The following is a 111,908-nucleotide window of genomic DNA, read 5'->3' as shown; positions in this document are numbered from 1 at the left end:
GGCCCGACTCGCACCATCGTGCTCAACCGGACGCAAGGCGAGGACGCTTCGGCTGACCTCCGCGCCTCGGAAATACGCTTCACGCGGTTCTTCAACTCGACGCCGATGGCGATAGCCGGCGTCGACCACGCCGGCCGCATCCTGCGCACCAATGCGCCGTTTCTGTCGCTGTTTTCCTCGGTCGTCGACCGCGACGCGGTCGATCGGCGTGTGCGGCTGGATACGGTGATCCACGAGCGCGACCGGCCGGCTTTCGCCGCGGCGTTCGAAAAGGCACGCCAGCAACAGGCTGACATCGAGCCGATCGATACGGTGCTGCCCGGCAATGAGGAGCGCCACATACGCTTCTACGTCAACGCGGTCGCAGACGGTACCGGCGGCGAAGGCGCCGAGGAATCGGCCATCGTCTATGCCGTCGAGACCACCGAGCAAAAAGCCCTCGAGGGCCAGATGGCGCAGAGCCAGAAGATGCAGGCGGTCGGCCAGCTCGCCGGCGGCATCGCGCATGATTTCAACAATGTGCTGACCGCCATCATCATGGCCTCGGACCTGCTGTTGACCAACCACCGGCCGTCCGATCCGTCGTTCCCGGACATCATGAACATCAAGCAGAATGCCAACCGGGCGGCCTCGTTGGTGCGGCAGTTGCTGGCCTTCTCGCGCAAGCAGACCCTGCGGCCGGAGGTGCTCAACCTGACCGACGTGCTCGCCGATCTCAGGATGCTGCTTGCCCGGCTGGTCGGCAACGACATCAAGCTCAAGATCGACCATGGCCGCGACCTGTGGCCGGTCAGGGTCGATATCGGGCAGTTCGAGCAAGTGGTGGTCAATCTGGCGGTCAATGCGCGCGATGCGATGCCGGCCGGCGGCGACCTCACCGTACGCACCCGCAACGTCAGCGCCGGAGAGTGCAAGACCTTTTCCTACCGCGAACTTACTCCGGCCGACTATGTGCTGGTCGAGGTCGAGGACAGCGGCAGCGGCATCGCGCCTGATGTGCTGAAAAAGATCTTCGAGCCCTTCTTCACGACAAAGGAGGTTGGCAAGGGAACTGGCCTCGGCCTGTCCATGGTCTATGGCATCATCAAGCAGACAGGCGGCTTCATCTTCTGCGATTCCGAAGTCGGCAAGGGATCCGTGTTCCGCATCTTCCTGCCGCGGCACATTGCGGAGGCAAGGAAGGCGGGCGAGGCTGGAGAAGTGCCGGCCGCCCCTGCCAAGATCGCCGACTCAGCCAAGGATCTGTCGGGCTCGGCCACGGTGCTGCTGGTCGAGGACGAGGACGCCGTGCGCATGGGCGGCATGCGGGCGCTGAAGTCGCGCGGCTACACCGTCCACGAGGCGTCCTCGGGCGTCGAGGCGCTTGAAGTCTACGAAGCGCTCGGCGGCAAGGTCGACATCGTGGTGTCGGACGTGGTGATGCCGGAAATGGACGGTCCGACGCTGCTTGGCGAATTGCGCAAACGGCAGCCCGACATCAAGTTCATCTTCGTGTCCGGCTATGCCGAAGACGCGTTCGCCAAGAACTTGCCGGCCGACGCGCATTTCGGCTTCCTGCCGAAGCCGTTTTCGCTCAAGCAATTGGCCACGATCGTAAAGGACATGCTGGAATCCTGACCCTTCCAATGCTCCGCTTGCGCAATGTCGTGAGACTGCCATGATTGCAGGCGAAACGGGCGACGGGTTTTGGAAAGCATGCCGTGACGCCGCACAACGAGGCAAGCAAGGGCGACTACGCAAGCGCGGTGCTGCTGCCGGGCGATCCGCAGCGCGCTGAATGGATGGCGCAGACTTTTCTGGAAGCGCCGCGCTGCGTCAACCGCCGCCGCGGCGCGCTCGGCTTTACCGGGTTGTTTCGCGGCAAGCCTGTCAGCATCCAATCCACCGGCATCGGCGTCGCTTCGTTCCTGGTCTATGTGCATGAGCTGCTGGACTTCTATGGTGCGAAAACGTTGATCCGCACTGGTACCTGCGGTGGCCTGACCACCGAGATCGCGCTGCGCGGCCTGGTGATCGCGCAATCGGTGCGCGGCGAAAATGCGGAGAGCGGCCAGGTTTTTGGGCTCTATCGTGCCGATGCCGGCCCCGATCCGGCATTGTTGGCCCAGGCGTTGGCCCGGGCTGCGGAACTCGGCATCGACCATCGGGCCGGGCTGACCATCTGCAGCGATATTTTCTATCATCCGCTGGGGCGCGAACGCTTTGCCGAAGCACAGGCACAGGGCGCGCTCGCCGTGGATATGGAAACCAGCGCACTTTACCGCATTGCGGCCGATTTCGGCGCCCGGTCGCTGTCGATCCTGACCGTCGTCGACAATGTGGTAACCGGCGAGCAGACCGACTATTCCGAACGCCAGGGCCTTTTCACCGATATGACCCGGCTGGCGCTCGACCTGGCGGCGGAGAGCTAGGCGGCTTTCTACTTCGGAGTACGGAACCTCGCCAGGTTCCGCGCTTTTTTCAACGCTTTGTGCAGGTCGAGGCGGTAAAGGCGCCGTCTGGCTGCTTCATGATGATGTCGAAGGACGGGGTGGTTCCGCTTTCCAGCGTCGCCTGCGTAAGCGAGATCGAGTTGCCGCCACTGGTGTAGCCGCCCAGCGGACCCAGCCAGGTGATCACGCCGTCTGCATCCATCTGGTAATTGTAGCTCTGCGGCGCGATGCCGAAGCTCACCGGACCGCTATAGACGTTTCCCTTGATGGTGATGTCGCCGAGGCTGAGGAACATGCCGAGCAGGTAGACTTCGCAATGATAGGAGCCGTCCGGCAGCTTGCCGTCGCTGAAGCCGGCGCGCGCTACGGTCGTCGTCGCCAGCAGAAGCATGGCGGTGAAAATGCAAGAAGCTCTGAAGGCCATAGAGTCCCCCGTTAAGGGTTCGAACTTGCCTCATTTCGCTCCGGCGCTGCAATCCTCGCCAGCGCTCATATGATGCTGCTCAAAATTAGGGCATTGGCCTATATGTGAGTAAAACTTAGGCTGATATGGGTGATCCTTTCTCGTTTCGAACATGGCAGGCGAGGTTCATCTCCTGCGGCTAATACATTAACCGACTGACAGAGCTGGGAAATCTCAAATCCTCCGACCTTGCTCCCGTGATTGGCACAGCCGTTGCATGGTCTGTTCCGATGCAGTTAACCAGCTTGGGAGTTAAAAAGTATGAGGGGTAGTTTCTCGACATTAGCAAAAATGTTTTCGGCCGGCGTGGTCACCGCCGGCCTGCTGACGAGCGTTCCCGCCAAGGCGGCCGACGACACCATCAAGGTCGGCATCCTCCATTCGCTGTCGGGAACCATGGCGATCTCTGAGACGACGTTGAAGGACGCCATGCTGATGCTCATCGAAGAGCAGAATGCCAAGGGTGGCCTGCTCGGCAAGAAGCTCGAGGCGGTGGTCGTCGATCCGGCTTCGAACTGGCCGCTGTTCGCCGAAAAGGCGCGCGAGCTGATCTCGAAGGACAAGGTCGCGGCGGTGTTCGGCTGCTGGACCTCGGTGTCGCGCAAGTCGGTACTGCCGGTGTTCAGCGAACTCGACAACATCCTGTTCTACCCGGTCCAGTATGAGGGCGAGGAAAGCGAGCGCAACGTGTTCTACACCGGCGCGGCGCCGAACCAGCAGGCCATTCCGGCAGTCGATTATCTGATGAGCGAGGACGGCGGTTCGGTGAAGCGCTGGGTGCTTGAAGGCACCGACTACGTCTACCCGCGCACCACCAACAAGATCCTCGAGGCCTATCTGAAGGCGAAGGGCGTTGCTGCCGAAGACATCATGGTCAACTACACGCCGTTCGGTTTCTCCGACTGGCAGACCGAAGTCTCGGCGATCAAGAAGTTCGGCTCGGCCGGCAAGAAGACCGCCGTCGTCTCGACCGTCAACGGCGACGCCAACGTGCCGTTCTACAAGGAGCTCGGTAACCAGGGCATCAAGGCCGAGGACATCCCGGTCATGGCCTTCTCTGTCGGTGAGGAAGAGCTTGCCGGTCTCGACACCGCGCCGCTGGTCGGCCATCTCGCCGCCTGGAACTATTTCGAAAGCGTCGATACGCCCGAGAACGAGAAGTTCATCGCCGACTGGCACAAGTTCATCAAGAACGACAAGCGCACCACCAACGATCCGATGGAAGCCCACTATATCGGCTTCAACATGTGGGTGAAGGCGGTCGAGAAGGCCGGCACCACCGATCCGGACAAGGTCATCGACGCCATGGTTGGCGTCTCGGTGCCGAACCTGACCGGCGGTTATTCGACCATGATGCCGAACCATCATATCACCAAGCCGGTGCTGATCGGCGAGATCCAGGCCGACGGCCAGTTCGAGACCGTGTCGCAGACGCCGGGCCTGGTGATGGGCGACGAGTGGTCCGACTACCTGCCTGACTCCAAGGACCTGATCTCCGATTGGCGCGCGCCTCTGTCCTGCGGCAACTTCAACGTTGCCACCGGCAAATGCGGCGGCAAGGGAACCAACTGATCCTCCCGGTCTGTCCTCCCAGACCCGCAAGCCCTCCGGGCAGGCTCCTCCTCCAGCCTGCCCGGAGGCGACATTCAACCTTCAACAGCCACCAGAAACCAATGATCCTGATCCGCGCGATTGGCCTGATGCTGCTGCTCCTCCTGGGGACGCTGCTGCCGTCGAACGCCAGCGAAGCAGATCTGCGCGCCGTCATCGCCAAATTCGCCACCGCCGCCAATTTTCCGGCGATAGAAGCCGTCGTGCGCGAGCTTGCGGCATCCGGCGATCCAGCCGTCGAACGGCCGCTTGCCGCGCTTGCGGAGGGCAGCCTTTACGTCCGCAAGGCCGATTCACTGGTCTTTGTCGGCAAGGAGAGCGGCGGCGGCATCGAGCTGCTCGATGCGCTCACCGGCGAAAGATCGGGCGAAGTTGCCAAGGCCGACATCACCAAGATCAAGGTCAACAATACGCTGCGCCGCGTCATTCGCGATGCATTGGGCACGCTGACACTTGGCTCCAAGGACCCGGCCGTGCGCATTGCCGCCGCCGACACCATGTTCAAGACGCCGGACGCGGCGAACATCGAGCCGCTCGACACTGCGATCGCCAATGAGGGCGTGGCAAGCGTCAAGGCGCTGCTCGAACAGGCACGCGCCGCGTCGGTTCTCGTTTCAGACAGGCCGGAGGCCGACAAATTGGCGGCGATCGCGCTGATCGGTGCGCGCGGCGACCGCGATGCGGTGTCGCTGCTCACGTCGGTGGAGGCCAATTCCGAAGGTGCGGTGAAGGACGCGGCGACGGCGGCGATATCCAACATCAATTCGACGCTGGCGCTTTGGGATGCCGGCCAGAATATCTGGTACGGCATATCGCTCGGATCGGTGCTGCTGCTGGCGGCGATTGGCCTGGCCATCACCTTCGGCGTCATGGGCGTCATCAACATGGCGCATGGCGAGATGGTCATGCTCGGCGCCTACACGACCTTCGTCGTGCAGGAGGTGATCCGCAATTCCTTTCCCGGCCTGTTCGATTGGTCGCTGGTTATCGCCTTGCCGCTGGCCTTCCTGGTGGCGGCGCTCGTCGGCCTTGTCATCGAGCGCGGGCTGATCCGCTTCCTCTACGGCCGGCCGCTGGAGACGCTGCTGGCGACATGGGGGGTCTCGCTGATCCTGCAGCAGGCCGTACGCACCATCTTCGGGCCGACCAACCAGGAGGTCGGCAACCCGTCATGGATGTCCGGCTCGTTCAATATCGGCCAGCTTGCCGTGACCTGGAACCGGCTCTGGATCCTGGTATTCGCGCTCGGGGTGTTCGCGGTGCTGCTCTACGTGATGAAACGTACGCCTTGGGGGCTGCAGATGCGTGCCGTCACCGCCAATCGCCGCATGGCCGCCTCGATGGGCATCAGGACGCCATGGGTCGACGCCCTGACGTTTGCACTCGGCTCCGGCATTGCCGGCATAGCCGGTGTCGCGCTCAGCCAGATCGACAACGTCTCGCCCAATCTCGGTCGTGGCTACATCATCGACAGCTTCATGGTCGTCGTCTTCGGCGGTGTCGGCAATCTCTGGGGCACGCTGGTCGGCGCTTTCTCGCTCGGCATAGTCAACAAGTTCCTCGAACCTTACGCTGGAGCGGTGCTCGGCAAGATCGTCGTCCTGGTGCTGATCATCCTGTTCATCCAGAAACGCCCGCGCGGGCTGTTCGCGCTCAAGGGCAGGTCGGTGGAAGCATGATCACGGGACGCTTCTTTGCTGCCGGCGCCGACCGCCGCGTCGCCATCACCATCTTCATCCTGCTGGCGGTTGCCATCGTCGTGCCGCTGCTCAATCTTGCGGTCTCGCCGACAAGTGCGTTTTACGTGCCGTCCTATATCGTCGCGCTCACCGGCAAATACCTGTGCTACGCACTGCTCGCCTTGGCGCTCGATCTCGTCTGGGGCTATTGCGGCATCCTCTCGCTCGGCCATGGCGCTTTCTTCGCGCTCGGCGGCTATGCGATGGGCATGTATCTGATGCGCCAGATCGGCTCGCGCGGCGTCTACGGCAATCCGCTGCTGCCGGATTTCATGGTATTCCTTAACTACAAGGCATTGCCGTGGTTCTGGTATGGTTTCGACCATTTCTGGTTCGCGGCGGTCATGGTGCTTGCGGTACCCGGCCTGCTCGCCTTCGTCTTCGGCTGGTTCGCCTTCCGCAGCCGCGTCACCGGTGTCTATCTGTCGATCATCACCCAGGCGATGACCTATGCGCTGCTGCTTGCGTTTTTCCGCAACGACATGGGTTTCGGCGGCAATAACGGCCTGACTGATTTCAAGGACATTTTAGGCTTCAACGTGCAGGCCGACATGACACGCTCGGCGCTGTTCGCGGCCAGCGCCGTCATGCTGGCGTTTGCCGTCTTCGTCACCTGGGCAATCGTCGGTTCCAAATACGGCAAGCTTTTGATGGCAGTGCGCGATGCCGAGAGCCGCACACGCTTCCTCGGCTGGCGGGCGGAGAACGTCAAACTGTTCGCCTTCACCGTGTCGGCGGTGATGGCCGGCATCGCCGGTGCGCTTTACGTGCCGCAGGTCGGTATCATCAACCCCGGCGAATTCGAGCCGTCCAATTCGATCGAGGTGGTGGTGTGGGCGGCCGTCGGCGGGCGCGGCACCATCGTCGGGCCGATCATCGGCGCGCTTCTGGTCAATGCCGGTAAATCTTGGTTCACCGGCGTGCTGCCGGAATTCTGGCTGTTTGCGCTGGGCGGACTGTTTGTCGCCGTCACGCTGTTCCTGCCCAAGGGCATCATCGGCATGTGGGATTCCTGGCGCGGCAACGCAAAGGCGATGCGGGCAGCCTCGGCCGCCGAGGAAGCCGGCATCGATCCCGACGCGCCGGTGCCGCCGAAAATCGATCGCTCGGCGGCGAGAAGGCCGGGCGACTGGTCGGCCTCCGGCGCCGAACCGCAGCCAGCGGAGTGATGGCCTGATGTCGAAGAGCAACACCATCCTCTATCTCGACGGCGTGTCGGTTTCCTTCGATGGTTTTCGCGCCATCAACAACCTGTCGCTGGTGCTCGATAAGGGTGAGATGCGGGCGATCATCGGCCCCAACGGCGCCGGCAAGACGACGATGATGGACATCGTCACCGGCAAGACGCGGCCCGACGCGGGCGAGGTCTTCTTTGACGGCGAGGTCGACCTGACCAAACACGACGAGGCCGAAATCGCCATGATGGGCATCGGCCGTAAATTCCAGAAGCCGACCGTCTTCGAAAGCCACACGATCGAGGACAATCTGATGCTGGCGCTGAAAGGCCCGCGCTCGATCTTCCCGGCACTGTTCCATCGTCGCTCGGCCGCGGACGTGCGGCAGATCGACGACATTCTCGGCATCATCCGGCTCGGCGACAAGCGTGACGAGCTCGCCGCCAATTTGAGCCATGGCCAAAAGCAATGGCTCGAGATCGGCATGCTTCTGGCGCAGGATCCGAAGCTTCTGCTGGTCGACGAACCGGTCGCCGGCATGACCGACGCCGAGACCGAAGAGACCGCGCGGCTGCTTAGGGATATCGCGCGCGACCATTCGGTCATCGTCGTCGAGCACGACATGCATTTCGTGCGCGAGCTCGGCGTCAAGGTCACCTGCCTGCACGAAGGCTCGGTCCTTTCCGAAGGTTCGCTCGATTTCGTTTCGGCCGACGAGCGCGTCGTCGAAGTCTACCTGGGGAGATGAACATGGTCTGGCGCGTTCCGTTCCATCATTTCGACCTTTCGTTCTTCAGGCGTTGGAGAAAGCACTGACCATGCTCGAAGTCTCCAATGCCACGTTGCATTACGGCGCTGCCCAGGCGCTGCGCGGTGTCTCGCTGACAGCCGGCGCCGGCAAGATCACCTGCGTGCTCGGCCGCAACGGCGTCGGCAAGACCAGTTTGATGAGATCGATCGTCGGCCATCATCGGCTGACGAGCGGAAGTGTTGCCTTCGAGGGGAAGGCGCTCGACCGGAGCGCGGCGTATGATCGCGCCCGGTCGGGCATCGCATTCGTGCCGCAGGGCAGGGAGATATTTCCGCTGCTTACGGTGCGGGAAAACCTCGAATCGGGTTTTGCGCCGCTGAAGCGCTCCGATCGCAACATTCCCGGTCACGTCTTCGAGTTGTTTCCGGTGCTGAAGCAGATGCTCGCGCGCCGCGGCGGCGATCTGTCCGGCGGCCAGCAACAGCAGCTTGCCATCGGCAGGGCGCTGGTGATGCGGCCGAAACTGCTGGTGCTCGACGAACCGACGGAAGGCATCCAGCCGTCGATCATCAAGGATATCGGCCGCGCCATCCGCTATCTGCGCGACCAGGCAGGCATTGCCGTGCTTTTGGTCGAACAATATCTCGATTTCTGCCGGGAATTGGCCGACGAGGTCAATATCATGGACCGCGGCCAGATCGTCCATACCGGCCCCGCCGAGGATCTCGACCGGGCGGACGTGCGGAAGTTCCTGACCGTCTGAATTCTTATTGATTCTATTACTTTGCAACTCTGGCGCGCCGAAGATTGCGTGTTAGATTTTGCTTGGCCTTGGTGAGTCGGCCGCTTTCCGTACCAGTTTCAAATTGGCAGATCAGGGGAAGGCGCGGGCCGCGTCGGCATGCTTGCGCGCAAGCCGCTCCCTTCCAGCGATCTGTTGTCGTCCAACATTTCGGGTGCTTGGGAGCTAGAGCCAGTCGATGGAGCGCTATGTCGAGGACTACCAGAAACGACGACTCACGGAGCGCGTCGACATCCTAACAGCCATCAACATTCTGAAATCGCAGGGGTATGACCACGACGAACTCATCGCGGAGATCACAAAGGTCTTCTATGTCGATCTCGATGCTTTCAACGAGATCGTCAGGGTTGATCGGCGTTCGGACGAGCGCGCCGCATAGCCGGTAGTTGAGGACCCGGCCAGGCAGACCACCGACAGCGGGGGCGTCAGCCTGCGACCCGCTTCATCAGCGCGATGGCGCCGAATGGAGCGCGGACCTTGCCCTCGGTGATGAAGTAGACGAACACGTCACGTGGCTTGACCGGCGCCTCGGTTGAAGGATCGGCCCGCGGCAGGTCGGCCGGCACCTTGCCTTCCGCCCAGGTTTTTGCGCGCGCCGCCCATTCGTCGAGCGCCTTTGGCGTGTAGCAATCGGGATTGTGGTCGCTGCCGGTCTGCAGCCGCGCATAGATGAAATCGCCGGTGACGTCGGCAATCCCCGGATATTTGGCGTGGTCGGCATAGACGATGGCGGCCTTGTGCTTTCGCGCCAAGGCGGCGAACTCCGGCGCGACGAAGCTGTCGTTGCGCACCTCGACCGCGTGGCGCAGCGCAACGCCGTCCTGCTTTTCCGGCAACAGCTTGAGGAAGGCCTCGAAGTCGTCCGGGTCGAATTTCTTGGTCGGCGCGAACTGCCACAGGATCGGCCCAAGCTTGTCGCCAAGTGCCGCGACGCCCGACCCGAGGAAGCGCATGATCGATTCGCCGGCCTCGCCGAGCACGCGGCGGTTGGTGACGAAGCGGTTGCCCTTCAGCGAATAGACGAAACCATCCGGCGCCTCGTTCGCCCATTTGACGAAGGTCGGTTCCTTGAAGCTCGAATAATAGGTGCCGTTGACCTCGATAGTCGGCACCTGCCGGCTGGCATGATTCAGCTGCTTGGCCTTCGACAACTTGTCCGGGTAGAAGGACGTGTCCCACGGCTCGAAGGTCCAGCCGCCCATGCCGGCGCGGATTGTTCCTGATTGAGTCATGGTAGTCCTCCCGGTTTGCAGAAAAGGATCACGCGATGGCGGTCGTCTCGACGGCTTTCGCCATGTCGACGACCGTCCATCCTGGCCGATATGGATTGGGCCGGCGACCCGTTTCGCGAAAGCCGTAGGCCTTATACAACGAAACGTTCCGTTCCATTCTGGAATTGGTGTAGAGTCGGATTTCAGGCAAGCTCCACAGGCGCGTCTGTTGCTCGGCCCAGTCGAGCAGCCCGATGCCGAAACCCTTGCCCTGAAAGGCGGGCGCAACGGCGACGCTGAAGATCATTGTATGGTCCGCATGTCGTTCGAGAACGATCAGGCCAGCCGTCTGTCCATCTTGCTCCGAAAGCCAGACTTCGCCGCGGTGGATGCGCGGCGCATAGTCCTCGGTGACGGGGATCGGCGGCGCTCCGAACAGGGCAGTGTAGGGCGCGTATGCGTCGGTGGTGAGCGAGATCACCGTGGGGAGATCACCGGGACGAGCGGCTCTCATGATCAAAACTGGCCCGCGCCGGCAGCGGCCGCAATCACCTTGTCCATGCCGGCCGCGATCGCAGCGACGGCATTGCGACTGGCGTCGCCCAAGTCGTGGCGATCAGCCATCCAGTGCGCGTCATTGTAGGAGAGCCAGACCTTGCCTTGTTCGTCCTCCCAGGCCAGTGCCTTGACCGGCAGATCGATGCCGGCAAGCTGCCGGTCCTGCACCAGTGGCGTACCACCTTTCGGATTGCCGAAAATCAGGAGTTCGGTTGGACGCAGTGATGCTTCGACACTGCGCGCACCGGCGGCGTGATCGATGCGGGCGAAGACCAGCAATCCTGCACGTTCCACAGTCTCGACCAGGCGATCGATCGTTTCGGTCACGCCGAAGCGGCTTTGGACCGTGATGAGACCGTTCTTTGCCATCACTCCGCCGCTTCGCGCTTGCCTCCGGGGCGCCGCTCGAGCAATTCCCTCAGGAACTGCCCGGTATAGCTGCGTTTTTCGCGAACGATGTCCTCAGGCGTGCCAGACGCCACTAACTCGCCGCCGCCGTCACCACCTTCGGGGCCAAGATCGAGCACCCAGTCAGCGGTCTTGATCACCTCTAAATTGTGCTCGATGACGACGACCGTGTTGCCCTGGTCGACCAGCTCGTGCAGCACTTCAAGCAGCTTGGCGACGTCGTGGAAATGCAGGCCGGTGGTCGGCTCATCGAGAATGTAGAGCGTCTTGCCGGTCGCCTTGCGCGACAGTTCCTTGGCAAGCTTGATGCGCTGCGCCTCGCCGCCCGACAAAGTCGTCGCCTGCTGGCCAACATGGATGTAGCCGAGGCCGACCCGTTTCAGCGTCTCCAGCTTGTCGCGCACGCCGGGCACGGCGGCGAAGAAATCGACGCCTTCTTCGACCGTCATGTCGAGCACGTCGGCGATGGACTTGCCCTTGAACAGCACGTCCAGCGTCTCGCGGTTATAGCGCTTGCCGTGGCAGACATCGCAGGTGACATAGACGTCGGGCAGGAAATGCATCTCGATCTTGATGACGCCGTCGCCCTGGCAGGCCTCGCAGCGGCCGCCCTTGACGTTGAACGAGAAGCGGCCCGGCTGGTAGCCGCGCGCCTTGGCCTCCGGCAAGCCAGCGAACCAGTCCCGGATCGGCGTGAAGGCGCCGGTATAGGTGGCGGGGTTGGAGCGCGGGGTGCGCCCGATCGGCGACTGGTCGATGTCGATGACCTTGTCGAGGAATTCCAACCCCTCGATCCGGTCGTGATCGGCCGGATGTTCACGCGAGCCCATGATGCGGCGCGACGCCGCCTTGAACAGGGTCTCAATCAGGAAGGTCGACTTGCCGCCGCCGGACACGCCGGTGACGGCGGTAAACGTGCCGAGCGGGATTTCGGCGGTGACGTTCTTTAGATTGTTGCCGCGCGCGCCGACGACCTTCAGCCGGCGGTTCTTCTTGGCATCGCGCCGAACGGCTGGCGTCGCCACTTCGAGCTCGCCCGACAGATATTTACCGGTGATCGAAGCGGGCGTCGCCATGATCTGCTGCGGCGTGCCCTGGGCGATGATGTGGCCGCCATGAATGCCGGCGGCCGGGCCGATATCGACAACGTAATCGGCATGCAGGATGGCGTCCTCGTCGTGCTCGACGACGATGACCGTGTTGCCGATGTCGCGCAGATGCTTCAGCGTGTCGAGCAGGCGGGCGTTGTCGCGCTGGTGCAGACCGATCGACGGCTCGTCCAGCACGTAAAGCACGCCGGTCAGGCCGGAGCCGATCTGCGAGGCGAGCCTGATGCGCTGGCTCTCGCCGCCCGACAGCGTGCCGGAGTTGCGCGACAGCGTCAGGTAGTCGAGCCCGACATCGTTGAGGAAGCGCAGCCGCTCGCGGATTTCCTTGAGCACGCGCACCGCGATCTCGTTCTGCTTGTCATTGAGCGAAGCAGGCAGGTCGGTGAACCACTGGTCGGCCTTGCGAATCGACAGCTCGGTGACCTCGCCAATGTGCTTGCCGGCGATCTTGACCGCGAGCGCCTCGGGCTTCAGCCGATAGCCGCGGCAGGCCGGGCAGGGCGTGGCCGACATGAAGCGCTCGATCTCCTCGCGCATCCAAGCGGATTCGGTTTCCTTCCAGCGGCGCTCGAGATTGGGGATGACGCCCTCGAAGGTTTTCGTCGTCTTGTAGGAGCGCAGGCCGTCATCGTAGTGGAAGGTGATTTCGCGCTCGCCGGTGCCGTGCAGGACGGCTTGCCTTGCCTCCTCGCTCAAATCCTTGAACTTGTCGCCGAGCTTGAAGCCATAGGCAACGCCCAGCGCTTCCAGCGTTTGCGCATAATAGGGCGAGGTCGACTTCGCCCACGGGCTGACGGCGCCAGCGCGCAGCGAAACATTCTCGTCGGGCACGACCAGGCTGGCATCGATGGCGCGCTGGCTGCCGAGCCCGTCGCAGGTTGGGCAGGCGCCGAACGGATTGTTGAAGGAGAACAGCCTAGGCTCGATCTCGGGAATGGTGAAACCGGACACCGGGCAGGCGAACTTTTCCGAGAACAGCATGCGTTCATGCGTCTCGTTCTTCGACTTGTTGACCGAATCCTCGCCGGTCTGGCTGGCGTCGAGCGGCTTGTCGGCAAATTCCGCTACCGCCAGTCCGTCGGCCAGCTTCAGCGCGGTCTCGATGGAATCGGCGAGCCGCGTCGCCAGATCGCCGCGCACGACGATGCGGTCGACGACAACGTCGATGTCATGCTTGTACTTCTTGTCCAGCGCCGGCACGTCGGCGATCTCGTAGAAGACGCCATCGACCTTGACGCGCTGAAAACCTTTCTTCTGCAGCTCCAGCAGTTCCTTGCGGTACTCGCCTTTGCGGCCGCGCACCATCGGCGCCAGGATGAACAGCCGGGTGCCTTCCTCGACTGCAAGCACCCGGTCGACCATCTGCGAAACCGTCTGGCTCTCGATCGGCAGGCCAGTGGCCGGTGAATAGGGTACACCGACGCGGGCGAACAAAAGCCGCATATAATCGTAGATCTCGGTGACGGTGCCGACCGTCGAGCGTGGGTTCTTCGAGGTGGTCTTCTGCTCGATGGAGATGGCTGGCGACAGGCCGTCGATCTGGTCGACGTCCGGCTTCTGCATCATTTCGAGGAATTGCCGCGCATAGGCCGAAAGGCTCTCGACATAGCGGCGCTGGCCCTCGGCGTAGATGGTGTCGAAGGCAAGCGACGACTTGCCCGACCCCGACAGGCCGGTCATGACGATCAGGCTGTCACGCGGCAGGTCGAGATCGACATTCTTCAGATTGTGTTCGCGTGCCCCGCGAATGGAGAGATATTTATGGTCGGCCATCGCCGGTCGCCGCCTCAGAATCTGGAATTCGTGGGATGGGCGGGTTTTCCCGACCATCCCCTATGTAGGTAATTTCGCCGCCTTTTCGAGAGACGCCACAACTCTCGACCAAAGCGTTTAACCGCCTTTCGCGCGAACGGGCAAGCGGAAAGAACAAAGGCCGAACACGCTCCTGACAAAAGCTGCCCGTACAGCCGGCTTCACAAAGCGTCTCGCGATCACATTTTTCGGTAATCGGCTATTCAAGGTTGACGTCCATGCGTCACGGGGGCAGACTCCAAACGTCAACGAAGCTGGCCGTCTTTCGATGGCCTCGCGGCCTGGGGCTAGCCTGCGAGACGCCGCGGGTTATGCGATGAGCGCTTCGACGACGACAGTCGCAACGAACAGAAGGAGAGCAGAGGCATGACTCCACCGGAAGTTCCTTGAGGCTCCACGTGTCGCTGGAGCCGCGGCAGGTATAAGTAGCCAGGTCAGGCGTTTAGCGCTACCTGCCAACGTTGATCTGCCGATCCCCACAACAATCAGAGACTGCTAGTCGGATCGTCGGCTGAACGCCGCGAAGCATCCGAAATAAAAAGCCGGCAGTACACTCCCGGCAATTTGGATTTTAGATCCAAGAAGCCCCGTCAGTTGCAAAAGCAATGGCGGGGCTGTTCGTTTGAAGCGCAATATTTGTGGTTCACACCAGGCGAACTTAGCGGCTGGAGGGCCTGATCCCGCCGGTAGCGACATCGATGGTGATGCTGCCGGAAATCCGAACATCGGTATCGCCGATCTTGAACGTGCCGTTGCCGCTGCTTGGAACCGCGTCGTCGGGCTCGGGCTGCGGAGTTGGCTCGGCGATGCGATAGTCACTCGTCACACCGGGCAGGGCGCCCTTTTGCGAAGACGTCGAATTATCTTGGGCAAGTGCCATGCCCACCAGCATGTTCGTGCCCACAATGGCGGCAATGGCAAGGCATAGGCTGGATGAACGAATGGCGGTCATCACCTGACTATAGTGCGGCGATAGCGCCGAAGCCAGACCGGCGGCGCTGAGAGTTGCCGGCCCTCATATCGCTCAGTTCCGTTCGAAGGTGCTTCACGCGGCCTGCTTGCGAGTGTCGAAAACATGGTCGACGAGGCCCCAATCCTTGGCCTCCTGTGCGGTCATGAAAAAGTCGCGGTCGAGCGTGCGTTCCACTTCTTCGTAGGTGCGGCCGCAATGGTGGGCGTAAAGATCGGTCATGCGCCACTTGGTGCGAAGGATGCCCTCGGCATGGCGCTGGATGTCGGAGGCTTGGCCCTGGAAACCGCCGAGAGGCTGATGCAGCACGATGCTGGTGTTGGGTAGCGCGATACGCCGCCCTGGCGTGCCGGCCATCAAAAGGAACGAGGCCATCGAGGCGGCGAAACCCATACAAACGGTGGAGACCGGGCAACTGATATACTGCATCGTATCATAGATGGCGAAACCGCTGGTCACCACGCCGCCCGGCGAGTTGATGTAGAGCGAGACCTCCTTGTCGGGATTGTCGGATTCCAGCGACAGAAGCTGGGCGCAGACCAGCGCCGAGGTGCCGTCATCGATCGGCCCGTTGATGAAGACGATGCGCTCGCGCAGCAGCCGCGAAAATATGTCGAAGGCGCGTTCACCGCGGCTCGACTGATCGATCACCATCGGCACCAGATTGGCAAGGCCGCTCATCGTTTGTCTCCGTTGACTGTTGTCGTTCAGGCCGCGCGCAGGAAGAGGCGCGGGGTGTTTGCGGCGATCTGCTTGTGCCTGGGAGTGTGCGCTTCAAAGGAAAGCCGGCAACCGGCGCCTGCCATCGCGATCTCCGGCATCGCTGCCCCAGCAAAACCATCATGGACGATGCGCAGATGCGTGCCGCCGGAAACGGTGCGGTCAAGCGTAAAGGTGACGATGCTGTCCACTGGGCTGTCGTTCATTGGGCGGTCCACGGGGCTGCCGGGCGGCACCTGCGTACCGCCGGGCGCCGGCCGCTCCCGCCAGGAATAGCGCAGCAGCCGTCCGGGATCGGCGTCGAGGATTTCGCACTCGATCGGCGCATTCGGCGCTCTAAAGGCAAAGCGGTTGCCGATTTCGGGCTTGATGTCGTTTGGCATCATCCAGGCCGCGAGCAGGTCCGGCACCGTAAGCGCCCGCCACACCTTTTCCGGCGGCTCGGGCAGCTCGCACTCGAACTCGATCTTGTCTGCCGCCATTTCCGCGCGTTCTTTGCCTCGGCTGGTCATTGGTCCATGTCCTTCAAAACCGTCTTGAGCCTTTCGATGCGCTCTGGCCAGAACGCGCGGTAGCGTTCGATCCAGCCGAGCAGTGGCGCAAGCCCCTTCGGATCGGCGCGGTAATAGGCGTTGCGACCGGCCCGGCGCTCGACCACGAGGCCGGCGCCGCGCAGCACTGCGAGATGTTGCGATACCGCCGGCTGCGATACCGGCATGCCAGTGCGCAGTTCAGACACCGTCATCTCGCCGTCGGCGAGCCGCTCATAGACGGCGCGACGCGTTGGATCGGCCAGTGCCCGAAAAATCTCTGCTTCGATCATGCCGAAAGCATAAGTCAATACTTATCGGTTTGGCAAGCCGTGTTTTTTTAAGACAGGAGGTGTTTTTTAAGACAGGCGAGGTTTTACAAACTCGCTGAAAGCCAGCGTCTCACCATGTCGGGGGATCCGTTGAACGTCGCCTCGAAAACTGGTGACGCGAGCACGGCATGGATATGAAGCATTTCGGAGCCGACGTTTCGGAAGCCATGTTGCCTGCGCGCGGCAACAACAAGCGACTGTCCGGCAGTCAAGACGACATGCTCTTCGTCGATCCACATCTCGGCTCTGCCGGCGATGACGGTAAGCACTTCCTCGACCGGGTGCCAATGTGTCGGGGCGCCAGCCGCTGGTTCGACCCATTGTTCGAATATGCAAAGTTGAGTTGCGCCGTTGCGGGCCGAGACATGCATTCGGGTCTTTACTCCCGCCCGCCATTCTTCTTGCGGCTGATCGTCATGCGCAACCATCTTCATGCGTTCGCCTCGATCCCATGGCCTGTGGAAATTCGACGTCAAGACACTAATTCTTACTGACAACTATTGACAGTGCAGGGCCTGTACTATAGAACGAAAAGAGAACAAAAACGTTGTGGGAAAAGGCAGCGACGGCAGGCAGGGATTATCCGTAGCCTGTAAGGTGCAGCGACAGAAATCTGGTTTCGGATGAGCGCGGAGAAGTATCATGGCGGGTAGCGTCAACAAGGTCATTCTGGTGGGCAACCTCGGGGCGGACCCTGAAATCCGCCGCCTGAATTCGGGTGACCCGGTTGTCAACATTCGCATCGCGACGTCGGAAAGCTGGCGCGACAAGACATCCGGAGAGCGCAAGGAAAAGACCGAGTGGCACAATGTCGTGATCTTCAACGACCAGATCGCCAAGGTGGCCGAGCAGTATCTGAAGAAGGGCATGAAGGTCTATGTCGAGGGCCAGCTGCAGACGCGCAAATGGCAGGACCAGACCGGCAATGACCGCTATACGACCGAAGTCGTGTTGCAGAAATTCCGCGGCGAGCTGCAGATGCTCGATGCGCGGGGCGAGGGCGGCGGCCAGGTCGGCAACTATGCCGGTGGTGGTGCGAGCCGCGGTTCCGATTTCGGCCAGTCCGGCCCGGGCGAAAGTTTCAATCGCGGTGGCGCCAACAAGGGCGGCGGCGGTGGTTCGTCGCGCGAGCTGGACGACGAAATCCCGTTCTGATTTCTCGGGGCGGACTGCCCTTGCGGCGAAAAGCGCCAGCACCTTGGCCACGAAATGGCGTCCCGAAAATCTGTCTTGGATTTTCGGGACGTTGTGCGTTTGAGCGGTGAAAGGACGTATCGAGTGAAAGCAAGGGTCAAATGGGTCGAGGAGCGCACCTTCGTTGGCGAGTCCGCCAGTGGGCACAAGCTGGTGCTAGGCACTGCGTTCGGGCCGGAGGGCAAGACGCCGGGGCCGAGCCCAATGGAACTGGTGCTGATCGGTACCGGCGGCTGCTCGGCCTATGACGTGGTCCATATCCTCGAAAAGGGGCGCGAGGCGGTTGACGATTGTGTGGTCGAACTCGATGCCGCCCGTGCAGAAGCCGATCCCAAGGTGTTCACCCGCATCCACATGCATTTTGTCGTCAAGGGCCGGGCGCTGTCACACGACAAGGTGAAGCGGGCGATCGGGCTTTCGATCGAGAAATACTGCTCGGCCTCGGCAATGATGGCCAAGACCGCCGAGATCACCCACGACTTCGAAGTCATTGAAACGACAGCGAAGTAGGGCAGTTCCTACGTCGCCATCAGCGCCTTGATGCCGTCGGCCACGAACTGTACGGCGAGCGCCGCCAGGATGACGCCGAGCAGCCGTGTCAGGATCGAACGGCCGGTTTGGCCGAGGATACGGTCGATGCGCTCTGACAGCACGAACACCAGGTAAGTGATGACAAGGCAGATGGCGATGATGCCGACAAGTGCTGTCTGCGCGCCAAAACCCTGAAACGAGCTTGAGAGCAGGACGGTCGCCGAAATTGCGCCGGGACCGGCAATAAGCGGGATCGCCAGCGGAAAGGCGGCGATGTTGTGGATCATATCCCTGGTGATGGCGACATCGCCGATCTTCTCCTTGCGGTCCTGCCGGCGCTCGAACACCATTTCGAAGGCGATGAAGAACAGCAGAAAGCCGCCGGCGACGCGAAAGGCCGGCAGGGTGATGCCGAAGACTGACAGGATCGACGCGCCAGCGATTGCGAACAACGCCATCACCAGGAAAGCGATGATCGAAGCGCGCACGGAGACCTGGTTGCGCTCCTTGCGGTTCATGCCGCGGGTCACGGCAAGGAAGAGCGGCGCCAGGCCGGGCGGATCGATCGTCACCAGTATGGTGACGAAGGCGTTGAACAGGCTGTCGAAGCTCGGCATGCTGACCCTCCCCGCCGGCAATGCCGGATAACGGGATTGGTAGAGCAAAGCGGAGCCAGTGGAAACCGTGCGGATCAGGGGCTCGCGGCGCGCCGGGCCAGAAACTCGACTTCGAGACGCCAGGTGGCGCCGTCGTCCTGTGAGCGTTCGCCCAGCCAGCGGAACGAATTTTCGGTGATGCGCGAAAAGCTCCAGCGCACAGCAGATCCGGTGCCGTCTGCGCCTTGCTGGATGATGGTGTCGCCCTCGGCACGGCCGAGCTGGCGGCTGTAGTACTGGCTGCGCGGATCGCTCCAGAAGATGTGCCAGGCGTCGACGCCGGGGTCGTAGACGCGCAACGTCGTGCCATAAAAGGTCCATTTGCCGAGCGACGGCGAGGCGCCGGCGTCACGGGCGGGCAGGATCCATACGTCCTGGATGGCCCGGCCTTCGAGCACCCAGCCGAAATGCACCTCGCCGCGCCCGGTCAGCACCTGGCCGTCCTCGAGATGGCGCGTGGCGTCGAACGTCCAGGCGCCGACGAAGCGGCCGTAAAGGTTTAGTTTCTCGGCAAGGGCCGGTACGGGTCCATCGCTGTGCAGGGCCTTGGCAAAGGAATTGGACATGGCTTCGCTCTCATCTTGTCAGTAGACCGGCAAGCGTAGAGGTCGACAGGGGTTCTGCGCTTGGGAAAAATTGCTATATTTCGGCGATGGCGACGAGCGCGCATAGGCTGGCGTCGGGCCGAGGCTGGCAGGTGTCGGATGTCATCTGCACCGCCAGCGCCGCCGACAGGCCATTCGAGGAGGAGCATCGGGATTTCTGCGTCGCCGCCGTAACCAGCGGCACCTTCCGCTATCGTGCGCGCCAGGGCACGGCGATGCTGGCGCCGGGAGCGCTCCTGCTCGGCAATCCCGGCACATGCTACGAATGCGGCCATGAGCATGGCGCCGGCGACCGTTGCCTCTCCTTCCATTTCGGACCGGCCTATATGGAGCGGATCGTCGCCGACGTGCCGGGCGCGAAGCAGCTCGATTTCCGCACGCCGCGCCTGCCGCCCTTGCCGGCGCTGGTGCCGCTGCTCGCCGAAGCGGAGGCGGCGCGCGAGATGGCCGACACCGGCGCGTTCGAGGAACTCGCCCTGCGCATTGCCGGTGCGGCGGTGACAGCGGCTTGCAGCGCTACGGAAGGACAGAGCGCGCCGAGCCGCCGTGACCAGAAGCGCGTCGCCGAAGCGGTGCGGCGCATCGAAGTCGATGCCGACCGGCCGATCTCGCTTGCCGAACTCGCCGACGAGACCGCCACCAGCCCCTATCATTTCCTGCGCACCTTCCGGCACGTCGCCGGCATGACGCCCTACCAGTTTCTGCTGAGAGCGCGGCTGCACAGGGCTTCCGTGCGGCTGCGGACGTCGGATCAGACGATTTCGGCGATCGCCTTTGCAGCAGGATTCAACGATCTGTCGACCTTCAATCGCCGTTTCCGGCGGCTGATGGGCGAGGCACCGGGTACTTATCGCGCCCGCCGGCGACGCTCGTGAAAGCGAGCCACTGCCATATCGTCGCAATTGGTGTATCCTTTTGAATTTGCCGCTAAAAACCACACTGCAAAACTGCCGCGATTGTTGGAGTTTCGGGCCGGCTTCCTATATAAGCACCAAGTGATTCCTGATTAGATTGTGATCCGATTTGACCGACCAAAAGACACCGCGCGGCGCCGACGGCGGCCCCACCGGCATCGAGCCGATATCCATCATCGAGGAGATGCAGCGCTCCTATCTCGATTACGCCATGAGCGTGATCGTCAGCCGCGCGCTGCCGGACGTGCGCGATGGCCTCAAGCCGGTGCATCGCCGCATCCTCTACGCCGCCTATGAGAGCGGCTATCACTGGAACCGCAAATATGTGAAATCGGCACGCCCGGTCGCCGACGTGATGGGTAAATACCATCCGCATGGCGACGCCTCGATCTACGACGCTTTGGTGCGCATGGCGCAGGACTGGTCGCTGCGCGTGCCGCTGATCGACGGGCAGGGCAATTTCGGCTCGATCGACGGCGATCCGCCGGCGGCGATGCGCTACACGGAATCGCGGCTGACCAAGGTCGCGCATGAGTTGCTGGAAGACATCGACAAGGACACCGTCGATTTCCAGGACACTTACGATGCGTCGGGCAGCGAACCGAAAGTCCTGCCGGCGCGCTTTCCGAACCTGTTGGTCAACGGCTCCGGCGGTATCGCCGTCGGCATGGCCACCAACATCCCGCCGCACAATCTGGGCGAGGTTTGCAACGGCGCCATTGCCCTCATCGACAATCCGGCGATCGATCTGCCGGCACTGATGGAGATTATTCCGGGGCCGGATTTCCCGACCGGCGGCATCGTGCTCGGCCGCTCCGGCATCTACAGCGCCTATTCGACCGGCCGCGGCTCCATCGTCATGCGCGGCCGCGTCAACGTCGAGGCGCGCGGCAACGACCGTGAATCGATCGTCATCACCGAAGTTCCCTATCAGGTGAACAAGGCGTCTATGATCGAGAAGATGGCCGAGCTGGTGCGCGACAAGCGCATCGAAGGCATTTCCGACATTCGCGACGAGAGCGACCGCCAGGGCTACCGCGTCGTCATCGAACTGAAGCGCGACGCGGTCGCCGATGTCATCCTCAACCAGCTCTACCGCTTCACCCCGCTGCAGACGTCCTTCGGCGCCAACATGGTGGCGCTGAACGGCGGCAAGCCGGAATTGCTGACGCTGACCGACATGCTGAAGGCGTTCGTCGCCTTCCGTGAAGAGGTGATCAGCCGGCGCACGAAATTCCTGCTGCGGAAGGCGCGCGACCGCGCCCATGTGCTGGTCGGCCTTGCCATCGCCGTTGCCAACATCGATGAAGTCATCAAGCTGATCCGCAGCGCTCCGGACCCGCAGACGGCACGCGAGCAGTTGATGGAGCGGCGCTGGCCTTCGGGCGACGTGGAATCGCTGATTCTTTTGATCGACGACCCGCGCCATCGCATCAACGAGGACGGCACCTACAATCTCTCCGAGGAACAGGCGCGCGCCATCCTCGAACTGCGCCTGCAGCGCCTGACCGCGCTCGGCCGCGACGAGATCGCCGACGAACTGAACACGATCGGCGACGAGATCAAGGATTATCTCGATATCCTGTCGTCCCGCGCCCGCATCCAGCAGATCGTCAAGGACGAGCTCATCGCCGTGCGTGACGAATTCGGCACGCCGCGCCGCACCGAGCTCGCCGAGGGCGGGGCGGACATGGAAGACGAGGATCTGATCCAGCGCGAGGACATGGTCGTCACGGTGAGCCATTCCGGCTATATCAAGCGCGTGCCGCTGTCACTCTACCGGGCGCAGCGCCGCGGCGGCAAGGGCCGCTCCGGCATGTCGACCAAGGAAGAGGATTTCGTCACCCGGCTGTTCGTCGCGAACACGCACACGCCGGTGCTGTTCTTCTCCTCGCGCGGCATCGTCTACAAGGAAAAGGTCTGGCGCCTGCCGATCGGCAACCCGCAATCGCGCGGCAAGGCGCTGATCAATATGCTGCCGCTCGAACAGGGCGAGCGCATCACCACCATCATGCCGCTGCCGGAGGATGAGACCAGCTGGGGCGAGCTCGACGTGATGTTTGCCACCACGCGCGGCACCGTGCGCCGCAACAAGCTTTCGGACTTCGTCCAGGTCAACCGCAACGGCAAGATTGCCATGAAGCTGGACGAGGAAGGCGACGAGATCCTCGGCGTCGAGACCTGCACCGACAATGAGGACGTGCTTTTGACGGCAAGTTCCGGCCAGTGCATCCGCTTTCCGGTCAGCGACGTACGCGTCTTCCAGAGCCGCAATTCGGTCGGCGTGCGTGGCATTGCAATGGCCGATGGCGACAGGGTGATCTCGATGGCGGTGATCGAGCATGTCGATGCACCGCCGGCGGAGCGTGCCGCCTACCTCAAGCGGGTGGTGGCCGAACGCCGGCTTGCCGCCGACATCGCGGCCGGCGAGGAGGAGGAAATCCAGCTCACCAATGAGGAGGTCGGCGAAGAGGCGGAACTTTCCGACGAGCGCTACGAATTCCTCAAGGCACATGAGCAGTTCGTGCTGACGGTGACGGAATATGGCTACGGCAAGCGTTCGTCGTCCTACGATTTCCGTCTGACCGGCCGTGGCGGCAAGGGTATTCGTGCCACCGACGTGTCGAAAACGGCCGAAATCGGCCGCCTGGTGGCGACCTTCCCGGTCGGCAATGACGATCAGATCATGCTGGTTTCGGATGGCGGCACCGTTATCCGCGTCCCGGTCAACGGTATTCGTTTCGCCAGCCGCGCCACCAAGGGCGTTACCATCTTCAATACCGCAGAGGACGAGAAGGTCGTTTCGGTGGAGCGGATTTCAGAGCCGCAAGCGGACGAGGAGATCGAAGAGAGTGTCGAGGTTGAAGGTGGCGCTGTTACCGATGCCGAAGGTGGGGAGCCTGACACTACCGTCGAGTGAGTTTGCCACGGCGGCGCAGCCCTATGGGCCGGCGTTGTGAAGAAACCCCGGCAATCTAGAAGTGGCGATAAGGCTTGCGGTTGCCGAAGCCTTCGAACCGCTTGGTATTGGCCTTGGCGCGGACGCGCTGTGCTTCCTGATGCAACCCGAATACGGTAGCGATCAGCATGGCGACGGTCATTGCGGTGGCGAGCATGTAGATCAGCATGTGCGTGTTCTCCTGCGCCTAACAACGATTAGATGGGTGTTTGGTTTCATCTTCTGCAGCTGCAAACTTAGTGAACACTGCGTGAAGCCGTTGTGAGCGGCACATTCATCTGTCGTTCACGTAGGCCAAAAGGTTCATGGGGCGGGCCTGCCGATCGGATTTGCCTTTAGGGGAGAGGCTCGCTAGAAGCACCTGCCATGACCGAACGCATCGCCCTTTATGCCGGCTCTTTCGACCCGCTGACCAACGGCCATCTCGACGTGCTGAAGGCGTCGCTGGCCGTGGCGGATACCATCTATGCGGCGATCGGCATCCATCCCGGCAAGAAGCCGCTGTTTTCCTTCGAGGAACGGGTCGATCTTATCGAAACGGCCGCGAAGGCGGAATTCGGCAGCGACGGTGCGCGTATCAAAGTAGTCGACTTCGACGGGCTGGTCATCGACGCAGCCAGGAAGCATGGCGCCTCGATCATGATCCGCGGCCTGCGCGACGGCACCGATCTCGACTATGAGATGCAGATGGCCGGCATGAACGAGACCATGGCACCGGAGCTGCAGACGGTTTTCCTGCCCGCCAGCCCCTCGGTGCGCACCATTACCGCCACACTTGTGCGCCAGATAGCTTCGATGGGAGGCGACATCCGCCCCTTCGTGCCGGCGGCCGTGGCCGGCGCGCTCACCGCCAAATTCGCGAAATAAATGCATGTCGCCCAAAAGTGGAACCCGGCTTTGGGTAACGACTTGCATGAACGAAGATATTCGGAGAAAGATCCCATGCAGCTGAAAAAGCTTGCCTTCTTGCTTGCCGTGCTTGCCGGTCTTGTGACCGCATCCGTGTCGGCGTTTGCCGCCGATCCGGAAAACACCATGATCGTAACGCTGAAGGACGGCGACGTGACCATCGCGCTGAGGCCCGACCTTGCGCCGAAGCATGTCGCGCAGATCAAAAAGCTGGTGCGCCAGGGCGCCTACGACAACGTCGCCTTCCACCGCGTCATCGACGGCTTCATGGCACAGACCGGCGACGTCAAGTTCGGCAACATGAAGAGCGGCTTCAATGCCGACGCGGTCGGCACCGGCGGCTCCGATCTTCCTGACCTGCCGGCCGAATTCTCCAGCACCGAGCACTACCAGCGCGGCGTGGTCGGCATGGCCCGCTCCGACGATCCGAATTCCGCCAATTCGCAATTCTTCATCATGTTCGCGCCGGCACCGCCGCTCGATGGCCAGTACACCATCGTTGGCAATGTGGTCAGCGGCATGGAGCTGGTGGACCACATCAAGAAAGGCGAAGAGGCGCAGAACGGGACGGTGACCGACCCCGATCGCATGATCAAGGTGCGCATCGCCGCCGACGGCAAATAAACCCAAGTTTCAAAAGGATATTTCTGACATGGCCGAGATCAAGGACCGCGAGAACGCGCTCATCATGGACACGACCAAGGGCAAGGTCGTCATCGAATTGTTTCCAGACCTGGCGCCCGGCCATGTCGGCCGCATCAAGGAGCTGGCGCGCGAAGGCGCCTATGACGGTGTGGTCTTCCACCGCGTCATCGACGGCTTCATGGCGCAGACCGGCGACGTCAAGTTCGGCAACTCCAACAAGCCGTCTTTCGCACCGACCCGCGCCGGTACGGGCGGTTCCGACAAGCCCGACTTGAAGGCCGAGTTCTCCAACGCCAACCACGGCCGCGGCACCTGCTCGATGGCGCGCTCGCAGAACCCGAACTCGGCCAATTCGCAGTTCTTCATCTGCTTCGACGATGCCGCCTTCCTCAACCGCCAGTACACGGTATGGGGCCAGGTCATCGAAGGCATGGACAATGTCGACAAGATCAAGCGCGGCGAACCGGTGCAGGATCCCGACAAGATCGTGTCGCTCAAGGTAGCGGCCGACGTGAAATGACCGGCCGGGCTGTCGCGGCCATCGCATTTGTGCTCGTCGCGGCGGCCACGCCGGCGCTGGCGACGGAATCGATCGTTTGCAGCGCCGACGGCGGCGCGGCATCGATCGACGTTTTGATGGGACACACGGCCGTCATTGCGGTGGCGCGCGTGTGGCTGGATGCCGGCGGCAAGACATGGACCACGGACGGCCAGCCGGGTTCAACGAAAGTGATCGTCGGACAGGCATTCGAAGACGACGAGCGTATGCTGATCGATCTCACTGATGAGGGCCTCAGCTCGATCGTCGCCAGATTGCGGCTGGTCAAAGCCAGCGAGCAGTCCAGTTTCGCGATGGGCGGCACATTGAGCATAGACGGTGTCGGCGCCTGGGCGGTGACCTGCCCGGAACCTTGAGGCGGGGATTTCTTGCGCGTCGATCTTTTCGACTTCGATCTGCCGGAAGAGCGCATCGCGCTTCGCCCAGCCGAACCGCGCGACAGCGCCAGGATGCTGGTGGTCAGGCCGGGTGAGGGGTTCGAGGACCGGACGGTGCGCGACCTGCCGTCCCTGCTCAAGGCCGGTGATGTGCTGGCCTTCAACGACACCAAGGTTATTCCGGCACAACTGAAGGGCATCAGGCGGCGCGGCGAGGCGGCGACGCAGGTCGAAGCCACGCTGCATATGCGGACGGCGCCCGACCGGTGGCTCGCCTTCATGCGGCCCGGCAAGCGCGTCGCCGCCGGCGATCGCATCCATTTCGGTCATGATGCCAATTCCTGCTTTCTCGGCCAGCTCGACGCGACCGTGATCGAGAAGGGGGAAGGTGGCGAGGTGCTGCTCGGCTTCGACCTGTCAGGTCCGTTCCTCGACGAGGCGCTGCACGCCGTCGGGCATATCCCGCTGCCGCCCTACATCGCCTCCAGGCGCGACGACGACGAACGTGACCGGAGCGACTACCAGACCATCTATGCCAGGGAGGAGGGCGCCGTGGCCGCGCCGACGGCAGGGCTGCATTTCACGCCGGAGCTGTTTGCGACGCTCGACGCCGAGGGCATAGAGCGCCGTTTCGTCACGCTGCATGTCGGCGCCGGCACGTTTTTGCCGGTGAAGGCGGACGACACCGCCGACCACAAGATGCACGCCGAAACCGGTTCGGTCAGCCCGGAAACCGCCGAGGCGCTGAATGCGGCGAAGGCAAAAGGAGGGCGCATTATCGCTGTCGGCACGACATCGCTGCGCTTGTTGGAGAGCGCGGCTGGCGAGGACGGCAGGCTGGCAGCATGGTCAGGCCCGACCGACATCTTCATCACGCCCGGCTATCGCTTCAAGACCGCAGACATGCTGATGACCAATTTCCATCTGCCGCGTTCGACGCTGTTCATGCTGGTTTCGGCCTTCTGCGGTTTGCAGACGATGCGCGCGGCCTATGCGCATGCGATCGAGAACCGCTACAGGTTTTATTCCTATGGAGACGCAAGTCTTCTGTTCAGGAAGGATACCGATGGACGATGACCTTGAAACCTTCGACCGCGAAGCCTTGATCGCCGAGGTCAGGAAACTGCGCGCCGGCATCCGCCAACACCGCGACGCCACCGGCCACGATCTGTGCTGGCATCATCCCGACCTGTGGTCGCTTTTGCCCGAAAAGACCGAGCCGGCGATTGCCGTGCCGCCGTGGCCGAAATTCATGCGCGGCTGCATCCGCTACCGCCAGTCGCTCGATAAGCAGGCTCCGGACGCGCCGGTATTCGACAAGGAGTTCGATGGCTAGGGAATTCAATGACTAACGCATTCACCTTCACGGTGCTGGCGACCGACGGCAGGGCGCGGCGTGGTGTAATCACCATGCCGCGCGGCGAAATCCGCACGCCTGCCTTCATGCCGGTCGGCACCGGCGGCACGGTGAAGGCCATGTATATGGATCAGGTGCGCGGCGTCGGCTCGGACATCATCCTTGGCAATACCTATCACCTGATGCTGAGACCCGGCGCCGAGCGCGTGGCTCGGCTCGGCGGCTTGCATGAATTCGCCTGCTGGCCGTATCCGATCCTCACCGACAGCGGCGGCTTCCAAGTGATGTCGCTGTCGAAGCTGCGGAAACTGACCGAGAATGGCGTGACCTTCCGTTCGCATATCGACGGCGGCGCCTACGAGATGTCGCCGGAGCGTTCCATCGAGATCCAGGGGCTGCTCGATTCAGACATCCAGATGCAGCTCGACGAGTGCACGGCGCTGCCGGCCAAGGAAAAAGAGATCGAGCGCGCCATGGAACTGTCGCTGCGCTGGGCCGAGCGCTGCAAGGCGGCATTCGGCGAGCAGCCCGGCAAGGCGATGTTCGGCATTGTGCAAGGCGGCGACGTGCCGGATCTGCGGCTGCGCTCGGCGCAGGCGCTGAAGGCAATGGAGCTGAAGGGCTATGCGATCGGCGGGCTGGCTGTCGGCGAGCCGCAAGCGGTGATGCTGGAGATGCTCGACATCACTTGCCCGGAGCTGCCGGCTGACCGGCCGCGCTACCTGATGGGTGTCGGCACGCCGGACGATATCTTGAAGTCGGTGGCGCGCGGCATCGACATGTTCGACTGCGTGATGCCGACGCGGGCAGGGCGCCATGGCCTTGCCTACACACGGCGCGGCAAGGTCAATCTGCGCAACGCCCGCCATGCCGACGATCCGCGCCCGCTCGATGAGGAAAGCGACTGCCCGGCCGCACGCGACTATTCGCGGGCCTATTTGCACCATCTGGTGCGCTCGCAAGAGGCGCTTGGGGCGATGCTCCTGACCTGGAACAATCTGTCCTATTACCAGCAGCTGATGCGCGACATTCGTGAAGCGATCGAGGCTGGCAGGTTCGCCGAACAAGCCGAGATCATCACGCAGCAATGGGCAAACGGTGACCTCGCCGTCCGGTAGGCATGCTCGCCAGGAATCCGGCTCCAGCGAGGAGCTGCACCTGCCATGAACTGTTTTGAAACGTCTGCCTAATAAGCATTGCCGGACAACGTTGGGCGAGGATCAAGAACCTGTTCGTTTCGGGGCAAGTTTCAGTTCCTGGCACGACGGTGCGGACGAATGGCATCGCTTCGCCTTCGTCTTCCGTGGCGGTCCAGCAATGGACGGCGGGGTCGTTGCTTGCCGCTCTGGTGATCGCCGTGACCGGTCTGGTCTTGCGCTTGCTTGGCGCGCGCGGCGACCTTTGGCTGGACGAGATCTGGAGCTTTGCGCTGGTCGAGCCGCTGACCTCGATCGGTCAGATATTCTGGCGCGTCAATCACGACAACAATCATTTCCTCAACTCGGTCTATCTCTATCTCATCGGCCCCGACGCTTCGCCGCTGATCCAGCGAGGCCTGTCGATAGCATTAGGTGTTGCCACGATCGGTGCGGCGGCAGCGAGCGCCGCATCGCGCGGACGACAGGCGATGATTGCCACAAGCCTGTTGTTTGCCGTGAGCTATCCAATGGTCCATTACGGCTCGGAGGCGCGCGGCTACGCCGGCCTTGTGCTGTTCACGCTGCTTTCGGTGGTTTTTCTAGAGCGCCGACTCGACAATAAACGGTGGTCTGGAATGGCCTTGGCAGCGGCGATCCTTTTCGGGTTCCTATGCCACCTCACCATGATCGGAATGGTGGCAGTCCTCGCAACCTGGACCGCGTGGCTCGCCTGGCAGCGTACGGCGCGGGCCGGCCGTGTCGTTGCGGACCTGGCGTCGATCTTCCTGCCGGCCCTGCTTGCCGTGCTGCCGCTGGCTGTCTGCGTGTTTGTCGGCGGCAGGCTGTTCGGCTTCAGTGTCGGTGGTGTTTCGCCGTTCTCGATTGCCGCCTTCGCGCAGGGCTATGGCGGGATGATCCGCTCTCTGTTCGGGCTGCCACCCTGGTTCGGCGACGGGCCCTATATCGTTGCCGCCTGTGGTCTTGTCGGCCTCTCCGCCGGTGTCTGGCGCGGTCGCCGGGCCAGCCTTTATGCCATCGGGATTATCGGACTGCCTTTGCTCATGGCGGCGGCACATCTGCCCAACCTCGAGTTCCCGCGCTATTTCATCATCAGCGGAACATTGCTGCTGCTCTGGGCCGGCGAGATGATTGGCCGCGGCCTGGATGCGCGCGGGACTGCCAGGCTACTTGCGATGGGGGCGCTGGCGATCGTGGTGAGTGGAAGCGTTTCGTCGCTGCTCCAGTTCTATCAGTACGGACGCGGCTCGTACGCTGCTATGGTCGACGAGATGACCAGAAGTGGCGCTGCCACCTATGCCAGCAACAGTGATTTCCGCACCGCCATGGTCGTCGACTATTTTGCGGCGCGAATGGATCGTCGGGCATTGCTGGTTCCAGACGACAGGTTGTGCACCGAACGGCCCGCCTGGCTGATCCTCGAGGGGGACGTGGACAAACAAGCCGAACATGTCGAACCGGCGGCCGCATGCGCTCTGGCCTATGAACGGGCCGACGCGTCGAGACATTGGGGGTTTTCAGGCCTGAGCTGGACGCTCTACCGGCGACAGGATTGAGGCAGCTTTGCCCCTCCTCAAGCGCCCCTCAGGTGCTGAGCGACGTGGACGCGCGCAGGCTGCAGCCGGTGATCCGAAAGCTGCCGTCAGGCTGTAATTCGAGCGTGTAGACCGCCTCGTAGTCCTTGCCATCCGGGCCGACGATCAGCACCTGCTGGACGATCGAGGTCGGGCTCGTCTCGCGAACCTTGCCGAAGGAGTAGGTCTGCGGTTGGCGCACCGGCGGATAGCCGTTGGTCACCATGTTCATGAAGGTATCGACGGTCGGAAAGATGCGTTTCACATTCGGTGCGGCAAAGCTGTAGGCCGTCGCTCCATCATTGGCGATGAAGGCCTTCAATTGACCATCGATGACCGTCTGCGCCGCTGTGACTTCGGCGTCGCCGGCGAACGCCGGGGATGCGAAAATGAGTGGAATGACTGCGAATGCGAAAAACGCGCGGCGCATGGCCTGTCTCCGTTGTCCCTGAGAAATCGCTGTCCGAAGGTACATGATACCATACGCTTTGCCGTGCTTCAGGGTTTCAGCCGAGCGCAAACATTCGGCGCGGCAGTCCGTGTCCAGACCGAGAAAGCGTCGCCGAGGCGAGAATTGCCTGAGCGATGGCCGATGCTTGAAAGGCGGGCGTCAGTCTGCCACAAGGGCCGCTCGATTATACCTAGAGCGTGCGATCTTGGGCAGGACCAGGCAATGAAGGCATTTTTCGTGCAGATAAAGTGCGATCTGGGCAAGGCCTATGACGTTGCCAGCGCTTTGGCCGATGCCGAGATCGCTTCGGAAATCTACTCGACAGCCGGAAACTACGACCTGCTCGCTAAATTCTATGTCGACGACGAGGAAGACATCGGCCATTTCGTCAACGAGAAAGTGCAGATTCTCCCGGGCATAAAGGACACGTTCACGGTCGTCACCTTTCGCGCCTTTTGACCTCGTTCGGCATTGCCCGGACACCAGGCAAAGCCTGATCAAGGCCCTATTGGTGCTGCCTTAATTTTAGGCAAGAGCGATATACTGATAGCCGGCGCCCGCCAAATCACCGATTGCGCTTGATTTTCTCCAGCGAGGCCAGTGAAATGGCGTCACAGGGGAGTATGCGATTGGCAGCGTTCGACGAAATGCTTCCGGAAGTTTCCGGGCTGAGAAAACCGTATTCGGCTTACGATCGCTGGCTGAAGGAACAGGACCCGGCCAGGCTTACCGAGAAGATGCAGGACGCCGAACGCGTCTTTCGCAAGACCGGCATCACTTTCGCCGTCTACGGCGAGCAGGAAGCATCGGAGCGGCTGATACCCTTTGACATCGTTCCGCGCATCATTTCGGGCAATGAATGGCGACGGCTGACGCAAGGCATCGAGCAGCGCGTCCAGGCGCTGAACGCCTTTCTCGACGACATCTACCATCGCCAGGAGATCTTGCGCGCCGGCCGGGTGCCGAAGGAGTTGATCGCCAAGAACGAGGCGTTCCTGCCCGAGATGATCGGGGTTCGGCCGCCGGCCGGCGTCTATACCCACATCATCGGCGTCGACATCGTACGCATCAGCGAGAACGAGTTCTACGTGCTGGAGGACAATGCGCGCACGCCGTCCGGCGTCTCCTACATGCTGGAGAACCGCGAGACGATGATGCAGCTCTTTCCCGAGTTGTTCCAGCAGATCAAGGTGCGGCCGGTGGAGAATTATCCGCAGCTCTTGCGCCAGTCGCTGGCGGCGGTGCGGCCGCAAAGCACCAAGGGCACGCCGACCATTGCCGTGCTGACGCCGGGCAGCTTCAACTCAGCCTATTTCGAACATGCCTTCCTTGCCGACCAGATGGGCGTGCAGCTTGTTGAAGGACAGGATCTGCGCGTCGTCGATGGTCATGTCGCGATGCGCACTACCGAGGGCTACAAGCAGATCGATGTGCTCTACCGGCGTGTCGACGACTCGTTCCTCGATCCGCTGACCTTCCGCCCCGACTCGGCACTTGGCGTGCCGGGCATTATGGACGTCTACCGCGCCGGCAATATCACCATCGCCAATGCGCCGGGAACCGGCATCGCCGACGACAAGGCGATCTATTCGTACATGCCCGAAATCGTCGAATTCTACACCGGCCGCAAGGCGATGCTTGGCAACATCCCGACCTGGCGCTGCTCGGAGCCGGACAGCCTGAAATATGTGCTGGAGCACATCGACGAACTGGTGATCAAGGAAGTCCACGGGTCCGGCGGTTACGGCATGCTGGTCGGTCCGGCGGCGACCAAGAAGGAATGCGAAGAGTTTTCCAAAAAGCTCGCAGCAAAACCGTCGAACTACATTGCCCAGCCGACGCTGGCGCTGTCGACCTGTCCGATCCTGACGGACAAGGGACTGGCGCCGCGCCATGTCGATCTGCGCCCCTATGTGCTGGTTTCCGACCGTATTCAGATCGTGCCCGGCGGGCTGACCCGAGTAGCGCTCAAGGAAGGCTCTCTGGTCGTCAATTCCTCGCAAGGCGGCGGCACGAAGGATACGTGGGTGTTGGATGATTAGAGAGCGAATAGTGAATAGTGAATAGTGAATAGTGAATAGATAAGGATATGTGTCGTTGATGTTGGTGAAATGCCCTGAAGTGAAGCACGCGGCATCGTGCCCTGGAATCTGGACAGTCACCATTCGCTATTCACCATTCACTATTCACCGCAGGACCGCCTGACATGCTTCTCGGCCGCACCGCCAACGGGCTCTACTGGATGAACCGCTATATCGAGCGGGCGGAAAACATGGCGCGGCTGGTGGACGCCGGCTTGCGCATGGCGCTAACTCGTACTCAGAACGCTTCGGAGGAGTGGAATTCGGTGCTGCTCAGCGCCGGTTCGGACGCCGCCTTCACGCAGAAATATTCCGACTACACCGCCGCCAATGTCGCCGACTATCTGCTGCGCGATACGTCGAACCCGTCGAGCACGATGTCGTCTATCGAAACGGCCCGTAACAATGCCCGCATGGTGCGTACCGCACTGACGCGTGAAACCTGGGAAAGCATCAACGAAGCCTGGATGTCGCTGAAGCGGATGCTGGCCAAGCCGATCGACGAGCGCGACCTGCCCAACGCGCTCGACGCGATCAAACGCGAGACGGCGCTGATCCGCGGCTCGTTCTACGGCACGATGCTGCGCAACGAGATTTTCGATTTTTCGCAGCTCGGCACTTATGTCGAACGCGCCGACAACACCGCGCGCATCCTGGATGTGAAATACTACGTGCTGCTGCCGTCGATCTCCTGGGTCGGCTCGACGCTCGACAACTACCAGTGGGAATCGATCCTGCGCTCGGTGTCGGCGCACCGTTCCTATCGCTGGGTTTATGACGCCGACTACAAGCCGAGCAACATCGCCGATTATCTGATCCTCAACGTCCGCATGCCGCGCTCGCTGACCTTTTGCTACCGCTTCCTGACGGAGCATCTCAAATTCCTGGGTGACGACTATGGGGAGCGCCACGCCTGTCATGCGACGGCTGCCAAGACCCAGGCCATGCTGACGGCCGGCTCGATCAAGGATATTTTCGACGCCGGCCTGCATGAATTCCTGGCCAATTTCATCCGCGACAACACCAGGCTCGGCGACGAGATCGCGCAGGATTACAGGTTCTATTGAGCATGACCCCAAAAAGCGGAGACCGGTTTTCGGAAAAGCTCATGCTCCAGGGACGAGTGCGATGCGGCTGAAGATCACCCACCGGACCGAATACCGCTACGATGCGCCGGTGCATTATCTGTTGCAGCGTTTGCGGCTGCTCCCGGTGAACGGGCGCACCCAGACGGTACTGTCCTGGGCGCTGAAGATCGAAGGCGCACGCGAGGAAGTGCGCTTCACCGACCATTTCGGCAATGATACCAGGCTGTTGAGCGTCGAGGGCGAGCGCGACTTCATCACCGTCGAAGCAGCCGGCGAAGTGGTGACGCGCGACACCGCCGGCGTCTGCGGGCCGCACCAAGGTTTCGCGCCGCTCTGGCTGTTCGGCCATGAAACGCCGCTGACGACGATCGGCAGCGGCATTCGCGAACTTGCTGCCTCGGTCGGCAAGGGTACCGACATCGAAAGGCTGCACCGGTTGATGGCGGTGATCGGCGAGCGTGTCGCTTATACGCCAGACACCACCAACGCGACGACGCCGGCCGAAGAGGCCCTGGCGCTCAAGACCGGCGTTTGCCAGGACCACAGCCACATCTTCGTTGCCGCGGCGCGCGCCATGGATTTCCCGGCGCGCTACGTCAGCGGCTATCTGATGATGGATACAGCGATCGAGCAGGCAGCAAGCCACGCCTGGGCCGAGGCGCATGTCTCGGGCCTCGGCTGGGTCGCCTTCGATGTCGCCAACGGCATTTCTCCCGACGAACGCTATGTAAAGGTAGCGACTGGCCGCGATTATCGCGACGCAACCCCGGTATCGGGAATTCGGCTGGGACAGGCGGAAGAACAGCTTGCGGTCACCGTCACCGTGGAGCAGTAATCCCCGGCAAGATTGTTGCCAAAGAGATTCGATGACCTATTGCGTCGGCCTGAAAATCAATCACGGGCTCGTGTTCATGTCGGACACGCGCACCAATGCCGGTATGGATTCGATCTCGACCTTCAGGAAGATGCATGTCTGGGAAGAGCCGGGCGAGCGCGTCATCGTTTTGATGTCGGCCGGCAATCTGGCGACGACGCAGGCCGTAGTCAGCCTGCTCGACGAACGCACCAAGGCAGTGGCGGAGCGCCGTGCCACGCTGCTCGAAACGCCCTCCATGTACCAGACAGTCCGGTTGGTCGGAGACACCGTCAAGGAGGTCATCGCCAGTTCGTCGCCGGCGGGCGAAAAGGCGGATTCCTACTTCAACGCCTCCTTCATCCTCGGCGGTCAGATCAAGGGCAGCGCCCCGCGCCTGTTCATGATCTATCCGGAGGGCAATTTCATCGAATCGACCGACGACACGCCGTTCTTCCAGATCGGTGAGACCAAATACGGCAAGCCGATCATCATCCGCGCTTATGAAAGGACGATGAGTTTCGCCGAGACGGTGAAGTTGCTGCTGGTGTCGTTCGACTCGACGCTGAAGTCGAACCTGTCGGTCGGCCTGCCGCTCGACCTGCTGTTCTATGAAAAGGACACTTTCAAGGTCGGCCTCAAAAAGCGAATAAATCAGGACGATCAATATTATCGCACGATCTCGGATAGCTGGTCGAACGCGCTGAAGACCGCCTTTGCCAGCTTGCCTGATTTTCCTGAATGAAAACCTTCGTCTTTCGTGCTCTTTGATCGCGGCTCGATGGGGCGCTACGGAGGCGAAGATGAATAGCAACGAATTCCGCGAATGGTCGCTGCGAGCGGCTGAATGGGGCGCCGACTACAGAAACAGCCTTCGCGAAAGACCGGTGCGGCCGCTTGTCGAGCCGGGCGAAATCTTCAAAAGCATCGACGCCGCGCCGCCGGAAGACGGCGAAACGATGCAGGCAATCTTCGCTGATTTCGAACAAAAGATCCTGCCGGGCATGACGCACTGGCAGCATCCGCGTTTCTTTGCCTATTTCCCGGCTAACGCGGCACCGGCCTCCGTCGTGGCCGAGTATCTGGTTTCCGCGATGGCCGCGCAATGCATGCTCTGGCAGACCTCGCCGGCAGCGACCGAGCTCGAGATGCGGGTCGTCGACTGGATGCGGCAGGCGCTTGGTCTGCCGGCGGGATTCTCCGGCGTCATGCAGGATTCGGCTTCATCAGCGACGCTTGCCGCCGTGCTGACCATGCGCGAGCGCGCGCTCGACTGGCAAGGCAACAAGAGCGGCCTGCAAGGCCAGCCGGTCGTGCGGGTCTATTCTTCCGACCAAGTCCATACTTCCATCGACCGGGCGATCTGGGTGTCGGGCATCGGGGAGGCGAACCTCGTGCGCATTCCGGTCGCGGGACGCTTCCGCGCTATGCAGACGGCGGCTCTGGAAGCGGCGATCGTCGCCGACCGCGAAAACGGCATGCTGCCGGCCGGCATTATCGCCAGCGTCGGCGGCACCAGTACCGGCGGCACCGACGATGTCGCGGCTGTTGCCGCGGTGGCGAAGCGGCACGGGCTCTACCTGCATGTCGATGCCGCATGGGCCGGCTCCGCCATGATCTGCCCCGAGTTCCGGCATTTCTGGGCCGGCGCCGAACATGCGGATTCGATCGTCTTCAATCCGCACAAATGGCTGGGCGCACAGTTCGATTGCTCGATGCAATTCATCCGCCAGCCGGAAGACCTCGTGCGCACGCTGGCGATCAAGCCCGAATTCCTCAAGACACATGGCCGCGACGGGGTCATCAACTACTCCGAATGGTCGGTGCCGCTCGGCCGAAGGTTCCGCGCGCTGAAACTTTGGTTCCTGCTGCGTGCGCATGGCTTGGAAAATCTGCGGACCATGATCCGCAACCATGTCGCCTGGAGCGAGGGCCTCGCCGCCTGGCTGGCTCGGGAACCGGATTTCGAAATCGTCACGGAACCGATGCTGTCGCTGTTCTCATTCCGCCATCTCGCGGCTGCGGGAATCGACCTTGACGAGCACAATTTGCGGCTGGTCAACGCGATCAACAATGACGGCCGCATTTACCTGACGCAGACCCGGGTGGACGGGCAGGTGGCGATCCGCTTTCAGGTCGGGCAGTTCGAAACGACTGCGGCGGACGTCGATACTGCTTTCGAGGTCATCACTGACATCGCGCGGGGCCTAAGTTGATAGCCTCGTCGAGATTGCGCCGGAGCTTTTCTCTCTGCAGTCGCCCGATTTTCATTAGCCGGCTCATACCTGTTCATGGCTTTCGTTTTCAGCTATAGACGAGAAAAACGAAAATGAGAGGTTGCTAGATGTATCTGTCGCCGCGTCATTCCGAAATCATCCAGATGGCCAAAGATCATGGCCGCGTACTGGTCGAGGAGTTGGCGACGCATTTCAACGTGACGCCGCAGACGATCCGCAAGGATCTCAACGATCTCTGCGACCAGCGACTTTTGTCCCGCATTCATGGCGGGGCATTGTTCCCGTCCGGCATCGAGAACATGGAATATGAGGCTCGGCGCAAGATCGCCGCCGAGGAGAAGGAGGCGATCGGCCGCGCAGCAGCCCGGCTGATCCCCGACAACGCATCTCTGTTCATCAATATCGGGACCACGACGGAAGCTGTCAGCAAGTCGCTGCTCGATCACAGCGGCCTGATGGTCATCACCAATAACATCAATGTTGCCAATAGGATGCGCATATATCCTTCGATCGAGGTGGTGATCGCCGGCGGTGTCGTGCGCGGTTCCGACGGCGGCGTGGTCGGCGAGGCAGCGGTCGATTTCATCAGGCAGTTCAAGGTCGATTTTGCGGTGATCGGCGCCTCGGCCATCGACCATGACGGCGCACTGCTCGACTTCGATTTTCGTGAGGTGAAGGTGGCTCAGGCGATCATCGCCAACGCCCGGCATGTGATCCTGGTGTCGGACCAGACCAAATTCGAGCGCACCGCGCCCGTCCGCATCGGCCATCTGTCGCAGGTCAACACCTTCATCACCGATCGTTGCGACATCCCGTCGGTGCGCAAGATCTGTGAAGAGGCAGAGGTTCAGCTGATCGAAACGTCGCTCTCCTAGAGATGCCGCTGCGGCATCTGCCGCCGATCATATTTCGTTTGACATTCGTTATCATTTCGAAATAATCCCGTCACGGTTTCGCAAAACTCAAAAATGCTGCAATGCGAAATCGAGGGAGGATTTCTTTGCGCGCATCACCGATCCATGACATTTTCGTCATCGGTGGCGGCATCAATGGCTGCGGCATCGCCCGCGATGCCGTTGGACGTGGCTTTTCGGTCTTTCTTGCCGAGATGAACGATCTGGCCAGCGGAACTTCTTCGGGTTCGACCAAACTGATCCATGGCGGCTTGCGCTATCTCGAATTCTACGAATTCCGCCTAGTGCGCGAAGCGCTGATGGAACGCGAGGTCCTGTGGAGGAACGCGCCGCATATCATCTGGCCGATGCGCTTCGTGCTGCCATACGCCAAGGGGCTGCGTCCGGCCTGGCTTATCCGGCTCGGGCTTTTCCTCTACGACCATATTGGCGGGCGCAAATTGCTGCCGCCGACGAAAACGCTGGACATGGCCAAGGATCCGGCCGGCAAGCCGCTGAAGCCGTTGTTTCGAAAGGCGTTCGAATATTCCGACGGTTGGGTCAACGATGCCCGGCTGGTTGTGTTGAACGCCCGTGACGCTGCCGAGCGCGGCGCAACCATTCGAACCCGAACAAGGGTCGTCAGCGCCCGACGTGAAGGCGATCTCTGGACGGTCAGGCTTGAAAACGTGCGGACCGGCGATACCGAGGAGGTCAAGGCGCGGTTGCTGGTCAATGCCGCGGGCCCGTGGGTCGACCAGGTTCTTTCGGCCACCGTCGGCCTGAACGACGTGCACAATGTCCGCCTCGTGCAAGGCAGCCACATCGTCGTTGGCAAGAAATTCGACGACCCACGCGCCTATTTCTTTCAGAACAAGGACGGGCGCATCATTTTCGCCATCCCCTACGAAGACGAGTTCACGCTCATCGGCACCACCGACCGGGACTATCCCGGCGATCCGCACGACGTCAGGATCAGTGATGCCGAGATCGACTATCTCTGCGCTGCGGCAAGCGAATATTTCGCGCAGCCGGTCAAGCCGTCGGATATCGTCTGGACCTATTCCGCGGTGCGCCCGCTCTACGATGATGGCGCCTCAAAGGCGCAGGAAGCCACGCGCGACTATGTGCTGAAGGCCGATGGAGGCGAGGGTGCCGCCCCGATCGTCAACGCCTTTGGCGGCAAGATCACCACCTACCGCCGATTGTCGGAATCAATGCTCGAGAAGATCGAGGGTTTTCTCGGCAAGCGAGGCAAGCCATGGACAGCAAACACGCCGCTGCCCGGCGGTGACTTTCCCGTCACCGGCTTCGATGGCGAGGTAGCGAAACTGAAAACGGCGTACCCGTTCCTCGACGCGCGGCTGGCCCGCCGGTTGACCCGGCTCTATGGCACCCGCGCAAGGAAGCTGCTGGGCCTCGCCAAGTCGAACGCCGATCTTGGCCGCAACTTCGGCGCCGATCTCTACGAGGCCGAGGTGCGCTACCTCGTCGAAAACGAATGGGCGATGACTGCCGAGGATGTATTGTGGCGCCGGACCAAGCGCGGCCTGCGTCTCAGCCGTGAGCAGGCGGCAGTGCTCGACGAGTTCATGCGCGGAATAAGCCGGCAGCACGTAGCGGCTGCCGAATAGGGACGGCCGACTGATGCAGAAAGCCTGGGAGGAGGCATCATGCTTGAACTGAGAAACGTGACGAAGACGGTGGGTGCGGCGGAACATATCCGCGACGTCTCGCTGACGCTTCAGCACGGCTCGCTCAACGTCCTGCTCGGGCCGACGCTCTCCGGCAAGACCAGCCTGATGCGGCTGATGGCGGGCCTCGACGTGCCGACCTCCGGCTCGGTCTGGTTCGATGGCAAGGATGTCACCGGCATGCCGGTGCAAAAGCGCAACGTCGCCATGGTCTACCAGCAATTCATCAATTATCCGGCGATGACGGTCTACGAAAACATCGCCTCACCGCTGCGGGTGGCCGGCACGGATGAGGCAACGATCGACAGGGAGGTGCGCAATGCCGCCGCCCTTCTCAAACTCACGCCCTATCTCGACCGCACGCCTCTCAGTCTGTCGGGCGGCCAGCAGCAGCGCACCGCGCTGGCCCGCGCCATCGTCAAGAATGCCAGCCTCGTGCTGCTCGACGAGCCGCTCGCCAACCTAGACTACAAGCTGCGCGAAGAATTACGCGCGGAACTGCCGAAGGTCTTCGCGGCCGCCGGCACAATCTTCGTTTATGCCACGACCGAGCCGCACGAGGCCTTGCTGCTCGGCGGCAACACGGCGACGCTTTCCGAAGGCAGCATCACCCAGTTCGGGCCGACCATCGAAGTGTTCCGCAAGCCGGTCGATCTGGTGACGGCGAGAACCTTCGCCGATCCGCCGCTCAACACCATCGTGCTTGCCAAGAAGGGCCTGGATTTCCTGCTCGAGGGCGGCGTGAAATTGCCGGTGCCGGCCGAGCTCTTCGGCATTGCCGATGCGATCTATACGATCGGCTTCCAGCCCCATCATCTTTCCCTCGATCGGCCCAACGCCGCCGCAGTGCCGGTGCGCGCAAAGGTGACGATCACCGAGATCACGGGATCGGAAAGCTTCATCCATCTCGATTTCGCCGATGCGCGCTGGGTCATGCTGACCCACGGCATTCGCGACTTCGAGCCGGATGAGGAAGTCGAGGTGTTCATCGACCCGCGCCACATCATGGTCTTCGACGAGCACGGCCGCGCCGTGGCCGCGCCGAAGCTGGCGGTTTAGGAGGAAGCGATGGCGCGCATCGACGTCAATCATATCCGCCACTCCTATCTGCAGAACCCGCGCACGGATGCCGATTTCGCGCTGAAGGAAGTGCACCACACGTTCGAGGATGGCGGCGCCTATGCGCTGCTCGGCCCGTCCGGCTGCGGCAAGACTACGCTGCTCAACATCATTTCGGGATTGCTGCATCCCTCGCACGGCCAGTTGCTGTTCAACGGAAGGGACGTGACAAATCTGTCGACCCAAGAGCGCAACATTGCCCAGGTCTTCCAGTTCCCGGTGATCTACGACACGATGACCGTCTACGACAATCTGGCGTTCCCGCTGCGCAATCGCGGCGTGCCGGAGGCCGACGTCGACCGCAAGGTGCGCGAGACGCTGGAGATGACCGGGCTGGCCGATATGGCCAAACGAAAGGCGCGCGGACTGACCGCCGACCAGAAGCAGAAGATCTCGCTCGGGCGCGGGCTGGTGCGCTCCGACGTCAATGCCATCCTGTTCGACGAGCCTTTGACCGTCATCGACCCGCATATGAAATGGGTGCTGCGCTCGCAGTTGAAGCAGCTTCACCGCCGCTTCGGCTACACCATGGTTTATGTCACGCACGACCAGACCGAGGCGTTGACCTTCGCCGACAGGGTGGTCGTCATGTATGACGGCGAAATCGTGCAGATCGGCACACCGGCGGAGCTGTTCGAGCGCCCGCGCCACACCTTTGTCGGCTATTTCATCGGCTCGCCCGGCATGAATGTCATGACGGTGGCGATCGACGGCAAGACCGCGAAGCTGGGCTCGCAGCAGATCGAACTGCCGGGCGTGCCCAAGGCGGGCGGCGGCGCCATCGAGCTCGGCATCCGTCCCGAATATGTGCGCCTGGGCAGCCAGGGCATGGCCGTCCGGATCAGCAAGGTCGAGGACGTCGGCCGCCACAAGGTGGTCCGTGCCAATCTCGAAGGGCGCGAGATCGCCGCCGTCATCGGCGAGGACGAGACGGTTCCGGCTGATCCGAAGGTGCGGTTCGACCCTGCCGGCATCAACATCTATGCCGATTCCTGGCGCGTCGAGATGGGAGCCTGAAGTGGAAAAGACCTGGAACAACAGAGCCTGGTTCCTGGTGCTGCCGGTGCTGCTGCTGGTGGCGTTCTCGGCGGTCATACCGCTGATGACGGTTGTCAATTATTCGGTGCAGGACACTTTCGGCAACAACGTCTTCTTCTGGGCCGGCACCGAGTGGTTCGAGGAACTGCTTTCCTCCAGCCGCTTCTGGCAGGCGATGATCCGCAACCTTGTCTTCTCCTTCATCATCCTGGCGATCGAAGTGCCGCTCGGCATCTTCATTGCGCTCAATATGCCGAAGAAGGGTTGGGGCGTGCCGGTTTGCCTTGTTTTGATGGCGTTGCCGCTGCTGATCCCATGGAACGTCGTCGGCACCATCTGGCAGGTGTTCGGGCGCAACGACATTGGCCTGCTCGGCTATTACGTCAACGCGCTCGGCATCGACTATAATTATGTGCAAGACCCTTATGACGCCTGGGTCACGGTCATCATCATGGACGTCTGGCATTGGACCAGCCTCGTCGTTCTGCTCTGCTATGCCGGCCTGGTCTCGATCCCGGATGCCTTTTATCAGGCGGCCAAGATCGACGGTGCCTCGCGCTGGGCGGTGTTCCGTTACATCCAGTTGCCGAAGATGAACCGCGTGCTGCTGATTGCCGTGCTGCTGCGCTTTATGGATAGCTTCATGATCTACACGGAACCGTTCGTGGTGACCGGCGGCGGACCCGGCAACTCGACGACCTTTCTTTCGATCGATCTCGTCAAGACGGCGCTCGGCCAGTTCGACCTCGGCCCGGCGGCGGCGATGTCGCTGGTCTACTTCCTTATCGTCCTGTTGTTGTCATGGGTGTTCTACACCGTGATGACCAATTACGACGCGGAGCGCTGAGATGAGCCGCGCTGACGAAAGAGCCGACAGAGTGAGCGAGACGACAGCTTCGCAAGGATTGGCCAGCACGCTGCGGCAGGACGAGATCGCACGGCTCATGCGCCGTCGCGGCGAGGAGTCGCGTTGGTGGTGGATCGTGCCGACGCTCTACATCATCGTTCTGCTTTTGCCGATCTACTGGCTCATCAATATGAGCTTCAAGACCAATGGCGAGATCGTCTCGTCGCTGACGCTCTACCCGCACGCACCGACATTAGCGAATTACCGCACCATCTTCACCGACGCGTCCTGGTATTCGGGCTACATCAACTCGATCACCTATGTGGTTATGAACATGGTGATTTCGGTGGCCGCAGCACTGCCTGCTGCCTACGCCTTTTCGCGCTATCGCTTCCTCGGCGACAAACATCTGTTCTTCTGGCTGCTGACCAACCGCATGGCGCCGCCGGCGGTGTTCGCGCTGCCATTCTTCCAGCTTTATTCGGCCTTCGGCCTTATCGACACCCATATCGCAGTGGCTCTGGCGCATTGCCTGTTCAACGTGCCGCTGGCGGTGTGGATCCTCGAAGGCTTCATGTCGGGCGTGCCGAAGGAGATCGATGAGACCGCCTATATCGACGGCTATTCGTTCCCGCGCTTCTTCATAAAGATCTTCATGCCGCTGATTGCGAGCGGCATCGGCGTGGCGTGCTTCTTCTGCTTCATGTTCTCGTGGGTCGAGCTGCTGATCGCCCGCACGCTGACGACCACGGACGCCAAGCCGATCGCCGCGACCATGACCCGCACCGTTTCGGCCGCCGGCATGGATTGGGGGCTGCTCGCCGCAGCCGGCGTGCTGACGCTGATCCCGGGCGCGCTCGTCATCTGGTTTGTGCGCAACTACATCGCCAAGGGCTTTGCCCTGGGGAGGGTATGATGGAGCAGGTCGACAGAAGCCCATGGTGGTGGGCCGTGCTGTTTCTCGCCCTGATCGTTGTGGCCTGGGTGGCACTTCAAATCGATTTCGTGGCAATAACCGTAGGTTTCAGCGATCCGGCAAATATCCGCCTGTGGGGATTTAACCTCTCGTCCAACCTCGATTTTTCGTGGATGGCCTGGACGTGGCCGACCGCGGCCTTCTTTGGAACCATCTTTCTGCTGCTTTGCGGCATGGCGGTGTGGGAATACGTCTCGCCGGGCGGCAATCCGCGCGTCGGCGTGCTGCGCTTCGAAACGACGCGCGGCGACCGCTTGTTCCTGTCGCTGCTTGGCAGTGCCTTTATCCATCTCGCTTGGCTGGGTCTAGTCGGACCCAATCTGTGGTGGGCTCTCGCTCTCTCCGTGGTCTACGCCGTTGGCGTGTTCCGCTACGTATAGAGGGGGAAACTGTTGGAACGGCGGCGTGCCGGCCGCCGATCCAGATCGCACTTTGAACTTTAACAGTGGAGGAAATACATGCGACGGCAATTCTTGACATCAACAACTGCGCTTGTCCTGTTGCTCGGGGCAAGCAACGCCTATGCCGGAATGGACGAGGCCAAGGCCTTCCTGGACAAGGAAATCGGCGACCTCTCGACGCTCGACCGCGCCGGCCAGGAAGCCGAAATGCAATGGTTCATCGATGCCGCGAAACCTTTCGCCGGCATGGATATCAAGGTGGTTTCCGAAACCATCGCCACCCATCAGTATGAATCGCAGGTGCTGGCGCCGGCCTTTACAGCCATCACCGGCATCAAGGTTACGCACGACGTCACCCAGGAAGGCGACGTTGTCGAGAAGATCCAGACCCAGATGCAGACCGGCCAGAACCTCTATGACGGCTGGGTCAACGATTCCGATCTGATCGGCACGCACTGGCGCTACCAGCAGGTGCGCAACCTGACCGACTGGATGGCAGGCGACGGCAAGGATGTCACCAACCCGAATCTCGACCTGAAGGATTTCATCGGCACCTCGTTCACCACCGCGCCCGACAAGAAACTCTACCAGCTTCCCGACCAGCAGTTCGCGAACCTCTACTGGTTCCGTTACGACTGGTTCAACGACGAGAAGAACAAGGCGGACTTCAAGGCCAAATACGGCTACGACCTCGGCGTGCCGGTGAATTGGTCGGCCTATGAGGACATTGCAGCGTTCTTCACCGGGCGTGAGATCGACGGCAAGAAGGTCTACGGCCATATGGACTATGGCAAGAAGGACCCGTCGCTCGGCTGGCGGTTCACCGACGCCTGGCTGTCGATGGCCGGCAATGGCGACAAGGGCATTCCGAACGGTCTGCCCGTCGACGAATGGGGCATCAAGGTCGACGAGAATTCGCGTCCGGTCGGTTCCTGCACGGCGCGCGGCGGCGACACCAATGGTCCGGCTTCCGTCTACTCCATCCAGAAGTATCTCGATTGGCTGAAGGCCTATGCACCGGCGGAAGCCCAAGGCATGACCTTCTCCGAATCGGGGCCAGTTCCGGCGCAGGGCGCGGTTGCCCAGCAGATCTTCTGGTACACCGCCTTCACCGCCAGCATGGTCGACGCCAGCGCCAAGGCCGTGCTGAACGACGACGGCACGCCGAAGTGGCGCATGGCGCCGTCGCCGCATGGCGTCTACTGGAAGGACGGCATGAAGCTCGGCTATCAGGACGTCGGTTCCTGGACGCTGATGAAGTCGACGCCGACCGACCGCGCCAAGGCCGCCTGGCTCTACGCGCAGTTCGTCACCTCGAAGACGGTCGACGTGAAGAAGAGCCATGTCGGCCTGACCTTCATCCGCGAGAGCACGATCCACGACAAGAGCTTCACCGAACGTGCGCCAAAGCTCGGCGGCTTGATCGAATTCTACCGCTCGCCGGCGCGCGTCCAGTGGTCGCCGACCGGCACCAACGTGCCGGACTATCCGAAGCTGGCACAGCTCTGGTGGCAGGCGATCGGCGATGCTTCGTCGGGCGCCAAGAGCGCGCAGGAAGCGATGGACTCGCTCTGCGCCGAGCAGGAAAAGGTGATGAGCCGCATCGAAAAGTCGGGCGTCCAGGGCGATATTGGCCCGAAGATGGCCGAAGAGCATGACCTCGCCTACTGGAATGCGGACGCGGTCAAGAAGGGCAATCTCGCTCCTCAGCTCAAGATCGAGAACGAGAAGGAAAAGCCGGTCACCATCAACTACGACGAGCTGGTGAAGAGCTGGCAGCAATAGGACCGTTTGATGCGGGCGTCCGCGCCCGCATCGCCATGCTCAGGGGAGGCGGCATGTTGCCGTCTCCCCTGTTTGCGTGAACGGCTCGGCGCCATCTGGCGTCGAGACACCGTAGCACCTTTGAATTCGCTTCGACGGGAGAGAGAATGACCGGATACATCCTTGCAATCGACCAGGGAACGACATCGAGCCGGGCGATCCTGTTCGACGACAAGATGAAGGTCGTCGGCAGCGGGCAAAAGGAATTCACCCAATATTATCCGGCCTCCGGCTGGGTCGAGCACGATCCCGAGGAGATATGGGCAAGCGTCGTGGAAACGGTGAAGGCCGCGCTGAAGACAGCCGGCCGCAACGCAGCGGAAGTCGCCGCGATCGGCATCACCAACCAGCGCGAAACGGTCGTCATCTGGGACAAGGAGACCGGCAAGCCGATCCACAATGCGATTGTCTGGCAGGATCGTCGTACCGCGCCGCTATGCCAGAAACTGAAGAAGCTAGGGCTGGAGAAGAAATTCACGAATAAGACCGGCCTGCTGCTCGATCCCTATTTCTCCGGCACCAAGATCGCCTGGATGCTGGACAAAGTGAAGGGCGCCAGAAAACGCGCCGAGAAAGGCGAACTGCTGGCCGGCACCATCGACAGTTTTCTGATTTGGCGCCTGACTGGCGGCAAGGTCCACGCCACTGACGCCACCAATGCCTCGCGCACACTGGTCTACAACATCGAACAAAACGCCTGGGACGACGAGCTGCTGGCCATTCTCGGCATACCTGCAAGAATGCTGCCGCAGGTGAAAGATTGTGCCGATGATTTTGGAATCACCGACAAAAGCCTGTTTGGCGCAGAGATCAGAATTCTCGGTGTGGCCGGCGACCAGCATGCGGCGGCGATCGGCCAGGCCTGTTTCGAGCCGGGCATGATGAAATCGACCTACGGCACCGGTTGCTTCGCGCTGCTCAACACCGGCAGCGATCTGGTGCGTTCGAAGAACCGGCTTTTGACCACCATCGCCTATAGGCTGAACGGCAAGACCACCTATGCGCTGGAGGGCTCGATCTTTATCGCCGGCGCCGCCGTGCAATGGCTGCGCGACGGCATCAAGGTGATCGGCAAGGCCGAGCAGAGCGGCAAATTGGCGGCGGAAGCCGATCCGACGCAGAACGTCTATCTGGTGCCGGCTTTCGTCGGGCTCGGCGCACCGCACTGGGATGCCGAGGCGCGCGGTGCCATCTTCGGGCTGACCCGCAATTCGGGGCCGGCGGAATTTGCCCGCGCGGCACTGGAATCCGTAGCGTTCCAAACGCGCGATCTGCTTGACGCCATGCGCAAGGACTGGAAGGGCGCCTCGGCCAAGACTGTGCTCAGGGTCGATGGCGGCATGGTGGCGTCGGACTGGACTATGCAGCGGCTGGCCGACATTCTCGATGCGCCGGTCGACCGGCCGACAATTCTCGAGACGACCGCGCTTGGTGCGGCATGGCTGGCCGGCTCGAAGGCCGGTGTCTGGCCGAGGGCCCGGGAATTCGCTAGGAGTTGGGCGCTCGAGCGCCGCTTCAACCCAGACATGGATGCTTCGACACGTGCCGCCAAGCTGGCAGGTTGGCGCCACGCTGTGCGCAGGACGCTAAGCATGCAATAAGCAAGTGGCCGCCGAATTCCCAACCTTGTTTAATCAGGCGGGGCTGGTGGTTGCTCGGATGTGTGGGGCGACTCCGAGAGCGGGTCAGGCAGGGTGAGGGTCCATGAAACACCCAGATTGGTATCCTGCTTGGCGCCAAGAAGCCATCGAGCAACTGAGCGCTAAGAATAGAGGCTTGCAAGATGATTTCGGCGTCGGCAGTTGGCCTCGTTATGATTACGCCCTAAAGACTGGAAAGCTTCTTTTCTCAGATCAAGGTGTCGTCAAGGTCGTCGCCGAAATCCAGGTTGCAGGCTCCACAAGCGGCAAAGGTGGCAATTGGCTTTGGGCCTGGGGAAATTCAACCTGCCTGGCGACGTAGTTACCGATGCCCAGCGAGTTCGATCCTTCGGGGAGAAGAACGGCATTGATGAACTGACTCAGCTTTTTGTGACAGATGATAATGACCTGACCGTGCTTGGGTGGGAACTGGCGGCCGTAATGGCTCGAATTTGCAACGCCCGTGGGGTCTATCGTTCTCCTCGTGGCGAAGGGGCAAGCCTCTATCCGACCATCAAGAGCATCAGCCGGGCAAACTGATCTTGATGTCTGCCTGCCGAACGTTCGAGACGCAGTGACTATGGCGGAAATATCAGTGCTTCCTCGCCCAGCAATAACCCGTGCCGTTTCGGGCACGGGCTTGCAGCCTCTAAGCTAGGACTCAGTAAGGCGACCGGCACTGCCGGCGCGGACCGTAGTTGGGCTGGTAAGTGTTGTCAGAAGCGCGATAGCTCCGATAACGGTCATAGCACCACTGCACGTGGGCATCGCCACGATAGACACGATTCTGGCTGTTGACGATGGCGCCCGTAATCAGCGCTCCTGTGGCGAAGGCGGCCAGCGGGAACCAGTAGTCACCGTGACGGCGATAGCCGCGACGATATTCGCGATAGCCGCGATGGCCACGCCAATACATGCCGTCCTCACGCGCAAAACTGCGCCGCGAGAAATCGCGGTTGAAACTCCGGTGCCTCCGCCACGGCTCGTACTGGACGGTCTGGACATTCGAGGTGAGCCGCTGGGCAGGGGGCGCATAGCTGGGCTGAGCGTTGACTGGCACGATCTCCGCGGCAGCGAATGAGATCGAAAGGGTGGTAGCCAGCAGGCCCGACATGATCCTATTCATGATCTTCTCCTTGAAACGCGTGTCCCTTGTCGCGGAAAAACGGGCAGGCTGCGCAAATTGTTCCGCTAAAAATCCCAAGTTGCTGATCTGCAAAGGTTCTCCCGATTCGCTGCTTGTGCTTGTCCCGCAAAGCGCGAGCTTCGGCCTTGCGCGAGAGGGAGGCAGTTCCGTCAACGCCGAAGCGCACCGCACGGCATGCATGACACGGCAGGAAAGTCCGGTTTGGGAGCCGTCTTTTTCCGGTTGACCGGCAGAGGCACTCTCCCTATGTTCCGCGCAATTTCGAGGGCGGCCTTTCTGAGCCCGCGGGAGCGCGTAGCTCAGCCGGTAGAGCAACTGACTTTTAATCAGTAGGTCATGGGTTCGAATCCCATCGCGCTCACCATCAATAAAATTGTACGGCCGGAAACATGGGTAACAGTTTGCACCTAAGACATGGGTGACAACCTCGTGCCGAACGCATGCGGTGGCCTTAGCCACCCGCGCCATCGTCCATCATCGTGCCGGTGAGCGCCTCATAGGCTCTGCTGCACAGTTGTGAATGCGGACAATCCTTCACGATAAGCACTGGCACCACGGTGAGAACCGCTGCGGCAAGGATTTGCAGGCAAAGACCGACGGCGCTTACCTTGCTGTCGAACATGCCGGCCAGGAAAAAGTAGAGACCCTGGGCCATGCAGGCTGCCGTCAGAATGCCCAGAAGCGTGCTGGTCGCTCTTGCGAAGGGCGTTATGTAGCCGTCAGGAAAACCCAGCATGCCGAGATCGGCGGACCATTGCAGCGCCAGCATGACGCTCAGCACTGACCAGACGAGGGCCGTCGTACGAGTGAACAGCGTCTGCTTTGGTTTATTGCTCGGATCGGCCATCGGGGTCACGTCGGAATTGCTTGCCGGGACATGCGCAAGCTCTCGGTCAGATCAGTGAGACGTTGCCGCCGGCATGGCGTTCGAGCCGTCCGGCGAGGTCGAGCTCCAACAGCACCATGAACACTTGAGCGGGATGCAGGCCGGTGTGGCGGATGATCTCGTCGACTGCTACCGGCGTCGGGCCGAGCGCCTCGACGACGCGGTCGCGGTCGTCCTCGCGCGGCGGCGGCGTTGCCGAAAAGTCGGGCGGCTCTTCGAGCGGCGATGTCCTTGGCGTCCAGGCGCCGACCAGCGGCGCGATCGCGCTGGTGATATCGGCGGCCTCGGTGACAAGGGTGGCGCCGTCCTTGAGCAGGCCATTGGTGCCGGCGGCGCGCGGATCGAGCGGCGAACCGGGAACGGCGAAAACCAGCCGGCCCATCTCGCCGGCGAGGCGGGCGCTGATCAGCGAGCCGGAGCGCTGCGCCGCCTCGACCACCACCAATCCCAATGCAGCACCGGCGACGAGCCGGTTGCGGCGGGGAAAATCCTGTGCGCGCGGCTGCCAGCCAAACGGCATTTCGGAAATGATGGCGCCGCCACGCTCGGCGATCTCGTCGCACAGGCCGGCATTTTCGGGCGGGTAGGGCAAATCGAGGCCGCCGGCGAGCACGCCGATCGTCCCGGTCGAAAGGCTGCCCTGGTGCGCGGCCGTATCAACGCCGCGCGCCAGGCCGGAGACAATGCCATAGCCGTCGCGGCCGAGATCCGCCGCCAGCATCCGCGCCATCTTGATGCCGGCCAGCGATGCGTTGCGAGCGCCGACGATGGCGACCGCTGGCAAGCGGAACACCGCACTGTTGCCCCTGACCGCGAGCAGCGGCGGCGGATGATCCATGCTCTTCATCAGCGGCGGATAGTCCGCCTCGCCGATGCCGACAAAGCGGGCGCCCGCACGCCTGGCTGCCTCCAGCTCCGCCTCGGCCTCGGCAATGGACGGAATGCGGGCGATTTTTTTGGCGCCACCCGAAATCATCAGCTCCGGCAGCATCGATAACGCTGCTTCGGCCGAACCGAACCGGTTGATCAGGTCGCGAAAGGAAGCCGGGCCGACATTCGGCGTACGGATCAGACGAAGCCAACTCAGCCGCTGCCGGTCGCTGAGGCGCGGCCCGGAATTGGGCTCGCTCACTCCTTGGCCCCGATCTTACCCTCGGTGCCGGCAAGCAGCCGCGCAATGTTGGCGCGGTGCTTTACGATGACGATGAGGCTCATCGCCGCGAAAAGCCCGGCAATCTGCGGCGTGCTCAGGAGATACAGGGCCACGGGCACGACGACCGCTGCCGTCAGTGCCGCAAGCGAGGAGAAGCGGAACAGGAAGGCCACCGCCAGCCAGACGACGGCGAAGATCAGCGCCACCTGCCAGGCAAGGGCGATCAGCACGCCAAGGTACGTGGCGACACCCTTGCCGCCCTTGAAGCCGAGCCAGACCGGAAAGAGATGGCCTAAAAACGCGCCGAAGCCGGCCCAAAGTCCGAGCTCGGGCGCAAAGCGGCCTGCGATCAACACCGCCGCGGTGCCCTTCAGCGCATCGAGCAGCAGCGTGGCCGCGGCCAAGCCCTTGTTGCCGGTGCGCAGCACATTGGTGGCGCCGATGTTGCCGGAGCCGATGTTGCGCACGTCGCCGAGGCCGGCGGCACGGGTGATCAGCAGGCCAAACGGGATCGAGCCGAGAAGATAGCCGAACACCAATGCCAAGACGGGACTGTAAACCATTGTTCCCCCGAACTTTCCTTGGCCGAGCGGATTTGAAGACGTGACGGCCGCTCCGTCCTACGCCGAAAACACTGTGCGGCCCGCCACCATCGTTTGCAAGACCTTGCCTTGCAGCCGCGCGCCTTCGAAACAGGTGTTTTTCGAGCGCGAGCGGATGCCGCTCTCGCTGACGACCCATGGCTCGTCCAGATCGACGAGCGCAAGATCGGCCAATGCCCCCGGTTTCAGCGTGCCGCCGGGCAGGCCGAACAATCTTGCCGGCGCGGTCGACAGTGTCTCGACCAGCCGGAGCAGCGTCGCGTCGCCATTGTGATAGAGCCGCAGCGCTGCGCCCAGCAGCGTTTCCAGCCCGATGGCGCCGGCCGCGGCATCGGCAAAGGGCAGGCGCTTGGTGTCGACGTCTTGCGGGTCGTGGGAGGAGACGATGAGGTCGATGGTGCCGTCCTTGATCGCTTCGATCATCGCCAGCCGATCTTCTTCAGCGCGCAGCGGCGGCGTCAGCCGGAAGAAGGTGCGGTACTCGCCGACATCGTTCTCGTTGAGCGACAAATTGTGGATCGACACGCCTGATGTGACGTTGGCGCCATCGGCTTTCGCGCGTGCTACCGCGTTTGCCGCCATAGCCGTCGAAATCTTGGCAGCGTGATAGGCGCCGCCGGTCAGCCGAGCCAACGCGAGATCGCGGTCCAGGGGAATCGATTCGGCTTCGCGCGGAATGCCGGCAAGGCCAAGCCAGCTTGCGTAAAGGCCTTCGTTCATGACGCCGGCCGAGGCGAGATCGGCGTCCTGGGTTTCATGCGCGATGACGCCGCCGAAATCGCGCGCATAGGTCAGCGCGCGGCGCATCACCAGCGCGCTGGCAATAGAATGGCGGCCGTCGGTGAAGGCGACCGCGCCGGCCTCGCGCAGCAGGCCGAATTCGGTCATCTCGCGGCCTTCCAGCCCCTTGGTGATCGCTGCCGCCGGAAAGATGTTGACGATTGCAGTGTCCTTGGCGGTGCGCAGCACGAACTCGACCAATGCGACATTGTCGATCACCGGGTCGGTATCGGGCATCATGACGACTGAGGTGACGCCGCCGGCCGCCGCAGCGATGCTCGCCGAAGCAATGGTCTCGCGGTGTTCGCCGCCCGGTTCGCCGATGAAGACACGCGCATCGATCAATCCGGGGATGATAGTCTTGCCGGCGCAGTCGATGATCGTGGCGCCTTCGGGCGCGCCCTGGTTCAAGGCCGCCTTGCCGGCCGCAACGATTTTGCGGCCTTCGACCATGACGGTACCGACCTCATCAATGCCGCGCGACGGGTCGACGATGCGGGCTCGGCTGAAGACCGCTATGCTCATGCGCCGCGGCCCTCGTGGTTTCGACGGGGATCGAGCAGTGCTTCCATCACCGCCATACGTACGGCGACGCCCATCTCAACCTGTTCCTGGATGACGCTTTGCGGGCCGTCGGCGATCTCGGAGGCGATCTCGACGCCGCGGTTCATCGGGCCTGGATGCATGACCAGCGCGCCGTCCTTGGCTGCTTTCAGCTTCTCGGCGTCGAGGCCGAAATAGTGGAAATATTCGCGCACCGACGGTACGAAAGCGCCTTCCATGCGTTCGCGCTGCAGGCGCAGCATCATCACCACGTCGGCGTCCTTCAGACCCTCGGCCATCGAGCGGGTGACGATGACGCCCATCTTCTCGATGCCGGCGGGCAAAAGCGTCGAAGGGGCGACGACCCTGACCTGGGTACCAAGCGCGTTGAGCAGGATGATGTTGGAGCGCGCCACGCGCGAATGCAGGATGTCGCCGCAGATCGCCACGATCAGCTTTGACAGCGGACCCTTGGCGCGGCGGATGGTCAGTGCGTCGAGCAGCGCCTGGGTAGGGTGCTCATGGGCGCCGTCGCCGGCATTGACCACCGAGCAGCCGACTTTTTGGGCAAGAAGTGCTGCCGCACCGGCCGATTGATGGCGGATGATCAATATGTCGGGACGCATGGCGTTCAGCGTCATCGCCGTATCGATCAGCGTTTCGCCCTTTTTCACCGAAGAGCTCGCTACGGACATGTTCATGACGTCGGCGCCGAGCCGTTTGCCGGCCAGCTCGAACGACGATTGCGTCCGGGTCGAGGCTTCGTAGAAGAGATTGATCTGAGTGCGGCCGCGCAGCGTCGATGTCTTCTTGTCCGACTGCCGCGAGATGGCAACGGCCCGGTCCGCCCGGTCGAGCAGTAGCTCGATATCGGCGGGGGAAAGATCGCGGATGCCCAGAAGATGGCGGTGGGGATAAAGTGGCAGGGACGATGCGTCGGTCATCTCAAGTCGCTGCTATAGGGGGGAGGCCTCGCGGCTGCAAGCACCGGCTTGGGATTGGATTGGTTCTCCCCGGTATTTTCGTCGCGCGCCGCTGGCCATAGGCTATAAACCGCCTTGGCTTTGGATTCGCAGCCTTCAGGTGATAAGGACGAAGCGTGACTGACGACGTGACCAACCAGCCGCCGCCGCTGGCCGGCGGCAACGCCTGGCGGGGCGATCCGTTGCTGATCCAGCTTGCCGAGCGCTTTTCCGATCCGGTCCGCAAGGACCTCGACGGGCTTGGTCGTTTCGTTCTGACCCATGAGGCGCAGGAACTGGCCCGTCTTGCCAATGTCGAGACGCCGAAGCTCAGGACCCATGATCGCCAGGGCCGGCGCATCGACCAGGTCGAGTTCCATCCCGCCTATCACGCGCTGATGCGCCGCTCTGTTGCCAACGGGCTGCATTCGTCGGTCTGGGAGAATGGCGACGCCGAGATCGGCCGTCGCCACCAGGTGCGTGCCGCGCGCTTTTATCTCACGGCTGAGCTCGAGACCGGGCATCTCTGCCCGATCACCATGACCAGCGCTTCGCTGGCAGCGCTGATGGCCAGCCCGAAGCTGTTTCGCGAATGGGCGCCTCGGGTGACGACGCGGAAATACGATCAAAGCCAAAAGCCTCCGGTCGAAAAAGCCGGGCTGACGCTCGGCATGGGCATGACCGAGAAGCAAGGCGGCACCGATGTCCGTGCCAACGTCACCAAGGCCGAGCGCGCCGGCAGCGGGTTTTATCGCCTGACCGGCCACAAATGGTTCATGTCGGCGCCGATGTCGGATGCCTTCCTGGTGCTCGGACAGGTGCCGGAGGGACTGTCGTGCTTTCTCGTGCCCCGCTTGCTCGGCGACGGATCCGGCAACGGCTTCCGTTTTCAACGGCTGAAGGACAAGCTCGGCAATCGATCCAATGCCTCGTCGGAGGTGGAATTCGTCAATGCCATCGGCGAGATGGTCGGCGAGCCCGGCGCCGGCGTGAAGACGATCATGGACATGGTGACCCTGACGCGGCTCGACTGTGCCGTCGCCTCGTCGGCGATCATGCGGGCCGGACTGGCCGAGGCTGTCCACCACACGCGCCACCGCAAGGTGTTTGGAACCAATCTGATCGAGCAGCCGCTGATGCAGCGTGTGCTGGCCGATATGGCGCTGGACGTTGCCGCCGCTACCGCGCTGTCGTTCCGGCTGGCGCGCTCCTTCGACGAGGCGGCCGGCGACCGCGGCGAGGCGGCCTTCGCCCGCGCCATGACGCCGGTCGTCAAATACTGGGTCTGCAAGATCGCGCCGCCGCTGCTCTATGAAGCAATGGAGTGCCTCGGCGGCAACGGCTATGTCGAAGAGGGGCCGCTCGCCCGCTACTATCGCGAAGCTCCGGTCAACGCGATCTGGGAAGGTTCAGGCAACGTCATGGCGCTTGACGTGCTACGTGTGCTGGGGCGTGCACCCGGCCTGTTCGATGACGTGCTGTCCGGCATCGACCGCGATCTCGGTGCAGGCGGACGCGGCACCGTCGGCGTGCTCAAGGCGGCAATGCAGGTCGCGGCTACCGACGAGGGCTCGGCGCGGCTGTTGACCGAGCAATTGGCATTGTCGGCGGCGGCGGCAGAGCTTCGCAGGCTGGGGGCAGGGCGGATCGCCGACGCCTTCGTCGAAACGCGCCTCGCCGGCCAGTGGCGCAATACCTATGGCATGATCGATTCGCGCCATGATGCGCGCATGATCATCGATACGCTCTACCCGCCGATCAACTAAGTGCCGTCGCCCAATTCGCTGCCGCTCTCGCGCCCCCTGTGGATGGCCGTTAACCTTAACGAATGGTTTCCATTGCGGCGACCGGTGGCAAAGCCCAGTGTTATGGTTAAGGCAAGGATTGTTCAGCTTGAGCGGCTTTGCCCTGCGAAGCAGGAGCGTCATGCGGCATATTCTGAGCTCTTTTCTGGCATTGCATTGGGCGGCCGTTTTCGCCCTGCTGGCGTTCATCTGCATAGACGGAAATCGAGGCGTCGCGACGGCCCTTGGCGTGCTCGGCGTTCCCGTCCAGAACACTCGATTTGCCGATCTCGAAAACGCTGTCGTCGTGGCGCCGCTCGCCGTGGCACTGCTTGTCGTCGCGGTGCTGTTCTGCTGGGCCTTTGTTGAAGCACTGACCAGCGACGCGACCAACCCGGACCCCGCCGACAGCGTCGTGCGGATCGCCTTCATCTCCGCCTTGGGCGTGCTGTCGCTGATAGTCATCGGCGGCGCCGCGCAAGGCATTAATGGGCTGTTCATGGTTGTCGCGGTGCAATTGGCGGCACTTCTGGCGTCCTATGTCGCGATGCTCGCCGAGCGGCGGTCGGCCGTTGCCGCGGCAGTTCCAGGAACCGGCGAAATCCGAGCGGCCGCCCATGTCATGGCCAAGGCAGCGGCGCATAATTCCTCGCTTGCCCGCATTTCCGGCCGGCTGGATTCGAGGGATGACCGCTAATGCGCACCTTGTTCGCGCTGTGGGCGGCTCCGCTCCTCTTATTTTGGGGCTGGTTCTTTCTGTCGCTCAACGACATCAATTTCGGCTATGTCATGCTGAGCCGCCAATTGCACGATCTCGTCTTCCAGCTCTATGGACAGATGCTGGGCGTTGATCCCGCGCTCATTCCGGGCATGGTGGCGAAAGCTTGCGTATTCGACGGGCTGCTGCTGATGGCGTTCTGGGCATTTCGCCGCCGCAAGGCAATTGGCGGCTGGATCACGGCGATGCGCAACCGCTATTTCGACCAGGCATCGACGCCGAGCGCCTGAAGGCGGTCGAGAACGCCCTGCAGGATAAAAGCGGCCGCCGCCGAATCGATCTTGCCGGCGCGCTTCTTGCGGGAAAAATCCATCTCGATCAGCGTCCGCTCGACCGCCACCGTCGACAGCCTTTCGTCCCAAAAGACGAACGGCAGATCGGTCAATCCAGCCATATTGCGCACGAAAGCGCGGGATTTTTGGGCGCGCGGGCCTTCCGAGCCGTCCATGTTGATGGGGAGGCCGATCACCGCGGCGCCGGCATTTTCCTTCTGTAGCAGAGCGAGCAGCACTGCGGCATCGAGCGAGAATTTCCTGCGCATGATGACAGGGCGCGGGTGCGCGAAGGACAAGCCGCGGTCGGAAACCGCCACGCCGATCGTCTTGTCGCCGAGGTCGAGACCGGCCAGGGTTTTGCCGCCGCCTAGCCGGGCCGGCAACTCCTCGATGGTGATGATGCCCAACGGCTTTTCCTTTGACCGCGACGCCGCACGTCCTATACGCGCAAAGCGTGCGTGGCACTTTAATTTCGCCGTCGGCGTTCTATCCTCTACCGAAACAAAAATCGAGGAAAGCATTGATGAGACTGACCTGGTACGGACATTCGGCATTCCGAATCGAAATCGAAGGCGCGAAAATCCTGATCGACCCCTATCTAGTCGGCAACCCGTCGTGGACGGGCGGCTGGGAAGGGCCGGCCGAAGGGATCACGCATGTCTTGCTTACCCATGGCCACAGCGACCACATCAGCGGCGCCATCGAAGTGCTCAAGAAAAGCGGCGCGATGCTGGTCGCCAATTTCGAGATTTGCATGTACCTGGTCGGCAAGGGCGTCGGTGACAAGCAGATCAATCCCGGCAATATCGGTGGTACGGTCGATTGCGGCGGCTTCACCACCACCTTCGTTCAGGCCCTGCACTCATCGTCCTTTCCGGGCGAGGGCGGCCAGAATACCTATCTCGGCAATCCGGGCGGGCTCGTCCTGCACTTCCCCGAGGACAAGACGCTTTATCATATGGGCGACACCGACATCTTTTCCGACATGGCGCTGATCAACGAGTTGCATGAACCGAAGATCGGCATCGTGCCGATCGGCGACCGCTTCACCATGGGTGGGGCGGTGGCAGCCCTTGCCTGCCTGCGTTTCTTCAAGTTCGAGACGGTCGTTCCCGCTCACTTCGGCACGTTTCCGATGATCGACCAGACCGCCGACAAATTCGTGGCCGGGCTGGACGGATCGGGCGTGAAAGTGGCGTTGCCGAAGATCGGCAAGACGATTACGCTGTAAAGAAAGCCGATCCGGAACGATACGATGCGCTTGAGAAATTCTCTTTGCATTTCCATGCTGGTTGCCGCGTCGCCGGCGCTGGCGGCGGAGGATTTCATCGAGGGCATCTATCTGCAATCGGAGGATCTCTGCGCGCAGGCCAAAAAGGATACGCTGCAGACGGTGATCGAGGGCGGCAATATCGTGCTGTCTGCAAATGGCCTGGAAAGCATCGAATATAACTGTGAGTTCCTGCAGATCACCAAAGCGACTCGCTCGCCAAGCTGGGCGGTGACCGCCATATGCCAGGAACCGGGCTACGTCTTTCCCGATGTTCTCTCACTGACACAGATGAGCCCGAAGCAGATCGACCTGGTATCGGTTCGGCCTGCCGCCGACGAAGGCGAGCAGAGCGGCAACGGCGGCAGTTATTTCCTCTGCGACGGCGTCGCGATGCCATAGGGCAGTTGTCGGCACGATGCATGTTGCGCGGCACGCGCCGCGCCGCTATAGCGCTGGTTTTCCCCGAGGCACAAACATGTCCGTTGATATAAAAACCGTGAAGCGCGTCGCGCATCTTGCCCGTATTGCGGTGAGCGAGGAGGATGCAGAGCGCATGACCGGCGAATTGAACGCCATTTTGGGCTTTGTCGAGCAATTGAACGAGGTCGATGTTTCCGGCGTCGAGCCGATGACCTCGGTCACGCCGATGGCAATGAAAAAGCGCCAGGACGGCGTCACTGACGGCGGCAAGGCAGCCGACATCGTCGCCAACGCGCCGGCGACCGAAGAGAATTTCTTCCTTGTGCCGAAGGTCGTGGAGTAGCTGGCCGATGGCAATCGAGATCGCCGCGGAGACGCCGCTGCAGGACGATGTGCGTGGGCTGGTCGAGGAGCTCAACGCCACATTGCTGGAGCTGACGCCGCCGGAGCATTGCTACCATTTGACGGTCGAGCAGATGGCGGACGGCGACACGACCGTCTTCATCGCCCGCGATAACGGTCTTGCCATCGGTTGCGGCGCACTGAAGCGCCACGATACTGTCGTCGGCGAGGTCAAGCGCATGTATACGCGACCTTCGCATCGCGGCCGCAAGATCGGCGCGAAGATTGTCGAGCGAATCGAGGCGCTGGCGCGCCAAGAAGGGCTTAAGCGTCTGGTGCTGGAGACGGGGGACCGTCATCCCGCCGCCTGGACCGTCTACGAACGCGCCGGTTTTTCTCGCTGCCGTCCGGTGCTGAATTATCCCGATTCCGAGTGGTCGGTGTTTTACGAAAAGAGCCTTGCCTGATGAGCGATCTGACCCAGCTGACGATTTCGCAGGCCCGCGCCAAATTGCGCTCCAGGGAGATCACTGCCACCGAAATCACCGAGGCTTATCTATCGGCGATCGAGCGAGCCAATCCGGCGCTCAACGCCTATGTCGTGGTCACCGACGACAAGGCGCGGGACATGGCCAAGTCCTCCGACGCGAAACTAGCCAAGGGCGAGGGCGGGCCGCTTGAGGGTATCCCGCTCGGCATCAAGGATCTGTTCGGCACCGAAGGCGTCCACACCCAGGCCTGCAGCCATGTGCTAGACGGCTTCAAGCCGCGCTACGAATCGACTGTCACCGCCAATCTGTGGGCGGATGGCGCCGTCATGCTCGGCAAGCTCAACATGGACGAGTTCGCCATGGGCTCGTCCAACGAGACCTCGTATTACGGGCCCGTCATCAACCCGTGGCGGCGTTCGCGCCTCGACACGGTGGTGATGCCGACGACGCATCAGGGCGAGGGCGGCTTCGTTTCGGCCGGCGGCACCAGGACCGCGCGCACGTTGGACAATGCCCAATTGGTGCCGGGCGGTTCGTCCGGTGGCTCGGCATCAGCCGTCTCGGCTTTCCTGTGCGCCGGCGCCACCGCCACCGATACCGGCGGCTCGATCCGCCAGCCCGCTGCCCTCACCGGCACGGTCGGCATCAAGCCGACCTATGGCCGCTGCTCGCGCTGGGGCATCGTCGCCTTCGCCTCGTCGCTCGACCAGGCCGGGCCGATCGCGCGCGACGTCCGCGACGCCGCGATCCTGCTGAAGTCGATGGCTTCGGTCGACCCGAAGGACACGACCTCCGTCGACCTGCCGGTGCCGGATTACGAGGCGGCGATCGGCCGCCCGATCAGGGGCATGAAGGTCGGCATCCCCAAGGAATACCGTGTCGACGGCATGCCCGCGGAGATCGAGGCGCTGTGGCAGAAAGGCATTGCCTGGCTGAGGGATGCCGGCGCCGAGATCGTCGATATCTCGCTGCCGCACACGAAATACGCGCTGCCGGCCTATTACATTGTGGCGCCCGCCGAAGCTTCGTCCAACCTCGCCCGTTACGACGGCGTCCGCTATGGGTTGCGCGTGCCCGGCAAGGACATTGTCGAAATGTATGAAAAGACCCGCGCCGCCGGCTTCGGGCGCGAGGTCAAGCGCCGTATCATGATCGGCACCTATGTGCTTTCCGCCGGCTATTACGATGCCTACTATCTGCAGGCGCAGAAGGTTCGAACCCTGATCAAACGTGACTTCGAAAATGTGTTTGCCGCAGGCGTCGACGTCATTCTGACGCCGGCAACGCCGTCCGCCGCCTTTGGCATCGCCGACGAGGACATGGCAGCCGACCCGGTCAAAATGTATCTCAACGACATCTTTACGGTGACGGTGAACATGGCCGGCCTGCCCGGCATAGCGGTTCCGGCTGGGCTCGACGCCAAGGGGCTGCCGCTCGGCCTGCAGCTAATCGGCCGGCCCTTCGACGAGGAAACGCTGTTCCAGACAGCCCACGTAATCGAACAGGCGGCCGGCACATTTCAGCCGGAAAAATGGTGGTAGGATCGTTTCTCATCTGAGGGGGTGAGGGATGTTCTTCTATGTCTCCAAGATTCTCTGGTTCTTCGTCCAGCCGTTGAATCTCACGATCTTCCTGCTGCTGGCGGGGCTGGTCGCGGCGATGTTCGGTCGGCGGCGATTGGCGACCGCCGGCAGCGCTCTTGCCTTCCTCATTCTGGCGGTTTCGACATGGAGCCCGCTCGGCCCCATGATGCTCAATCGGCTGGAGGAACGCTTCCCCAGGCCGCCGCTGCCGGAAAAGGTTGACGGTATCGTGGTACTTGGCGGCAGTCTGGATGGCGCCGTCAATCTGGTGCGTGGTGGCTATGAAATGAACTCCAGCGGCGACCGGATGGTCGAGGCGGCCGTGCTGGCGCGGCGGTTTCCGACAGCGAAAGTCGTTATCTCCGGTGGCAGCATCGAAACGTTCCGCGGCGGCGAAGGCGATGCAGATACCGCGCCGCGTCTTTTTGCCGCTTTCGGCGTCGCGGCCGATCGGCTGATCCTCGAGAACAAATCCCGCAACACCTACGAGAATGCTGTCTTTACCAAGGAACTGGTGACGCCGAAACCGGGCGAGACCTGGTTGCTGGTGACCTCGGCCTTCCACATGCCACGCGCCAAGGCGCTGTTCGACAAAGCCGGCTTTTCGACCGTTCCGTGGCCAGTCGACTATCGCACCTCCGGTAGGGAAGGCATCACCACGTTCCCCTATCCCGGCGACTGGCTGGAGGTCACCACTGTTGCGATCCGCGAATGGATAGGGCTCATCGCCTATTGGCTGTCGGGCCGCATCGATCGGCCTTTTCCCGGGCCGGGCGGCTGACCGAGCACCGCCTGCCGCGCCGCCGAGAAAAATTGGCGGCGCACCAGTACCGCCAGTAGCAGCAGCGTCGATAGCACGAAAACGGTGGGATCGACGAACCAGCCGAGATAACCAATCGAGAAGAACACGCCGCGCAGGCCCGAATTGAAATGCTTCCCGGCCAGCATGTTCATGCGCGCGGCACGCCAGACTGCCGTTTCGGTGACCGGATTGCGCGACGCCTCGCCATGCGGAATCGGCACGGCGCCGATCAGGATCGAGCAATAATTGAATAGCCGGTAAGCCCAGCCGAACTTGAAGAAGGAAAAGGCCAGGATCAGCACCAGCCCGAACACCTTCGTCTGGAAGGCCGCGCGTGAGGACGTGGCGCCAAACGGCAGGTCGCTCAGCACGGTCAGAACCTGATCGGAGGCGCCGAGCAGGGCAAAACAGCCGCCGATGGCAATCAGCGAACTGGAGGCAAAGAAGGCGGTTCCCTGTTGCAGGCCGCTCATGATGGCGGTGTCGACGATGCGGATCTCGCGTTCGGCCATGGTCCGCATCCAGGCCTCACGCTGCACGTTCATCGCCCTCGTCAGCGACATGCGGCTGACCAGCATTCCGTCGGCGGCGAGCGTATGCAGCACCCACGCGGCAAGGAAGAACCCCAGCGCCGCAAGGTCGGCCATCGATAGATGAAAGGAATCGCTCATGCGTTGCTTTTACCACAGGCCGAGGGGACGCTTCGATGGTCGAAGCTGGAATGTCGCTGCCGGAGCAAACAAGGTCGGCAGGCGCAGCGCCGCGATCTTCAAAACAGCGGAAAACATCATGGCAGTTCCTATATGTAGACCTCAACAGGGTCCCAGGAGAAAACGCCCACGTGTTCCTTTCGGTTTTCGACCTGTTCAAGATCGGCATCGGCCCATCGAGTTCGCACACGATGGGGCCGATGACGGCTGCGCGGCGGTTTCTCGATGAGATTGCGGGAGACGACTGGCCGCGCCCGGCCGGCGCCAAGGTCGACCGCATCGCGGCCAGCCTGCATGGCTCGCTCGCCTACACCGGCATCGGCCATGGCTCCGATCGTGCCGTGGTGCTCGGCCTCGCCGGCCAGACGCCGCAGATGGTGGATCCCGACCAGGCGGACGGCATCGTCGCTCGCATCGCCGCCGAGAAGCGGATTTCGCCGCCTGGCCATCCGTCCTATCGTTTCGACCCGGGAACGGATCTTGTGCTGGATCGCAAGACGCCGCTGCCGGGTCACGCCAATGGCATGGCCTTCTCTGCCTATGATGCCGGCGACCGGTTGCTGCTGAGGCGGGTCTACTATTCGATCGGCGGCGGCTTCGTAGTGTCCGAGGAAGAACTGCAGCGGCTGAAGGCAAGGGGCTCGGCGACAACAGAGGGCAAGAAGGTTCCGTATCCGTTCAAGAATGCCGTCGAAATGCTGTCCCTGGCAGCGAGAAGCGGGCTTTCCATTGCCGAGATGAAGCGCGTCAACGAGGAGACGCAGATGTCGCGCGAGGAGCTCGACGCCGGTCTCGACGGCATCTGGAGCGCCATGAAGGGGTGCATCGAGCGCGGCCTGTCGCAAGACGGCATCATGCCGGGCGGACTGAAGGTGCGCCGTCGTGCCCGGATGCTGCACGACAAGCTGCAAGAGCAATGGCAGCAGAACCGGCCCAACCCGCTGCTCGCCAATGACTGGCTGTCGATCTATGCGATGGCGGTCAACGAGGAGAACGCTGCCGGCGGCCGTGTCGTCACCGCGCCAACGAATGGGGCGGCCGGCACTCTGCCCGCGGTGCTGCGCTACTGGCTGCATTTCCATCCCGAAGCCGACCAGCCCAGCATCCGCGATTTCCTGCTGACGGCGGCGGCGGTGGGCGGCATCATCAAAACCAATGCTTCGATCTCGGGGGCGGAAGTCGGTTGCCAGGGCGAGGTCGGTTCGGCTTCGGCAATGGCTGCGGCGGGACTGTGCGCCGTCATGGGCGGCACACCCGAGCAGGTCGAGAACGCCGCCGAAATCGCGCTGGAACATCATCTCGGCATGACCTGCGATCCGGTCGGCGGCCTGGTGCAGGTGCCGTGCATCGAGCGCAACGCGCTTGGCGCCGTCAAGGCGGTGACCGCCGCTTCGCTGGCCATCAAGGGCGATGGCGTTCATTTCGTGCCGCTCGATGCCGCGATCGAGACGATGCGCCAGACCGGCCTCGACATGAACGAAAAGTACAAGGAAACCAGCCTTGGCGGATTGGCCGTCAATGTCGTGGAGTGCTGAGCGCCAATCTGGCGGCCTGGACCACCACTGTGGAGAAGTCGATCAGGCCGTTGACGCGTTCGCGTGCTGGACTAAACCTTAAACGATGTCTCTCAATCTCATAAAGCTTTGCGTCGGCTGTGACAGCGTCGAGGATCTGGAAGAGTGGATTGCCTTCCGTCTCGACGAGCGGCGCCGCGCCGGCGAACCGGCCGAGCACTACCACACCACCCGCATGGTGCCGACACGCGGCGCCGAGATTACCGACGGCGGCTCGCTCTACTGGGTGATCAAGGGCAATGTTCAATGCCGCCAGCTGATCACCGAAATCCGGCCCTTTACCGATGACGAGGGTATCGGCCGTTGCCATCTGATCCTCGATCCCGAGGTCGTGCGCACCGACTGGCAACCGCGCCGTGCATTCCAGGGGTGGCGCTACCTGAAGCCGGCGGACGCGCCGGCCGATCTCGGCAAGGGCAAAGCCGGGCTGATCGAGATGCCGCCGAAGCTCAGGCGTGAGCTTGCCGATCTCGGCCTGCTCTGACGCCGAGAACCGCGACGCCAAGACCACCAGGCGAAGCGCTTGTCCGCAGTTGCCATCATCACCGGTCCTCCAGGTCGCCTCATCTGGGCTTGCAAGCCGGGGAACAACGCCACATCTTGAATGTCATGAGCGACAAGAAGCAGCCCGTGCCTGCAAAGGCAAATCCTGCGCCGGTCGAGTCTCAATCGAGCACCGGCGAGATCGACGCGTTTCTCCGTCAGGCAAGAACGCTCGCTGCATCCGCCACCGGTTCAGGCAGGCTGATCCTGTCCCTCGACGCGACGATGAGCCGCCAGCCGACCTGGGATCTCGCCTGTGCGCTGCAGGCCGAGATGTTCGACGCCGTCGGCAAGACCGGGGCGCTCAAGGTTCAACTTGTCTATTTTCGCGGCCTTGGCGAGTGCCGCTCCTCCGCATTCGTCCCCGATACCGAAGCTCTGAAGCAGTTGATGACGCGGATCGAATGCCGCAGCGGCCATACCCAAATCGGCAAGGTGCTCGCCCATGCGCTGAAACAGACGGCGGCGGCCAAGGTCAACGCGCTGGTCTATATCGGCGACGCGATGGAAGAAAACATAGATGATCTGGCCGAAAAGGCCGGCAGCCTCGGTCTGCACGGCGTTCCTGTCTTCGTCTTTCAGGAGGGCCATGATGCCGCCGCGGAAAAGGCGTTCAAGGAAATTGCGCGGCTGTCGAAAGGGGCCTGGTTCCGGTTCGATCGGCGGGCTGCCGCAACCTTGGCCGGCCTGCTTTCGTCCGTCGCCGTGTTTGCGACCGGCGGCCTGAAAGCACTGGAGGCCCGGGGCAGGCCGGAGGACCGGCTGATGATCGAGCATCTGAGGGGCGGCGGAAACTGATGGGCGCAATTATCGCTTTTGTAGCATTGCTTCTGGTGTTTCTCGGCACGGTCACTGTCTTCCTGCGCGCCGATCCGGCCAAGCTTGCAGGCGGCATGACGACGCTTGGACCTGTGCTGCTCGGGCTGATTGGCGTCGCCGTGCTGCTGGTCGGGCGCGAGGGTATCGGCGGCTTGATCCTGTCGGCTGCGCTCGCCTGGTACGGCTCCATGCGCATGAATCGGCCGGCAGCAAAACTGGCACCAGGCAAGCGTTCGACAGTTCGTACAGCGGCGCTTGAGATGGAACTCGATCACGATACCGGCGGCCTCGAAGGCCTCGTGCTGGCTGGGCGCCATGAAGGCAAGATGCTTGGCTCGATGGGGCTTGCCGAATTGCAGCAACTCTATCGCGAACTCTCCGGCGATCCGGAGAGCCGCCAATTGCTAGAGACGTATCTTGACGGCAGATTTCCCATCTGGCGCAAAGACGCTGATGCGAATGGTGGCGAAGGGCTGGGTGTTGCGCCAGGTTCTGGCGCCATGACTAAGGAGGAGGCCTACAAGATCCTTGGTCTTGAAGCGGGGGCTGCCGCGGCGGATGTCCGCAAGGCGCACCGCCGCCTGATGCAGCGCCTGCACCCCGATATCGGTGGCACGTCTTTCCTGGCGGCGCGGATCAATGAAGCCAAGGACGTCTTGCTCTCCAATCACAACTAGTCTCCTTCGACGCAGAACTTTCGGGAAAGATATCGTTTCGCGCGCCGCTTACTGCTGGACGGCGTAGCACTCGATCTTCTTCTTTTTCAAAGCGTTGCAGGCCTTCCAGGCAGCGGTCTTCGAACCGAAACCACCGAACCGGGCGCGGTAGTAGGTGACACCGTCCTTGTCGAAGGCGACGGTGAAACCGGAGGCATCGGCCAGAACGGAGGGCGCCTGCTTCGTCGCCTTGTCGAGGAAAGCCTTCGCTTCGGCCTGATTTGGCGAAGAGGCGACCTGTATTGCCCAGCCGGATGGCACTGACGCCGTGCTGACCGGATCGACCTCTGCCGCCGGTTCGGCATAGGCTGCGGCGACCCGGGCTGTCGCCACGTCGTCCACCGTCGACACAGCCGTCGTCTTGACCCTCTTGGCCTGAACGACCGGAGTGGTTTCTTCAACGACGGGCGCATTTTCCTCGACAAGGGAGGCAACGGCATCGTCGTCCGGCTTACTGTCCGGTGTCGGCGCGTCATGCTTCGGTAGAAGCACCTTGGCCAAGGCTGAAATCGGATTGCCGCCACCAGCCTTGGCAATCAGCACGCCGCCGCCGCGCGACGACGCCTTCGGCATGTAGGCATTGATCAACCCGGCCATCTGGCTGTCGCGGCTGCCGCCGGACCTGCCGCCCATGACCACCGCTACGATGCGCCGATCGCCATCCGAGACCGAGGAGACCAGATTGTAACCGGAGGCGCGGGTGTAACCGGTCTTGATGCCGTCGACGCCCTTGATACGTCCGAGCAGACGGTTGTGGCCGTTGATACGCTGCCGCCCATAAAGAAAGGAGCGTTGCGAGAAATAGCCGTAATATTGCGGAAAATGCTCTCTCAGGGCGATGCCGAGCATCGCCATGTCGCGCGCGGTCGTGAACTGGCCGGGATCAGGCAAGCCGTTGGCGTTGCGGAAAACGGTTCCCCTCATGCCCAGCGCCCGCGCCTTGGCGGTCATCATGCGGGCGAAATTGGCTTCATTGCCGCCGAGCATCTCGCCAAGCGCCGTTGCGGAATCGTTTGCCGATTTGGTCACCATCGACAGGATCGCGGTCTCGACCGTGACCGAGCCGCCCCGCTTGACGCCGAGCTTCGTCGGCGGTTCGGCAGCGGCATTGGCCGAGAACACGACCGGGGAATTCTCGCTGATCCTGCCCTTCGCCAATGCCTCGAACGTCAGATAGAGCGTCATCATCTTAGTAAGCGACGCCGGATAGCGCCGGCCATCGGCGTCCGACGAATAAAGCACCTTGCCGGTCTTGGCATCGATGACGATGGCCGCCGACTTGGCCGCCATGGATGAAGCCGCGTCCGCGACGACGAAGCTCATCGCCATAGCGAGGATCATGATCGTTTGGAGGGAGCCCGCGGATTTGGAAACGAAGCCCGACAACGCCTTACGCACTGATAGTTCCTTTGAATTTCCGTTGCCTTGGAGGCGGCAAAGGGTCCTGCCTCACCTCCGGCCACGCTAACGCGCGCAGCGTTACCAATCCGTTTATGGTAACCGCCGCGTTCACCGTTTTCTGCGGGATTGAGCTTCTCTTTATTCGAATCTTAGCGATTGCCGGCAGCTCACGATGCGCATTGCCGCGGAAATCTTGACTTTTTGTGCACTGCACAATATATTTACACGCATTGCACAACGCGGCCCGGACAAGGCGCGTCCATCGTCCAAAGGCAACCGTTCAAGGGAATGCGTGAAATGACCCAGACCTATGAAGATTTCAGCAAATACGGCAAGGAATTTGCCGACACCGGATTGAAGAGCTTTGCATCGCTGTCCAAGGGTGCGCAGGCTATCGCCGCCGAGGCGGGCGAGTACACCAAGAAAAGCTTCGAAGCCGGTAGCGCCGCTGTCGAGAAGCTCTTTTCCGCCAAGTCGCTGGACAAGGCGATCGAGATCCAGTCCGACTATGCCAAGCAGTCCTATGAGAGCTTCGTCACCGAGGCCACCAAGCTTGGCGATCTCTATGCCGAACTCGCCAAGGAAGCCTACAAGCCGTTCGAATCGATCGTCGCCAAGGCGAAGTAAATTCGACGAACGTTCCGAGCCGACCCTGGGCTCGCAAAGACAGACCCGGTCGCAAACGCGCGGCCGGGTTTTTTCATGCCAGCTCGAAATCGGGGCCTGCGGTCTTCACGATTTGAAAAATCGGTCAAGTTTGGCCACCTAGCCATATTGTCAGCTAAACAGAAGGGCTTAAAATCGTCCATCGAACACCTACATGTCGAGGATGCATGAGGATTCGAAAGAGGCAGGACTACGTGACTACAGGTTTGACTGCCACGAGCTACGTGGTGCGAATGCAGAACGGCAGCAACGGCAATGAGGCTGGTCGCGGCACGGCCGTCATCACGCGCACAAAAACCAAGACCAAGAAGCCCAGTCTGTATCGGGTCCTCATTCTTAACGACGACTACACACCCATGGAATTCGTGGTCCACGTGCTGGAGCGCTTTTTCCAGAAGGACCGCGAAGCCGCCACACGCATAATGCTTCATGTTCACAATCATGGGGTGGGCGAGTGCGGGGTCTATACATTCGAGGTGGCCGAGACCAAAGTGTCTCAGGTCATGGATTTCGCCCGACAGAATCAGCATCCGCTGCAATGCGTGATGGAGAAGAAGTGAGGTAACATGCCGGCTTTCTCCCAAGGCCTGGAAAAGGCGCTTCACCAAGCGCTGACGCTCGCCAATGAGCGGCACCATGAATATGCAACCCTTGAACATTTGCTGCTCGCCCTGATCGACGACACCGAGGCGGCCGCCGTCATGCGTGCCTGCAACGTCGATCTCGACGAGTTGAAGCATACGGTCCTCACCTATATCGACACCGAGCTCGACAACCTCGTCACCGGCTACGATGAAGATTCCAAGCCGACTGCCGGTTTCCAGCGCGTCATCCAGCGCGCGGTGATCCATGTGCAGTCGTCAGGCCGCGAGGAAGTGTCCGGCGCCAACGTGCTCGTCGCCATCTTCGCTGAGCGCGAGAGCCACGCCGCTTACTTCCTGCAGGAACAGCAGATGACCCGCTACGACGCGGTCAACTACATCTCGCATGGCATCGCCAAGCGCCCCGGCGCCTCCGAGACGCGGACGCCGCGCGGCGCCGACGACGAGCAAGGCAACCAGGGCGGGGCCGAGCCGCAAGAGGAAGGCGGCAAGAAGAAGCAGCAGCAGGACGCGCTGACTGCTTATTGCGTCAACCTGAACAACAAGGCCAAGGCCGGCAAGATCGATCCATTGATCGGTCGCGAGAGCGAGATCAACCGGACCATCCAGGTGCTGTGCCGCCGCTCCAAGAACAACCCGCTCTATGTCGGTGATCCCGGCGTCGGCAAGACGGCGATCGCCGAAGGCCTCGCCAAGCGCATCGTCGAGGGCGACGTTCCCGAAGTGCTGCACAATGCCACCATCTTCGCGCTCGACATGGGCACGCTGCTGGCCGGCACCCGATATCGCGGCGATTTCGAGGAGCGGCTGAAGCAGGTCGTCAAGGAGCTCGAGGACTATCCCGGCGCCGTGCTGTTCATCGATGAAATCCACACCGTGATCGGGGCAGGGGCCACCTCCGGCGGCGCCATGGATGCATCGAACCTGTTGAAACCCGCATTGTCGTCAGGCGCCATCCGCTGCATCGGCTCGACCACCTACAAGGAGTTCCGCCAGTTCTTCGAGAAGGACCGCGCGCTGGTGCGGCGCTTCCAGAAGATCGACGTCAACGAGCCGACCGTCGAGGACGCCATCGAGATCATGAAGGGCCTCAAGCCCTATTTCGAGGAGTTCCACAAGGTCCGCTACACGAGCGAGGCGATCAAGGCTTCGGTCGAGCTCTCGGCGCGTTACATCAACGACCGCAAGCTGCCGGACAAGGCGATCGACGTGATCGACGAGACCGGCGCCTCGCAGATGCTGGTGCCGGAAGCCAAACGCAAGAAGACCATCGGCATCAAGGAGATCGAAGCGACGATCGCCACCATGGCACGCATCCCGCCGAAGACGGTTTCCGCCGACGACGAGAAGGTGCTGCAAGGCCTCGACATCGAGTTGAAGCGCGTCGTTTACGGCCAGGACACCGCGATCACAGCACTGACCTCGGCCATCAAGCTGGCGCGGGCCGGCCTGCGCGAACCGGAAAAGCCGATCGGCTCGTACCTGTTCTCGGGCCCGACCGGCGTCGGCAAGACGGAAGTGGCCAAGCAGCTCGCCGCCTCGCTTGGCGTGGAGCTGATCCGCTTCGACATGTCGGAATATATGGAACGCCACACCGTTTCGCGGCTGATCGGCGCGCCTCCCGGCTATGTCGGCTTCGACCAGGGCGGCCTTCTGACCGACGGCGTCGACCAGCATCCGCATTGCGTGCTGTTGCTGGACGAAGTCGAGAAGGCGCATCCGGACCTGTTCAACATCCTGTTGCAGGTCATGGATCACGGCAAGCTGACCGACCACAACGGCAAGCAGATAGACTTCCGCAACGTCATCCTGATCATGACCACCAATGCGGGTGCATCCGATGCTCAGCGCGCGGCGATCGGTTTCGGTTCGACGAAGCGCGAAGGCGACGATGTCGAGGCGATCAACCGGCTGTTCACGCCGGAGTTCCGCAACCGCCTCGATGCGATTATTCCGTTCGGCTCGCTGCCGGTGCCGGTCATCCATCAGGTGGTGCAGAAGTTCGTCATGCAGCTGGAAGCGCAGCTTTCCGAGCGTGGCGTGACCTTCGACTTGTCGCAGGATGCAATCGCATGGCTGGCCGACAAGGGCTATGACGAGCGCATGGGCGCCCGGCCGCTTGGCCGTGTCATCCAGGAGCACATCAAGAAGCCGCTAGCGGACGAGGTGCTGTTCGGCAAGCTCAAGAAGGGCGGCACGGTGCGTGTCACCGTCGAGAAGAAGGAAACCGGCGAGACCGGCCTGAAGCTCGAATCGCTCGCCGACGAGGCGCCGGTGAAGCCGAAGAAGGAAGAGCCGGACGACGTGCCGAAAGCCAAGAAGGCGGTGGCGAAGAAGCCCGCCGCGAAAAAGGCGGTGGCGCAGAAGCCGGAGCCGAAGGGCAAGGATGGCGGCAAGCGCAGCCTTGTGCCGCAACTGCCGCGCAAGAACTGACGAACAAGCCAGCAAAAAAAGCCCCGGAAACGGGGCTTTTTTATGACACCTTCCGGTTAAGCACCCGGCGCCCGCCGGAGCGGTTTGCGCCGGTTCAGCTTGCCAGCGCTATCCGTATCTTGCCGGCGTTCTCGGCCAGGACTTCAGGCTTTTCCATCTGTCCGCTGTGCGGCTTCAAGGGAATGCCGTCGAAGCGCGGAATGACATGGACATGGAGGTGGAAGACGGTCTGGCCCGAAGCTGGTTCGTTGAACTGCAAGACCGTGACGCCATCGGCATCGAAGGCCTTCTTTACGGCCCGCGCAACTTTCTGGACGTGAACGAAGAGCGGGCCAAGCACCGCCGGATCCGCGTCGAGCAGGTTGCGCGACGGCGCTTTCGGCACCACCAGCGTGTGACCTTGTCCTTGCGGCATCACATCCATGAAGACGATGACCGCGTCATCCTCGTAGACGCGGTGCGAAGGGATTTCTCCGCGCAGGATTTTCGCGAAGATGTTGCTGCTGTCGTAGGTTGCTTCGGCCATGGCGCGCGCTCCGGTTCTTGGCTCGCTGTCTCGTGTAGCGAAGCTGTTCCGGGCGGGCAAGGACGATCGATCGACATCGGCCATGCCGGCCCGCGCGGCTGAGCGATTGGGTCTCGCTACCCTACTCCGCCAGGTCCTTGCGGAACGGGGTGTGCTCTTCCAGATATTCGCTCATCCGCTCGACTTCGCGGCGCTCGCGATGGAGGTAGTCGGCCACTGCATTGCGCAGACCTGGATGGGCGATGTAGTGCGCCGAATGCATCGTCACGGGCCGGTAGCCGCGCGCCAGCTTGTGCTCGCCCTGCGCACCGGCTTCAACCACCTTCAGCTTGCGCGAGATGGCGAAATCGATCGCCTGATGGTAGCAGACCTCGAAATGCAGGAATGGGTGGTCCTCGATGCAGCCCCAATTGCGGCCGTAGAGCGCGTCGGAACCGATGAAGTTGATGGCACCGGCAATGTAGCGCCCGTTGCGTTTGGCCATAATCAGCAGGATGTCGTCGGCCATGCGCTCGCCGATCAGCGAGAAGAAATCGCGGTTGAGGTAGGGCCGGCCCCATTTCCTGCTGCCGGTATCCATGTAGAACGCGAAAAAGTCGTCCCAGGCCTTTTCGGTCAGATCCTTGCCGGTCAGCCAGTCGATCGAGATGCCGTCGGCGAGCGCCTCGCGCCGCTCTTTCTTCATTGCCTTGCGCTTGCGCGAGGCTAACGTCGCGAGAAAATCGTCGTAGCTCGAAAAGCCTTCGTTGAAGAAGTGAAACTGCTGGTCGGTGCGATGCAGGAAGCCGGCCGCCGCCAATGTCTGGACGTCGTCCTCCGGCGCGAAAGTAACATGCGCGGAAGACACGCCGAGTTTATCCGTCACCGCCTTCAGGCCGGCCGCAAGACCGGCCTTGACGGTGTGGCTGTCCTCGCCCTTGCCGACCAACAGGCGAGGGCCGGTGACGGGCGTGAACGGCACCGCGCATTGCAGCTTCGGATAGTAGCGCCCGCCGGCGCGTTCGAATGCGTCTGACCAGCCATGGTCGAATACATATTCGCCCTGGCTGTGCGACTTCAGATAGCAGGCGACCGCCCCGAGCAGCTTGCCTCGCGCGGTTTCCAGCCGGAGGTGATGGCCTTGCCAGCCGGTGCGCCGAACAGCGCAGCCGGAATCTTCCAGCGCGCTCAAAAAAGCGAATGAAACAAGCGGGTTGTAGCCGTTTTCTGCATCGCCGCGCGTAGTGCCGCCGAGGCTGTCCCATTCAGCGCTGGTGAAGGCGCCGATGCCCGCGGCGATGCGGATCGACAGCTCCGCATTCGCCGTTTGTCTTTCGCAGTCGTCCCCTTGATCCATGAGGCTTACTTAAGCTCGCTGCGGACCCATACAAGCCCGCTCAGGCAAGCCGTACAAGATCGGGCTCGAATCCTTCGAACGTCATCTGGTCGGCATATTTGAAGGTCAGATCGACGGCAGGCTGGTCATGCACGGTCCAGGTGATCACCGGCATGCCGAGTGTCTCTCGCACGAAGGAGACGAACCGGTTCGGCAGGTCGCCGGCGGCGTAGGAGGTGAAGGCGATGTCATGCGCCAGCATGGCGAAATGCGCCTCGATCAGGTGGTTGTCGTTGCCGTAGGCGGTCAACCCGCCGGGTATGCCGGGTGCATATTTCGCGAACTCGCGGATCAGCCAATGGTCGAACGACATGATCGCGGTCTTGCCCTTGTATTGCTTGAGCATCTTGCCGACGCTTTCGACCAGGCCTTCGTCGTGCCCGGCAGCGCCTTTCAGTTCGACAACCATCGGCACACGGCCGTCGACCAGATCAAGCGCCTGCTGCAGCGTCGGCAAATGGTCGGCGGTGCCGCCGACCTTCAGCGCCGTGATCTCGGCAGCCGTACGCTGCCAAACGAAGCCGTCCTTGCCGGTCAGCCGCCGCAGATCGCCATCGTGGATGATGACGGGGACGCCGTCGGATGACAGGTGCACATCGCATTCGATCGCGTAGCCGCGCTCGGCTGCCGCAGCGAAAGCGGAAAGCGTGTTCTCCCAGCGCGTCTTGTTCATGTCGTGGAGGCCGCGATGGGCGACGGGCCGGGCAGTCAGCCAGGAAAGATCGGTCATGGTCGCGGTCCCGGTCATTCGACTTCGAAGATCGCTTCGATTTCCACTGCGGCATTAAGCGGCAGGGAGGCGGTCCCGACGGCGGAGCGAGCGTGCTTGCCGCAATCGCCGAGCACGGCGACGAGAAAATCCGAGGCGCCGTTGGCAACCAGATGCTGTTCGACAAAATCCGGTGCCGAGGCGACGAAGACGGTGATCTTCACCAAGCGACGGATTTTCTCGAGATCGCCAAGTGCCGCCTGGGCCTGCGCCAATATGTTGATCGCACAGTATTTTGCGGCTTCCTTGCCGGTCGCGGTGTCGACATCGCGGCCAAGCAGTCCGCTCGCCTGGAGCTTGCCCTTCTTGAGCGGCAACTGCCCGGCGGTGAACAGCAGATTGCCGGTCCTGCAATATGGCACGTAATTGGCGGCGGGCGCGGCGGCGACCGGCAGCGTCACGCCGAGTTCGCTTAGCCGCTTTTCGATTGTTTCGCTCATGCTATTTCCCTATTGCTTGAAGGCGCCGCGCAGGCCGGGCCGAAATTGCTATTTTTGCCTCGCTTCCGCCACGACTTTTTTTAAGCTGGACCATCTTTCCATGCGGCCTGCCATTAGCCGCGATGATCGGAGCACCCCATGCGCGCAACGCGCCTCGCATTCAACGCCGTCCTCCTGACAGCGGCTTCCTGGGCGGCTCCCGCTTTTGCGGTGCCTGCGCTGCAGGCGCATCGTGCTGTTTACGACATTTCGCTCGACAAGGCCTCCGATCGCTCCGGCATTACTGGCATCACCGGCCGCATGGTCTACGAGTTCAACGGCTCGCCTTGCGAGGGCTATACGGTAAAGTTCCGTTTGGTGACCCAGATCGTAACCAACGACAACACTAGGCTGACCGACCAGCAGATGACCACCTTCGAGGATGCCGAGGGCAAGACCTTCTCCTTCGTGAACAAATCCTTTGTCGACCAGAACCTCGACAAGGAGGTCAAGGGTACCGCAACGAAGGAGGCCAATGGTCTCAAGGTCGATATCGACAAGCCCGAAAAGAGCAGCCTGGAACTCGCGCCGACCCAGTTCCCGACCCAGCAAATGGTCGAAATGATCGGCAAGGCGGAAAAGGGCGAGCGGTTCTACGAAACCAACCTGTTCGACGGCTCTGAGGACGCCAACAAGGTGGTGACCACCACCGTCGTCGTCGGCAAGCAAGCCGATGCCGACAACACCGATCCGGAAGCGCCGGCGCTGGCCAAGCTCGCCACCGACAAATACTGGCCGGTCGACATCGCCTATTTCGACGATGCCGACAAAGGCGGCGAGGAGGTGCCGGAATACCGGATCAGCTTCAAGCTGCACGAGAACGGCATCACGCGCGATCTCGTGATGGACTATGGCGAGTTCTCGATGACGGGCAAACTGGTCAATCTGTCGCTGTTCGATCAGCCAAAGACCTGCCCGTCGAAATAGGCTCGAACCAACGACAAGCCGCCGGCGCTATCCGGGATAGTAGCGCTTGATCTTGCGGGGCATGTCGCATCGACTTGAGCATGCCGCAATTGCCTATCAACGTCTTACGACGGTAAGCGCCGTGGGGGGAGCAGGTTGAGCAGGATCGACGTTTTTGTGGCGCCGCGGCCCAATGCGACGCTGATCAAGGCCATGACATTCGTCAACCGGATTGTCATGCTGCACGGCATTCCGGGGCTTCGCGACCTGTTGCCATTCAACCGTCTGGCCGGTTTGCGCGGCGTCGCCAATGTCCGCCACATCGATTTTCCGGAGGATGACCGGCAAAGGCTGAAGGCTTGTTGCGGTGCGGGCAAGGCGACGTTCATCACACCCAACCATCCCGAATTCTTTACCGACTGGATGATCGACAAGGAGGTCGTGTCGCGGGTAAGCCCGCTGGCGGCATCCTGGGCCACGCATGGCGTCGTCAATGGGCTTGGCCGGCTGATGCAGAAATTCTGGCTGGCCAACAATCTGATCGCGCAAATCCCGGGCAATAGCGCGGCGGCCAAGGAACATTCGGTGGCCTGGGCGCTGAAAGGGCACGGCGTGCTCCTGCATCCCGAAGGCGGTGTCGGCTGGCATGCCAACATCGTTGCCCCGCTGCTGCCAGGCGCGGTCGAAATGGGGTTCGAAGCGCTGAAGCGCGGCCGCCTGATGGATCCGGATTTCAAGGTTTGGATCGCGCCCGTGATCTGGAAGCTCGCTTTTACGGGGAATGTCGAGGCAGCGCTGGCAAAGGAATGCGCCTATGTCGAGCACAGCCTGAAGATCGAACGCCGTGCCGCCGATACGCTGCCGGAGCGCGTCCATCATATCTACGCGACGCTAGTATCGCGCGACGAGGCTGCAAATGGCCTGCGGCCTGATGAGCGGGCTTCATATGCCACACGTCAGAAGGATCTGCTGACCGAACTCGGCCGTCGCCTTGCCGAACTTGTTTCGCTCGAAGCCGGCACGCTCGACAATGCCGAGCTTTTGCGCCGGTCGCGGCGCTGGCTGCGGGAAAACACGGACGGCACCGGAAGCCAAAAGCAGGTCCGAACGCTGGCAGATACGATCCAGCGCCTGCAGCGTGTCGGGCCGTGGGCTTCGGCCAATCCGCGCATCACGCAGGAGGAGATCGCCGAACATTTGAAGCGGATCCGCAACGATTATTGCAAGGGTACACTGCGCGATACGATCAACCGTTTCGTGCCGCAGCCGGCCGGCCCACGCCGCGCCCATATCCGGGTACCGGAGCCGCTAGGCTTGCACGCCTATCAAGGCTCCGTCGAGGAGGCGCTCGCCGAACTGCACGACCGCATGCAGGCGACCATCACCAACACCATGGCGCAACTCGAGGCCGGCGGCGGCTTCATTTTCTACGCCAATCCCTTCTATCATCGTTAGCGGCGTGTTGGTCGGCGCAAGATGAAGGAGTGCGGCAAGCCTCATGGCGGTCTATGTCGATGCGGCGATCTGGAAATGGGTCGGCCACCGCTGGTGTCATCTGCTGGCAGACGATACCGACGAGCTGCATCGCTTCGCCGGGCAGCTCGGCATCAAGCGCTCGTCCTACCAAGGGCCGCCGAAGACATCGGCGCCACATTATGACATAACCGGGTTCGAGCGCGACCGCGCGGTGCGGTTAGGCGCCATCGAATGCAGCCGCGACGAGATCGTCGCTGTTTTCCGGCGTGTGCGGGTGCCGAAGGGAAAGATGCGACGATGACACCGGTGCGCTGATCGCCGCACGCTGAGCCGCACGACGCCACAGCGCTTGCGTTTGTCGCGCTTCCCCTCTATATGCGCGCTCATTCCACACACGGACTTTGGTGTCTGCCCGGGAGAAATCCGGCTGAAACCTCCGGTGGCGTTCGAGGACAAAGTCCAAAAATGCCTGTGTCCGTGGAGGCTAACCGGAAAGGAAATAAGAAATGGCTCTGCCTGATTTCAGCATGCGCCAGCTATTGGAAGCTGGCATTCACTTCGGCCACCAGACCCACCGCTGGAACCCGAAAATGGCGCCCTATATCTACGGCGCCCGCAACAACATCCACATCATCGACCTCTCGCAGACGGTGCCTTTGCTGCACCAGGCGCTGAAGCAGGTTTCCGACACTGTTGCCAAGGGCGGCCGCGTGCTGTTCGTCGGCACCAAGCGCCAGGCCTCCGACATCGTCGCCGATGCCGCGCAGCGTTCGGCCCAGTACTATGTCAACTCGCGCTGGCTCGGCGGCATGCTGACCAACTGGAAGACGATCTCGAATTCCATCCAGCGCCTGCGCAAGCTCGACGAAATGCTGGCCGGCGAGGCTCAGGGCCTGACCAAGAAGGAGCGCCTCAACCTCGATCGCGAGCGTGAGAAGCTCGACAAGGCGCTGGGCGGCATCAAGGATATGGGTTCGACGCCCGATTTGATGTTCGTGATCGACACCAACAAGGAAGCGATCGCCATTCTCGAGGCCAAGCGTCTCGGCATCCCGGTCGTTGCCATCATCGATTCCAACTGCGACCCGGACAAGATCGACTTCCCGATCCCCGGCAACGACGACGCGGCCCGCGCCATCCAGCTCTATTGCGATCTGATCGCCAAGGCAGCTATCGACGGCATCGCCCGTCAGCAGGGCGCGCTCGGTGTCGATATCGGCGCATCGGTCGAGGCTCCGGTCGAGCCGGCGCTCGATCAGACCCCGGCCGCCGAGAGCCCGGCTGCCCAGACCCCGGAAGCATAGTAGCGAAGGCCGGCTGCGGCCTTCATCTTTCCAATATGTTGGCGCGGTAAGCGCCACCGGCACCAGGCGCATCATCGAAAATCGATGGTGCGTCGTCAGTGCATTTAGACAAAGAGGCGACAATGAGCATTTCGGCTGCACAGGTCAAAGAACTCCGCGACTTGACCGGCGCGGGCATGATGGACTGCAAGGCGGCGTTGAATGAGACCAACGGCAACATGGAAGAAGCCATCGACTGGCTGCGCAAGAAGGGCATTTCCAAGGCCGACAAGAAGGCTGGCCGTACCGCTGCCGAAGGCCTGATCGGTGTCGATTCCGGCGTCCGCGAGGCAGCGATCGTCGAGGTCAATTCCGAGACGGATTTCGTTGCGCGCAATGCTGCGTTCCAGGAGATCGTCGCCAATGTCGCGAAGGTTGCGCTCGCCCATGGCGGCAAGACCGAGGCCGTTGCCGCTGCTCCCTATCCGGGCTCGGGCAAGTCGGTCACTGAGACCATCAAGGACGCCGTCGGCACCATCGGCGAGAATCTGGGCTTCCGCCGCTCGGCCAAGCTCACCGTCGAGCACGGCGCTGTCGCAACCTACGTTCACAATGCGGTCGCCGACGGCCTTGGCAAGCTCGGCGTGCTGGTGGCCATCGAGACGACGGGCAACGCGCATGCCGCGAACGCCTTCGCCCGCCAGGTTGCCATGCATGTCGCTGCCACCAATCCGATGGCCTTGACCACCGAAGAGCTCGATCCGGTCGCGGTGGAGCGCGAGAAGGCGATCTTCGCCGACCAGGCGCGCCAGTCCGGCAAGCCGGAAGCGATCATCGAGAAGATGGTCGAGGGCCGTTTGCGCAAGTTCTACGAAGAGGTCGTGCTGCTCAAGCAGGCTTTCGTGCTCAATCCCGACATCACCGTCGAGAAGGCGCTGAAGGATGCCGAAAGCGAGATCGGCGCGCCAGCCAAAATCGCTGCCTATCTGCGCTTCGCGCTCGGTGAGGGCATCGAGAAGGAAGAGACCGATTTCGCGGCGGAAGTCGCGGCAGCGGTCAAGAAGTAAACTATCCGCTCGAAAGGCTTTTTCGGCCGGGTGTCCGCGAGGATGCCCGGCCGATTTCTTGTGCGGTGTCGATGAAGGCGCGGAGCTTCGGGGCCATCGCGGCGCGGCGCGGGAAATAGAGGAACAGTCCCGGTTCCTCGATCGATGCCTCGCCAAGGACTTCGACCAGCCGGCCTGCTTCGATGTCGGGCTTGACAAGCGGCTCGAACAGATAGGCGAGGCCGATGCCGGCAAGCGCCATGTCCCTTGCCGACAGCGGATCGCTGACGACCACGCTGCCGCGTGTCTCGACGCTGATATCCTTGCCCTGGTCTGACAGATCCCAGCGATAGAGCGCACGTGATCGCAACAGCCGATATCCGATGCAGTTGCGGGTGGAGAGATCAGCAATTGTTCGCGGCTTTCCGTGGCGGCCGACATAGGCCGGAGAGGCGACAATGGTCGTCCGGAACGGCTGAGTCAGTCGCACCGTCACCATATCCTCGGCGATCATCTCGCCCAGCCGGATGCCGGCGTCGAAACCCTCGCCGACGATATCGCTCAGACGTTCGTCGGTGACGATCTCCACCGTCACGTCAGGGTAACGCTCCGCCATCGCCGTTAGGATGGGCATCAGCGCCAGAGGCAGCGACAAACGCGGCGCGTTGATCCTGAGCAGTCCGCTTGCCCGGCCTTTGACCGAGCGGATGCGTTCGATCCGGTCGGCAATGTCTTCCAACGCCGGCTCCGCCGCAGCGACAAGCGCGGTGCCAGTCTCGGTCAGCGAGACGCTGCGCGTGGTGCGGGCAAACAACGGCTGGCCGATTCGCTCCTCTACCAGCCGCACCGCATGGCTGACCGCTGACGGGCTCATGCCGAGCTCGGCGGCCGCCGACGCGAAGCCGCCACGCCGCGCGACGGCAACGATTATAGGTAGGTTGCTAAGCAGATCGCGGTCCATTCATGCATGATATCGCATAGTCCATTCGGATAATGCAATCTTATCGGCGGGGAAAGGAGGGCGCATCTTTGGCTGCATCACACGGCAATCGCCGAGCAGCCAAGGAGACGTCTAATGACCGACCTCGATTCCGAACGAACCCGCAATCTCGAGACCGTGCGTAAATTCTTTGATCTGATGCACCGCAAGGACATTGAGGCATGGGGCGACCTTTGGGCTGAAGATGGCCGTATCCTTGTCTTCTACCCGCCGGCAGGATTTGGAAACAGCATCGATGGCAAGGCCGCGATCCTGGCGGCCTTCCGAATCCTTCGATTCGCAGCTGACAGCCATCTATCCGGCAGCGGATTCGGACGCGATCGTCGTTGAGTACAAGAACCGCGCGGTGCTGATCGGCGGCACTGAGTACACCAACAACAATATCGCGATTTTCCGCTTCAAGAGGGGTCTGATCAGCGCCTACCACGATTATTTCGATCCGCGCCGGTTCCAGGTGGTGGTCGATGCGCTGGCCAAGGCCTGACCCCAGGCAAGACCTCAATCCCGCTTTTCAAATTTTAAGAGAAAATCCATGACCATGTCCTACTACACGCTCGGCAACAGCGGACTGCGTGTCACCCGCCTGGCGCTCGGCACCATGACGTTCGGCACGGAATGGGGCTGGGGTGCGGAGAAGGAAACCGCGCGCGCGCTGATCGATGCCTATGTCGAAGCCGGTGGCAATTTCTTCGACACCGCCGATCTCTATACCGGTGGCACGGCCGAAACCTGGCTCGGCGAATTCATCGCCGAGCGTGGGCTGCGCGACAAGGCGGTGATCAGTACCAAATTCACCTACAACGCCGAACCGGGCAACCCGAACGCCGGGGGCAACGGCCGCAAGAACATCCTGCGGGCGGTAGACGGTTCGCTGAAGCGGCTAGGCACCGACTATATCGACCTCTACATCCTCCATACCTGGGACAGGCTGACACCACCGGAGGAGGTGATGCGGACGCTGGACGATCTGGTGCGCGCCGGAAAGATCCGGCATGTCGGTCTGTCCGACGTGCCGGCGTGGTACGCAAGCCGGGCGCAGGCGGTCGCAGAGCATCGCGGCTATGAACCGGTTTCGGCGCTTCAGCTCGAATATTCGCTGGCCGAGCGCAACATCGAGCACGAATTCGTGCCGTTCGGCACGCGCTATGGCGCCGGAATCATGGTCTGGAGTCCATTGGCCAGCGGCCTGCTCAGCGGAAAATACCGTTTCGATACAATCGTCAAGGATGGTGGCCGGCTGGAGACAATGCGTGGTTCGACCAATCCCGGTTTCCAGAAATTCACCGATCGCAACTGGCAAATCGTGGCCGAATTGGAGACGGTTGCCGGCCAGCTCGGCCGCAGCATGGCCCAGGTCGCCCTGAACTGGACGGCAAACAGGCCAGGCGTTGCGTCCGTCATCGTCGGCGCCACCAGGCTTGACCAGCTCAAGGACAATCTCGGCGCGCTTGATTTCGACATTCCCGAGGATCTTCGGGCACGGCTCGATGAGGTTAGCCGGCCGGTCACGCCCTTTCCGTACTCGTTCTTCGGCCCTGAAATACAAGGCGGCCTGACCGGTGGGCAGGCGGTTGGCGGTAAGCCGGCAAGTTATCTGCCGGACCTGCTCATGCAAGGCACTTTTGCCGGCGTGAGCTGACGGCTATCCCGGTCCACGATCTCAACTTTCCGGCTCGGGCGCCGCGTGACATCGCGGCGCCCTTCGTGTATCGGAACGCCCAGTGTTTCGGGGCGCACCGAAACGCGTCACACGCACGATGACGAGGACCAGATGACGGTGAAGCCCCTCTACCGACGTGTCTTGCTGAAAGCATCGGGCGAAGCGTTGATGGGCGAGCAGCATTTCGGCATCGACGTATCGGTGGTCGACCGCATCGCCGCCGACATCGCCGAGGCCCGCGCACTGGGCATCGAAGTCGGTGTCGTCATCGGCGGCGGCAACATCTTCCGTGGCGTCGCGGTTGCCTCGAAGGGCGGCGACCGTGTTACCGGCGACCATATGGGCATGCTCGCCACCGTCATAAACTCGCTGGCGCTGCGCACCTCGCTCAACAAGATCGGCGTCGACGCCGTGGTGCTGTCGGCGATCGCTATGCCCGAGCTTTGCGAAAGTTTTTCGCAGCGTCAGGCGACCGCCTACATGAACCAGGGCAAGGTCGTTATCTTCGCCGGCGGCACCGGCAATCCGTTCTTCACCACCGATTCGGCTGCAGCCCTTCGCGCCGCCGAGATCGGCGCCGATGCTCTGTTCAAGGGCACCCAGGTCGACGGAGTCTATTCGGCTGATCCCAAGAAGGACCCGCACGCGACACGTTTCGAGCGGATCAGCCATGACGAAGTCATCAAACGCGGGCTTTCGATCATGGATACGGCGGCGATTGCACTTGCGCGCGAAAACAACATTCCGATAATCGTCTATTCGATCCACGAGAAGGGTGGTTTCGGCGATATCCTGAGGGGCGGCGGCCGTTGCACGGTTGTAGCAGACGATTGACCGGACCCATGAACCCGAAAGGGACCGGTTGCGGATGAGGCTCGAACAGGGCTTACCCTAAGCAGTGAACCCGGGTTAACGGGTCGAGGAGACGATGATGAGTGGCGAATACGACGATCTCAAACGGCGCATGGACGGGGCGATCGCCGCGTTCAAGCATGATCTGGCTTCGCTGCGCACGGGCCGCGCGTCGAGCAACCTGCTCGATGCCGTCCAGGTGCAGGCCTATGGCACCACCATGCCGATCAACCAGGTGGCAACAGTGTCGGTGCCGGAACCGCGCATGATTTCGGTTTCGATCTGGGACAAGTCGATGGTCAGCGCCGTCGACCGCGCCATCCGTGAAGCCAATCTCGGCTTCAATCCTATCGTCGACGGTACCAATCTCAGGATTCCGCTGCCCGAGCTCAACGAACAGCGCCGCAAGGAGCTGGTCAAGATCTCGCACGGTTATGCCGAGAATGCCCGCGTCGCCGTGCGTCACGTTCGCCGGGACGGGATGGACTTTCTGAAAAAGGCAGAAAAGGACGGCGACATCAGTGAGGACGACCATCGCAAACGGGCCGACCAGGTTCAGAAACTGACCGACGAGACAATCAGCACCATCGACCACCTGCTTTCCGATAAGGAAGCGGAAATCATGCAGGTCTAGGGTCTGGCCACGGCTGGCCCGGAAGCGAGAATATGGCAACGCCCGCGCATGTCGCGATCATCATGGACGGAAACGGACGCTGGGCCAAGGCGCGCGGCTTGCCGCGGCTGGCCGGTCACCGCGCCGGCGTCGAGGCGCTGCGCAAGACAGTGCGCGCCGCCCCCGGCCTCGGCATCTCCTTCCTGACGGTCTATGCTTTTTCATCGGAAAACTGGTCACGGCCGAAATCCGAAGTCAGCGACCTCATGGGCCTGCTGAAGCTTTTCATCCGACGTGACCTCGCCGAGCTGCACCAGAGTGGGGTGCGGATCAGGGTCATCGGTGACAGGGCAGGGCTGCAGCCCGACATAAGGGGCCTGCTCGAGGAAGCCGAAACGCTCACTCTCAGCAACGAGGCGCTGACACTGGTCATTGCCTTCAATTACGGCGGGCGCGACGAGATCGTGCGCACTGCGCGCAAGCTCGCAGCGGCGGTGGCGCGCGGTGAGATCGAGAGCGAGGCGATCACGGCCGATTCCTTTGCCAGCTCGCTCGATACAGAGGGCATTCCGGATCCGGAACTGGTCATCCGCACCAGCGGCGAGCTTCGGCTGTCCAATTTCCTGTTGTGGCAGGCAGCCTATAGCGAGCTCGTTTTCCTGCCTTGCTACTGGCCCGACTTCAGTCGCGAGCACCTGTCCGATGCACTGCGCGATTTCGCCGGCCGCGAGCGCCGCTTCGGTGGACTTGCCGCCCAAGATGTCGCCTCAGGCTGAGGAATGAGCAACCTTCAGCTCCGGGTCATTTCGGCCGTCGTGCTTGCCATCGTCACGCTTGGCCTGACCTGGCTCGGCGGACTGCCCTTCCGGTTGCTTTGCGCTGCCATGGCGGCGGGGATCTTCTACGAGTGGACGCGGATGAGCCGCCCCGTTGCCCCGGCAGGTGCTAATGCTACGGCAGGTCTCGGCTTTCTGCCCGAGGCGCTGATCGTGGTCTTTATTGGTGCCCTCGTCGCCAGCCTGCCTGCGTCTTTGCTGCTGCCGCTCGTCGCGGCTCTGGTTGCTGTCGCTGCCGTCGCGGCTTTCATGCGCAGGGCAGGACCGTGGGAAGCATCCGGCCTGGCCTATGCGGCCGCGTCCGGCCTGTCGCTGGCTTTGCTGCGCGACGGCGACCTTTCCGGGCTGCTAGCCATTCTGTTCCTATTCGCCGTGGTTTGGGCGACCGATATTTTTGCCTATTTCGTCGGCCGCTCCGTCGGCGGCCCAAGGCTGGCGCCGTCGATCTCGCCGGGCAAGACGCGGAGCGGGGCGCTCGGTGGGGTGGTCGGCGGCGTAGTGGCCGGGCTGCTTCTGGCCGCCGTAGCCGGAACGGGCAACCTCGTCGTGCTTGGCGTGGTCGCACTGGTACTTTCGATCGTCGCGCAGGCCGGCGATCTGTTCGAATCATGGGTCAAGCGACGCCACGGCCGTAAAGATTCCGGCACGCTGATACCCGGCCACGGCGGCATCATGGACCGGGTCGATGGGCTTGTCGCGGCGGCTTTCGCCCTATACGTCATCGGCTGGATTGCCGCGACCGCCGATCATCCGGCACAGGGGCTGTTTCCGGTTTGAGCGGCATCGTCGGTGGGCCGGGCGCGGGGCTGCGTCATGGATTCGCCTGGATTGATGTCACAGTCGCGGCGTGATCTGTGCCGTGGATGAATTTGAGGGCATGAATTGAACGAGATTCTTCACGCGGTTTTCAGCACAGAGGGCTTTGTCCTCGGCACGCTGGTGCCTTTCCTGTTCGTGCTGACCGTGGTCGTTTTTGTCCACGAAATGGGCCATTACCTCGTCGGGCGTTGGTGCGGTATCGGCGCAAAAGCTTTCTCGATCGGTTTCGGCCCTGAGATCATAGGCTTCAACGATAGCCGCGGCACGCGCTGGAAGCTTTGCGCCATACCGCTCGGCGGCTACGTCAAGTTCGTCGGCGACATGAACGCGACATCGAGCCAGCCCAGCTCGGAGGAGATCGAGGCGCTGAGCGATGAAGAACGCAAGGTTGCCTTCCACACGCAGCCGATCTGGAAGCGGGCGGCGACCGTCGTGGCGGGGCCGCTGTTCAACTTCCTGCTGACGATCGCCGTCTTTGCCGTGCTATTTTCCGTCCATGGCCGGCCCGTGCTGGAGCCGATGGTGGCTGAGGTCACCGTCGGCAGTCCGGCCGCCGCGGCCGGCATCATGCCCGGCGACCGATTCGTCAGCGTCGACGGCAGCAAGGTCGAGACCTTTGCCGACGTCCAGCGTCTGGTTTCCGGCCGCGCCGGCGACAGCATCACCTTCGTCATGCTACGCGGCGGCAAGGAAATCACCGTCACGGCGACGCCGCGCTTGATGGAACAACAAGACGCACTGGGCAACAAGGTCCAGGTGGCCGTGATCGGCGTCGTCAACAACAAGGAACTCGGCCAGCCACGGCTGATCACCTATAGTCCGGCCGGGGCGGTCGGGGCAGCGGTCCAGGAAACCGGACACGTCATCCAGCGTACCGGCCAGTTCCTGCAACGTTTCGTTGTCGGTCGCGAGGACAAGTGCCAGCTGGGCGGCCCCATCAAGATCGCCAAGATGTCGGGTCAGGCGGCAAAGCTTGGCTTTGAATGGCTCGTGCAGCTTGTTGCATTCCTGTCAGTCGGGATAGGGATTCTCAACCTTTTGCCGATTCCCCCCCTCGACGGAGGGCATCTTCTGTTCTACGGCGTGGAGGCTGTCATCCGGCGGCCGGTGTCCGAACGCATGATGGAAATGGCTTACCGAAGCGGCCTCATATTGGTGCTCGGGTTCATGGGCTTTGTTTTCTGGAACGATCTGTTTGGGTGCTGAAATCATGAAGGAATTTGGCTTCGGCACGAGCAATGTTGAGACGCCGTTTACCATGCGTGGGGATATGCGTGACGCGAAAGCCACGCCGCAGGGTTAAGTAAATACAAATTAACCAGAAGCCTTGCGTGTAGGGAAAATCCGGTTAATACGGTAGGGGAAATTACCGCACGTCCGGTTTTCTCGCCGTGGGGACTTCGAGAAAAGGTACAAAAGCCCGATGAAGGCAGCATCCAAGTTTCTGAGCGCCGCGTCCGCGGTGGCTATGTCCGCCGCTCTGGTTGTACCAGGCGCGCTCGCAGTGCAGTTCGTTGCCACATCGGCCGCCGAGGCGGCTGTCGTCTCCAGAGTCGAAGTCACCGGCAATCAGCGTGTCGACGCGGACACCATCCGCAATTACGTGACGATCAAGCCCGGCAAGGCGTTTTCCAGTTCGGACATTGACGATGCGGTCAAGGCGCTGTTCGGCACCGGGCTGTTTTCGGACGTGCAGATCAACCAGGTTGGATCGACGCTGGTCATCAAGGTGTCCGAATACCAGGTCGTCAACCAGGTGCTGTTCCAGGGCAACAAGAAGCTCAAGGACAACGCGCTTGAAGCCGCGGTGCAGTTGAAGCCGCGCGGCACCTTCTCGCAACAGCAGCTCGACGCCGATGTCGAGGCGGTCAAGGCCGCATACCGGCGTATCGGCCGCGACGACGCCGCCGTGACCACCCAGATCATGGATCTCGGCGACAACCGCGTAAACGTGGTCTTCAACATCAACGAAGGCGGCCGCACCCAGATCGCAGCGATCAATTTCGTCGGCAACAGCGCCTATTCGAGCCGCCGGCTGTCGGACATTATCTCCACCAAGCGCTCGTCCTTCCTTTCGTTCGTGCTGCGCGACGACGTTTATGACGAGGACAAGCTGCGCGCCGACCAGGAGCTGCTGCGCCGCTTCTATTACAATCACGGCTATGCGGACTTCCAGGTCGTCTCGGCCGTCGGCGAACTCGACGACACCACCAACAAATACACCGTCACCATCACGGTGCAGGAGGGCGAGCGTTATACGTTCGGGGATGTCAGCGTCGAAAGCACGATCCCCGAGGTCGACAGCAAGTCGCTTGAATCAGTAGTCGAGACCCACAAGGGCGATGTCTACAACGCCAAGAACGTCGAGGACACGATCATCGCGCTGACCGAGAAGGTGGCTGGGTCCGGCTATGCCTTCGCCCAGGTGACGCCGCGCGGCGACCGCAACTTCGAGAACCACACGATCTCGGTCGTCTATACGGTCGACCAGGGTACCAAGGCCTATATCGAGCGCATCGAGATTCGCGGCAACGATCGGACTCGCGACTACGTCATTCGCCGCGAGTTCGATGTCAGCGAAGGTGACGCTTTCAATCAGGTCCTCATCCAGCGCGCGAAGAGGCGGCTGGAAGCGCTCGATTATTTTGAGAAAGTCGAAATCTCTACCGTTCCGGGTTCTGAGCCGGACCAGGTTGTGCTGGTGGTCGACGTGGTCGAGAAATCGACCGGTGAGTTCACCGTCGGCGCCGGTTATTCGAGCGGCGGTGAAACGTCAGGTCCGTCCGTCGAAGGCTCCATCAGTGAGCGCAACTTCCTCGGTCGCGGCCAATTCATCAAGGTGGCGGCGGGCGGTGGCAAGAACTCGCGCGACTACAGCTTCTCTTTCACCGAACCCTATTTCCTCGGACGCCGCATCGCGGCCGGCTTCGACATCTACAAGCAAAGCCGAAACTACGACCATTACGACAGCGACACGACAGGCGCGACCGTTCGCTTCGGCCTGCCGATCACCGACAATATCTCGACGCAGCTGGCGTATAACATCGCGCAAGAGAAGTACGAGTTCGACAAGGGCTGCGACCCATCGGCCGGTTGCGACGTGTCCCAGGCGATCCAAAACGGCGTCAACGAGAGCCCATGGCTCAAGTCTTCGGTCAGTCTCGGCCTGATCTACAATACGATCGATGACATGAAGAACCCGCATGACGGTATCTATGCCAATGTCGGCACGGAAGTGGCAGGCCTCGGCGGCGACGCCAAGTTCATCAAGGTTACGGCGCGCGGCAGCATCTATCAGACGCTGTCCGAACAATTGGATCTGGTGGGCCTCATTTCGGGCGGCGCCGGTCATGTCCAAGGGTATGGCAACGGCGATCTGCGCGTCTTCGACCATTTCCAGAGCAGCGACCGTATGATCCGCGGCTTCGAATACGGCGGCATCGGCCCGGTTGCTTCGGACAACAGCAATGACCATCTCGGCGGCACCACCTACTTCAATGCCTCGGCGGAAGCGCAGTTCCCGCTGCCGGTCATCCCCGAAAGCTTCGGTTTGCGTGGCGCTGTGTTCGCCGATGCGGCAACGCTCTACGGCAGCAAAATCGCAAGTGGCCTTGTCAATTCTTCGACAACCGGCATGGAATGGCGCGCTTCCGTCGGTGTCGGTTTGATGTGGGCATCGCCTTTCGGCCCGATCCGCATCGACTATGCGATCCCGGTCAAGAAGGAAAAGACCGACGACGTGCAGGAATTCAACTTCGGCATATCGACCCGCTTCTGATGCGTGGGTAACGATGCTTCCGGCTCGTTTGGATCCGGATGGCAGTGATCCGAAACTACAGCGCAGCGCGTCCTAGCGGACGCGCAAAGGACGTTGTAGCACTTTGATTTGCGCATGATCCTTTCCGAGGATCGATTTCCGATTTCGGGGTCATGCGCTAGCTGGATATTGCTTCTGGAATGACCGATCCGGTGTTCTTCGCGCCATCACGCCGGTATACGGCCGGCGAAGTCGCGAATCTGACCGGCTCGATACTTGTCGATTCCGGTCTCTCCGATGTATCGATCGAGGCTCTGGCGCCCGCCAACGAAGGCGGCGAGAACGCGCTTGTCTTCGTCGATGGCAGGCGCAATTTCGCGCTGATGCAGTCACTGCGGGCGGCAGCGGTTCTCTGCCCTGCGGAATTTGCCGGCAAGGCGCCGGTGGGCATCGCGGTTCTGGTGCATCCGCGCCCGCAGCAGGCTTTCGCAATGGTAGGGCGCCTGCTTTTCCCCGCGGCTGCGACGCCTGGACCGATGACCGGCGAAACCGGTATCTCGCCGCACGCCCATATCGATGCGACCGCCCATGTCGAGGCCGGCGCGATCATCGAAGCGGGTGCGGTCATCGGACCGCGCGCTGCCATCGGCAGCGGAACCGTCATTGCTCCGCATGCGGTCATCGGTCCGTCCTCTCAGATCGGCCGCGACGGCTATGTCGGTCCAGGTGCCAGCGTGCAATATGCGTTGATCGGCAATCGCGTCATCATCCATGGCGGTGCCAGGATCGGCCAGGATGGCTTCGGTTTCGTAGCCGGCGCCAAGGGTCCGGAGCGGGTTCCGCAGATCGGCCGCGTCATCATCCAGGACGATGTCGAGATCGGCTCGAATACCACCGTCGATCGCGGCGCCATGTCCGACACGATCATCGGCCAGGGCACCAAGATCGACAATCTGGTGCAGATCGCGCACAACGTTCGCATCGGCCGCAATTGCATAATAGCCGGGCTTTCGGGTATTTCCGGTTCCGTGACGGTAGGCGACAACGTCACCATGGGTGGCGGCGTCGGCCTTGCGGATCATTTGACCATCGGGTCCGGGGCCAAGCTTGCGGCAAGAAGCGGGTTTATGAGCAATGTGCCTGCCGGTGAGATTTGGGGAGGATATCCGGCGCAGCCGATGGCGGAAGCCATGCGCGAGATAGCGGCCTTGCGCAGACTTGCACGGACGCGCAAACAGGGTGAGGGGGGAAATGGCTGACATCGCAGCGGCGACGCTCGAAGCGGTTGACATAATGCGGCTGATGAAGCTCCTGCCGCACCGCTATCCGTTCCTGATGATCGACCGTATTGTCGACATAGATGGCGACGAATCCGCCATCGGCATCAAGAACGTCACCATAAACGAGCCGCATTTCCAAGGTCATTTCCCCGACCAGCCGGTCATGCCCGGCGTGCTGATCATCGAGGCGATGGCGCAGACGGCCGGCGCCATCTGCATCCGCAGCCTCGGTACGGAAAAGCCGTCGCTGGTTTATTTCCTGACCATCGACAATGCCAAGTTCCGCAAGCCGGTCGTTCCAGGCGACCAGTTGAAAATTCATGTGAAGAAAATCAAGAAACGCGGCAATCTTCTCAAATTCGCTTGCGAGGCCCTCGTCGATGGCGCCAAGGCGGCGGAAGCCGAGATCTCGGCGATGATGGTCGCAAGCGGCTGACAAACGAATGCTAATGAAAATCCAGACAGTCATCCATCCATCGTCGGTCATCGAGGCAGGCGCCCAAATCGGCGAAGGCGCCCGCATCGGACCCTTCTGCCACGTCGGCCCCGACGCCGTGATCGGCGACCGTGTCGAACTGGTCAGCCATGTCTCGGTGATGGGCGCGACCACCATCGGTGCATCGACCAAGGTCTATCCGATGGCGATACTGGGCGGGCCGCCGCAGAACACCAAGCACAAGGGCGGCCGTACCATGCTGGTGATCGGCGAGAACTGCACGATCCGCGAAGGCGTCACCATGCATGTCGGCACCGATTCCAGCCGGGGCGAAACGACGATCGGCAACAACGGCAATTTCCTTGCCTATGCCCACATTGCCCATGACTGCGTGGTCGGCAAGAACGCCACCTTCGCCAATCAAGCGACGTTAGGCGGGCATTGCGAAGTCGGTGACAATGTCTACATCGGGGGCCTTACCGCGGTTCATCAGTTTGTACGCATCGGCGATAACGCCTTTCTCGGCGGCTGCTCGGCGATCGTCGGCGACGTCATTCCCTACGCCATCGCCGTTGGCAACCGTGCCAGCCTTCGCGGCCTCAATATCATTGGCCTGAAGCGCGCCGGCTTGCCGCGTTCGGAGATCCACTTGCTGCGCAAAGCCTATAAGACGATCTTCGATCGTTCTCGGACCGTCGGCGAAAACATCGAATTCGCCAAGGCGGAGTTCGCCTCGTCGCCGACTGCCATGAAGATCGTCGATTTCATCGCCGGTCGCGGCAAGCGGCACTATGCCGTGCCGTCGCTCAAGGGTGGCGACGGCGACGATACCGATGATGAAGACTGAGAGCAGATGACGAAGATTGAGGCTGCCGGAAAGGGCCTTGATCTCGCGCCAGATGCCAAGGTCGGCATCATCGCCGGCGGCGGCAGTCTCCCGGTCGAAATTGCCCGAGCGCTCGCCCGGCAAGGCAAATTGCCATTCGTCGTGATGGCGGCGGGCGAGGTCGACCGCATAGCCGATTTCGAGCCCTATGAGCAGGCAACCTTGAGGCTGGAAGACGTCGGCTCGCTGTTGCCGATGCTCAAGCGGCATCACGTTACGCATCTGGTGACCGCGGGTCATATCACGCGCCGCCCCAGGCTGAGCGCCATGCGCCTCAATTTGGGCCTGCTCGCCTGGCTGCCCAGCCTCTTCGTCGGTGTAACCCGGGGGGACGATACGGTGCTGAAACTGTTCGTGCGCAGGATCGAGCGCAGCGGCATCAAGGTCGTCGGCGCTCACGAGATCGTGCCGGAGCTGGTCGCCGCCGAAGGCCTGCTGACCAAGGCGGCGCCACGCAAATCCGACTGGCGCGACATCGAGGCGGCGCACGCTGCAGCAAAAGCAATTGGCGCGCTGGATATCGGCCAGGCGGCTGTTGCGGTCGGTGGCCGCGCCATTGCGTTGGAAGGCGTCGAAGGCACCGACGGGCTGCTCGAGCGGACAAAACAGTTACGCGGGCACGGCAGGCTGGCTGGCAGGAGCCGTGGTGTTTTGGTCAAATGCGCCAAGCCTGGTCAGGAACTGCGCGCCGATCTGCCCTCTATCGGTCCGCTGACCGTCGATGCGGCGCATGCCGCCGGACTGGCCGGCATTGCCGTCGAAGCCGGTCGCTCGCTGGTGCTCGAAGGTCCCGCCACCATCGGACGTGCCAACGCGCTCGGCCTTTTCGTGGTCGGCCTGCCTGCTGCGGAGCCGGCGCATGGCGAATGACCGGCCGTTGAAGATAGCCGTCGTCGCCGGCGAAGAGTCCGGCGACCTGCTTGGCGCCGACCTTGTGCAGGCGTTAAAGCGCATGACCGGGCGCGAAGTTCGGCTTGTCGGCATCGGCGGCCGCCATTTGCAGGCGCTCGGCCTGGCGCCATTGTTCGACGGCAGCGAGATCGCACTGATGGGGCTTAGCGCCATCCTGCGCGACTTGCCGCGCCTGATGCGGCGGATCGGCCAGACGGCAAACGCGATTGTCGGTGAAAAGCCCGATTGCCTTATCACCATCGACAGTCCGGATTTCTCGCTGCGCGTCGCCAAGAAGGTGCGTGCTGCCGACCCGACGATCCCGATCGTCCATTATGTCTGCCCGAGCGTTTGGGCTTGGCGGCCGGGCAGGGCGCCGGCGATGAGGCCATATGTAGATCACATCCTTTGCATCCTGCCGTTCGAGGTGAAGGAACTCGCCCGCCTGGGCGGGCCGCCCGGCACTTATGTCGGGCATCGCCTTGCACACGATCCGGGCATAATCAGTGCCGCCAGGGCGCAGGCGCAGCCGCGTGACCTGTCCGCAGATCACGTCAAAACGTTGCTTGTATTGCCCGGTTCGCGTCGTGGTGAGGTGCGGCGCCTGGTTGGGCCGTTCGGCGAAACGGTGTCGATCCTGCGGGCGCGCGGGCACCGCTTGCGCCTGCTGTTGCCGACGGTGCCGCACGTCGCCGACCTGGTCAGGTCCTCGGTCGCGAGCTGGGACGAGAAGCCGGAGATCATCCTTGATGCCGAACGCAAATGGCAGGCCTTCGGCAAGGCCGATGCGGCGCTGATCGCGTCGGGGACGGTATCGCTGGAACTGGCACTGGCGGGTGTGCCGATGATCTCCTGCTACCGGCTCGATCCGGTCATGCGCATGGTGCAGCCGCTGATCAAAGTATGGAGCGCAGCCTTGCCCAATCTCATCGCCGACCGGCCGGTTGTGCCGGAACACTACAATCAATATGTGCGGCCGCATTATCTGGCGCGGCAACTGGAGGCGCTGTTCTTCGACACCGCCTACCGCGCCTGGCAGCAGGACGGTTTTGCCGACATTGCCGGGCGTATGGCAACCGACAAGCCGTCAGGCGAGATGGCGGCGGGGGTGGTGATGGGGATGGTGAGGAAGTGAGTGAATAGTGAATAGTGAATAGTGAATAGTGAATAGTAGTTCTATAGACAGGGAGCGACGCTTTGCTACTCCCATTCACCATTCACCATTCACCATTCACCATTCACCATTCACCATTCACCATTCACCATTCACCATTCACCGCTTCGCGATCGGCACATAATCCCGTTCCGGCGCGCCGGTATAAAGCTGGCGCGGGCGACCGATCTTCTGGTGCGGGTCCTCGATCATCTCCTTCCACTGCGCGATCCAGCCGACGGTGCGGGCGACCGCGAACAGCACGGTGAACATGGTGGTGGGGAAGCCCAGCGCCTTCAGCGTGATGCCGGAATAGAAATCGACGTTGGGATAGAGCTTCTTCTCGATGAAATAGGAATCGGTCAGCGCAATCTTTTCCAGCTCCATGGCGATGTCGAGCAGCGGATCGTCCTTGATGCCGAGCTCGCCCAGGACTTCGTGCGCGGTCTTTTGCATGATCTTGGCGCGCGGATCGTAGTTCTTGTAAACGCGGTGGCCAAAGCCCATCAATCGGAACGGATCGTTCTTATCCTTGGCGCGCGCAATGAATTCCGGGATGTGATCGACATGGCCGATCTCGCCCAGCATGTTCAGGGCTGCCTCGTTGGCGCCGCCATGTGCGGGACCCCACAGGCAGGCGATACCGGCAGCGATACAGGCAAAGGGATTGGCGCCCGATGAGCCGGCCAGGCGGACGGTCGAAGTCGAGGCGTTCTGTTCGTGATCGGCGTGCAGGATGAAGATGCGCTCCATCGCGCGCGCCAGCACCGGATTGATCTTGTATTCCTCGCAAGGCACGGCGAAGCACATATGCAGGAAGTTGGCTGCGAAATTCAGCTCGTTCTTCGGATAAATGAACGGCTGGCCGATGTGGTATTTATAGGCCATCGCCGCGATCGTCGGCATCTTGGCGATCAGCCGCATTGAGGCGACCATGCGTTGATAAGGGTCCGAGATGTCGGTGGAATCGTGATAGAAGGCCGACAGCGCGCCGACCACGCCGCACATCACTGCCATCGGATGCGCATCACGGCGGAAGCCGGTGAAAAAGCGCGACATCTGCTCATGCACCATGGTGTGGCGCGTCACCCGGTAGTCGAAATCGTCCTTCTGCGCCTTGGTCGGTAGTTCACCATAGAGCAAGAGATAGCAGACTTCGAGGAAGTCGCCGTGCTCGGCCAATTGGTCGATCGGGTAGCCGCGGTGCAAGAGAATGCCGGCATCGCCATCGATGAAGGTGATTTCCGACTCGCAGCTCGCCGTCGACGTAAAGCCGGGATCGTAGGTAAAGACGCCGGTGGTGTTGTAGAGCGAACCGATGTCGATGACGTCAGGTCCTACCGAACCACTTCGTATCTTGAATTCATGGGTTTTGCCGCCGAGTTCCAGCTTTGCCGTCGATGCCTGGGTTTTGCCGCCAAATTCCATTTTTGTCGCAGGTTCGGTCATAGCAAACTCCTTTTTGTTTCCTCAGGCCGGCAAAGGCAAAATATCTGAACCCAACACGTCAAAAGCATCGGAACACGCACATTTGCGCCCGCAATTGAATCTGCGCGCCAGATTAGGCCAAGACCCAATGTTGCACTGCGAAACGCACCTTTCAATGCCAATCTTCTTGGGCCAGTTTGCTAATCGATTTGATCAGCGATCCGCCCCAGGCTTTCCTCGCGGCCCAGCACGGCAAGCACATCAAAGACACCTGGCGAGGTACTTTTGCCAGTGAGCGCGGCGCGCAAAGGTTGGGCCACGGAGCCGAGTTTATGGCCGCCGGCCTGCGCATAGTCGCGGATCGCGGCTTCCGCTGAGGCGGCAGACCAGTCCGAAACCGTCGCTAGTGCCGCATGAGCGCCCCGCAGGATCGCGCGCGCCTCACCGCTGAGCAGCGCCGCCGCCTTCTCGTCGACCGGAAGCGGCCGCTCGACGAACAGGAATGCAGCCCCTTCAACAAGTTCGACCAGCGTCTTGGCGCGCTCCTTCAGGCCCGGCAAAGCGGCAAGCAGTTGCGCCTTGCGTCTGTCGTCGAGGCGCGCGGCGATTGCCGGGCCGCCTTCTAGATAGGGCAGAGTGGCGATGAAGACGTCGAGCAGCGCTGCCTCGTTCATGCGGCGCATGTGCACGCCGTTGAGCGCTTCGAGCTTGGCGAAGTCGAAACGGGCGGCGCCCTTGTTGACGTCGCCAATGTCGAACCATGAGATCATGTCGGCGATCGACATGATCTCATCGTCGCCGTGGCTCCAGCCAAGCCTCGCCAGATAGTTGAGCAGCGCCTCCGGCAGGTAGCCCATGGCGCGATAGGCCTCGACGCCAAGCGCACCGTGCCGCTTCGACAGCTTGGCGCCGTCGGCACCGTGGATCAACGGGACATGCGACATCGACGGCACCTCCCAGCCCATGGCCTGGTAGATTACGGTCTGGCGTGCGGCGTTGGTCAAATGATCGTCGCCGCGGATGATGTGGGTGATGCCCATGTCGTGATCGTCGACGACGACGGCATGCATGTAGGTTGGATTGCCGTCCGAGCGCAGAATAATGAAATCGTCGAGATCCTTGTTGGGAAAGCGCACGTCGCCCTGGACGCGGTCATGCACCACCGTCTCGCCGCCTGTCGGCGCCTTGATGCGGATCGCCCCCTTGGCGCCGGCCGGCGCCTCCGACGGGTCGCGGTCGCGCCAGCGTCCATCATAGCGGGGAGGCAGCCCCTTGGCCCGTGCGCTCTCGCGCATTGCTTCCAGCTCGGCAGGCGTCGCATAACAATAATAGGCCTTGCCTATGCGAACGAGCTCCTCGGCCACCTCGCGATGGCGCGGCGCACGCTCGAACTGCGACACCGGCTCGCCGTCCCATGTCAGGCCAAGCCAGGAAAGCCCGTCGAGAATGGCCGCGGTTGCCGCATCGGTGGAGCGCTCGCGGTCGGTGTCCTCGATGCGCAGCAGCATCGTGCCGCCTGTGTGCTTGGCATACAGCCAGTTGAACAGCGCCGTGCGCGCGCCGCCAATGTGCAGATAGCCGGTGGGCGAGGGGGCAAAACGGGTGACGACCTTATCGGGCATGGTACTCTCAGGCGGGCGAAGGAAGTGGGTTTGCGGACTTTCGCGCATTGCGCGTTCATGTAGCATAGGAGGTCGAGGGCGCAAGGGGCAGACCCGATGGCTGTGCGAGGCCGTGGTGCGGGCGAGGGCGAGGACGCTGGTAGCGGCGTCAGCGAACGCTTGCTGTTTGCCGCTCCCCTGCCTGTCCTGCCGACACCGGCATTGCTGCCCGCTCCGCGCTTCGATGCTCCGTCGCTGCCGGCCAGCGACCCTGCAACGGTTCCCGTGCCCGCGGTCGAGTCCATCGTGCGCCTACGCCGGCGTTTCCGCCTTCCGTCACCGTCCCGTATCCGCAACAGCGTAACCTCGGCGGCCGGCCTGGAACTCGACCGCGGCGTCGCCTTCCTGCTGGTGCCGGTGTTCCTCGCATGCGGGGTGGTCGTGTATTTCGCGATGGCGGCCGAGCTGGCCTTCCCACAGCCGATAGCTATCGTCGCCTTGGCAGCCCTTTGTGCGGTCGTCTCGCGGTCATGGCCCAGGACGCGCCTGTGCTTCATGGTGGCGTTGCTCTGCGCGCTTGGCGTGCTTGCCGCCAAGTTCGAGACCTGGCGTGTCGGGACGCATATGCTCGGTTCCGAAATCTCGACGCGGCTGACCGGTCGCGTCGTATCGTACGAGCCCATGGCGAGCGGCCGCATCAGGCTGACGATCGATGTGATCTCAACCGCCAGGCCGACACTGCGCTACATGCCGGAACGGGTCCGCGTTTCGGCGATGAAGATACCGGCTGAGCTGACCGCCGGTTCCGAGATCGCCGGCTATGTGCGGCTGCTGCCGCCGACCGGGCCGGTGCGGCCCGACAGCTATGATTTCTCCTTCGACAGCTATTTCGCCGGTATCGGCGGCAGCGGCTTTTTTCTCGGCAATCCGAAAGTCGTGTCGTCGGGCAGCATGCCGCTTGCCGCGCGGCTTTCTTCCGCGATCGAAGACGCGCGCGAATCCATCGCCGACCATATCCGCAGCCGCATCGGCGGCGCCGAGGGCGAGATTGCTGCTGCGCTAATCGTCGGCGTGCGCGCCGGCATTCCCGAGGAGATCAACGAAGCGATGCGGCGCACAGGCATCTACCACATCATCTCCATCTCGGGGCTGCATATGGCGTTGGTCGCCGGCACCATCATGGCGCTGCTACGCGGCGCCTTTGCGCTGTTTCCCGATTTCTCATCGCGACGGCCGGTCAAGAAATATGCCGCGGCCGCCGCGCTTTTTTCGATTGCGGCCTACCTCGTCTTTTCCGGCATTGTGGTAGCGGCCGAACGCAGCTTCATCATGCTGGCGGTGATGCTTATCGCCGTGCTGTTCGACCGGACCGCGCTCACCATGCGCAACCTGGCGATCGCCATCGCCGTCATTCTGGTGTCGCCGCACGAGGTGGTCGGTCCGAGCTTCCAGATGTCCTTCGCCGCGACGGCGGCCCTTGTCGGCGCCTATGCAGGCTGGTCTGATTACCGCGCCGGCAGGGCCACCACGCCGCCGCCCCGGCGGTCGCCGCTACGCTTTGCCACTCGAAAGGTCCTGCTGGGCATGGGCGGCCTGGCGATGACCTCGATCATTGCAGGGAGCGCCACGGCGCTTTTCGCCATATGGCATTTCCAGCGCGTGGCGCCGCTCAGCCTGTTCGCCAATCTGGCCATCATGCCTATCGTCTCACTGGTCGTCATGCCCTTCGCCGTCCTCAGTGCGCTGGCGATGCCGTTCGGCGCGGATGGGCCTTTCCTCTACGTGATGGGCAAGGGGCTGACGGCGATGATCGCCCTGTCCGGGTGGATCTCCGAGCGCTCGCCGATCGATGAGGTCGGGCTGATTTCGCTGAGATCTGTCCTTTTGGTGACGATCGCCCTCGTCATTGCCAGCATGGCGACGACCTGGTTGCGGCTCGCGGCACTTCCTTTCGCGCTCGCCGGCTTGCTAACGACAACGCAGACGCGCGTACCCGATGTATTGATCTCGGAGGACGCACGGCTGGTCGCGCTGCCGATCGGCAGCGGTGAACTCGCGGTCAACCGGGCACGCCCGAATGAGTTCACCATCGACAACTGGAAACGCGCGCTCACATCAGAGGCTATCGTCGCGCCGGAAACACCTGGAAAGAACGATCCGCAATTCGACATTGCCGATCCGGCCGACCTACCGCCGGGCATGCCGTTCATTTGCACGGACGGCCTCTGCCTTGCCAGGCATCCATCCGGCGCGATCATCGCGCAAGCCAAGGACCGCGATACTGCACGGCCAGCCTGCGCCTTTGCCAGCTTGATCGTCATCGACGACGCCACCGCCCATAATCCCTGCTACTACGACCGGCTGGTCCTCGTCGTCACCAAACGGCAACTGGCGCGCGCGGGAAGTGCGGCCGTCTATTTCGATCCACAAGCGGCAACACGCGCCGAAATCCGCTTTGCCGTCGAAAAATCATACCGGCCCTGGCACGTGCAACGGAAATTTTCACGCGCGGCGCGGGGCCTGCCGCCATACCGCAGGGCCGACAAACCCAAAGCCGGCGCCAAGGGCGGAGCTCAGTAGCGGCGGATCAGTCCGACGAGCTTGCCTTGCACCTTGACCCTGTCTGGTCCGAAGATGCGCGTCTCGTAGGCCGGATTGGCGGCTTCCAGGGCGATCGAGGCGCCCTTGCGACGGAACCGCTTCAGCGTCGCTTCCTCCTCGTCGACCAGTGCCACCACTATCTCACCGGGGCTCGCCGTATCGGCATTGCGGATGATCACCGTGTCGCCGTCGAAAATGCCAGCCTCGATCATCGAATCGCCTTTGACCTCGAGCGCATAATGCTCGCCGCCCATGATCATATCCGGCGGCACCGAAATCGAATGCGTCTGGTGCTGGATGGCGTCGATCGGCACACCGGCGGCGATGCGGCCCATCACCGGGATCGAAACGGCGGCGACGACATCGTCGTCATTGCCGGCTGCAGGGACGCGCGACGATGTCGGCTTGCCCTGCCGAGGGGCACCTTGCCCAAGACTGCCCTGGATGACACTCGGCGAGAACTTGCGTGCCGCATTGAGGCCGGGGGCGATCGAGTCAGGCAGGCGCAGCACCTCCAGCGCACGGGCCCGGTTGGGCAAACGGCGAATGAAGCCGCGCTCCTCCAGCGCCGTTATCAGCCGATGGATTCCCGATTTGGAAGCCAGGTCGAGCGCTTCCTTCATCTCGTCGAAGGAGGGCGGAATACCGCTTTCCTTCAACCTTTCGTGAATGAACATAAGCAGTTCGTGTTGTTTGCGTGTCAGCATAGCGACCCCCAACAGAATCAGAAAAACAAACCCAGAACAAACCCTATCTGTTCCAGTTGTGTTCCGCAACTGTTTAAAGTTTAATGAATGCGTTAAGGCTCGGGAAACAAACCACGCCCCTACCGGAATGCCGCATTTTCACCCGCCGCGAGCCTCATCGCCTTGATTCTGCTGTCGTTTGCGCCCTTCTGGCTTCCTAGAAGGCGCCACTGGCATCGGCCGTCGGTCGGCAAAAGGGCACGGAATTGAACCCGTATCGACTGTGCGGTTTGGTCAATGCACCGTGAACGAAACGAACTCAAAACGCCAACCTCGGGTTAACTCCTGGTTTCCACCGCCTGGTCAGGCTGCTTCTCGCTGGTGGAGCCTTGCTGCGCGCTACCCGGTAATGGAAGAACAGTCGATGCGTGTCCGGCGTTGCGTTGAATTTTTGGGGGAGCAGGCAAATCATGACAGGAATTCCCGATCTCGCGGCCATAAAGGCGATGGATGCCGCAGATCCGCTGCGCGCGATGCGCGACCGTTTTGTGTTGCCGCAAGGAGTGATCTATCTCGACGGCAATTCGCTAGGAGCTGCTTCACGTGCCGCTTTCGATGAACTGTACAAGGCCGCGACCGAGGAATGGTCGCATGATCTCATCCGCGCATGGAACACGGCCGGCTGGTTCAACATGCCGCTTGAACTTGGCGACCAGCTCGGGCGCCTGATCGGTGCCGCGACCGGCCAGACGGTGGTCTGCGACACGACGTCGGTCAACATCTACAAGCTGCTGCACGCCGCCATGGCCATGCGTCCGCAGCGGCGGGTCATCGTCGCCGAGGGCGATAGTTTTCCGACAGACCTTTACATGGCTGAAGGTGTGGTTTCGACGCGAAAAGATACGCTGCTGCGCCTCTCGGGGGTCGACGCGCCGACCATCGAAGAGCTGATCGACGAACGCACTGCCGTGGTGCTGGTCAACCACGTCAACTACAAGTCGGGCGAACTGCGCGACATGCCGGGGCTGACGCGCAGGGCCCAGGAGGCCGGGGCGATGATCGTCTGGGATCTCTGCCACACCGCCGGCGCGATGCCAGTCGAGCTCGACAAGGCAAACGCCGATTTTGCCGTTGGCTGCACCTACAAATATCTGAATGGCGGACCGGGCGCGCCTGCCTTCATCTATGCGGCTGAGCGGCATCTTGCCGACATCCAGCAGCCGCTCACCGGCTGGTGGGGCCATGCACGGCCCTTCGCCTTCGAGCCAGGCTATGCGGCCGGCACCGGCATCCGCCGGTTTCTGTGCGGCACGCAGCCGGTCCTGTCGATGCGCACGCTGAAGGGCGCGCTCGACATCTGGAACGATGTCGACATGACGGCGGTGCGCAAGAAGAGCATCGCGTTGGCCGATCTGTTCATCGAGCTTGTTGATGCAAGGTGCGGCGCTTACGGGCTAACGCTCGAAAGCACGCGCGACGGGGAAAAACGCGGCAGCCAGATTTCATTCATGCACGAGCATGGCTACCAGATCATGCGCGCGCTGATTGAACGTGGCGTGATCGGCGATTTCCGCGCGCCATCGACCATGCGCTTCGGCTTCACCCCGCTCTATGTCGGCTATGCCGATGTCTGGCAGGCAGTCGAAGTGCTTGAGGACATTCTGCGCACCGGTGCGTGGAAGGATGCGCGCTTCGCCATCAAGGCGGCTGTCACTTGAGATTGATGCGAGAGCTGGAATCGTGAGGCTGGCGACGACGCGCCGAGCGATGCTTACGGCTACGTTGCAAGGCCATATTGCCAGGGGAGGGCGCAGGGTGTTCGAACGTCACATTGCCGATTGGGACAACGCCTATACCAACGGCGCCAACATAGCCGGCAGCGATCGCTGGCCGGCGGCCTGGATCGAGCCCGCGCGGGTTTTCCGCAACGTGCTTTCGACCGAGGGCAGGGCGCGGCTCGACATGGCCTATGGCGATAACCCACGCAACCGGCTCGATCTTTTCCTGCCGGCCATCAAGCCCAAGGGACTCGTGGTGTTCGTTCATGGCGGCTATTGGATGGCATTCGACAAGAGTTTCTGGTCGCATCTTGCCACTGGCCCTGTTGATCGCGGCTATGCGGTGGCGATGCCGTCCTACACTCTCTGTCCGCAGATACGCATTGGCGGCATCGTCAAAGAAGTCGGCGCGGCGATCGGCAAGGCGGCGGCGATGGTCGCAGGGCCGCTGATGCTGACCGGACACTCGGCCGGCGGCCATCTTGTTAGCCGGATGGTTACGGCGACGACGCCGCTGGCGCCCGAAGTGGTCCGGCGCGTTCGTCATGTGCTGTCGATCTCGGGGGTGCACGATTTGCGCGCGATCATGCGCACCGGCATGAACGAGACGCTGGCGATCGATGAGGCCGAGGCGCAGGCCGAAAGTCCGGTGCTGCTGCGCCCGATGGACAAGGCCCGCCTGACCTGCTGGGCCGGCGGCGGCGAGCGCGCCGAATTCCTGCGCCAGAGCGCGTTGCTGGCCAACATCTGGATCGGCCTGGGTGCCGCGACCAGCTCGGTGGTCGAGCCTGACCGGCATCATTTCAACATCATCGACGGTTTGGCCGATCCAGACCATCCGCTGACCCGGACTTTGATCTCGGAGTGAGGCAGGTTCAGCGTAGCATCAGCACGTCGCAGGGGGAGCCTGCCGCCGCGGCAGGCGCAAACGGCGCGCGGACGATCAGCCCGTTGGCATCGGCCAGCATTTTCAGCATCGAGGAGTCCTGGATGCCGAACGGCGTCGCCACGAGCGTGTCGCCGTTGTCTGTGACAACGGCCCGCACATAGTCCTGCCTGAGATCATTGGCCGGCATGGCACCACCGAGCCGTGCCCGACCTATATCCTGCTGAAAGGCGCGGCCGCCGAGCCGCGCCAGCAGCGGCTTCAGGAAGAGCTGGGTGCAGACCAGACTCGCCACCGGATTGCCGGGCAGGCCGATGCAGCGAATGTCGCCCAGCCGCCCGAACATCAGCGGCTTGCCCGGCCGCATGGCGATCTTCCAGAAATCGAGCGTCATGCCTTGCCCGGTCAGCACGTCATGGACGAAGTCGTGGTCACCGACCGAGGCACCGCCCAGCGTGACGATGACATTCGCGCCAGCCTTCACGGCCTTTTCAACCAGCGCAGCGATCGCCTCCCTGCGGTCCGGCGCGATGCCAAGGTCGAGCGCGCGCGCACCGACCGACTGTGCGGCAGCGGCGACACCATAGGCGTTGGAGGAGATGATCTGGTCGGGGCCAAGATCGCTGCCCGGCGGCAGCAATTCGTCGCCGGTGGCGATGATGGCGACCAGCGGCCGTTTGACCACGCGGACCTCGGGGTGGTTGGCCGACGCCGCCAGCGACAAGGCCGCCGGATCGAGCAGGCGGCCGTTGGGCAGTAGGACATCGCCCTTGGCGAAATCGAGCCCGAGGCGGCGGATGTTTCGCCCCTGCACCGTCGGCTCCGTCACTTCGACGCTGCCGCCGCCGAGATCGCGGACGTTCTCCTGGATGACGACGGTGTCGGCGCCTTCGGGAAGCGGCGCGCCGGTAAAGATGCGCACGGCCTGCCGCTGCTGCACCGATCCGGTAAAGCCGCGTCCGGCCGGCGCCACGCCGACCACCGAAAGCCTTGCTGGTACGGACGCGATATCGGCCGCCCGCACGGCATAGCCGTCCATGGCGGAGGCGTTGAACGGCGGCTGGGTGCGGAGCGCCACAACCGGCTCCGCCAGCACGCGGTCGGCGGCATCCAGCAGCGCGACGCGTTCGCCCGGCAGCGCTGCTGCGCCGTCCAGCAGGCGCTCGAGCGCCTCGGCAACTGGGACCAGCGCCATTAGCGGCCTGCCTCGGTGGCCCCATCTCCGGTGATCTTGTAGTCGCCGGATTTGCCGCCGGTCTTTTCAACCAGCCTGATGCCGGAGATGACCATGGCGCGGTCGACCGCCTTGGCCATGTCGTAGATGGTCAGGCAAGCGACCGAGACGGCGCTCAGGGCCTCCATTTCAACGCCGGTCTTGCCGGTGACGCGGGTCAATGCTGTCACCTTCAGGCCGGGCAAAGCTGCGTCCGGCTCGATATCGACAGATATCCTGGTCAGCAGCAGCGGATGGCAAAGCGGGATCAGTTCATGCGTTTTCTTGGCCGCCATGATGCCGGCAATGCGCGCGGTGCCGAGCACGTCGCCCTTCTTGGCATCGCCGGCGAGGATCATGTCCAGCGTCTCGGACCGCATCGACACGAAGCCCTCGGCGACTGCCGTGCGCACCGTCTCAGCCTTGTCGCCGACATCGACCATGTTGGCTTCGCCCTGCGCGCCAAGATGGGTGAGGGCGGCCGCCATCGTCAGATCGCCTCTGCCGGCGCCTTGCCCGTCAAAAGCAGGCGCGTTGCAGCGGCCACGTCCTGCTGACGCATCAGGCTCTCACCAACCAGGAAAGTAGCGATGCCGCTCCGCTCCAGCCGGCGGCAATCGTCATGCGAAAAGATCCCGCTCTCACTGACCAGAAGGCGGCCGGCCGGCACCATCGCTACCAGCCGTTCCGAGGTCTCGAGGCTGGTTTCGAAGGTCCGGAGATTGCGGTTGTTGATGCCGATCAGCCGCGATGACAGCCGCAGCGCACGTTCCATTTCCGCCTCGTCATGCACTTCGACCAGCGCGTCCATGCCCAGCTCGAAAGCTGTCGCTTCGAGTTCTCTTGCCAGCGCGTCGTCGACGCTGGCCATGATGATCAGGATGGCATCGGCGCCCCAGGCCCTGGCCTCGTGGACCTGATAGGGGTCGAACAGGAAATCCTTGCGCAAGGCAGGCAGCTCGACGGCAGCGCGCGCAGTGGTGAGGAATTCGGGCGCCCCCTGGAAGGAGGGTGCGTCGGTCAGCACCGAAAGACAGGCGGCACCGCCTTCCGCATAGGCCCTGGCCAGCGCCGGCGGATCGAAATCGGCGCGGATCAGGCCTTTGGACGGGCTAGCCTTCTTGATTTCGGCAATCAGCGCGAACCTGCCGGATTTGCGCTTTGCCTCAAGGGCGGAAAGAAAGCCGCGCGGCGCGTCGGCATTCATCGCCCGTGCCTTGATCTCGGCAAACGGCACTTGCGCTTTGGCCGCCGCGATCTCGTCGCGCTTGTAAGCCTCGATCTTGCGCAGGATGTCGGACATAGTTTTAACCGTTCGAAATCTCGACCAGCCTGTCGAGCACTTTTAGCGCGCGGCCGCTGTCGATGGCCTGCGTTGCCGTCACCATGCCGTCGGCAAGTGTCGTCGCCTTGCCGGCCACCACCAGCCCGGCGCCGGCATTCATCAGCACCGTATCGCGAAAGGCGCCGGCGGCGCCGCCCAGCATGTCGCGCATTGCCTGGGCATTGTGGGCGGCGTCGCCGCCGCGCAACTCGTCCTTGGTGTGACGCGTCAGCCCGACTGCTTCAGGGGTCAGCGTAAAGCTGCGTATCTCGCCGCCGGCCAATTCGGCGACCTGCGTCTCGCCGGTGGTGGTGATCTCGTCATAGCCGTCGCCATGCACGACCCAGGCATGGTCAGCACCAAGCTCCTTCAACGTTTCTGCCACCGGCATGATCCATTCGGGCAGGAACACACCGACCATCTGCCGTCTGACACTGGCCGGATTGGAAAGCGGGCCCAGCAGGTTGAAGATGGTGCGGGTGCCGAGCTCGACCCGGGTCGGGCCGACATGCTTCATCGCCGGGTGATGCGCCGGTGCGAACATGAAGCCAACTCCGGCCTCGTGAATACAGCGGCCGATCGTCTCCGGAGGGATGTCGATCTTGACGCCCAATGCGATCAGCACATCGGCGGCGCCGGTCAGCGAGGACAGTCCGCGATTGCCGTGCTTGGCGACGGGCACGCCGCTGCCGGCGATGACGAAAGCGGATGCGGTCGAAATGTTGACGCTGTGCGAATTGTCGCCGCCGGTGCCGACAATGTCGATGGCGCCCTCGGGAGCTTCGACGCGCAGCATCTTGGCGCGCATGGTGGCGACGGCGCCGGCGATCTCGCTGACCGTCTCACCGCGCACGCGCAATGCCATCAGGAAGCCGCCGATCTGGCCGGGGGTGGCATCGCCGGACATGATGATGTCGAAGGCCTCGCGCGCCTCCTCGAACGAAAGAGCGCTGCCGGCGGCGACCTTGGCGATGTGGATCTTCAGCGCGCTCATCTGGCCAGGGCTTGGGTTACGGCCGTCTGATCGATGCGGACGTCATATTGCGTCTGCAACTGCGCCACCAACTGGTCGAGCAGGTCGTCGGACATGCCGGATGTGAAGGATTTCTGTGCGTCCTGGGGTACTGAGCTGGCGTCGGCCCCGGCGGGCTCGAATACCTCGGCAACCTTGAACAGGATCTGTCCGTCGCCCGTGGGCGAGGGGATCAACCCGGTTCCGCCTTCGCCGACGCCGAACATCGCGGCGGCCCCTTCCTTGCCGAAATCGACGTCGTCAGCATCGCGCTTGACGCCGCGCTTGGTCTGCTTTTCGAGCTTGAGCTCACCGGCGATCACCTCGAGCGTGGCGCCGGCCTTGAGACGCTTCTCGAGCTCTTGTGCCTTTGCGGTGAGCCGTTTGGTGGTCTCCGCCGCGGTCCAGTCGGCCACGACCTTCTGGCGGACCTCGTCCAGCGTGCGGTCGCGGGCCGGCGTGATCGCGCTCACGTCGTAGAAGACGAAGCCGTTATCGGCGGTGGTGAGACCTTCATTGTCGGTTCCGGGTTCGGATTCGAACACCGCCTTGATGAGTGCCGGCGATTCCGGCAGGTCTTTGACGATGCTTCCATCCGGCCGTTGGCCGGTGCGGTCGATGGCGTCGATGGTGACGACCTTCAGCTTCAATTTGGCAGCTGCCTGGGCGAGCGAACTGCCGGAGGCGCGCGTATCCTCGTAATTGTCGTGCACGTCCAGCAAGATGCGGCTTGCCTCGCCCAGTGCCAGATCCTTGCGGATCTGCTCGGATACTTCGGCCAGCGGCTTCACCACTTCCGGCTTGATCTCGGTGACGCGCAGCAGAACGGGGCCAAAGGCGCCTTGCACGACCGGGCTGACTTCATTGACGTTGAGCTTGAAGGCAGCATCGGCAACCGCCTTGTCGGCGATCTTGTCCTTGGCCAGCGTGCCGAGCAGCGTGTCGGCCGGCGTCTTGCCTTCGGCGGCGACGATCTTGTCGAAGGTCGCGCCGGTCCTGAGCGAATCGAGCGCCGCCTTTGCGGCATCAGGCGTCTTGAATACAAGCTGCTCGATGGTGCGCATCTCCGGCGTGGTGTAGCGCGCCTTGTTCTTGTTGTAGTCGTCGCTGACCTGTTGGTCGGTCACCGCGCTCAAATCCATGATGTCTTCCGGTTCGAGCCTGACATAGGAGAACTTACGGTATTCGGGCGCGGCGTAGGTCTTCTTGTTTTCCCCGAAATAGGCCGAAAGCACGCTGTCGGACGGCGCTTCTATCGGCTCGACAAGCGATTTCGGCAAGGTCAGGTAATCGATGGTGCGATCTTCGCCGCGATAGAGCGCGACCGCCTTGAAGAACGTATCCGGAGCCTTGAGGCCATCCGAAACCGCCTCGACGATCTGCTGGCGGACCGCGACCTGGGCGCGGTTCTTCAAATAGTCTTCCGGCCGCATGCCGATCTGCCGAAGCAGGTACTCGAAGGTTCTCCTGTCGAAGGTTCCGGCAGGCCCTTTGAACGCCGGGTCTTCACGCGTCAGTTCGGCGAGCCGGTCCTTGGACAGGCCGAGGCCGAGCTTGCGGGCCTGCTCGTCGAGGACGGCGCCCGACACGAGTTGCCCCAGCACCTGGTTGTCGATGCCGAGCGCCGTCGCCTGCTCACGGCTGATGCGCTGGCCGAATTGCTGCGACATGACGCTGAGCTGGCGATCGTAGGCGAGGCGGTATTCGTTGATCGAGACCTTGGTGCCTCCGGCCGTAATCACGGCGTCATGGCCGGCAAGACCGCCCATCAGCCGCCCCGAGATGCCCCAGATGGCGAAGCTCAACACCAACAATGACAGCAGCAGTTTCGCGACCCAGGTCCCCGCCGCACTTCTCAACATACCAAGCATGAGTACTTCCGATTTTTGCGCATTTCGCATGCGCCGAGTCTGAAACAAGCGCAATAGCGCCCTTCCTGCCCACTGTCGATTGCTTTGTGGCCTGATTTTGATAGTGAGGGCCAGCTGGAAATTGCCCGGAGAACAAATCCCATGACGCCTGGAATCCGCCCGCTCGTCGCTGGCAACTGGAAAATGAACGGCACCAGCGCCTCGCTCAACGAGCTCAGGATGATCGGCAACGGCTTCATGAGCGGGCTCGACGCAGAGACCGAAGCGGTGGTCTGCGTGCCGGCGACCTTGCTTGCGCACGCCGCCGAGATTCTGTCGCGCACGCCGGTGCGGGCCGGCGGAGAGGATTGCCACACCGAGGAAAGCGGCGCCTATACCGGCTGCATTTCGGCCGAGATGCTGAAGGATGCAGGTGCCAACCATGTCATCGTCGGCCATTCCGAATGCCGCGCCGATCGCAAGGAAGACGATGCCATTGTGCAGGCCAAGGCCTCCGCTGCATGGCGCGCCGGGCTGGTGGCCATCATCTGCATTGGTGAGACAAGAGCCGAACGCGAAGCAGGAGCCACGCTCGACGTGCTGTCGCGCCAGGTCTCTGGCTCGGTCCCGCCAAACGCCACGGCGTCCAACACTGTCATTGCCTATGAGCCAATATGGGCGATCGGCACCGGCTTGACGCCGACTGCCGCCGACGTCGCCGAGGCACATGCCCATATCCGCGAAGAACTGGTGCGGAAGCTTGGCAATACGGCGGCCAAGATGCGCATTCTCTACGGCGGCTCGGTCAAACCGTCCAACGCCGTCGAGCTGCTCGGCGTCAGGAATGTCGACGGCGCGCTGGTCGGCGGCGCCAGCCTGAAGGCGGCGGACTTCCTCGGCATCGCGGAAGCCTATCGAAACATCGCTTGATACCCAGGACAGCTTGCTGGATTTGAGCGACGGCCGGCGCCGAAATCGTTGCAAAGGACGCATTGCTCCCCATATTCCGGCCACGGGCTTGGAAATGCCGTCAAAGCATTGTATTGAGCCGCCTCCAAATCAGCGGCCGCGCAAGGCCTTGCCAGGATAAATTATGGAAACCGTACTGATCGTCGTCCACCTCATGGTCGTGCTCGCGCTTGTCGGCGTGGTGCTGCTGCAGCGCTCGGAAGGCGGCGGCCTCGGCATCGGCGGCGGATCGGGCTTCATGACTGCGCGAGGCGCCGCCAATGCGCTGACGCGGGCGACGGCGATCCTGGCCGCGGCTTTCTTCGTCACTTCGCTGACACTGTCGATTGTCGCGCGCTATGGCGAGAAGCCGATCGACATTCTCGATCGCGTGCCGGCAACCTCGGACGGCAAGGGCGTACTCAACCAATTGCCCGGAACCACGACGCCGACGCCGCCTTCGGGCACCACGGCGCCGACCCCGCCGTCCGGCAATGGTGCGGCAACGACGCCGCCGGCAACCGCTCCGGCGACGCCGCCAGCGACAAACGGCGCCACAGCGCCGGCCACGCCGCAGGTCCCCAACCAGTAATCGGGCAACTTATGCCGCGATCTGTTGTCGTTTGATCACAGTCGCGGCAAATGCCGCACGATCAAGAAGATTCGACCGCGCCTCACGCTTGAGGCGCTTCCGGCTAATCGATTATACGTTGCACGCGGCATTCTCGGCGTCCTTAGGGGGCGCCGGGCGACGCCGTGGGCAACAAGCATTGAACGATCGGATCTTCCCCATGCAGCTTCGCAGCTTCATTTTTGCCGGCCTTTGTGCCGTGCTCAGCCTAGGTGCGCCCGCTTACGCGGCCATGCCGACGGCAAATTCGGCCCATAAAGCCGCAGCAACAACCGACCTCGTCAACGTCGCTGCCAAAAGCGATGCGGCGCAATTGAAGCTTCTCAAAAAGAAGAAAGATCCGACGCCGGACGACCTTGCACAGATCCGCAAGATCGAAGCCAAGATCGCAGCCGACAAGGAAGCCGCTCGCGCCAAGGCACTCGAAGCCAGGAAGCTGGCGATGCGCGAGGCGGCGAAAGCCAAAGCCGATGCGGAACGGCAGGCATTCCTTGCCAAGAAGAGCCAGACGCTCGCGACGGCAAAGGTGGCTGACGCCACGCCGGCCAAGAAGAAGACCGTCAACATCATCGAACCGATTACGCCCATTGCGCCGATCCAGTCGGCCGAGCCAATCCCGGCCGAGGCCATGAACGTTGCGCTGACCGGCAACAATGGCGAGTTGCGCAGCGAACCGGTCGGGCAGAAGCCGCAGAGCGTCGGGCTGTTCGCGGGATTGTTCGGCGGCACATCCTCTTCGTCGATGTCGCTGCTTCCGGAGACGCGCGCGCTCGACGCCGCGCTCGAAAGGAAGCAGGCCAAGCGGCAGTTCAAGGTCAAGCCGGAATTCGTGCCGCAGGAGGTCGAATTCACCGGCTACAACCCCGGCACCATCGTCATCGATACCAGCGCCCGTCGCCTCTACCTCGTCGAATCATCGTCAACCGCCCGCCGTTATGCCATCGCGGTCGGCCGGGAAGGCCTGCAGTTCAAGGGTACGGTTGCCGTCGGCGACAAGCAGGAATGGCCGCGCTGGATTCCGACGCTGGATATGCAAAAGCGCGAACCCAAGCACTATGGCCAGTACAAGGACGGCATGCCCGGCGGCGGCGACAATCCGCTCGGTGCGCGCGCCATCTATCTTTACGACGGCAAGAAAGATACCCACCTGCGCATTCACGGCACCATCGCGCCGCAGTCGATCGGAACCAGCGCCTCCAATGGCTGCTTCCGCATGATCAACGAGCACGTCATGGACCTTTACCGCCGGGTGAAAGTAGGCACCAAAGTCGTCATCATCTGACGCTTTGACAGATCGTGCCAAAAGGGCCGGCCTCGCCGGCCCTTTTGTTTTGATACGCCAACGACCAGAGCGCCTTCTTGGGAAAAAGCCTTCGCGGCGGTTTTTTCTCTGGCGGAATCAATTCGGCCGCGTTAAGCGATGACTCCCATGGCGCGATATGTATTCATCACAGGCGGCGTGGTTTCCTCACTTGGAAAAGGCATTGCTGCAGCGGCCCTTGGGGCTCTCTTGCAGGCGCGAGGCTATCGCGCACGCATCAAAAAGCTCGATCCCTATCTCAACGTCGATCCCGGCACGATGTCGCCCTACCAGCACGGCGAAGTCTTCGTGACCGATGACGGGGCCGAGACCGATCTCGATCTTGGCCATTATGAGCGTTTCACAGGCCGCTCGGCCAACCAGCAGGACAACATCACCACCGGCCGCATCTATAAGAACATCATCGAGCGCGAGCGGCGCGGCGACTATCTCGGCGCCACCGTGCAGGTCATTCCGCACGTCACAGACGAGATCAAGAACTTCGTCCTCAACGGCAATGACGACTACGATTTCGTGCTGTGCGAGATCGGCGGCACCGTCGGCGACATCGAAGCGATGCCGTTCCTGGAGGCGATCCGCCAGCTCGGCAACGACCTGCCGCGCAACAACGCCGTCTACGTCCACCTGACCTTGATGCCTTACATTCCGACAGCGGGCGAACTGAAGACCAAGCCGACGCAGCATTCGGTCAAGGAGTTGCGCGGCATCGGCATTGCACCCGACATACTGCTGGTCCGCGCCGACCGGCCGATCCCCAAGGAAGAGCGCAGAAAGCTGTCGCTGTTCTGCAATGTCCGCGAAAGCGCCGTCATCCAGGCGCTCGACGTGCCGCATATCTACGACGTGCCGATGGCCTATCACAACGAAGGGCTCGACTCGGAAGTTCTGGCCGCCTTCGGCATCGATCCGGCGCCGAAGCCGCGCATGGAACGGTGGCAAGCGGTATCCAACCGCATCCACAATCCGGAAGGCGAAGTGACCATTGCCGTCGTCGGCAAATATACCGGCCTCAAGGACGCCTACAAATCGCTGATCGAGGCGCTGTCGCATGGCGGTCTCGCCAACCGGGTCAAGGTCAAGCTCGATTGGATCGAAAGCGAGATATTCGAGAAGGAAGACCCGGCGCCGTGGCTGGAGAAGGTCCATGGCATTCTCGTCCCCGGCGGTTTTGGCGAGCGCGGCTCGGAGGGCAAGATCCTGGCGGCGAAGTTCGCGCGCGAGCGCAAGGTGCCGTATTTCGGCATCTGCTTCGGCATGCAGATGGCCTGCATCGAGGCAGCGCGTTCGCTAGCCGGCGTCGAGCACGCATCATCGACCGAGTTCGGTCCAACCGAGGAGCCGGTCGTCGGCTTGATGACCGAATGGCTGAAGGGCAACATGCTGGAAAAGCGCAGGGAAACCGGCGACCTCGGCGGTACCATGCGGCTCGGTGCCTACCAGGCCGACCTCGCCAAGGGATCGAAGATCGCCGAGATCTATGGCGATACGCAGATTTCCGAACGCCATCGCCACCGCTACGAGGTCAATGTCGACTACAAGGAGCGGCTCGAGGATTGCGGCCTGGTGTTTGCCGGCATGTCGCCGGACGGCGTGCTACCGGAAACGGTCGAATATCCCGACCACCCCTGGTTCATCGGCGTGCAGTACCATCCCGAGTTGAAAAGCCGGCCGCTCGATCCGCACCCGCTGTTTGCCAGCTTCATCGAAGCGGCGGTAGAGCAGTCGCGGCTGGTCTAGACTAGCCGCCCATGCAAACTTACGTCGCGCTGCTCTACAGCATTGTCCTGGGCCAGGGGCGGCGGGTCGTCATGTCCGATCTCAAGGCGATGGCCGAAGGCCTGGGGCTGAACAACCCGCGCACGCTGGTAGCGAGCGGCAATCTGGTTTTTGAGGCGCAAGAAACAGGACTCGCGGCGTTGGAGCAGCGGCTGGAGGCGACGTTCGCAAAGACTTTCGGCCGCCACGTCGACATCATCGTGCGCCGCGCCGACGGCTGGCTGAGGCTGGCGGCAGGCAATCCATTCCCAGCCGAATCGGCCGAGGCCGCGGACCAGGTGGCGGTGCGCGTGATGCGGGCGCCCGTTCCCGCCGGCGCCGCT

Annotated in this window: 114 protein-coding genes, 1 tRNA gene and 1 pseudogene (2 of these 116 cut by a window edge); 80 read left to right on the top strand and 36 right to left on the bottom strand. The window is 62.3% G+C overall.

The genetic code is table 11. The features are described from left to right. Together cckA and NKH70_RS13505 are read left to right on the top strand one after the other, a co-directional pair. A protein-coding gene (gene cckA, locus NKH70_RS13510; RefSeq protein ID WP_352720127.1) for a cell cycle histidine kinase CckA crosses the window boundary here: on the top strand, window positions 1-1,617 show its 3' portion. Its footprint begins 957 nt before the window's first position; the window shows 1,617 of its 2,574 coding nt (coding positions 958-2,574); its start codon lies beyond the left edge, outside the window; its stop codon occupies window positions 1,615-1,617. An 83-nt stretch (window positions 1,618-1,700) separates the two neighbouring features. Next, on the top strand, window positions 1,701-2,411 hold the full coding sequence (locus NKH70_RS13505) for a purine-nucleoside phosphorylase (protein ID WP_352720129.1): 711 nt from the start codon (window positions 1,701-1,703) through the stop codon (window positions 2,409-2,411). 49 nt (window positions 2,412-2,460) lie between these two features. Here NKH70_RS13505 and NKH70_RS13500 read toward each other — a convergent pair whose 3' ends face one another. Further along, complete coding sequence (locus NKH70_RS13500; RefSeq protein ID WP_352466416.1) at window positions 2,461-2,856, bottom strand: hypothetical protein; 396 nt, start codon at window positions 2,854-2,856, stop codon at window positions 2,461-2,463. 300 nt (window positions 2,857-3,156) lie between these two features. On the opposite strand from NKH70_RS13500, the gene urtA reads away from it, so the two are divergent. From urtA to NKH70_RS13470, 6 genes are all read left to right on the top strand, one after another. Continuing rightward, window positions 3,157-4,467, top strand: coding sequence for an urea ABC transporter substrate-binding protein (gene urtA, locus NKH70_RS13495; RefSeq protein ID WP_352720131.1), 1,311 nt, complete (start codon window positions 3,157-3,159; stop codon window positions 4,465-4,467). 101 nt (window positions 4,468-4,568) lie between these two features. Beyond that, window positions 4,569-6,185: an urea ABC transporter permease subunit UrtB gene (gene urtB / locus NKH70_RS13490; protein ID WP_352720132.1), complete on the top strand. Its 1,617-nt coding sequence runs from the start codon at window positions 4,569-4,571 to the stop codon at window positions 6,183-6,185. Beyond that, on the top strand, window positions 6,182-7,414 hold the full coding sequence (urtC, locus tag NKH70_RS13485; RefSeq protein WP_352466418.1) for an urea ABC transporter permease subunit UrtC: 1,233 nt from the start codon (window positions 6,182-6,184) through the stop codon (window positions 7,412-7,414). The genes urtB and urtC overlap by 4 nt, the downstream gene beginning before the upstream one ends. Window positions 7,415-7,421: 7 nt before the next feature. Beyond that, entirely contained in the window at window positions 7,422-8,168 is a 747-nt protein-coding gene (urtD, locus tag NKH70_RS13480) for an urea ABC transporter ATP-binding protein UrtD (RefSeq protein WP_352466419.1), read from the top strand. A gap of 70 nt (window positions 8,169-8,238) precedes the next feature. Next, the gene (gene urtE, locus NKH70_RS13475) at window positions 8,239-8,934 is read left to right on the top strand and encodes an urea ABC transporter ATP-binding subunit UrtE (protein WP_352720133.1); all 696 of its coding nucleotides are present in this window, start codon (window positions 8,239-8,241) and stop codon (window positions 8,932-8,934) included. A gap of 217 nt (window positions 8,935-9,151) precedes the next feature. Next, entirely contained in the window at window positions 9,152-9,352 is a 201-nt protein-coding gene (locus NKH70_RS13470) for a hypothetical protein (protein ID WP_352466420.1), read from the top strand. Between the two features lie 46 nt (window positions 9,353-9,398). Here NKH70_RS13470 and NKH70_RS13465 read toward each other — a convergent pair whose 3' ends face one another. From NKH70_RS13465 to NKH70_RS13425, 9 genes are all read right to left on the bottom strand, one after another. After that, complete coding sequence (locus NKH70_RS13465) at window positions 9,399-10,205, bottom strand: DUF72 domain-containing protein (protein ID WP_352720135.1); 807 nt, start codon at window positions 10,203-10,205, stop codon at window positions 9,399-9,401. Between the two features lie 28 nt (window positions 10,206-10,233). Further along, the gene (locus NKH70_RS13460; RefSeq protein ID WP_352720137.1) at window positions 10,234-10,704 is read right to left on the bottom strand and encodes a GNAT family N-acetyltransferase; all 471 of its coding nucleotides are present in this window, start codon (window positions 10,702-10,704) and stop codon (window positions 10,234-10,236) included. Beyond that, a complete protein-coding gene (locus tag NKH70_RS13455; RefSeq protein ID WP_353025408.1) occupies window positions 10,701-11,111 on the bottom strand; it encodes a DUF302 domain-containing protein in 411 nt (136 codons plus the stop codon). The genes NKH70_RS13460 and NKH70_RS13455 overlap by 4 nt, the downstream gene beginning before the upstream one ends. Next, on the bottom strand, window positions 11,111-14,032 hold the full coding sequence (gene uvrA, locus NKH70_RS13450) for an excinuclease ABC subunit UvrA (RefSeq protein ID WP_352720140.1): 2,922 nt from the start codon (window positions 14,030-14,032) through the stop codon (window positions 11,111-11,113). The genes NKH70_RS13455 and uvrA overlap by 1 nt, the downstream gene beginning before the upstream one ends. Window positions 14,033-14,729: 697 nt before the next feature. Next, the gene (locus NKH70_RS13445; protein WP_352466425.1) at window positions 14,730-15,023 is read right to left on the bottom strand and encodes a hypothetical protein; all 294 of its coding nucleotides are present in this window, start codon (window positions 15,021-15,023) and stop codon (window positions 14,730-14,732) included. A 93-nt stretch (window positions 15,024-15,116) separates the two neighbouring features. Beyond that, window positions 15,117-15,722 (bottom strand): ATP-dependent Clp protease proteolytic subunit, encoded by a 606-nt coding sequence (locus tag NKH70_RS13440; protein WP_353025407.1) that lies wholly within the window; start codon window positions 15,720-15,722, stop codon window positions 15,117-15,119. Between the two features lie 26 nt (window positions 15,723-15,748). Then, window positions 15,749-16,273: an SRPBCC family protein gene (locus tag NKH70_RS13435; RefSeq protein ID WP_352720143.1), complete on the bottom strand. Its 525-nt coding sequence runs from the start codon at window positions 16,271-16,273 to the stop codon at window positions 15,749-15,751. Then, entirely contained in the window at window positions 16,270-16,584 is a 315-nt protein-coding gene (locus NKH70_RS13430) for an ArsR/SmtB family transcription factor (RefSeq protein WP_292653450.1), read from the bottom strand. Before NKH70_RS13430 ends, NKH70_RS13435 begins: the two co-directional genes overlap by 4 nt. A gap of 83 nt (window positions 16,585-16,667) precedes the next feature. Next, window positions 16,668-16,994, bottom strand: coding sequence for a cupin domain-containing protein (locus NKH70_RS13425; RefSeq protein ID WP_353025469.1), 327 nt, complete (start codon window positions 16,992-16,994; stop codon window positions 16,668-16,670). A 271-nt stretch (window positions 16,995-17,265) separates the two neighbouring features. On the opposite strand from NKH70_RS13425, the gene NKH70_RS13420 reads away from it, so the two are divergent. After that, window positions 17,266-17,778, top strand: coding sequence for a single-stranded DNA-binding protein (locus NKH70_RS13420; protein WP_023674867.1), 513 nt, complete (start codon window positions 17,266-17,268; stop codon window positions 17,776-17,778). 123 nt (window positions 17,779-17,901) lie between these two features. Further along, window positions 17,902-18,327: an OsmC family protein gene (locus NKH70_RS13415; RefSeq protein ID WP_353025406.1), complete on the top strand. Its 426-nt coding sequence runs from the start codon at window positions 17,902-17,904 to the stop codon at window positions 18,325-18,327. 8 nt (window positions 18,328-18,335) lie between these two features. Here NKH70_RS13415 and NKH70_RS13410 read toward each other — a convergent pair whose 3' ends face one another. Next, window positions 18,336-18,965, bottom strand: coding sequence for a MarC family protein (locus tag NKH70_RS13410; protein WP_352720147.1), 630 nt, complete (start codon window positions 18,963-18,965; stop codon window positions 18,336-18,338). 74 nt (window positions 18,966-19,039) lie between these two features. Then, entirely contained in the window at window positions 19,040-19,570 is a 531-nt protein-coding gene (locus NKH70_RS13405) for a hypothetical protein (RefSeq protein ID WP_352977157.1), read from the bottom strand. An 86-nt stretch (window positions 19,571-19,656) separates the two neighbouring features. Between NKH70_RS13405 and NKH70_RS13400 the strand changes: the two genes are divergently transcribed. Then, the gene (locus tag NKH70_RS13400) at window positions 19,657-20,484 is read left to right on the top strand and encodes a helix-turn-helix transcriptional regulator (protein ID WP_352720150.1); all 828 of its coding nucleotides are present in this window, start codon (window positions 19,657-19,659) and stop codon (window positions 20,482-20,484) included. Between the two features lie 148 nt (window positions 20,485-20,632). After that, entirely contained in the window at window positions 20,633-23,443 is a 2,811-nt protein-coding gene (gene gyrA, locus NKH70_RS13395; protein WP_352914222.1) for a DNA gyrase subunit A, read from the top strand. 55 nt (window positions 23,444-23,498) lie between these two features. On the opposite strand, the gene NKH70_RS13390 is transcribed toward gyrA, so the two are convergent. After that, window positions 23,499-23,651, bottom strand: a complete 153-nt coding sequence (locus NKH70_RS13390; RefSeq protein WP_254817366.1) for a hypothetical protein — start codon at window positions 23,649-23,651, stop codon at window positions 23,499-23,501. 197 nt (window positions 23,652-23,848) lie between these two features. On the opposite strand from NKH70_RS13390, the gene coaD reads away from it, so the two are divergent. From coaD to NKH70_RS13350, 8 genes are all read left to right on the top strand, one after another. Then, window positions 23,849-24,349: a pantetheine-phosphate adenylyltransferase gene (gene coaD, locus NKH70_RS13385; RefSeq protein WP_292653457.1), complete on the top strand. Its 501-nt coding sequence runs from the start codon at window positions 23,849-23,851 to the stop codon at window positions 24,347-24,349. 75 nt (window positions 24,350-24,424) lie between these two features. Further along, window positions 24,425-25,015, top strand: coding sequence for a peptidylprolyl isomerase (locus NKH70_RS13380; RefSeq protein WP_292653458.1), 591 nt, complete (start codon window positions 24,425-24,427; stop codon window positions 25,013-25,015). A gap of 28 nt (window positions 25,016-25,043) precedes the next feature. Beyond that, on the top strand, window positions 25,044-25,556 hold the full coding sequence (locus NKH70_RS13375) for a peptidylprolyl isomerase (protein ID WP_023717788.1): 513 nt from the start codon (window positions 25,044-25,046) through the stop codon (window positions 25,554-25,556). Beyond that, window positions 25,553-25,951: a hypothetical protein gene (locus tag NKH70_RS13370; RefSeq protein WP_352720154.1), complete on the top strand. Its 399-nt coding sequence runs from the start codon at window positions 25,553-25,555 to the stop codon at window positions 25,949-25,951. The genes NKH70_RS13375 and NKH70_RS13370 overlap by 4 nt, the downstream gene beginning before the upstream one ends. Window positions 25,952-25,963: 12 nt before the next feature. Further along, window positions 25,964-27,049, top strand: coding sequence for a tRNA preQ1(34) S-adenosylmethionine ribosyltransferase-isomerase QueA (queA, locus tag NKH70_RS13365; RefSeq protein WP_352720156.1), 1,086 nt, complete (start codon window positions 25,964-25,966; stop codon window positions 27,047-27,049). Beyond that, window positions 27,039-27,308 (top strand): hypothetical protein, encoded by a 270-nt coding sequence (locus NKH70_RS13360; protein ID WP_352448773.1) that lies wholly within the window; start codon window positions 27,039-27,041, stop codon window positions 27,306-27,308. Before queA ends, NKH70_RS13360 begins: the two co-directional genes overlap by 11 nt. 8 nt (window positions 27,309-27,316) lie before the next feature. After that, window positions 27,317-28,447, top strand: a complete 1,131-nt coding sequence (gene tgt / locus NKH70_RS13355; RefSeq protein WP_292653462.1) for a tRNA guanosine(34) transglycosylase Tgt — start codon at window positions 27,317-27,319, stop codon at window positions 28,445-28,447. Between the two features lie 215 nt (window positions 28,448-28,662). Next, a complete protein-coding gene (locus NKH70_RS13350) occupies window positions 28,663-30,042 on the top strand; it encodes a glycosyltransferase family protein (protein ID WP_353025405.1) in 1,380 nt (459 codons plus the stop codon). Window positions 30,043-30,070: 28 nt separating this feature from the next. Here the strand turns inward: NKH70_RS13350 and NKH70_RS13345 are convergent, their stop codons facing one another. Next, window positions 30,071-30,490 carry a DUF4864 domain-containing protein gene (locus tag NKH70_RS13345; RefSeq protein ID WP_352720160.1) on the bottom strand — a complete coding sequence of 140 codons (420 nt, stop codon included), beginning with the start codon at window positions 30,488-30,490 and terminating at the stop codon, window positions 30,071-30,073. Between the two features lie 243 nt (window positions 30,491-30,733). On the opposite strand from NKH70_RS13345, the gene NKH70_RS13340 reads away from it, so the two are divergent. The 16 genes and pseudogenes from NKH70_RS13340 to NKH70_RS13265 all read left to right on the top strand — a co-directional run bounded on the left by NKH70_RS13340 (window position 30,734) and on the right by NKH70_RS13265 (window position 47,742). Continuing rightward, window positions 30,734-30,970 carry an Lrp/AsnC ligand binding domain-containing protein gene (locus NKH70_RS13340; RefSeq protein WP_023674883.1) on the top strand — a complete coding sequence of 79 codons (237 nt, stop codon included), beginning with the start codon at window positions 30,734-30,736 and terminating at the stop codon, window positions 30,968-30,970. A 170-nt stretch (window positions 30,971-31,140) separates the two neighbouring features. Beyond that, on the top strand, window positions 31,141-32,553 hold the full coding sequence (locus NKH70_RS13335) for a circularly permuted type 2 ATP-grasp protein (RefSeq protein WP_352720162.1): 1,413 nt from the start codon (window positions 31,141-31,143) through the stop codon (window positions 32,551-32,553). Window positions 32,554-32,717: 164 nt separating this feature from the next. Beyond that, on the top strand, window positions 32,718-33,659 hold the full coding sequence (locus NKH70_RS13330; protein ID WP_352491567.1) for an alpha-E domain-containing protein: 942 nt from the start codon (window positions 32,718-32,720) through the stop codon (window positions 33,657-33,659). Window positions 33,660-33,720: 61 nt separating this feature from the next. After that, window positions 33,721-34,515 (top strand): transglutaminase family protein, encoded by a 795-nt coding sequence (locus tag NKH70_RS13325; RefSeq protein WP_352466439.1) that lies wholly within the window; start codon window positions 33,721-33,723, stop codon window positions 34,513-34,515. 31 nt (window positions 34,516-34,546) lie between these two features. Further along, window positions 34,547-35,278 carry a proteasome-type protease gene (locus NKH70_RS13320; protein WP_352720164.1) on the top strand — a complete coding sequence of 244 codons (732 nt, stop codon included), beginning with the start codon at window positions 34,547-34,549 and terminating at the stop codon, window positions 35,276-35,278. 58 nt (window positions 35,279-35,336) lie between these two features. Beyond that, window positions 35,337-36,749 carry a pyridoxal phosphate-dependent decarboxylase family protein gene (locus tag NKH70_RS13315; RefSeq protein WP_352720166.1) on the top strand — a complete coding sequence of 471 codons (1,413 nt, stop codon included), beginning with the start codon at window positions 35,337-35,339 and terminating at the stop codon, window positions 36,747-36,749. Between the two features lie 128 nt (window positions 36,750-36,877). Next, a complete protein-coding gene (locus tag NKH70_RS13310; RefSeq protein ID WP_352720168.1) occupies window positions 36,878-37,645 on the top strand; it encodes a DeoR/GlpR family DNA-binding transcription regulator in 768 nt (255 codons plus the stop codon). A 125-nt stretch (window positions 37,646-37,770) separates the two neighbouring features. Next, window positions 37,771-39,297: a glycerol-3-phosphate dehydrogenase gene (glpD, locus tag NKH70_RS13305; protein ID WP_352720169.1), complete on the top strand. Its 1,527-nt coding sequence runs from the start codon at window positions 37,771-37,773 to the stop codon at window positions 39,295-39,297. A 39-nt stretch (window positions 39,298-39,336) separates the two neighbouring features. Next, on the top strand, window positions 39,337-40,416 hold the full coding sequence (locus NKH70_RS13300; RefSeq protein ID WP_352977161.1) for an ABC transporter ATP-binding protein: 1,080 nt from the start codon (window positions 39,337-39,339) through the stop codon (window positions 40,414-40,416). 9 nt (window positions 40,417-40,425) lie between these two features. Continuing rightward, complete coding sequence (locus tag NKH70_RS13295; protein ID WP_352720173.1) at window positions 40,426-41,493, top strand: ABC transporter ATP-binding protein; 1,068 nt, start codon at window positions 40,426-40,428, stop codon at window positions 41,491-41,493. Between the two features lies 1 nt (window position 41,494). Next, window positions 41,495-42,361, top strand: a complete 867-nt coding sequence (locus NKH70_RS13290; RefSeq protein ID WP_023674893.1) for a carbohydrate ABC transporter permease — start codon at window positions 41,495-41,497, stop codon at window positions 42,359-42,361. Between the two features lies 1 nt (window position 42,362). Next, window positions 42,363-43,277 (top strand): carbohydrate ABC transporter permease, encoded by a 915-nt coding sequence (locus tag NKH70_RS13285; protein WP_023717772.1) that lies wholly within the window; start codon window positions 42,363-42,365, stop codon window positions 43,275-43,277. 173 nt (window positions 43,278-43,450) lie between these two features. Further along, complete coding sequence (locus NKH70_RS13280) at window positions 43,451-43,717, top strand: DUF2160 domain-containing protein (protein ID WP_031193610.1); 267 nt, start codon at window positions 43,451-43,453, stop codon at window positions 43,715-43,717. A 78-nt stretch (window positions 43,718-43,795) separates the two neighbouring features. Further along, window positions 43,796-45,523: an ABC transporter substrate-binding protein gene (locus tag NKH70_RS13275; protein WP_352720178.1), complete on the top strand. Its 1,728-nt coding sequence runs from the start codon at window positions 43,796-43,798 to the stop codon at window positions 45,521-45,523. A gap of 146 nt (window positions 45,524-45,669) precedes the next feature. Further along, a complete protein-coding gene (glpK, locus tag NKH70_RS13270; protein ID WP_352720180.1) occupies window positions 45,670-47,163 on the top strand; it encodes a glycerol kinase GlpK in 1,494 nt (497 codons plus the stop codon). A gap of 103 nt (window positions 47,164-47,266) precedes the next feature. Next, a pseudogene (locus NKH70_RS13265) lies at window positions 47,267-47,742 on the top strand (DUF6882 domain-containing protein). Between the two features lie 121 nt (window positions 47,743-47,863). Here the strand turns inward: NKH70_RS13265 and NKH70_RS13260 are convergent. After that, window positions 47,864-48,328 (bottom strand): BA14K family protein, encoded by a 465-nt coding sequence (locus tag NKH70_RS13260; protein ID WP_353025402.1) that lies wholly within the window; start codon window positions 48,326-48,328, stop codon window positions 47,864-47,866. A 309-nt stretch (window positions 48,329-48,637) separates the two neighbouring features. Between NKH70_RS13260 and NKH70_RS13255 the strand changes: the two genes are divergently transcribed. Next, a tRNA-Lys gene (locus NKH70_RS13255) sits at window positions 48,638-48,713 on the top strand. 87 nt (window positions 48,714-48,800) lie between these two features. On the opposite strand, the gene NKH70_RS13250 is transcribed toward NKH70_RS13255, so the two are convergent. The 5 genes from NKH70_RS13250 to NKH70_RS13230 are packed head-to-tail and all read right to left on the bottom strand — an operon-like array spanning window position 48,801 to window position 53,257. Beyond that, entirely contained in the window at window positions 48,801-49,196 is a 396-nt protein-coding gene (locus NKH70_RS13250; protein WP_352720184.1) for a hypothetical protein, read from the bottom strand. Window positions 49,197-49,242: 46 nt separating this feature from the next. Next, window positions 49,243-50,367 carry a DNA-processing protein DprA gene (gene dprA / locus NKH70_RS13245; RefSeq protein ID WP_352720186.1) on the bottom strand — a complete coding sequence of 375 codons (1,125 nt, stop codon included), beginning with the start codon at window positions 50,365-50,367 and terminating at the stop codon, window positions 49,243-49,245. Further along, on the bottom strand, window positions 50,364-50,951 hold the full coding sequence (plsY, locus tag NKH70_RS13240; RefSeq protein ID WP_352720188.1) for a glycerol-3-phosphate 1-O-acyltransferase PlsY: 588 nt from the start codon (window positions 50,949-50,951) through the stop codon (window positions 50,364-50,366). Before plsY ends, dprA begins: the two co-directional genes overlap by 4 nt. A gap of 57 nt (window positions 50,952-51,008) precedes the next feature. After that, entirely contained in the window at window positions 51,009-52,295 is a 1,287-nt protein-coding gene (locus NKH70_RS13235; RefSeq protein ID WP_352720190.1) for a dihydroorotase, read from the bottom strand. After that, a complete protein-coding gene (locus tag NKH70_RS13230) occupies window positions 52,292-53,257 on the bottom strand; it encodes an aspartate carbamoyltransferase catalytic subunit (protein WP_352466452.1) in 966 nt (321 codons plus the stop codon). The genes NKH70_RS13235 and NKH70_RS13230 overlap by 4 nt, the downstream gene beginning before the upstream one ends. 155 nt (window positions 53,258-53,412) lie before the next feature. Here NKH70_RS13230 and NKH70_RS13225 point away from each other — a divergent pair, with 155 nt between their 5' ends. From NKH70_RS13225 to NKH70_RS13215, 3 genes are all read left to right on the top strand, one after another. Continuing rightward, window positions 53,413-55,041, top strand: coding sequence for a DNA alkylation response protein (locus NKH70_RS13225; RefSeq protein ID WP_352977163.1), 1,629 nt, complete (start codon window positions 53,413-53,415; stop codon window positions 55,039-55,041). A gap of 160 nt (window positions 55,042-55,201) precedes the next feature. Further along, window positions 55,202-55,756, top strand: coding sequence for a hypothetical protein (locus NKH70_RS13220; protein WP_292653483.1), 555 nt, complete (start codon window positions 55,202-55,204; stop codon window positions 55,754-55,756). Beyond that, window positions 55,756-56,067 (top strand): DUF6105 family protein, encoded by a 312-nt coding sequence (locus NKH70_RS13215; RefSeq protein ID WP_352491551.1) that lies wholly within the window; start codon window positions 55,756-55,758, stop codon window positions 56,065-56,067. Before NKH70_RS13220 ends, NKH70_RS13215 begins: the two co-directional genes overlap by 1 nt. Here the strand turns inward: NKH70_RS13215 and ruvX are convergent. Further along, a complete protein-coding gene (gene ruvX, locus NKH70_RS13210) occupies window positions 56,034-56,519 on the bottom strand; it encodes a Holliday junction resolvase RuvX (protein ID WP_352720195.1) in 486 nt (161 codons plus the stop codon). The two genes, NKH70_RS13215 and ruvX, sit on opposite strands and share 34 nt — an antisense overlap. 116 nt (window positions 56,520-56,635) lie before the next feature. Here ruvX and NKH70_RS13205 point away from each other — a divergent pair, with 116 nt between their 5' ends. The 6 genes from NKH70_RS13205 to NKH70_RS13180 all read left to right on the top strand — a co-directional run bounded on the left by NKH70_RS13205 (window position 56,636) and on the right by NKH70_RS13180 (window position 61,002). After that, on the top strand, window positions 56,636-57,343 hold the full coding sequence (locus NKH70_RS13205; protein WP_352720196.1) for a metal-dependent hydrolase: 708 nt from the start codon (window positions 56,636-56,638) through the stop codon (window positions 57,341-57,343). A gap of 54 nt (window positions 57,344-57,397) precedes the next feature. Further along, window positions 57,398-57,784, top strand: coding sequence for a hypothetical protein (locus NKH70_RS13200; RefSeq protein WP_353025399.1), 387 nt, complete (start codon window positions 57,398-57,400; stop codon window positions 57,782-57,784). Window positions 57,785-57,860: 76 nt separating this feature from the next. Beyond that, window positions 57,861-58,148 carry an Asp-tRNA(Asn)/Glu-tRNA(Gln) amidotransferase subunit GatC gene (gatC, locus tag NKH70_RS13195; protein WP_292653488.1) on the top strand — a complete coding sequence of 96 codons (288 nt, stop codon included), beginning with the start codon at window positions 57,861-57,863 and terminating at the stop codon, window positions 58,146-58,148. Between the two features lie 7 nt (window positions 58,149-58,155). Continuing rightward, window positions 58,156-58,614 carry a GNAT family N-acetyltransferase gene (locus NKH70_RS13190; protein WP_352466458.1) on the top strand — a complete coding sequence of 153 codons (459 nt, stop codon included), beginning with the start codon at window positions 58,156-58,158 and terminating at the stop codon, window positions 58,612-58,614. Beyond that, entirely contained in the window at window positions 58,614-60,179 is a 1,566-nt protein-coding gene (locus NKH70_RS13185) for an amidase (protein WP_352720200.1), read from the top strand. The genes NKH70_RS13190 and NKH70_RS13185 overlap by 1 nt, the downstream gene beginning before the upstream one ends. Before the next feature lie 28 nt (window positions 60,180-60,207). Continuing rightward, the gene (locus tag NKH70_RS13180; protein ID WP_352977165.1) at window positions 60,208-61,002 is read left to right on the top strand and encodes a YdcF family protein; all 795 of its coding nucleotides are present in this window, start codon (window positions 60,208-60,210) and stop codon (window positions 61,000-61,002) included. Here NKH70_RS13180 and NKH70_RS13175 read toward each other — a convergent pair. Next, window positions 60,951-61,694: a DUF599 domain-containing protein gene (locus NKH70_RS13175; RefSeq protein ID WP_352720203.1), complete on the bottom strand. Its 744-nt coding sequence runs from the start codon at window positions 61,692-61,694 to the stop codon at window positions 60,951-60,953. The two genes, NKH70_RS13180 and NKH70_RS13175, sit on opposite strands and share 52 nt — an antisense overlap. A 170-nt stretch (window positions 61,695-61,864) precedes the next feature. Between NKH70_RS13175 and NKH70_RS13170 the strand changes: the two genes are divergently transcribed. The 4 genes from NKH70_RS13170 to NKH70_RS13155 all read left to right on the top strand — a co-directional run bounded on the left by NKH70_RS13170 (window position 61,865) and on the right by NKH70_RS13155 (window position 65,346). After that, window positions 61,865-63,268, top strand: a complete 1,404-nt coding sequence (locus NKH70_RS13170) for an L-serine ammonia-lyase (RefSeq protein ID WP_352720205.1) — start codon at window positions 61,865-61,867, stop codon at window positions 63,266-63,268. A gap of 85 nt (window positions 63,269-63,353) precedes the next feature. Then, window positions 63,354-63,791, top strand: coding sequence for a DUF1489 family protein (locus tag NKH70_RS13165; protein ID WP_352466463.1), 438 nt, complete (start codon window positions 63,354-63,356; stop codon window positions 63,789-63,791). A 125-nt stretch (window positions 63,792-63,916) separates the two neighbouring features. Next, window positions 63,917-64,648: a vWA domain-containing protein gene (locus NKH70_RS13160; RefSeq protein ID WP_352720207.1), complete on the top strand. Its 732-nt coding sequence runs from the start codon at window positions 63,917-63,919 to the stop codon at window positions 64,646-64,648. Further along, window positions 64,648-65,346, top strand: coding sequence for a DnaJ domain-containing protein (locus NKH70_RS13155; protein ID WP_353025396.1), 699 nt, complete (start codon window positions 64,648-64,650; stop codon window positions 65,344-65,346). Before NKH70_RS13160 ends, NKH70_RS13155 begins: the two co-directional genes overlap by 1 nt. Window positions 65,347-65,394: 48 nt before the next feature. On the opposite strand, the gene NKH70_RS13150 is transcribed toward NKH70_RS13155, so the two are convergent. Then, a complete protein-coding gene (locus tag NKH70_RS13150; protein WP_352720211.1) occupies window positions 65,395-66,783 on the bottom strand; it encodes an SPOR domain-containing protein in 1,389 nt (462 codons plus the stop codon). A gap of 300 nt (window positions 66,784-67,083) precedes the next feature. Here NKH70_RS13150 and NKH70_RS13145 point away from each other — a divergent pair, with 300 nt between their 5' ends. The 3 genes from NKH70_RS13145 (at window position 67,084) to clpA (ending at window position 70,487) form a co-directional block, all read left to right on the top strand. Further along, window positions 67,084-67,413, top strand: coding sequence for a phasin family protein (locus tag NKH70_RS13145; RefSeq protein WP_023674920.1), 330 nt, complete (start codon window positions 67,084-67,086; stop codon window positions 67,411-67,413). 272 nt (window positions 67,414-67,685) lie between these two features. Next, window positions 67,686-68,012, top strand: coding sequence for an ATP-dependent Clp protease adapter ClpS (clpS, locus tag NKH70_RS13140; RefSeq protein WP_023717744.1), 327 nt, complete (start codon window positions 67,686-67,688; stop codon window positions 68,010-68,012). Between the two features lie 6 nt (window positions 68,013-68,018). Then, window positions 68,019-70,487: an ATP-dependent Clp protease ATP-binding subunit ClpA gene (gene clpA, locus NKH70_RS13135; RefSeq protein ID WP_352720214.1), complete on the top strand. Its 2,469-nt coding sequence runs from the start codon at window positions 68,019-68,021 to the stop codon at window positions 70,485-70,487. A gap of 94 nt (window positions 70,488-70,581) precedes the next feature. Here the strand turns inward: clpA and NKH70_RS13130 are convergent, their stop codons facing one another. The 4 genes from NKH70_RS13130 to NKH70_RS13115 form a co-directional block, all read right to left on the bottom strand. Then, window positions 70,582-71,013, bottom strand: coding sequence for an HIT family protein (locus tag NKH70_RS13130; RefSeq protein WP_352720216.1), 432 nt, complete (start codon window positions 71,011-71,013; stop codon window positions 70,582-70,584). A 121-nt stretch (window positions 71,014-71,134) separates the two neighbouring features. Next, a complete protein-coding gene (locus NKH70_RS13125; RefSeq protein WP_352720217.1) occupies window positions 71,135-72,349 on the bottom strand; it encodes a GNAT family N-acetyltransferase in 1,215 nt (404 codons plus the stop codon). 40 nt (window positions 72,350-72,389) lie between these two features. After that, the gene (locus tag NKH70_RS13120; RefSeq protein ID WP_352720219.1) at window positions 72,390-73,118 is read right to left on the bottom strand and encodes a glycerophosphodiester phosphodiesterase; all 729 of its coding nucleotides are present in this window, start codon (window positions 73,116-73,118) and stop codon (window positions 72,390-72,392) included. A 14-nt stretch (window positions 73,119-73,132) separates the two neighbouring features. Next, window positions 73,133-73,597 (bottom strand): RidA family protein, encoded by a 465-nt coding sequence (locus NKH70_RS13115; RefSeq protein ID WP_353025394.1) that lies wholly within the window; start codon window positions 73,595-73,597, stop codon window positions 73,133-73,135. A 138-nt stretch (window positions 73,598-73,735) separates the two neighbouring features. On the opposite strand from NKH70_RS13115, the gene NKH70_RS13110 reads away from it, so the two are divergent. From NKH70_RS13110 to tsf, 5 genes are all read left to right on the top strand, one after another. Continuing rightward, window positions 73,736-74,563 (top strand): cell envelope integrity EipB family protein, encoded by an 828-nt coding sequence (locus NKH70_RS13110; protein ID WP_292653503.1) that lies wholly within the window; start codon window positions 73,736-73,738, stop codon window positions 74,561-74,563. Window positions 74,564-74,698: 135 nt separating this feature from the next. Next, the gene (locus NKH70_RS13105) at window positions 74,699-75,997 is read left to right on the top strand and encodes a lysophospholipid acyltransferase family protein (RefSeq protein ID WP_352720222.1); all 1,299 of its coding nucleotides are present in this window, start codon (window positions 74,699-74,701) and stop codon (window positions 75,995-75,997) included. Window positions 75,998-76,040: 43 nt separating this feature from the next. Then, the gene (locus tag NKH70_RS13100) at window positions 76,041-76,319 is read left to right on the top strand and encodes a DUF4031 domain-containing protein (protein ID WP_352720223.1); all 279 of its coding nucleotides are present in this window, start codon (window positions 76,041-76,043) and stop codon (window positions 76,317-76,319) included. A 205-nt stretch (window positions 76,320-76,524) separates the two neighbouring features. Beyond that, entirely contained in the window at window positions 76,525-77,322 is a 798-nt protein-coding gene (gene rpsB, locus NKH70_RS13095; RefSeq protein ID WP_031211288.1) for a 30S ribosomal protein S2, read from the top strand. Between the two features lie 122 nt (window positions 77,323-77,444). Then, on the top strand, window positions 77,445-78,368 hold the full coding sequence (tsf, locus tag NKH70_RS13090) for a translation elongation factor Ts (RefSeq protein WP_352720225.1): 924 nt from the start codon (window positions 77,445-77,447) through the stop codon (window positions 78,366-78,368). A 1-nt stretch (window position 78,369) separates the two neighbouring features. On the opposite strand, the gene NKH70_RS13085 is transcribed toward tsf, so the two are convergent. Continuing rightward, window positions 78,370-79,308, bottom strand: a complete 939-nt coding sequence (locus NKH70_RS13085) for a LysR family transcriptional regulator (RefSeq protein WP_353025393.1) — start codon at window positions 79,306-79,308, stop codon at window positions 78,370-78,372. A 114-nt stretch (window positions 79,309-79,422) separates the two neighbouring features. Here NKH70_RS13085 and NKH70_RS13080 point away from each other — a divergent pair, with 114 nt between their 5' ends. From NKH70_RS13080 to lpxB, 14 genes are all read left to right on the top strand, one after another. Next, window positions 79,423-79,677, top strand: coding sequence for a nuclear transport factor 2 family protein (locus NKH70_RS13080; RefSeq protein ID WP_353025392.1), 255 nt, complete (start codon window positions 79,423-79,425; stop codon window positions 79,675-79,677). A 16-nt stretch (window positions 79,678-79,693) separates the two neighbouring features. After that, window positions 79,694-79,831 (top strand): nuclear transport factor 2-like protein, encoded by a 138-nt coding sequence (locus NKH70_RS13075; RefSeq protein WP_353025391.1) that lies wholly within the window; start codon window positions 79,694-79,696, stop codon window positions 79,829-79,831. Window positions 79,832-79,879: 48 nt separating this feature from the next. Beyond that, window positions 79,880-80,986, top strand: a complete 1,107-nt coding sequence (locus tag NKH70_RS13070) for an aldo/keto reductase (RefSeq protein ID WP_352720230.1) — start codon at window positions 79,880-79,882, stop codon at window positions 80,984-80,986. Window positions 80,987-81,118: 132 nt separating this feature from the next. Next, window positions 81,119-81,841, top strand: coding sequence for a UMP kinase (gene pyrH / locus NKH70_RS13065; protein ID WP_023674934.1), 723 nt, complete (start codon window positions 81,119-81,121; stop codon window positions 81,839-81,841). A 97-nt stretch (window positions 81,842-81,938) separates the two neighbouring features. After that, complete coding sequence (gene frr, locus NKH70_RS13060; RefSeq protein WP_352916652.1) at window positions 81,939-82,493, top strand: ribosome recycling factor; 555 nt, start codon at window positions 81,939-81,941, stop codon at window positions 82,491-82,493. Window positions 82,494-82,525: 32 nt separating this feature from the next. Then, window positions 82,526-83,248: an isoprenyl transferase gene (locus NKH70_RS13055; RefSeq protein ID WP_023674936.1), complete on the top strand. Its 723-nt coding sequence runs from the start codon at window positions 82,526-82,528 to the stop codon at window positions 83,246-83,248. 3 nt (window positions 83,249-83,251) lie between these two features. Continuing rightward, window positions 83,252-84,085, top strand: coding sequence for a phosphatidate cytidylyltransferase (locus tag NKH70_RS13050; RefSeq protein ID WP_352721490.1), 834 nt, complete (start codon window positions 83,252-83,254; stop codon window positions 84,083-84,085). Between the two features lie 105 nt (window positions 84,086-84,190). Continuing rightward, window positions 84,191-85,333 (top strand): RIP metalloprotease RseP, encoded by a 1,143-nt coding sequence (rseP, locus tag NKH70_RS13045; protein ID WP_352492015.1) that lies wholly within the window; start codon window positions 84,191-84,193, stop codon window positions 85,331-85,333. Between the two features lie 217 nt (window positions 85,334-85,550). Then, the gene (bamA, locus tag NKH70_RS13040; RefSeq protein ID WP_352721488.1) at window positions 85,551-87,905 is read left to right on the top strand and encodes an outer membrane protein assembly factor BamA; all 2,355 of its coding nucleotides are present in this window, start codon (window positions 85,551-85,553) and stop codon (window positions 87,903-87,905) included. Between the two features lie 179 nt (window positions 87,906-88,084). Then, window positions 88,085-89,143 carry a UDP-3-O-(3-hydroxymyristoyl)glucosamine N-acyltransferase gene (gene lpxD, locus NKH70_RS13035; protein WP_352721486.1) on the top strand — a complete coding sequence of 353 codons (1,059 nt, stop codon included), beginning with the start codon at window positions 88,085-88,087 and terminating at the stop codon, window positions 89,141-89,143. After that, entirely contained in the window at window positions 89,136-89,600 is a 465-nt protein-coding gene (fabZ, locus tag NKH70_RS13030; RefSeq protein WP_023674942.1) for a 3-hydroxyacyl-ACP dehydratase FabZ, read from the top strand. The genes lpxD and fabZ overlap by 8 nt, the downstream gene beginning before the upstream one ends. A 13-nt stretch (window positions 89,601-89,613) precedes the next feature. Further along, on the top strand, window positions 89,614-90,447 hold the full coding sequence (gene lpxA, locus NKH70_RS13025) for an acyl-ACP--UDP-N-acetylglucosamine O-acyltransferase (RefSeq protein WP_352721484.1): 834 nt from the start codon (window positions 89,614-89,616) through the stop codon (window positions 90,445-90,447). 6 nt (window positions 90,448-90,453) lie between these two features. After that, window positions 90,454-91,356 (top strand): LpxI family protein, encoded by a 903-nt coding sequence (locus NKH70_RS13020; RefSeq protein ID WP_502908353.1) that lies wholly within the window; start codon window positions 90,454-90,456, stop codon window positions 91,354-91,356. After that, the gene (lpxB, locus tag NKH70_RS13015; RefSeq protein WP_353025389.1) at window positions 91,346-92,512 is read left to right on the top strand and encodes a lipid-A-disaccharide synthase; all 1,167 of its coding nucleotides are present in this window, start codon (window positions 91,346-91,348) and stop codon (window positions 92,510-92,512) included. Before NKH70_RS13020 ends, lpxB begins: the two co-directional genes overlap by 11 nt. 138 nt (window positions 92,513-92,650) lie before the next feature. Here the strand turns inward: lpxB and gltA are convergent, their stop codons facing one another. Both gltA and gltX read right to left on the bottom strand, forming a co-directional pair. Continuing rightward, window positions 92,651-93,979, bottom strand: coding sequence for a citrate synthase (gene gltA / locus NKH70_RS13010; RefSeq protein WP_292653520.1), 1,329 nt, complete (start codon window positions 93,977-93,979; stop codon window positions 92,651-92,653). A gap of 179 nt (window positions 93,980-94,158) precedes the next feature. Beyond that, window positions 94,159-95,580 carry a glutamate--tRNA ligase gene (gene gltX / locus NKH70_RS13005; RefSeq protein ID WP_352977171.1) on the bottom strand — a complete coding sequence of 474 codons (1,422 nt, stop codon included), beginning with the start codon at window positions 95,578-95,580 and terminating at the stop codon, window positions 94,159-94,161. A gap of 96 nt (window positions 95,581-95,676) precedes the next feature. On the opposite strand from gltX, the gene NKH70_RS13000 reads away from it, so the two are divergent. Beyond that, window positions 95,677-98,139 (top strand): ComEC/Rec2 family competence protein, encoded by a 2,463-nt coding sequence (locus NKH70_RS13000; RefSeq protein WP_353025388.1) that lies wholly within the window; start codon window positions 95,677-95,679, stop codon window positions 98,137-98,139. Here the strand turns inward: NKH70_RS13000 and lexA are convergent. Continuing rightward, window positions 98,133-98,867, bottom strand: a complete 735-nt coding sequence (gene lexA / locus NKH70_RS12995) for a transcriptional repressor LexA (RefSeq protein ID WP_023674949.1) — start codon at window positions 98,865-98,867, stop codon at window positions 98,133-98,135. The genes NKH70_RS13000 and lexA overlap by 7 nt on opposite strands. Window positions 98,868-99,316: 449 nt before the next feature. On the opposite strand from lexA, the gene kynU reads away from it, so the two are divergent. Both kynU and NKH70_RS12985 read left to right on the top strand, forming a co-directional pair. Then, window positions 99,317-100,564 carry a kynureninase gene (gene kynU / locus NKH70_RS12990; protein WP_353025387.1) on the top strand — a complete coding sequence of 416 codons (1,248 nt, stop codon included), beginning with the start codon at window positions 99,317-99,319 and terminating at the stop codon, window positions 100,562-100,564. Between the two features lie 97 nt (window positions 100,565-100,661). Next, window positions 100,662-101,492 (top strand): hormone-sensitive lipase, encoded by an 831-nt coding sequence (locus tag NKH70_RS12985; RefSeq protein ID WP_352977174.1) that lies wholly within the window; start codon window positions 100,662-100,664, stop codon window positions 101,490-101,492. Window positions 101,493-101,499: 7 nt separating this feature from the next. Here the strand turns inward: NKH70_RS12985 and NKH70_RS12980 are convergent, their stop codons facing one another. The 5 genes from NKH70_RS12980 to NKH70_RS12960 are packed head-to-tail and all read right to left on the bottom strand — an operon-like array spanning window position 101,500 to window position 106,930. Further along, window positions 101,500-102,705: a molybdopterin molybdotransferase MoeA gene (locus tag NKH70_RS12980; RefSeq protein WP_352977175.1), complete on the bottom strand. Its 1,206-nt coding sequence runs from the start codon at window positions 102,703-102,705 to the stop codon at window positions 101,500-101,502. Continuing rightward, window positions 102,705-103,211 (bottom strand): cyclic pyranopterin monophosphate synthase MoaC, encoded by a 507-nt coding sequence (moaC, locus tag NKH70_RS12975; RefSeq protein WP_352721474.1) that lies wholly within the window; start codon window positions 103,209-103,211, stop codon window positions 102,705-102,707. Before moaC ends, NKH70_RS12980 begins: the two co-directional genes overlap by 1 nt. 2 nt (window positions 103,212-103,213) lie before the next feature. After that, window positions 103,214-104,026 (bottom strand): indole-3-glycerol phosphate synthase TrpC, encoded by an 813-nt coding sequence (gene trpC / locus NKH70_RS12970; protein ID WP_352721472.1) that lies wholly within the window; start codon window positions 104,024-104,026, stop codon window positions 103,214-103,216. Between the two features lie 4 nt (window positions 104,027-104,030). Continuing rightward, window positions 104,031-105,041 carry an anthranilate phosphoribosyltransferase gene (gene trpD / locus NKH70_RS12965; protein ID WP_352466259.1) on the bottom strand — a complete coding sequence of 337 codons (1,011 nt, stop codon included), beginning with the start codon at window positions 105,039-105,041 and terminating at the stop codon, window positions 104,031-104,033. Continuing rightward, complete coding sequence (locus tag NKH70_RS12960) at window positions 105,038-106,930, bottom strand: SurA N-terminal domain-containing protein (RefSeq protein WP_352977176.1); 1,893 nt, start codon at window positions 106,928-106,930, stop codon at window positions 105,038-105,040. The genes trpD and NKH70_RS12960 overlap by 4 nt, the downstream gene beginning before the upstream one ends. A gap of 141 nt (window positions 106,931-107,071) precedes the next feature. Here NKH70_RS12960 and tpiA point away from each other — a divergent pair, with 141 nt between their 5' ends. The 5 genes from tpiA to NKH70_RS12935 form a co-directional block, all read left to right on the top strand. Beyond that, on the top strand, window positions 107,072-107,839 hold the full coding sequence (gene tpiA, locus NKH70_RS12955; RefSeq protein ID WP_352977177.1) for a triose-phosphate isomerase: 768 nt from the start codon (window positions 107,072-107,074) through the stop codon (window positions 107,837-107,839). 163 nt (window positions 107,840-108,002) lie between these two features. After that, complete coding sequence (gene secG / locus NKH70_RS12950; RefSeq protein ID WP_352466256.1) at window positions 108,003-108,449, top strand: preprotein translocase subunit SecG; 447 nt, start codon at window positions 108,003-108,005, stop codon at window positions 108,447-108,449. A gap of 199 nt (window positions 108,450-108,648) precedes the next feature. Continuing rightward, window positions 108,649-109,770: a L,D-transpeptidase gene (locus NKH70_RS12945; protein WP_352977178.1), complete on the top strand. Its 1,122-nt coding sequence runs from the start codon at window positions 108,649-108,651 to the stop codon at window positions 109,768-109,770. Between the two features lie 147 nt (window positions 109,771-109,917). Further along, on the top strand, window positions 109,918-111,546 hold the full coding sequence (gene pyrG, locus NKH70_RS12940) for a CTP synthase (protein ID WP_352448839.1): 1,629 nt from the start codon (window positions 109,918-109,920) through the stop codon (window positions 111,544-111,546). Window positions 111,547-111,557: 11 nt separating this feature from the next. Beyond that, a protein-coding gene (locus NKH70_RS12935) for a DUF1697 domain-containing protein (protein ID WP_352977179.1) crosses the window boundary here: on the top strand, window positions 111,558-111,908 show its 5' portion. The gene runs 189 nt beyond the window's last position; 351 of the gene's 540 nt are visible here — the first part of the coding sequence; its start codon is at window positions 111,558-111,560; its stop codon lies off the right edge, out of view.

Source organism: Mesorhizobium sp. M0991 (genome assembly GCF_040318915.1).
Lineage (GTDB): Bacteria > Pseudomonadota > Alphaproteobacteria > Rhizobiales > Rhizobiaceae > Mesorhizobium.
Note: the sequence above shows the minus strand (reverse complement) of the source record. Positions and strands in the feature narration are given on the sequence as shown.

What these genes read in the sequence shown, in the direction of transcription:
- NKH70_RS13500 (WP_352466416.1), bottom strand. Translation starts at nt 2,856, where the DNA reads ATGGCCTTCAGAGCTTCTTGCATTTTCACCGCCATGCTTCTGCTGGCG.
- urtA (WP_352720131.1), top strand. Translation starts at nt 3,157, where the DNA reads ATGAGGGGTAGTTTCTCGACATTAGCAAAAATGTTTTCGGCCGGCGTG.
- urtB (WP_352720132.1), top strand. Translation starts at nt 4,569, where the DNA reads ATGATCCTGATCCGCGCGATTGGCCTGATGCTGCTGCTCCTCCTGGGG.
- urtC (WP_352466418.1), top strand. Translation starts at nt 6,182, where the DNA reads ATGATCACGGGACGCTTCTTTGCTGCCGGCGCCGACCGCCGCGTCGCC.
- urtD (WP_352466419.1), top strand. Translation starts at nt 7,422, where the DNA reads ATGTCGAAGAGCAACACCATCCTCTATCTCGACGGCGTGTCGGTTTCC.
- urtE (WP_352720133.1), top strand. Translation starts at nt 8,239, where the DNA reads ATGCTCGAAGTCTCCAATGCCACGTTGCATTACGGCGCTGCCCAGGCG.
- NKH70_RS13470 (WP_352466420.1), top strand. Translation starts at nt 9,152, where the DNA reads ATGGAGCGCTATGTCGAGGACTACCAGAAACGACGACTCACGGAGCGC.
- NKH70_RS13465 (WP_352720135.1), bottom strand. Translation starts at nt 10,205, where the DNA reads ATGACTCAATCAGGAACAATCCGCGCCGGCATGGGCGGCTGGACCTTC.
- NKH70_RS13455 (WP_353025408.1), bottom strand. Translation starts at nt 11,111, where the DNA reads ATGGCAAAGAACGGTCTCATCACGGTCCAAAGCCGCTTCGGCGTGACC.
- uvrA (WP_352720140.1), bottom strand. Translation starts at nt 14,032, where the DNA reads ATGGCCGACCATAAATATCTCTCCATTCGCGGGGCACGCGAACACAAT.
- NKH70_RS13445 (WP_352466425.1), bottom strand. Translation starts at nt 15,023, where the DNA reads ATGACCGCCATTCGTTCATCCAGCCTATGCCTTGCCATTGCCGCCATT.
- NKH70_RS13440 (WP_353025407.1), bottom strand. Translation starts at nt 15,722, where the DNA reads ATGAGCGGCCTTGCCAATCTGGTGCCGATGGTGATCGATCAGTCGAGC.
- NKH70_RS13435 (WP_352720143.1), bottom strand. Translation starts at nt 16,273, where the DNA reads ATGACCAGCCGAGGCAAAGAACGCGCGGAAATGGCGGCAGACAAGATC.
- NKH70_RS13430 (WP_292653450.1), bottom strand. Translation starts at nt 16,584, where the DNA reads ATGATCGAAGCAGAGATTTTTCGGGCACTGGCCGATCCAACGCGTCGC.
- NKH70_RS13425 (WP_353025469.1), bottom strand. Translation starts at nt 16,994, where the DNA reads ATGCATGTCTCGGCCCGCAACGGCGCAACTCAACTTTGCATATTCGAA.
- NKH70_RS13420 (WP_023674867.1), top strand. Translation starts at nt 17,266, where the DNA reads ATGGCGGGTAGCGTCAACAAGGTCATTCTGGTGGGCAACCTCGGGGCG.
- NKH70_RS13410 (WP_352720147.1), bottom strand. Translation starts at nt 18,965, where the DNA reads ATGCCGAGCTTCGACAGCCTGTTCAACGCCTTCGTCACCATACTGGTG.
- NKH70_RS13405 (WP_352977157.1), bottom strand. Translation starts at nt 19,570, where the DNA reads ATGTCCAATTCCTTTGCCAAGGCCCTGCACAGCGATGGACCCGTACCG.
- NKH70_RS13400 (WP_352720150.1), top strand. Translation starts at nt 19,657, where the DNA reads ATGGCGACGAGCGCGCATAGGCTGGCGTCGGGCCGAGGCTGGCAGGTG.
- NKH70_RS13390 (WP_254817366.1), bottom strand. Translation starts at nt 23,651, where the DNA reads ATGCTGATCTACATGCTCGCCACCGCAATGACCGTCGCCATGCTGATC.
- coaD (WP_292653457.1), top strand. Translation starts at nt 23,849, where the DNA reads ATGACCGAACGCATCGCCCTTTATGCCGGCTCTTTCGACCCGCTGACC.
- NKH70_RS13380 (WP_292653458.1), top strand. Translation starts at nt 24,425, where the DNA reads ATGCAGCTGAAAAAGCTTGCCTTCTTGCTTGCCGTGCTTGCCGGTCTT.
- NKH70_RS13375 (WP_023717788.1), top strand. Translation starts at nt 25,044, where the DNA reads ATGGCCGAGATCAAGGACCGCGAGAACGCGCTCATCATGGACACGACC.
- NKH70_RS13370 (WP_352720154.1), top strand. Translation starts at nt 25,553, where the DNA reads ATGACCGGCCGGGCTGTCGCGGCCATCGCATTTGTGCTCGTCGCGGCG.
- NKH70_RS13360 (WP_352448773.1), top strand. Translation starts at nt 27,039, where the DNA reads ATGGACGATGACCTTGAAACCTTCGACCGCGAAGCCTTGATCGCCGAG.
- tgt (WP_292653462.1), top strand. Translation starts at nt 27,317, where the DNA reads ATGACTAACGCATTCACCTTCACGGTGCTGGCGACCGACGGCAGGGCG.
- NKH70_RS13345 (WP_352720160.1), bottom strand. Translation starts at nt 30,490, where the DNA reads ATGCGCCGCGCGTTTTTCGCATTCGCAGTCATTCCACTCATTTTCGCA.
- NKH70_RS13340 (WP_023674883.1), top strand. Translation starts at nt 30,734, where the DNA reads ATGAAGGCATTTTTCGTGCAGATAAAGTGCGATCTGGGCAAGGCCTAT.
- NKH70_RS13330 (WP_352491567.1), top strand. Translation starts at nt 32,718, where the DNA reads ATGCTTCTCGGCCGCACCGCCAACGGGCTCTACTGGATGAACCGCTAT.
- NKH70_RS13325 (WP_352466439.1), top strand. Translation starts at nt 33,721, where the DNA reads ATGCGGCTGAAGATCACCCACCGGACCGAATACCGCTACGATGCGCCG.
- NKH70_RS13320 (WP_352720164.1), top strand. Translation starts at nt 34,547, where the DNA reads ATGACCTATTGCGTCGGCCTGAAAATCAATCACGGGCTCGTGTTCATG.
- NKH70_RS13315 (WP_352720166.1), top strand. Translation starts at nt 35,337, where the DNA reads ATGAATAGCAACGAATTCCGCGAATGGTCGCTGCGAGCGGCTGAATGG.
- NKH70_RS13310 (WP_352720168.1), top strand. Translation starts at nt 36,878, where the DNA reads ATGTATCTGTCGCCGCGTCATTCCGAAATCATCCAGATGGCCAAAGAT.
- NKH70_RS13300 (WP_352977161.1), top strand. Translation starts at nt 39,337, where the DNA reads ATGCTTGAACTGAGAAACGTGACGAAGACGGTGGGTGCGGCGGAACAT.
- NKH70_RS13295 (WP_352720173.1), top strand. Translation starts at nt 40,426, where the DNA reads ATGGCGCGCATCGACGTCAATCATATCCGCCACTCCTATCTGCAGAAC.
- NKH70_RS13285 (WP_023717772.1), top strand. Translation starts at nt 42,363, where the DNA reads ATGAGCCGCGCTGACGAAAGAGCCGACAGAGTGAGCGAGACGACAGCT.
- NKH70_RS13280 (WP_031193610.1), top strand. Translation starts at nt 43,451, where the DNA reads ATGGCCTGGACGTGGCCGACCGCGGCCTTCTTTGGAACCATCTTTCTG.
- NKH70_RS13275 (WP_352720178.1), top strand. Translation starts at nt 43,796, where the DNA reads ATGCGACGGCAATTCTTGACATCAACAACTGCGCTTGTCCTGTTGCTC.
- glpK (WP_352720180.1), top strand. Translation starts at nt 45,670, where the DNA reads ATGACCGGATACATCCTTGCAATCGACCAGGGAACGACATCGAGCCGG.
- NKH70_RS13260 (WP_353025402.1), bottom strand. Translation starts at nt 48,328, where the DNA reads ATGAATAGGATCATGTCGGGCCTGCTGGCTACCACCCTTTCGATCTCA.
- NKH70_RS13250 (WP_352720184.1), bottom strand. Translation starts at nt 49,196, where the DNA reads ATGGCCGATCCGAGCAATAAACCAAAGCAGACGCTGTTCACTCGTACG.
- plsY (WP_352720188.1), bottom strand. Translation starts at nt 50,951, where the DNA reads ATGGTTTACAGTCCCGTCTTGGCATTGGTGTTCGGCTATCTTCTCGGC.
- NKH70_RS13235 (WP_352720190.1), bottom strand. Translation starts at nt 52,295, where the DNA reads ATGAGCATAGCGGTCTTCAGCCGAGCCCGCATCGTCGACCCGTCGCGC.
- NKH70_RS13230 (WP_352466452.1), bottom strand. Translation starts at nt 53,257, where the DNA reads ATGACCGACGCATCGTCCCTGCCACTTTATCCCCACCGCCATCTTCTG.
- NKH70_RS13220 (WP_292653483.1), top strand. Translation starts at nt 55,202, where the DNA reads ATGCGGCATATTCTGAGCTCTTTTCTGGCATTGCATTGGGCGGCCGTT.
- NKH70_RS13215 (WP_352491551.1), top strand. Translation starts at nt 55,756, where the DNA reads ATGCGCACCTTGTTCGCGCTGTGGGCGGCTCCGCTCCTCTTATTTTGG.
- NKH70_RS13205 (WP_352720196.1), top strand. Translation starts at nt 56,636, where the DNA reads ATGAGACTGACCTGGTACGGACATTCGGCATTCCGAATCGAAATCGAA.
- NKH70_RS13200 (WP_353025399.1), top strand. Translation starts at nt 57,398, where the DNA reads ATGCTGGTTGCCGCGTCGCCGGCGCTGGCGGCGGAGGATTTCATCGAG.
- gatC (WP_292653488.1), top strand. Translation starts at nt 57,861, where the DNA reads ATGTCCGTTGATATAAAAACCGTGAAGCGCGTCGCGCATCTTGCCCGT.
- NKH70_RS13190 (WP_352466458.1), top strand. Translation starts at nt 58,156, where the DNA reads ATGGCAATCGAGATCGCCGCGGAGACGCCGCTGCAGGACGATGTGCGT.
- NKH70_RS13185 (WP_352720200.1), top strand. Translation starts at nt 58,614, where the DNA reads ATGAGCGATCTGACCCAGCTGACGATTTCGCAGGCCCGCGCCAAATTG.
- NKH70_RS13180 (WP_352977165.1), top strand. Translation starts at nt 60,208, where the DNA reads ATGTTCTTCTATGTCTCCAAGATTCTCTGGTTCTTCGTCCAGCCGTTG.
- NKH70_RS13175 (WP_352720203.1), bottom strand. Translation starts at nt 61,694, where the DNA reads ATGAGCGATTCCTTTCATCTATCGATGGCCGACCTTGCGGCGCTGGGG.
- NKH70_RS13165 (WP_352466463.1), top strand. Translation starts at nt 63,354, where the DNA reads ATGTCTCTCAATCTCATAAAGCTTTGCGTCGGCTGTGACAGCGTCGAG.
- NKH70_RS13160 (WP_352720207.1), top strand. Translation starts at nt 63,917, where the DNA reads ATGAGCGACAAGAAGCAGCCCGTGCCTGCAAAGGCAAATCCTGCGCCG.
- NKH70_RS13155 (WP_353025396.1), top strand. Translation starts at nt 64,648, where the DNA reads ATGGGCGCAATTATCGCTTTTGTAGCATTGCTTCTGGTGTTTCTCGGC.
- NKH70_RS13145 (WP_023674920.1), top strand. Translation starts at nt 67,084, where the DNA reads ATGACCCAGACCTATGAAGATTTCAGCAAATACGGCAAGGAATTTGCC.
- clpS (WP_023717744.1), top strand. Translation starts at nt 67,686, where the DNA reads ATGCAGAACGGCAGCAACGGCAATGAGGCTGGTCGCGGCACGGCCGTC.
- clpA (WP_352720214.1), top strand. Translation starts at nt 68,019, where the DNA reads ATGCCGGCTTTCTCCCAAGGCCTGGAAAAGGCGCTTCACCAAGCGCTG.
- NKH70_RS13130 (WP_352720216.1), bottom strand. Translation starts at nt 71,013, where the DNA reads ATGGCCGAAGCAACCTACGACAGCAGCAACATCTTCGCGAAAATCCTG.
- NKH70_RS13125 (WP_352720217.1), bottom strand. Translation starts at nt 72,349, where the DNA reads ATGGATCAAGGGGACGACTGCGAAAGACAAACGGCGAATGCGGAGCTG.
- NKH70_RS13120 (WP_352720219.1), bottom strand. Translation starts at nt 73,118, where the DNA reads ATGACCGATCTTTCCTGGCTGACTGCCCGGCCCGTCGCCCATCGCGGC.
- NKH70_RS13115 (WP_353025394.1), bottom strand. Translation starts at nt 73,597, where the DNA reads ATGAGCGAAACAATCGAAAAGCGGCTAAGCGAACTCGGCGTGACGCTG.
- NKH70_RS13110 (WP_292653503.1), top strand. Translation starts at nt 73,736, where the DNA reads ATGCGCGCAACGCGCCTCGCATTCAACGCCGTCCTCCTGACAGCGGCT.
- NKH70_RS13100 (WP_352720223.1), top strand. Translation starts at nt 76,041, where the DNA reads ATGGCGGTCTATGTCGATGCGGCGATCTGGAAATGGGTCGGCCACCGC.
- rpsB (WP_031211288.1), top strand. Translation starts at nt 76,525, where the DNA reads ATGGCTCTGCCTGATTTCAGCATGCGCCAGCTATTGGAAGCTGGCATT.
- tsf (WP_352720225.1), top strand. Translation starts at nt 77,445, where the DNA reads ATGAGCATTTCGGCTGCACAGGTCAAAGAACTCCGCGACTTGACCGGC.
- NKH70_RS13085 (WP_353025393.1), bottom strand. Translation starts at nt 79,308, where the DNA reads ATGGACCGCGATCTGCTTAGCAACCTACCTATAATCGTTGCCGTCGCG.
- NKH70_RS13080 (WP_353025392.1), top strand. Translation starts at nt 79,423, where the DNA reads ATGACCGACCTCGATTCCGAACGAACCCGCAATCTCGAGACCGTGCGT.
- NKH70_RS13070 (WP_352720230.1), top strand. Translation starts at nt 79,880, where the DNA reads ATGACCATGTCCTACTACACGCTCGGCAACAGCGGACTGCGTGTCACC.
- pyrH (WP_023674934.1), top strand. Translation starts at nt 81,119, where the DNA reads ATGACGGTGAAGCCCCTCTACCGACGTGTCTTGCTGAAAGCATCGGGC.
- frr (WP_352916652.1), top strand. Translation starts at nt 81,939, where the DNA reads ATGAGTGGCGAATACGACGATCTCAAACGGCGCATGGACGGGGCGATC.
- NKH70_RS13055 (WP_023674936.1), top strand. Translation starts at nt 82,526, where the DNA reads ATGGCAACGCCCGCGCATGTCGCGATCATCATGGACGGAAACGGACGC.
- NKH70_RS13050 (WP_352721490.1), top strand. Translation starts at nt 83,252, where the DNA reads ATGAGCAACCTTCAGCTCCGGGTCATTTCGGCCGTCGTGCTTGCCATC.
- bamA (WP_352721488.1), top strand. Translation starts at nt 85,551, where the DNA reads ATGAAGGCAGCATCCAAGTTTCTGAGCGCCGCGTCCGCGGTGGCTATG.
- lpxD (WP_352721486.1), top strand. Translation starts at nt 88,085, where the DNA reads ATGACCGATCCGGTGTTCTTCGCGCCATCACGCCGGTATACGGCCGGC.
- fabZ (WP_023674942.1), top strand. Translation starts at nt 89,136, where the DNA reads ATGGCTGACATCGCAGCGGCGACGCTCGAAGCGGTTGACATAATGCGG.
- lpxA (WP_352721484.1), top strand. Translation starts at nt 89,614, where the DNA reads ATGAAAATCCAGACAGTCATCCATCCATCGTCGGTCATCGAGGCAGGC.
- NKH70_RS13020 (WP_502908353.1), top strand. Translation starts at nt 90,454, where the DNA reads ATGACGAAGATTGAGGCTGCCGGAAAGGGCCTTGATCTCGCGCCAGAT.
- lpxB (WP_353025389.1), top strand. Translation starts at nt 91,346, where the DNA reads ATGGCGAATGACCGGCCGTTGAAGATAGCCGTCGTCGCCGGCGAAGAG.
- gltA (WP_292653520.1), bottom strand. Translation starts at nt 93,979, where the DNA reads ATGACCGAACCTGCGACAAAAATGGAATTTGGCGGCAAAACCCAGGCA.
- gltX (WP_352977171.1), bottom strand. Translation starts at nt 95,580, where the DNA reads ATGCCCGATAAGGTCGTCACCCGTTTTGCCCCCTCGCCCACCGGCTAT.
- NKH70_RS13000 (WP_353025388.1), top strand. Translation starts at nt 95,677, where the DNA reads ATGGCTGTGCGAGGCCGTGGTGCGGGCGAGGGCGAGGACGCTGGTAGC.
- lexA (WP_023674949.1), bottom strand. Translation starts at nt 98,867, where the DNA reads ATGCTGACACGCAAACAACACGAACTGCTTATGTTCATTCACGAAAGG.
- kynU (WP_353025387.1), top strand. Translation starts at nt 99,317, where the DNA reads ATGACAGGAATTCCCGATCTCGCGGCCATAAAGGCGATGGATGCCGCA.
- NKH70_RS12980 (WP_352977175.1), bottom strand. Translation starts at nt 102,705, where the DNA reads ATGGCGCTGGTCCCAGTTGCCGAGGCGCTCGAGCGCCTGCTGGACGGC.
- moaC (WP_352721474.1), bottom strand. Translation starts at nt 103,211, where the DNA reads ATGGCGGCCGCCCTCACCCATCTTGGCGCGCAGGGCGAAGCCAACATG.
- trpC (WP_352721472.1), bottom strand. Translation starts at nt 104,026, where the DNA reads ATGTCCGACATCCTGCGCAAGATCGAGGCTTACAAGCGCGACGAGATC.
- trpD (WP_352466259.1), bottom strand. Translation starts at nt 105,041, where the DNA reads ATGAGCGCGCTGAAGATCCACATCGCCAAGGTCGCCGCCGGCAGCGCT.
- NKH70_RS12960 (WP_352977176.1), bottom strand. Translation starts at nt 106,930, where the DNA reads ATGCTTGGTATGTTGAGAAGTGCGGCGGGGACCTGGGTCGCGAAACTG.
- tpiA (WP_352977177.1), top strand. Translation starts at nt 107,072, where the DNA reads ATGACGCCTGGAATCCGCCCGCTCGTCGCTGGCAACTGGAAAATGAAC.
- secG (WP_352466256.1), top strand. Translation starts at nt 108,003, where the DNA reads ATGGAAACCGTACTGATCGTCGTCCACCTCATGGTCGTGCTCGCGCTT.
- NKH70_RS12945 (WP_352977178.1), top strand. Translation starts at nt 108,649, where the DNA reads ATGCAGCTTCGCAGCTTCATTTTTGCCGGCCTTTGTGCCGTGCTCAGC.
- pyrG (WP_352448839.1), top strand. Translation starts at nt 109,918, where the DNA reads ATGGCGCGATATGTATTCATCACAGGCGGCGTGGTTTCCTCACTTGGA.